Below are 115,343 nucleotides of genomic sequence, written 5' to 3'. Positions count from 1 at the left end.
AAAGGCACCAAAGCTCACCAAGCGGCTCGGTCATCTCAAATCTTCTCCGCGCCTCCGCGCCTCCGCGTGAACAAACCTTCTGTCTAGCTTTGCGCCCCTTCGGCGAAGCTCAGGACAGACTTCGCGCCTTCGCGTGAATCACTACTGCATGAGAGCCAGACAGCGTTCGGGCTGACGCCCACCTGTCAGCCAGCCGGCCCTTCCGTAGGGCGCGTCGAAACCAGTCCATTAGAAACGAACGTCATCACCATGACGTCGTCCTGATTGAACACCCGCATACGACTCTTGAAGATCCCCATCTCGGGCCGACTCGCCGATACGCGCTTTTCCAGCACCTCGCTCTCGCAGCGCAGGGTATCCCCCGGATACACCGGCTTCACCCACTTCAACTCGTCGATACCCGGCGACCCGAGCCCCGCCTGCTCGTTCTCCTTCAGGTGCGCGACCAGCATCGCCATCGTCATCGCGCACGTATGCCAGCCACTCGCCGACAACCGCCCGAAATGCGTCTGCGCCGCCGCCTCGTCGGACAAGTGAAACGGCTGCGGATCGTATTTCGCGGCGAACGCGGTCACCTCCTCGCGGGCGACGGCATAGGCGCCAAACGACGCGGTCCGACCGACCTCGATATCTTCGAAATACTGCACGCGAGCCTCTCCTCTTATCGTTGCATCACCTTCTGGAAGGGCGCCGCGGTGCCGTCCAGTCCCGCCTCGGCCGGCAACCCGATCAGGTCGCGCAGCAAAGGCTCGATCGCTACGTTATCGAAGCCCGGGATCGTCTTGCCGCGAACGAACGCCGGTCCGTTGGCGATGAACAGCGCACGCATCTCCGGCGCCATGTTGTCGTATCCGTGCATCCCGCCGACCGAAGCCCTGGTCGGCGCACTCGCATCCACCCGCCAGCCGACATCGGCGAGACACAGATAGCTCGGGACCCGCGGATTGCGCCCATAATGGAACCGCGCCGGAATCTCGCTTTTCCGCCAGCATTGCAGGTGATCGTGCGGCTTCAGCAATCGCGCCTCCAGCGCCGCCTCATGCCCCGGCACCGCGAACAGGGTCGCGTACGGCCCCATCTCGACGGTGCGATAGTCCGCCTTGTCCGCGATCGTATCGAGCGCGACGACGCGCGTGCTGCTCGTCGCCGCCATCCCGTGATCCGCGACGATCACCAGGTTCGCCGGCTGCCCCAGCGCGGCCAACCCGTCGACCAACGCTCCAATACTGGCATCCACATCCGCCACCGCCTGGGTAACGCCCGCGCTGTCGGGCCCACCCGCATGACCCGCGCTGTCGACCGTATCGAAATACAGCGTCACCAGCTTGGGACGGATCGCCGCCGGCCGCCGCATCCAGTCGATCACCGCGTTGACGCGCTGCGTGCCTGACACCTGCTGGTTGAACTGCTGCCAGTCCGCCGGCCGCGTACCGCCCTCAATCGCACCATGGCTGTTCGGCTTGGCCGTCCCCCCGACGGCGACGTTCGCGCCCGGCCAGAACATCGTCGCGGTCCGGATCCCCGCCTTCTCCGCATCGACCCAGATCGGCGAGCTCTCGCTCCACCAGAACGGATCGTCGGTCGCCATCGTGAACGTCTCGCCCGGCCGCGCCGGATCCTCCATTTTGTTGCCCACGATCCCGCTGCGATCGGGCCGCAGCCCCGTCACCAGTGTCCAGTGGTTGGGAAAGGTGACGCTGGGAAACGACGGCCGCATGCTCGCGAACACTCCACCCGCGCGCAGCCGGTTGAGGTTCGGACTGACGCCGCGGTCGAGATAATCCGGCCGGAACCCATCGATCGACACGAGAATCGTAACCGGCGCCCGAGCCTCGCCCGGCATCGCAGCCGCCGCGGTCGATGCGGGGGCAGGCGCGGTAATCGGCGCAAGGGCAGGGGGCGTGTACGGATACGCGCACCCGGCGAGTGCCAGCCCCAGAAATGCGAGCACAGTCGTCTTCATCATAACCGTTCGTCCCGAGCAGGTGCCGACCTCGCGCGATCCTTACTCGGCGCGCTCGGCGAGAGAAAGCGATCCGTGCGGAGGCGAGCTCACCCTAGCTTGTTTCCCCGCGAAGGCGGGGACCCAGACTGGGCTCCCGCCTTCGCGGGAGAACAAGGAGCGCTGTGCGCTGTTATGCAGCCTACAACCCCACCGCCAACTTGCTGAACAAGGTCCAACTCACCGGCGTCTTCCCATACGCCGCGTCCAGCGCCGCCGGCTTGGCATACGCCGCGACGGTCCCCCCGAGCGCCAACCCCAACGGCCCGACGATCGGCACCCGGTACGCATACCCGACCTCAGCCTTCGTCACCCGGAACTTCCGATCATGCAGCGGATCGTCGTGATCGGGAAAAAGCTCGTCGTTCGCCACGTTCTCCACCCGCCCGAACACCGCATGCCGAGCCGAAAGCTCATACGTAGCCTCCGCCAGGAACGCGCTCAGCTTCTCCCCCGGCAGCCGGTCCTTCAGACTATACGCAACCGTCGTAGCCAGCCCGCCCCGCGCATATTGCACGCTCGCGGTCGATCGGTTCTCGTCCTCGCCCGGATGCTGCGCCTCGGGCTCCTTCAGCCGGCCATGGCTCACCTGCACCGCCCAGAACGGCGACGGCGTCCACGTCCCGCGCACGCTCCACGAATCGAACCGCGGCGCTTCGATCCCCCAGCGATGCTCGTCCGGCTCGCGCCCCTTGAACGCCGACGCCTCCAGCTGGAACGCAGGCGTCGCATACCCCGCCGTCACCACGCCGTAGGTGATGTGCGTCGAATCGAACCAGTGATGCGTGATCGGCGACATCGGCTGATACCGCGCCGACCCCCGGTGCATGAACGCGCTCGGCCCCAGCGCCGGCTCGCCGACCGGCCCGCCATACAGGAACAGCGTGTTGCCGTTCCCCAGCCGGTAATCGACCTTCGCGGCAAGCTCCATGAACAGGTCGTGCGGATGCTGCCGATCGACCAGCGGCCGGTCGTTCGCCAGCTCGCCGGTCGCGAACAGATTGGTATAGCCCCGCGCGCCCATCAGCGGCTCGAGGCTGTTCATCGCCCGCAACTGGATATGCCAGCGGTCGCCGAGGTCGCGGTCCGCCATCAGCATCGCCATCGACTGCACGAACGCCTCGCTCTTGCCGCGCGGCCCCCCCTGGTCGGTGACGACGCCCCAAGCATAGCCATGCGCCATCAGCATCCACTCGCCCGCCTGCGTCATATACCCACGCATCGGCCCCTCGGCGGCCGGCAGCCGCGACGTCCCGCTACCTTGGCTATAGAAGCCGGCGGACGTCCCCATCGCCATCCCGGCCATCGCCGACCCCGCGGGCATTTTCGCCACCGCCGCATCGGACGCCGCGCGATAGGCGGAGTCCACGATCATCGCATGCCCCATCGCGCCATGATCCATCTGCGCATGATCCATACCCGGCATAGCGTCCGGGGTAGGCGGCGCGACCGGAGCGGGATGACCCATCGCCGAATGGTCCATCGTCAAATGATCGACAGCCCCCCCAGACTGCGGCGGACGAGCCACCGGCCGCGACTCAACCCTCTCCACCGTCTTCTCAGGAGCCGCATCCGGCATAGTCATGCCCGGCATGGACATGGAATGTTGCGCCACCGCAGCAACCGGCAGCACCGCCCCCACGACACCACCCGCAAGCAGCATCGCCCTCACGGCACCAGCCGCAAGCTGCATCGTCCTCACGGCACCAGCCGCGAGCAACCTCGCCCCCGCGGCATCAGCCGCGAGAAACCTATATCGAACCATCAGTATATCCTTGGAAAAGCCTGAAAATCGGGGCGCATCAGCACCCGAAGATCAAGCCTCTCGCGGAGGCCGCAAAGCCGGCGCGACGCCAGCCCCAAGATCCAGTACAGCCACCCGTCCGGTCACCACGGCCGGCTCCCGCAACGCCACGTCCAGAACGCGGGCGCCATTCCAGTTCGAGGGCGGCACGCACCCGATACACCCATGCAGCGGGGTAGCCTTCCGATCGGGCGCCTCGTGATCCGGCATAGCCTCCTGTGTCCCGCCCATCGCCGCCATATCCATGACGACGGCAGACCCCCGCGAAGCAGGCGCATCATGACACGCCGCCGGCGCCACCGCAGGAAACGCAAACGCAGCAAGGAGCAAAGCCAGGATCAGGCGCGCGAGCATGCCCCGGTCTAACCCCCCGCACGACCCGCCACAACCTCGCAGTCTCTCCCCGACCCCCGCCAAAGCCCACACAGCGCCAACGCGCAGCCTTGCCCGCAAGCCGCGAAAGGTTCAGCCTCGACCCATGAAGACCCCAACGCACCCCGAACGCACCAAAACCCCAAGCACCCCCGCCGCCAAAGTCTCGATCCGGATCGGCAAGCGCACCACCTTCGACGCCTCGGTAACCACCGCCGGCCTGCTATCGGTCGGCGCGCTCGTATCCGGCATCCTCCTGTCCAGCGCCGTCATAGTCGCCGCCGCAGGTCGCAAGGCAGCAAGACGACCACTGGCATTGCCTGATCATACCAAGACCGACGCCTAGCGCCCAATTGCTGCCGTTCGTTCACAGTCGTAGCGAGCCGGAAAGCAGGCGCTAGACAGATCATCTTGACCGGCACCCGCATCTACGGAAAAACCGCGTCTCGCCAGAAGTTTACCATTAAATCCTGTCAGTTAATCTTTTTATACATCTGATTATAGACGATCGGCGTAGAGAACAGCGGGTTGACGATGGTGGTATTCTCCACCAAGTCCTGGCCGACACTATGATATTTTGACGTCCGCTCGCCGTATTCGCCACGGAATGTTAGAGCGATGGTTCCGCCATCCGATTTTACCGATACATCGAAAACAAGTTCTGGGATGAGCGTCCACTTGATCGGCTCTTCGCCTACCCAAACTACGATCGGTGTTTTGGCATCATACGCGATCCCGACTCGACGTCCTGCAGTGGAAATTCTAATTCTATTTACCGCAATGGACTTGCGGAGCCTCATCCGAATACGAGGGCGCTTGTCGTCGGGAATGTTGGCGGTAGCGCCGTCGATAACCTTGAATGCGTTGTCACTCCGCGCCGTGTCCAGTTCATAGATACCTGAAACCACACCTTGCACCGGGCTCGCGGAGCCTGAGGCAGAACTCAAGATGGCAACTCCAATCGCCGCCGACAAAGTATGACGCATCACACGCTCCTCGAATTTCGCCGCTCGCCGGTCGGGGGTAGCAACGATCCCGCGCAAAGGTTATGCCTTAAGTGTCGGAGCGGGGACTTTTTCTTATAGCAGACATCGCGCCTTTGCCTTCCCGGCTCCTAAGCCAGCAACCCACCGATAAGTCTTCGTCAACCACTACGCACATATAACAGCGCCATGGAGCGCTCCTTTATCGCGGTCACGGCGATCGCCTCGACACTGATGTTTGCCGGTGTCTGGAAGGCCACCGAGCCGCAACCGACTGCAGCCCCGGCGATCGTCGATACCAAGGCGGCACCCGATACGCCCGTTACCGCGCGGCCGGTGCTGCGGCGTCCTGTCGTCGCGCCCGCCCGACCAGCATCCGAAGCCGAGCCCTACAACGTCGTTCGGCCAGCATATGAATCATCGACGCCAGCCCGCCGTTCAACCAGCCTCCCGTCAGAAAGCGCGGTCTTCTACAGCGGATGTCGCGAAGTACGCGCGGCAGGCGCCGCACCGCTCTACCGCGGCCAGCCGGGCTACCGCGAAGGCATGGACGGCGACGACGACGGGATAGCCTGCGAGGACTATCGCTGACCCGTCACCGTCGCGTGTCGATCAGCTATGCAGGAAGTGCATCACGTCGCCGTCCTGCACGACATACGCCTTGCCTTCAGCGCGCAGCTTGCCCGCCTCGCGCGCCTTCGATTCCCCACCCAGCGCGATGAAGTCGTCGAACGCGATCGTCTCGGCGCGGATGAAGCCCTTTTCGAAATCGCCGTGGATCTCGCCCGCCGCCTGCGGTGCGGTCGCGCCCTCGTGGACGGTCCAGGCACGCGCTTCCTTCGGCCCGACCGTAAAGAACGTCAGCAGATGCAGCAACTTGTACCCCGCGGTGATGACCCGCGCGAGACCAGTCTCTTCCAGACCCAGCTCGCCAAGAAACTCCCCGCGATCCTCCGCCGGCATCGTCGCGATTTCCGCCTCGATCGCCGCCGACACCACGACCGCTTCCGCGCCCTCGGTCTTCGCCTTCTCGAACACCCGCGCCGACAGCGCATTGCCGTTCGCCGCATCGCCCTCGTCGACGTTGCACACGTACAGCACCGGCTTGGCGGTCAGCAGCTGCGCCTGCGCGAACACGCGCGCCTCGTCCTCGTCCTTCGGCACGGTCAGCCGCGCGGGCTTGCCCTCGCGGAGCAGTTCGAGCGCCTGACCGAGCACGGCGGCGCCGATCTTGGCTTCCTTGTCGCCCTGCATGCCCTTCTTGGCGAGGTTCGGCACGCGCTTTTCCAGGCTCTCCAGATCGCTGAGCATTAGTTCGGTGTCGACCGTCTCGGCGTCGGCGATCGGGTCGACCTTGTTGTCGACATGCGTCACGTCGCCATTCTCGAAGCAGCGCAGCACATGGACGATCGCGTCGACCTCGCGGATGTTGCCGAGGAACTGGTTGCCGAGCCCTTCGCCCTTCGACGCGCCGCGCACGAGGCCGGCGATGTCGACGAAGCCAAGCTGCGTCTCGATGATCTTCTGCGATCCGGCGATCTTCGCCAGCGCGTCGAGCCGCTTGTCGGGCACGCCGACGTTACCGACGTTGGGCTCGATCGTGCAGAACGGATAGTTCGCCGCCTGCGCCGCGGCCGTCTCGGTCAGCGCGTTGAAGAGAGTGGACTTGCCGACGTTCGGCAGCCCCACGATGCCGCAGCGAAAACCCATGATATGCCCTTGGTATAAGAATGTGGTGGCGCTTTAGGCGACGCGAGGCCGGAAGGCCAGTGAGGGCCGCGCCGGCGGCCGGCGTTTCCGTTCTGCTCCCCTCCCTGAAAGGGAGGGGCTGGGGGTGGGTAGGCCAGCTTGAGCCGCAACCGTTCCAAGATCCGGAAACCGACCCACCCCCAACCCCTCCCTTCCAGGGATGGGAGAAGCTCAACGCATCACGGAACACAATCCCCCTAATCGACCCACTCGATCGCCGCAGTGCAGCAAAATAAACATACCGACCGGTAGTTATCATATGGTCGACGCTTATATCCCGAGCCCAGCTTGAGATAGATCAGGAACTTCATGACCACGACCGCCCACGGCTACGCCGCGCAATCCCCCGAAACCCCGCTCGCGCCGTTCAGCTTCGAGCGCCGCGAGCCTGGCAAGACCGACGTCGCGATCGACATCGCGTTCTGCGGCGTCTGCCATTCCGACCTCCACACCGCCAAGGGCGAATGGGAAGGCACGCTCTACCCCTGCGTTCCCGGCCACGAGATCGTCGGCCACGTCACCGCAGTCGGCGACGACGTCACCAAATTCAAGGTCGGCGACGTCGTCGGCATCGGCTGCATGGTCGACAGCTGTGGCGAGTGCGCATCGTGCAAGGACGGCGAGGAGCAATATTGCGAGACGACCGGCTTCGTCGGCACCTATAACGGCCCCGATCCCGTGCTCGGCGGGCACACGTTCGGCGGCTATTCGGACAAGATCGTCGTCGACGAAGGCTTCGTGCTGAAGGTTTCGCACCCCGAAGCCGACCTCGCCGCGGTCGCGCCGCTGCTCTGCGCGGGCATCACCACCTACTCGCCGCTCAAGCACTGGAAGGTCGGCCCCGGCCAGAAGGTCGGCATCGTCGGCTTGGGCGGTCTCGGCCATATGGGCGTCAAGATCGCCAACGCGATGGGCGCCGAAGTCTACGTCTTCTCGACCTCGCCCAACAAGCGGGAGGACGCCAAGCGTCTCGGCGCAAAGGACCTGATCGTCTCGAAGGACGAAGCCGCGATGGCCGAACACGCCAACAGCTTCGACTTCATCCTGAACACCGTCGCGGCGAGCCACAACCTCGACACCTTCACCGCGTTGCTGAAGCGCGACGGCACGATGACTCTGGTCGGCGTCCCCGAGCACGCGCATCCGTCGCCGTCGGTCGGTGCCCTCATCTTCAAGCGGCGCGCGATCGCCGGCTCGCTGATCGGCGGCATCGCCGAGACGCAGGAGATGCTCGATTTCTGCAACGAGCACGGCCTGGTATCGGACATCGAGATGATCCGCATGGACGAGATCGAGCCGTCCTATCAGCGCATGGTGAAGAGCGACGTGAAGTACCGCTTCGTCATCGACATGGCGACGATGAAGACGGCGTAATCGGGCCCTACTACTCCCTCCCCTTCAGGGGAGGGTCGGGGTGGGGCAGTGCCACGAAGGCTGACTTATGCGGCCAAGCCCCACCCCAACCCTCCCCTGAAGGGGAGGGGGAAGAAATAAGGGTAACGCTTCTATAACCACCACCCCGGCGAAGGCCGGGGCCCAATTGGGAAGGCGGTTGTGAAGGAAGGGCGGTCCTTCGTTAGCGACGTTCCCCAATTGGGCCCCGGCCTCCGCCGGGGTGGAATTATCTACCCCGCCGCGCCGCATCGCGGCACCCCGCTCACCAACGATAATTAAAACTAATACTAATCCGCTCGCCCTTGGCAGCATTCGGCACGACCTCATGCCGCAACCAGCTCTCCCAAAGAAAAACACTCCCCGGCTTAGGCTCGGCATAAACGAAAGTCCGCAGATCCTCCGGCGCATCCTCCAGCCGGGTCGGCGCCGCCATCATCATCGGCAACCGCGGATCCTCCAGCTTCAACGCCCCGGCCCCCTCCGGAATCGCCACGTACATCGTCCCCGACACGACGCTATGCGGATGAATATGCCCCGAATGCGCGCCGCCCGGCTTCAGGACGTTCACCCAGAAGCTGTCGAGCTTCAACTTGCGCCCACCCAGATCGAACGCACAGTCCTTGGCAAACTGCGCGACATGCTTGTTCAGCAACCGCACCAGATCCCCGAACCGCGGATCGCGCAACGGCAGGTCGTTCAGCGATGCATAGGACGTATATCCACGATACCCATGAGCCTTGGACCAAGCGACACCCGCGCGATCGGCCTTTGCCAGTTCGAGCGCGGCGTCCTCCAGTTCCTCGACCAGATCATCGTCCCCGAGATCGGCCTCGTAGAACCGCGTGGCAAACAGCGAGCGGGTGGTCATATCTGCATCCTCAACGCGACATCGTTCATGAAGCGGACGTCGTCGCCCTCCGCCAGCCACTTGGCCTCCGCCGCGACCGCGCCCAGCATGTCACTGAGCGGCTCGATCTCGGCCTTAGAATAATTGCCGAGCACATAGCCGGTCACGCGATCCTTGTGCCCCGGATGCCCGATCCCCAGCCGGACGCGCCGAAACTCGGGTCCCAGATGCTGGTCGGTCGAGCGCAGCCCGTTATGTCCCGCGGTCCCGCCGCCGGTCTTCACCTTCACCCGGAACGGCGCGATGTCGAGCTCGTCGTGGAACACCGTCAGCGCCTCGACGCCCAGCTTGTAGAACCGCAGCGCCTCGCCGATCGCGCGCCCGCTCTCGTTCATGAAGGTCGCGGGCTTCAGCAGCAGGATCTTCTCGAAGCCGATCCGCCCCTCCTGCGTCCAGCCCTGGAACTGCTTCTTGACCGCGCCGAAGCCGTGCACCTCGGCGATCGCATCGGCGACCATGAACCCGACATTGTGCCGGTGCATCGCATATTGCGCCCCCGGATTGCCGAGTCCCGCCCAGATCTGCACGTGGTATTCTCCTGGAAGTGATCGCTGCCCCACGCCCCTAACCGTCATTCCCGCGGAGGCGGGAACCCATACTGGCTAGCCTCGCGCTTCCATAGCTGAAGTCCGAGGGTCTGGTTCCCCGCCTACGCGGGGATGACGGGGGCGGGGCGGCATTGGTCGGACGGATGTGATATAAAACGAAACGGGCGGGAAAGCCCTAGCTTTCCCGCCCGCCAGATCATCCGAAGACGAAGGGCTGAACCCTCAGTCCTTCTTCTGCGGCGTGATCTTGTCGTCGTCGTTGTTATCGTCGTTCGGCTCGACCGGGGTCTCTTCCTCGGCAGCAGCCTCGGCAGCCTGTGCTTCGGCAACCTCAGCCTCGAGCTCTTCGTCCTCGACGGTCGGGACGGTCGGCGGCACGATCGTGGCGATCGCGAAGTCGCGGTCGTCGATCGCGGGCGTCGCGCCCTTGGGCAGCTTCACGTCGCTGATGTGGATCGAGTCACCGATCTCCAGACCGGCGAGCGAAATCGTGATCTCGCTCGGGATGTCCGAAGCGTCGACGACCAGCTCGACCTCGTGGCGCGTGATGTTGAGAACGCCCTTGCCCTTCTTGATGCCCGGTGCGTCGTCCTCGTCGGTGAACACGATCGGCACCGCGACGGTGACGGTCGAATGCTCGCCGATGCGCAGGAAATCGACATGGATCGGGCGATCCGAAACCGGGTGGAACGAGACGTCCTTCGGCAGCGTGCGCACGCCGTTGACCATCACGACGGAATTCATGAAGTGGCCGGTCATCAGCGCCTTCATCAGCGCCTTTTCCTCGAGGTGAACCGAGGTGGGTTCCTGATTCAGGCCGTAGATCACGGCAGGCACGCGGCCATCACGACGCAGCGCCCGGGAGGCTCCCTTGCCAACCCGGTCACGCGTCTCGGCTGCGAGCGTCAACTGGTCGCTCATCTATATTCTCCGAAACTCGTTTGTTGTCCTTCCCGCCCACGCCTCCAGGGATGACCATGGACCGGAAGCGCGGGCGCATAGCGGAAGTGGGAGATTTAATCAACTAAACCTGGACCCTCGCCCCTACGGGGAGAGGGAGGGGCCCGCACGCGCTTGCGTGTGGGAGGGTGAGGGGGGTGAGGCTCGGGGCATCTATCCCACTCCCCCTCACCCTTCCGTCGCAAGGGCTCCTCCCTCCCTCTCCCCGAGGGGAGAGGGACTCAGAACCTCAATACTTCACCCGCTCGGCCTTCACCCCAAGCTTCGCCAACTGCGCCTGAACGCTATCGGTCCCCGCCAGATGCCCCGCACCAACCGCAACAAACACAGTCCCCGGCGACTTCATCCGGTTCGCGACCCACTCGGCCCACCGCGCATTGCGATCCACCAGCAACACCTTCGCCACCTCCGGCGAATCCTTCAAACTATCGTTCATCTCGCGCGCCAAAGCCTCGGGATCCCCCTTCGCCCACTCGTCGACCATCGTCGCCATCGTCGTCTCCAGCTTCGGCAACTCGTCGATCGTGCTCCCCAGGAACTGCATCTGCGCGGTCTGCGAAAGCCCCCCGAAATACCCCAGCTGCTGCTCCGCCGTCTCCAGCCCCGTAACCGGCTTCCCCGCAGCCTTCGCCGCCGCCGTAATCACCTGCTCCGGCCCGTTCGCAGCATCATATCCAAGCTTGGACAGCGGCGCGATCGACAGGTTCGTCGCCGCCAGCCAAGGCTTGAACCGATCGAACGCATTCGCCGGCAGGCCCAGATCCGTCACCGCCTTCGCATACGCCGCGCGCTTGTCCGCCGGCAGCTGCTCGGTCAGCGTTGGCCCATCCTTAGACACGCCGGTCGCCATCACCAGCGACTGCATCTTGGCGGGGTCCGGCATCACCAACTCCAGCACCACCTGCTGCGACCGATCGAACGCGGTCTTCACCGCCTCGTCGAACCACGTCATGCCGGGCTTCAACACATGGATCGTCCCGAACAGGTAGATCGTCGTGTCCTTGTCCTTCACCACCCACAACGCCGGATCGGCATCGTTGGCCGACTGAGCCGGCGTCGGCGCAACCTGTGCACAGGCGGGCAAAGCGAACGCCATAGCAATGGCGGACAGCGCGGATCGGAACGACGCGATCTTCGAGAACAGCTTCAAGGGGAGGGCATCCTTACCGTGAGTTCGCCCCCATGTAGGAGCGCAGACCGCAACGCACCACTTGCCTCCCGCACCCCCATCCGCCAAAGCCCAGCCCGTGACCCAGCCCGTGACCCAGCCCGTGAAAAAGCCTCTCAGCTTCCAGCGCATGATCCTCACGCTCCACGATTACTGGAGCGAACACGGGTGCCTGATCCTGCAGCCCTACGACATGGAAATGGGCGCCGGCACCTTCCACACCGCCACGACGCTCCGCGCGCTCGGACCGAAACCGTGGAACGCCGCGTTCGTCCAGCCCTGCCGCCGCCCGACCGACGGCCGCTACGGCGAGAACCCCAACCGGCTCCAGCATTACTACCAGTATCAGGTCATCCTGAAGCCATCCCCCGCCAACCTCCAGGAACTCTACCTCGGCAGCCTCGCAGCGATCGGCATCGACATGCTGCGCCACGACATCCGCTTCGTAGAGGACGACTGGGAAAGCCCCACGCTCGGCGCCTGGGGTCTCGGCTGGGAGGTCTGGTGCGACGGCATGGAGGTGACGCAGTTCACCTATTTCCAGCAGATGGGCGGCTTCGACATGAAGCCCGTCGCCGGCGAACTCACCTACGGGCTCGAGCGCCTTGCGATGTACATCCAGGACAAGGACTCGGTCTACGACCTGGCGTTCAACGACGCGGGCGTGACGTACGGCGACGTGTTCCTGGAGAACGAGCAGGAGATGTCGAAGTGGAACTTCGAGATCGCCGACACGGACTCGCTCTTCGACCAGTTCCGCAAGCACGTAGCCGAATGCGAGAACTCGCTAGCCGCCAAGCTCCCGATCCCGGCCTACGAGCAAGCGATCAAAGCCAGCCACATCTTCAACCTCCTCCAGGCCCGCGGCGTAATCTCGGTAGCCGAACGCCAAGCCTATATGGGCCGCGTCCGAGACTTGGCGAAGGGCGCCTGCGCCGCCTGGATGGACAAGCATGGATGGGCAGCGTGATGCCTCATCCTTCCTCCCCTCCCGCAAGCGGGAGGGGACCGAGGGGTGGGCACGCGCTCACCACCATCGATACGCCGGCCATGACGCTCCCCACCGCCGCGCCACGTCCCACGCAAATGCTGCGCATGGACGGGCCGGGCGCCCACCCCTCAATCCCCTCCCGCTTGCGGGAGGGGAGGTGAAGATATGACCGACTTTCTCCTAGAACTCCGCTCCGAAGAAATTCCCGCCCGGATGCAGTCCAAGGCGCGAGACGATCTCGCCAAGCTGTTCACCGCAGAGCTTGCCAAGGCCGGCATCGCCACCAGCGCCATCGTCACCTACGCGACCCCGCGCCGCCTGACGCTGATCGCCCGCGACCTGCCGCTGGAAACGGCCGCCGTCTCCGAGGAAACCAAGGGCCCCAAAACCTCAGCGCCACCCCAGGCTCTCGAAGGCTTCCTCCGCAAAACCGGCCTGACCCGCGAGCAACTGATCGACCGCAACGGCACGCTCTTCGCGGTCACCGAGAAGCCCGGCCGCGCCACCGCCGCCGTGCTGGCAGACGCGATCCCCGCGATCGTCCGCGCGTTCCCGTGGCCGAAGTCGATGCGCTGGGGTGATGCCTCCGCCAGCACCGAATCGCTCCGCTGGGTCCGCCCGCTGCAAGGCATCGTCGCGCTGCTCGGCGAAGAGATCGTGCCGTTCGAGATCGCCGGGATCGCCAGCGGCGCCGCCACGCTCGGCCACCGCTTCCACCACCCGTACCAGATCACGATCGGCGGCGCCCACGACTATGTCGAGAAGCTGCGCGCCTGCCACGTCATCGTCGACCACGACGAACGCGCCACGCTGATCCGCGACCACGCCCGCGAAGCCGCAGCGCAGGCCGGGCTCGAACTGATCGAGGACGAGGGCCTCGTCGCCGAGAATGCCGGCCTCACCGAATGGCCGATTCCCCTGCTCGGCCAGTTCGACCCCGCGTTTCTCGACGTCCCGCCCGAGGTGATCCAGCTCACGGCACGCGTGAACCAGAAATATTTCGTCTGCCGCGGCGCCGACGGAAAATTGGCGAACGCATTCGTCTGTACCGCTAACATCGATGCGCACGACGGGGGTGCGGGCATCGTCGAGGGCAACCGGAAAGTCCTCGCCGCGCGCTTGTCGGACGCGAAGTTCTTCTACGACACCGACCTCAAGGTCCCGCTCGAAGAGCAGGCAGAGAAGCTGTCGAAGATCGTCTTCCACGAGAAGCTCGGCACCGTAGCCGACAAGGTCGACCGCGTCGCGAAGCTCGCGCGCTGGTTGGTAGAAGAGGGAATAGTCCGTTCTTCCCCCCCTCCCGCAAGCGGGAGGGGGCCGGGGGGTGGGCTCGCGCTCACCACCAACGCCACGCCAGCCGGTGAGCGCGAGCCCACCCCCGACCCCTCCCGCGAGCGGGAGGGGAGAGATGACCTCGCCACCCAAGCAGACCGCGCAGCCCGCCTCGCAAAGGCAGACCTCGTCACCGGCATGGTCGGCGAGTTCCCCGAGCTACAAGGCCTGATGGGCGGCTACTACGCCGCCGCGCAGGGCGAGCACCCGTCCGTCGCCACCGCCATCCGCGACCACTACAAGCCGGTCGGCCAAGGCGACGACGTCCCCACCGACCCGGTAACGGTCGCGGTAAGCCTGGCGGACAAGCTTGATACGATTGCATCGTTCTTTGCAGTTGAGGAGAGGCCGACTGGCTCCAAAGATCCTTTTGCTCTGCGGAGAGCTGCTCTAGGCGTGATAAGTCTAATTGTTGTTGGAAAGCTGCGCTTTTCATTAAGTGAGGCCGTCAACCGTACGGTTAGTAGTCTGCTTCTTCCGCGTGCGCATGAGATGGCCGCGGTCGCTTCTGAGGTGCAGAGGGTGGTGGACGTGGATAGCGCTCTGCTCGTGGAAAATAGCCTTGGTAGAGCAGACAGTGCGATCGAGAAGGCGAGGATCGCGGTAGCTTCAGATTTGCGTGATACGATAGAGCAGCAACTTATTAACAGTGGCAAGATAAAGTCTGTCCTCGGCCGGCATGCGGCCGGATTAATATCGGGAGAACTGCTCGACTTCTTCGCCGACCGCCTCAAAGTCCAGCAACGCGAAGCCGGCGTCCGGCACGACCTGATCGACGCGGTGTTCGCACTCGGCGGCGAGGGCGATCTCGTCCGCCTGCTCGCGCGCGTCCACGCGCTCCAGGCGTTCGTCACCACCGAGGACGGTGCGAACCTGCTCGCCGGCTACAAGCGCGCCGCCAATATCCTCAAGAAGGAAGCCCCTTCTTCTCCCATCCCTGAAAGGGAGGGGCCGGGGGTGGGTAGCCCTCGTGGGAATGCCGAGCCCGCCTCTGACCGACCCACCCCCAACCCCTCCCTTCCAGGGAGGGGCGAAGAGAAGATGCTGTCCTACACGCCCGAACCAGCAGAGACCGCGCTGATGACCGCGCTGGACTCCGCCGAACCCCGCGCCACCGCCGCGATCGCGCGCGAGGATTTCGCCGCGGCGATGGCTGCGCTCGCCTCGCTCCGCGCACCGATCGACGCGTTCTTTGATAGCGTTATCGTCAACGATCCCGATCCCGCCAAGCGCTCCGCCCGCCTCGCGCTACTTGAGCGAGTCCGCGCCGCAGTGCACAACGTCGCAGATTTTTCGAAGATCGAGGGCTGACTGGAGGGGAAGTGGAGACGGCTCCCAGCGTCTATACTTCCTATACTTCACTTTTGCCCTGCTAATGAAAACAGGCACTTAGAGGACCGACCATGACCCAATATGTGTATCGCTTCGGCGGCGGTGTTTCGGATGGCGGCAAGGGCGACAAGAACCTGCTCGGCGGCAAGGGCGCGAACCTCGCCGAGATGGCATCGATCGGCCTGCCGGTCCCGCCGGGCTTCACCATCTCGACCGATTTCTGCGCGGTCTATTACGACGAAGGCGGCCAGTTCCCGCAGAGTCTGCGCGACGAGGTCGCGACCGGCCTCGCGCACATCGAAGGCGTGACCGGCAAGAAGTTCGGCGATCCCGCCGACCCGCTGCTCGTCTCCGTCCGGAGCGGCGCCCGCGCCTCGATGCCTGGAATGATGGACACCGTCCTCAACCTCGGCCTCAACGACCAGACCGTCGAAGGCCTCGCCGCCAAGTCCGAGGACGCGCGCTTCGCCTGGGACAGCTATCGCCGCTTCATCCAGATGTACGCCGACGTCGTCCTCGAACTCGATCACGGCGCGTTCGAGGAAGCGCTGGAGATCGCCAAGGAAGACCAGGGCTTCACGCTCGACACCGAACTCTCGGCCGACGACCTGCGCAAACTCGTCGCTGAGTATAAGGCCCTCGTCGAGAAGCTCTGGGGCAAGCCCTTCCCGCAGGACGTCCACGACCAGCTCTGGGGCGCGGTCGGCGCGGTCTTCGGCTCGTGGCAGTCGGAGCGTGCGAAAGTCTATCGCCGCCTCAACGACATCCCCGGCGGCTGGGGCACTGCGGTCAACATCCAGGCGATGGTGTTCGGCAACATGGGCGACACCTCGGCGACCGGCGTCGCGTTCACGCGCGACCCGTCCAAGGGCGACCGCGCCTATTACGGCGAGTTCCTGATCAATGCGCAGGGCGAAGACGTCGTCGCCGGCATCCGCACGCCACAGTATCTCACCAAGACCGCGCGCGAAGACGCCGGCGCCAAGGCCTCGTCGATGGAAGAGGCGATGCCCGAGGTGTATCACCAGCTCGCCGACGTGTTCGACACGCTCGAAAACCACTACCGCGACATGCAGGACATCGAGTTCACGGTCGAGAAGACCAAGCTCTGGATGCTCCAGACCCGCGCCGGCAAGCGCACCGCCAAGGCCGCGCTGAAGATCGCCGTCGACATGGCCAACGAGGGGCTGATCACCCGCGAGGAAGCGATCCTGCGCGTCGAGCCGATGGCGCTCGACCAGCTGCTCCACCCGACGCTCGATCCCAAGGCGCACCGTGACGTCCTGACCAAGGGCCTTCCCGCATCGCCAGGTGCAGCCTCGGGTGCAGTCGTGTTCGACGCCGATGCCGCTGAGAAGAAGGCCGCCGACGGTGTGGCCGTCATCCTCGTCCGCACCGAGACCTCGCCCGACGACATCCACGGCATGCACGCGGCCAAGGGCATCCTCACCGCGCGCGGCGGGATGACGTCGCACGCTGCCGTGGTGGCACGCGGCATGGGACGCCCCTGCGTTTCCGGCGCCGGCACGCTCTCCATCGACGCCAAGGCGAAGATCATGCGCTGTGGTGGCCGCGAGGTGAAGGAGGGCGACCTGCTCACCATCGACGGCACCACCGGCGAAGTGATGATCGGCGCGGTCGCGACCGTGCAGCCCGAACTGTCGGGCGATTTCGCGACGCTGATGGTGTGGGCCGACGAGGTCCGCCGCCTGAAGGTCCGCGCCAATGCGGAGACGCCGGAAGATTGCCGCGTCGCGCGCGAATTCGGCGCCGAGGGTGTCGGCCTGTGCCGCACCGAGCACATGTTCTTCGAGAGCAGCCGCATCACCAACGTCCGCCAGATGATCCTGGCCTCGGACGAGAAGGGTCGCCGCGTCGCGCTCGAAAAGCTGCTCCCCGAACAGCGCAAGGACTTCACCGAAATCCTCGAGGTCATGGCCGGCTTGCCGGTAACGATCCGCCTGCTCGATCCGCCGCTCCACGAATTCCTCCCCCACGAGGAATCCGAGTTCGCCGAAGTCGCGACCGCGGCGGGCGTCGACGTCGACATGCTCAAGCGTCGCGCGGCGGAACTGCACGAGTTCAACCCGATGCTCGGCCATCGCGGCTGCCGTCTCGGCGTGACCTATCCCGAAATCTACGAGATGCAGGCGCGTGCCATCTTCGAGGCAGCGGTCGACGTCGCGGAGAAGTCCGGCGCGGCCCCGATCCCCGAAGTCATGATCCCGCTCGTCGCCACCCGCCGCGAGCTGGAACTGATGAAAGCGGTCGTCGACAAGGCCGCCCAGGCCGTGTTCGCCGAAAAGGGCCGGACGATCGAATACCTCGTCGGCACGATGATCGAACTCCCCCGCGCGGCGTTGCGGGCTGGTGAAATTGCGGAAGTCGGCGAGTTCTTCTCGTTCGGTACCAACGACCTGACGCAGACCACGCTGGGCGTCAGCCGAGACGACGCCTCGCGCTTCCTCGGCGCCTATGTCGAGCAGGGCATCTACGCGAAAGATCCGTTCGTCAGCATCGACGTCGAGGGCGTCGGCGAACTGATCGAGATCGCCGCCGAGCGTGGGCGCAAGACGCGGGCGGGCATCAAGCTCGGCATCTGCGGCGAACACGGCGGCGATCCGGCGTCGATCGCGTTCTGCGAGAAGGTCGGCCTCGATTACGTCTCGGCCAGCCCCTACCGCGTCCCGATCGCTCGCCTCGCAGCGGCGCAGGCGGCGCTCAACGAGAAGTGACGTGAAACCCCTCTCTCCGGATCCGCAGGAGAGAGGGGCGGCACTCAGCTACACAGGCCCGCCGGCGGTCCGGCCAGCGCGGGCAGGGCAGGCGGGCCGGCGAGCGACGGCGTCGGTCCCGGCAGCGAAAGGTCGACCGCCGGCGCGTAATAGGGATCGGCTTCGGCGTCGGGCAGCGTCACGAAACGAAACCCCATCTCGCGGTACAGCGCGAGCAGCTTCGGCAACATCCGCGCATCGAACGCCCCGACGTGCATCAGCAGGACATAGGGAATATCCCGTCCCACCTGAGCCTTGGCCCGCGCCCGCGCCGCCAACGCCGCAGCCCGCGCATCGCCCAGAAAACTAGCCTCCAGCCTGGCGATCGCCCCGCCATCCCGCTTGACCGAGCAGGCGGCATAGACCGGGTTCCAGCTGAAATCGTTGAAACTCATCGTCACCGCCGCAGCTCGGTACCCCCGAGCCCTGAGGTCGGCACGAGCAGCTTCGCGAACCGCTGGCGAACGCCCCTCGGACAGGAACGGATACCGAAACCAGTGCCAGTCGGTCCCCTTCGCAGCCGCGGCAAGCGGCGCCTCGTTCCGCCCGATATCGGCCGCAAACGCCGCCGCGCCCACCGTATCGAGATTGGCATGAGAATAGGTGTGATTCCCGAGCGGCAGCCCGGCAGCACGCCAAGCGGCGATCGCCTTCGCAGCATCGTCCGGCGCATCGAGCCCGAACCCCGCATTCAGAAACCCGAACGCCGGCGCCTTCGCCGCGGCCAGCGCCCCGGCAATCGCCCGGATCACATCCACCCGCGTCTGCCCCGGCACGAGCGGACCATGCGCCGGGATATCGTCGAACGTGATCGCGATGGCAGGACCCTTGTCCCCGCCAGGACCGACCGGCACAGGCGCCGCAACCCCGATCACCGACCGCGACCGAGCAGGCGTGCGCGAACCGCCGAACAGGTTCAACGGTACGGCCTCGCCCATCGCCTTATAGCCGGCCTCGGACGGGTGCAGGTGATCCCCCGAATCATACGCGGGGGACAGCCGATCGGGATGCGCCGGATCCCGCATCACCTTGTCGAAATCGATCACCGCATCGAACACGCCCGAACTGCGAATGAAGCTGTTGACGGCCTGCCGATCCGCCTCGTTCTCCGCCGTGGGGTGATAATAGGTGTTGCCGCCGAACGGCATCACGGTCCCGCCGATCACCTTGATCCCGTGGGCATGCGCCCGCGCGACGATCTGCGCAAAGCCGGCGGTAACTTGCGCAACGATCGCGGCATGTTGCGCAGGGGTAGCGGGCGCGTCGCGGGTCAGCACGCCGAGGTCGTTCACCCCTTCCAGCACGATCGCCCAGCGTACGCCGCTGCGCGCAACGACGTCGCGGTCGAACCGTGCGACCATATTGGGACCAAGCCCGTCGAGCAGAACGCGGTTGCCGCCGATCCCCGCATTGACCAACCCGATCGCGCGTGTCGCCGTCGTTGCGCGAAGCCTCTGCGCGAGCACGTCGGTCCAGCGGGTGTTGCGCTCGGGCTTCACGCCGTAACCGTCGGTGATCGAGTCGCCGATCGCGACGATCGTCCCCGCCGTCGGCGCGGCAGCGACCTCGACATCCGCGATCGCATACCAGTGCGTCGTCGGCGTCGCGCCCGCCAGCGTCGCGTCCGCCACCGCGTTGCCGGCCAGCGTGAAACTCGTCGCGCGCGAGCCGGGATGGCCGGTCTGCGGGCTGGCAGCGTCCGGCAAATAGAGGCTGATCGCGAGATCGGCACCCGCCGCGACGGGGAACGCGACCGGGTCGCTATAGATCTCCGCGCCAGCCGGGATCACCGCGTCGCTGCGCCCCGAGAAGGTCAGCCGGGCGCCGCCTTCGATCCGCGGCGTACCGGGAGCGATCGGCCGGCCAAGGTGCGCCCCGCCGATCGCCAGCGGCCGCGTGCCGAACGCGTTGGAGAGCCGGATGCGTACGTGCTCACCGCCGGCCGAGACCCGCACCACCTGCCGCAGCGTGATCGCGCCGGCACGATCGGCGGGCAGCGCATTGTCCCCCTCGGCGATCATCTGCGACGATCCCCATGTCGCGATCCAATGCGCGTCTCGTGCGGGCGCCGTGTCCCGCGCGCCCGCGCCCGTCACGATCAGAGCGCCCAACACCAGCGCTACCGGCCACCGTCTCATCATCGCGTCCTCGTCCTCTTCTATAGTGTCGGCGCTGTTCCGCGCCGTTCTTATTGCGGGTTGCCGGGCGCGTACGGAAAGTGCTGCGCCTTGTACCATGCTAGGTCATGCGCGGGTGCCGCCGCTCCGGCCGGAAGCGGCAGGCCGTTGACCGACATCCAATAGGCAAGGCTCGCATCGCGCCACCAGTGTGCCTCGCGCTCCTGGACAGCCAGATACGTCGCGGTCTTCGTCCAGCGCTCGGCATCGACCTCGGTCTTCAACCCGTCCCACTGCCGGCGCATACCGGCCACGTAGCCGACGCCCGCATCGTAATCATGGACCATTTCCGCCCATACCGATCGACCCGAGGCCGTCCGGTACGTCCACGGCACATGATGGAACCACAGCAGTTCGCGCTCCGGCGTCGTCGCGGGTGTAGCCAGCTTGCGCGCCAGTCCGGGTGCATATTGCGCGACCGCGTTGCTCCCGGTCTTCGTCCGATCGAAGCCGATCCCGCTCTTGTCGGCACGGTGGTAATAGACCGGGTTCCATTCGGGGCGCTTGAGATCCGACACCCACGGCGCCGGGCCATAATGATGTCCCGTCGCCATGACGTGCGACAGGCCGAGCGGCGTCATGTAGTCCACCACCGCCTCGCGCGATCCCATCATCATAGCGACCACCGGATCGACGATCTTGGCAGAGGGCGCGAAGGTCATCGCGGCCCATTCACGAGCGACCGGCGCGGCGCCGAGCGTCGGATCCCACGCCATCCGGCCGAACGCGTACCAGTTCGCCTGATTGAACGTAGAGCCAGCCCAGTCGCGATCGCGCCCGATATTGGCGACGCCCGCCATGCCCGTCAGATCATGACCCTCGACCGACCCGTCGACGACGTCCGCAACGGTCTCGCCGGGCTTCTGCATCGTCTCGCTCGCCAGCGTCTCGGCGAACATCGGCCCGAGATACGCAAGGTGCGTCGCGAAGCCGAGATATTCCTTGGTGATCTGGAATTCGATCATCAGCGGCGTCTTGGGCATGGCACCGAACAGCGGGTGGAACGGTTCGCGCGGCTGAAAGTCGATCGCGCCGTTCTTGACCTGGACGATGACGTTCTTGGCGAACGTCCCGTCGAGCGGCTTGAACTCGGTATAGGCCTGTTTCGCGCGGTCGTCCGGGTCGGTCTCGGCATAGACGAACGCGCGCCACATCACGATCCCGCCATGCGGTGCGACCGCGGCGGCGAGCATGTTGGCGCCGTCGGCGTGACTGCGGTGATAGTCGCGCGGGCCCGGCTGGCCCTCGCTGTTCGCCTTGACCAGGAAGCCCCCGAAATCGGGAATGCTGCGATAGATCTCGTCGGTCTTCGCCTTCCACCACGCCGCGACCTGCGGGTCGAGCGGGTCGGCCGTCTTCAGGCCACCGATCTCGATCGGGGCCGAGAATCGCGCGGAAAGGTACACCTTGATCCCGTACGGCCGGAACACGTCGGCGAGCGCCGCGGCCTTCGCGATATACGGCGCGGTCAGGCTGTCGGCCTTCGCGTTGACGTTGTTGAGGACGGTCCCGTTGATCCCGAGCGACGCGTTGGCGCGCGCGTAATCGGTGTAGCGCGGGTCGCGGAAGTCGGGGAGCGTCCACCAATCCCACAGCGAGACACCGGCATAGCCGCGCTCGACCACGCCATCCAGATTGTCCCAATGGTTCAGCACGCGCAGCTTCACGCGGGGGCTCGATGTCAGGTCGATGCGGTCGAGGCTGCCACCGGTCTGGAGGTGCCGCAGCAGCGCGAAGCTGCCGTACAGGACACCACGATCGGTGTTCGCGGTGACGAGGAGTGTGCGGCGACCGCCGATCGTGACCTGTCCGACGCGGTATCCTTCGTCGCCGAGCGCGGCCAGCGGCAAGCGGAGCGCCGCGACGTCGCGATCGCTGGCGGTGGCCAGCAGGACTGGCGGCATGCTCGTCCCGAACAGCCCCGCGCCGCGCCGCAGTTCCGCCGCCGCCACACGCAGCGTAGGCGTATCGCCCCGTGTCTCGACCATCGGGGCACCGCGCGCACTTGCCGTCGCCGGCGCGTGATATCGCAGCCAAAGGTCATAGCCATCCTCGGCGTGGGCCGGTCCGGTCAAACCAATCACTGCCCCGAACAGCAGTGCGAACTTACCGATCCATCGATCGAATTTCGTCATAATCCTCTCCCGCCGTTCCGCGCTACATTGACAGGATCGCGGATGATCAGCCATGTTATCGCTATCACGACGACGGCTTCGACAGCAATGCCGCGTTTCACATTAGGAGACAATCTTGGCCGGTACGAAGACAGCAACGATCGCGCCGACCATCATGCCGACGCGACGCGACCTTTTCGGCTTGCTCGGCTCGGTCTCGATCGCAGGGCTCGTTCCAGACATCGCGCAGGCCGCGGCGGCGGCACCGATCTACCGCGACGCACGCGCGCCGGTCGATCTTCGTGTCCGCGACCTGATGGCCAGAATGACGCTTGAGGAAAAAGTTGGCCAGACCATTTCACTTTGGGCGACCAAGGCGGATGTGATGACGCCGGGCGGGCTCGATTTCGACCCGGCGCGCGCAACTGCTGCGTATCCCGCGGGCTTCGGACAGGTCACACGGCCGTCGGACAAGCGCGGCGGTCCATCGATCGCGGCCGTCGCCGGCGGCACCGGAGCGGCGTGGCGCGGAACGGCCTCGACGATCGCATTCGTCAACGCGGTCCAGCGCTGGGCACGCGGCACCCGCCTCGGCATCCCGGTGATCTTCCACGAGGAATCGCTGCACGGCTACATGGCCCCCGATGCGACGATGTTCCCGCAGGCGATCGGCATGGCTGCCGCGTTCGACCGCGACCTGATGCGCCGCGCGCAGGTTATCATCGGGCGCGAGGTGCGCGCGCACGGCAGTCACCTCTCCTTGTCGCCGGTCGTCGACATCGCGCGCGACCCGCGCTGGGGCCGGATCGAGGAGACGTTCGGCGAGGATCCCTATCTCTGCGGCGAAATGGGCGTCGCCGCGGTCGAGGGCTTGCAGGGCGACAGCACCACCCTCGCGCCGGGCAAGGTCTTCGCGACTTTGAAGCACATGACCGGCCACGGCCAGCCCCAGGCGGGTAACAATATCGGCCCCGCACCGATCGGCGAGCGCGAACTGCGCGAGAGCTTCTTCCCGCCGTTCCGTGCGGTCGTGACGCGCACCGGGATCGGCGCTGTGATGCCGTCCTATAACGAGATCGACGGCGTGCCGAGCCATGCGAACCGCTGGCTGCTCGGCGACGTGCTGCGCGGCGAATGGGGATTTTCGGGCGCGATCGTCAGCGATTACGGCGCGATCGAGGAACTCGACACGATCCATCACATCGCGCGCGACCTGAGCGGGGCGGCGAAACTGGCGCTGGAGGCGGGCGTGGACAGCGCGCTGCCGGACGGGATCGCCTTCCGGACATTGCCCGCACAGGTCAGGGCGGGGACGGTGCCGATCTCGGCGGTCGACGCGGCGTGCGCGCGGATGCTCGCACTAAAGTTTCGCGCCGGGCTGTTCGAGGAGTCGGCGGTCGATCCCCGCGCCGCCGCTCGCCTGACCGGCAACGCGGAAGCGCGCGGCGTCGCACTGGAAGCCGCACGCAAATCGATGTGCCTGCTCACCAACGACGGCACGCTGCCGCTCGCGCCGAAGGGCAAGATCGCGGTGATCGGGCCCAATGCGGCGATCGCGCGGCTCGGCGGCTATTCCGCGCCGCCCCGCCAGACGGTATCGCTGCTCGACGGCGTGCGTGCGCTCGTGGGGAACGCAGCGACGATCGTCCATGCGCAGGGCGTGTTCATCACCCAGAGCGAGGACCGTTCGCAGGACGAGGTGCTGCTCGGGGATCCCGTCAAGAACCGCGCGCTGATCGCCGAGGCGGTCGAGGTCGCGCGCGGGGTCGATACGATCATCCTCGCGATCGGCGATACCGAGCAGACCAGCCGAGAGGGGTTCTCGAAGAACCATCTCGGTGATCGCACCACGCTCGATCTGCTGGGCGAGCAGAACGCGCTGTTCGACGCGCTGCATGTGCTGGGCAAGCCGATCGTGATCGCGGCGATCAACGGCCGCCCACCGAGCTGGCCGGGCGTGATCGCGAAGGCGAACGCGGTCCTCGAATGCTGGTATCCAGGGCAGGAGGGCGGCACGGCGATGGCCGAGGCTTTGTTCGGGCGCATCAATCCGGGCGCAAAGCTGCCCGTCACCGTGGTGCGCGAAGTCGGCCAGGTGCCGTTCTATTACAACCGCAAGCCCTCGACCCAGCGCGGCTATCTGTTCGCGCAGACGGCCCCGTTGTTCCCGTTCGGGCACGGCCTCAGCTACACGCGCTTCGAGGTTAGCGCACCGCGGCTGTCGGCGGCGAAGATCGGCATCGCTGGCAGCGTCGGCGTCGAGGTCGACGTCGCCAATATCGGCCAGCGCGCCGGTGACGAGGTCGTGCAGCTATATGTCCGCGACCAGGTGTCGTCGGTCGCCCGGCCGGTGATGGAGCTGAAGGGCTTCGAACGCGTGACGCTCGCACCCGGCGAGCGGCGGACGCTGCGTTTCACGCTTGGCCCCGACGCCTTCGCATTGTGGGACGTCGACATGCGCGAGGTCGTCGAGCCCGGCCTGTTCACCATCATGGCCGGGCCGAGTTCGGCACAGCTCAAATCCGCTATTCTCGAAATCGCCTGAAGGACCTTCGATGCCCAAGATCGTTTCCGCCCGCGTCATCGTCACCTGTCCGGGACGCAATTTCGTCACGTTGAAGATCGAATGCGACGACGGCACCACCGGGCTCGGCGACGCCACGCTCAACGGCCGTGAACTTAGCGTCGCGAGCTATTTGACCGATCACGTCGTGCCGTGCCTGATCGGCCGCGACGCACACCGGATCGAGGACGTCTGGCAGTATCTCTACAAGGGCGCCTACTGGCGGCGTGGTCCTGTGACGATGGCGGCGATCGCCGCAGTCGACACCGCGCTCTGGGACATCAAGGGCAAGCTCGCGGGCATGCCGGTGTACCAGTTGCTCGGCGGCGCGGCGCGCGATGCTTGCATGGTCTACGCGCACGCCAACGGCACGACGATCGAGGACACGATCGCGGTCGCGAAGGCCGAGCAGGCGAAGGGCTACAAGGCGATCCGGCTGCAATGCGGCGTGCCGGGGCTCGCCTCGACCTACGGCGTCGCCAAGCACGGCGCGCGCTATGAGCCGGCCGACGCCGACCTGCCGAGCGAAAGCGTCTGGTCGACCGAAAAGTATCTCCGCGTCGTCCCCGAACTGTTCAAGGCCGCGCGTGAGGCGATGGGCTGGGACGTGCATCTGCTCCACGACATCCATCACCGGTTGACCCCGATCGAGGCGGGGCGGCTCGGCAAGGCGCTCGAGCCGTACAACCTCTTCTGGATCGAGGATCCGACGCCGGCCGAGAACCAAGAGGCGTTCAAGCTGATCCGCTACCACACCACGACGCCGATCGCGGTCGGCGAGGTGTTCAATTCGATCTGGGACGCCAAGGACCTGATCCAGAACCAGCTGATCGACTATATTCGCGCGACCGTCGTCCATGCGGGCGGCATCACGCACCTGCGCCGGATCGCCTCGTTTGCCGACCTGTATCAGATTCGTACCGGCTGCCACGGCGCGACCGACCTGTCACCGGTGGCGATGGCGGCGGCGCTGCACTTCGGGCTGTCGGTGCCCAACTTCGGCGTGCAGGAGCATATGCCGCACACCGACGAGACCGATGCGGTATTCCCGCACGCGTACAGCTTCGACGACGGCATGATGCATCCGGGCGAGGCGCCGGGGCTTGGCGTCGACATCGACGAGGATCTCGCCGCGACCTACGATTACAAGCGCGCCTATCTCCCGGTCGCGCGTCTTGAGGATGGCACGCTGTGCAACTGGTGAACGGGGCCGCTACTCCAGCGACCGAAAAACCGCGCGGCAAGGTGCGGTGGATCGTCTGCGCGCTTTTGTTCGCCGCCGTCGCGCTCAGCTATATCGACCGGCTCGTGCTGCCAGTGCTCAAGCCCGAACTCCAGGCGCGCTATAACTGGAGCGAGCAGGGCTATGCCGATCTCGCGATCGCGTTCCAGGCCGCCTACGGCATCGCCTATGTCCTGTTCGGCCGGTTCGTCGACCGGGTCGGCGCGAAGATCGGCTATGCGGTCGCGGTGACGTTGTGGACCATCGGTCACGTCGCGCACGCACTGTTCACCAGCGCCGGCATGATGATCTTCGCGCGTATCCCGCTCGCGATCGGCGAGGCAGGGGCGTTCCCCGCCGCACTCGCTGCGGCGAACGAATGGTTTCCGCAACGCGAGCGTGCGCTGGCGATCGGCATCTTCAACGCGGGCTCGAACGTCGGCGCTATCCTCACGCCGTTGATCGTGCCGGTGATCGCGGTGACGTTCGGCTGGCGGATGGCGTTCATCGCGACCGGCGCGCTGACCGTGCTCTGGCTGGTCGCCTGGCTCGCCTTCTACCGCACGCCGCGCAAGCATCCGCGCGTCACGCCTGAGGAACTGGCCTGGATCGAGGCCGATCCGGTCCCCGCCGCCAAGCCCGTCCGCTGGCGCACGCTGCTGCGACTGCGCCAGACCTGGGCGTACATGCTCGGCCGCTTCCTGATCGATCCGGTGTGGTGGACCTTCCTGTTCTGGTTGCCCGATTTCTTCAATCGGCAATACGGCGTGAAGATGCTCGATTTCGGTCCCCCGCTGGTCGCGGTGTACGTGCTCGCCGATGTCGGATCGATCGCAGGCGGCTGGTTCTCGTCGCGGTTGCTGGCAAAGGGGGCGACCCCGAACCGCGCACGAAAGACGGCGTTGTTCGCCTGCGCGCTGTTCGCTCTGCCGATCATCTTTGCCGCGCAGGCACCCGGCCTCTGGTGGGCGGTCGCGGCGATCGGCTTGGCGTGCGCCTGCCACCAGGGCTTCTCGGCTAACGTGTACGCGATCCCCGGCGACCTGTTCCCGCGCGGCATGGGCGGGTCGGTGATCGGTCTCGGCGGGCTCGCGGGCGCATTCGGCGGCATGCTGATGGCCAAGTTCGCGGGCACTATCCTCGCCGGCGTCGGCAGCTATGGTCCGATCTTCGTGGTCGCCGGATGCGCCTATTTCGTCGCGTTGCTGGTTATCCACCTGCTCGTACCGCATTATACCCCCGTCGATCCGGAACGCCTCGCATGACCCAACCGCTACGCCTCCACCCCGACCGCCTCTTCCCCAGCGACGGCCGCACCCGCGACATCGCCCGCGCACTGCATGCGGGCGTCAAGGACCTGCCGATCGTCAGCCCGCACGGTCATACCGATCCGGCATGGTTCGCGCGGAACGAGGCGTTCAGCGACCCCGCCTCGCTGTTGATCGTCCCCGATCACTACGTCTTCCGGATGCTCTACAGCCAGGGCGTGCCGCTCGACGCGCTCGGGGTGCCGACGGTCGACGGCAGCATCACGGAAACCGATCCGCGAAAGATCTGGCGCATCTTCGCGGAGAACTACCCCCTGTTTCGCGGCACGCCGTCGCGGATGTGGCTCGACTGGGTGTTCGCCGAGGCGTTCGGGATCGACGTCCGCCTCGAACCCGCCACCGCGGACGTGTATTACGACACGATCGACGCCGCGCTGAAGACGCCCGACTTCCGCCCCCGCGCACTGTTCGACCGGTTCGGCATCGAACTGATCGCGACCACCGAAAGCCCGCTCGACCCGCTCGAGCACCATGCCGCGATCCGCGCGAGCGACTGGAATGGCCGCGTCGTCACCGCCTATCGCCCCGACCCGGTCGTCGACCCCGAGACGCCGGGCTTCGCCGCCAACGTCCGCCGCTTCGGCGAGACCGCGAACGAGGACGTCGGCAGCTATGCTGGCTATCTCGCCGCGCACCGCTTCCACCGCGCCCGCTTCCGCGATGCCGGTGCCACCTCGACCGATCACGGCCACCCCTCGGCGGCAACCGCGGATCTGACACCCGCCGAAGCGGAAGCCCTCTACGCCCGCGTCATGGCGCAGCCGACCGCTGCGGAGTCCGAACTCTTCCGCGCACAGATGCTCACCGAGATGGCGGCGATGTCGGTCGAGGACGGCATGGTGATGCAGCTTCACCCTGCCGTCTCCCGCAGCCACAACGCCTCGGTGCTCGCCCGCTTCGGCCGCGACAAGGGCGGCGACATCCCGCTCCCCGGCGAGTTCGTCCGCGCGCTGAAACCGCTGCTCGACCGGTTCGGGAACGACCCCCGGCTGACCCTGATCCTCTTCACCCTAGACGAGGACACCTACTCCCGCGAACTCGCCCCGCTCGCCGGTCATTACCCGTCGCTCCGCCTCGGCCCACCCTGGTGGTTCCACGACAGCCCCGAGGGCATGCGCCGCTTCCGCGAACGCGCGACCGAGACCGCCGGCTTCTACAACACGGTCGGCTTCAACGACGACACCCGCGCCTTCCTGTCGATCCCCGCGCGCCACGACGTCGCGCGCCGGATGGACTGCGCCTTCCTCGCCAAACTCGTCGCCGAACACCGGCTCGAAGAGGACGAAGCGCACGAAGTCGCCCGCGCGCTCGCCTATGACCTCGTCAAGCAGGCGTACCGGCTGTGAGAGGGCTCGAAAAATGAGCCCGCCCCGGAGGCAGGTGCAACCCCGGCGCACCCCCACCCGCCGCTAAACTTCTCCCCTCCCTGAAAGGGAGGGGCTGGGGGTGGGTAGGCCCGCTTTGGTCGCAAGCGTCTGAAGATACGGAAACCTACCCACCCCCAACCCCTCCCTTTCAGGGAGGGGAGGAGATTTTGTTGCTGCCCAACTCCGAGGTATAAATTCGCGCCCCAATGAAACGCCGCGCAAACAAAGGGTCTGGACGATATGAACACAAGCATTGCCGGACAGGCCGCGGTCCATCCACGCACCGATCGCCCCACCAATGTTTGAGCATCGCACAGGCGCCTCCTTCCGACCGGGACGTCGCGAAATCCTGTTCGGCGCGGTGGCGATGGCCGCTACACCGGCTTTCGGCGCTGGCGTCGCGGCGACGCCGCCCGAGCCGCGCATCCAGAGACTGTCGCCGACGTTCGACCGCATGGTCGTGCCGGGCACGCGGATCGAGACGATCGCGACCGGCATTCGGTGGGCGGAGGGGCCGCTATGGGTCGAGGCCGGACAATATCTGCTGTTCTCCGATCCACCCGCCAACATCGTGCGTCGCTGGCGCAAGGGTAGCCCGGCGGTGCCGTTCCTCGATCCGTCGGGCGCAGGCGGGACCGATCCGAAGCGCATCCGAGAACCGGGTGCGAACGGACTGACGCTCGATCGAGCGGGCAAGCTGCTGGTCGCCAACAGTGGCGGGCGGTCGATCGATCGCGTCGATCTGGTCACGCGGCGGCGCGAAGTCGTAGTAGACCGCTATCAGGGAAAGCGGTTCAACAGCCCGAACCACATGCACGTCGCGCGCGACGGTACGCTGTATTTCACCGATCCGCCCTACGGCCTGACCGAGGGCGATACGTCGCCGTTGAAGGAACTGGCGGTGAACGGCGTGTATCGACTGCGGCCGGGCGGCACGGTCGAGCTGCTCGAGGGAAGCCTGACGCGACCGAACGGCATCGCGCTGTCCCCCGACGAGACCCGGCTCTACGTATCGGTGTCCGACGAGACCGCGCCGCGGATCATGGTCTACGATCTCGATGCCAAGGGCGTGCGCAATGCCCGGGTCCTGCTCGATGCCAAGGCGATGAAGGCGCGGGGCGGGGCGGGGTTGCCCGACGGCATGAAGGTCGCGCGCGATGGGACGCTGATATGCTCGGTGCCCGGCGGCATGATGGTCATGACGCCCGATGCGGAGCCGCTCGCGCTGGTGACGACCGGTGCGCCGATCGCCAACTGCGCGTTCGGCGAGCGCGGGCTGGCGCTGTACATGACCGCCAACGACCGCGTCCTGCGTCTGCCGCTCCGTGCGGGATGGCAAGGCTGAACCCTGCTCTTCCCCGGTAGCGATCGCTACCGGGGGAGCCGCCGATCAGAACCGGGCGCGGACGCCCAGGCGGTAGATACGGCCGAGCGTGTCGTACAGCGCGGGGTTCACGTCGAGGCCGGTATTGGTCTGCGGCGCGGGCGCTGGATCGTGATCGAACAGATTGTCGACCTTGAAGAACATGCTGACCTGCTTGGTGACGTTAACCGATCCCCCGAGGTCGACGTAGAACGCGCCCTTCATCTTGTTGTAGTCGATGGTCGGGTGGTTGGCGGTCGAGACCGGGCAGCCGGTGGTGCAGACCACATACTGGTTGCCGAAGACGCCGTCCGAGAACCAGCGCTCCTGCAGATTGATGCTGAAGAGCTCGTTGTCGTAGCTTTGCGTCGCCAGCCATTTCCAGTCCGGCGTGTTGCCGTTGTTGGCCCCGGCCTGGTCGACGACGTCGACGTTGGCGATCCCGGCATCGACCAGGAACTCCTTCACATGCGTGCCCAGCACGCGGAGCGTGAAGTTGCCCGGAATGCCGAGCGGCTTCTTCCATTGATAGCTCGCCTCGATGTCGAACCCGCTGGTCTTCCACGATGCCAGGTTGAACGGCTGGACGTTGATGAAATTGCCGCCCTGCGTCGGGCTGTTCAGCACGAAGCCGCCGCAGAACGCCTGGTTGCCCTCGAAGCAGAAGCGGACGATCTGGTCGGGCGACAGTGTCGAGACCACTCCGTCGAGCTTGATCTTGTAGTAGTCGAACGACAGGCCGAGACCCGGCGCCCATGAGGGATGCGACAGGACGATGCCCACCTCGGTATTGCGCGCGATTTCCGGCTTCAGATCGGGGTTGCCGACGGTGTTCTGGAACGCCTGCACACCGCTGCCGGAAAAGGGATTGGTGAAGTTCGGCAGCGTGGTGACGGTCGGTGCGGCGAACAGTTCGGACAGGTTCGGCGCACGGACGTCGCGCGACGTGACGGCGCGCAACCGGATGCCGTCCAACGGCGTATCCCAGGTACCGCCCGCCTTCCAGGCCCAAACCGTGCCCGATGTGCTGTAATGCGTCACGCGGCCCGCGCCGTTGAGGTTGGCGCGACCGATCGCCTCGCTGTTGAACAAGGGCAGGTTGAGCTCCAGAAAGCCCTCGTACACCTCGTATTTGCCGCGGCCGTTCTTGTAGTTGCCCGCTGCCCAGTTGCTGCCCAGCGCCGAATTCAACAGCGGATCGGCGGGATAGGCGGCGCTGTTGGGACTGAGTGCGGTAACGCCCGCACCATAGGGATCGCCGTGGACGCGGTAGAATTCACGACGATATTCGCCACCGAACGCGACCGACAGCGGCCCGGCCCACAGGTTGAGCGGCTCGCCCGAGAAGTTGAGGCTGGCGACGTCCTGCGTCAGCTTGGTGCGCTGGAGCGGCCCATTGGCGGGCGTGACATAGGCAAGTGCCGATGTCGACGGCACCGCGCCGCCGAAGATGTTGATCGGCTGGCACCCAGCGGCGCGCGCGACCGGATCGGCGCAGACGATCGCACCGTTCAGCGTGATCGCGTTGGTCGCGGCGACGTAGCGGTTCTGAAGCACGGTATTCTCGACGTCGATCGCCGCCAGCGTGATGCCGTGTTCGTAATAGGCGTCGTAGGTCCAGGGCGTGCTGCCGATCTCGAACTTGCCCTTCAGCCCGCCGACGAAGCGGTATTGGCGACGGTCCGTCTGGACCAATGGATCGGGGAAGTTGCCGTTGCTGCTACCGAAGCCGAACTGCGTGATTCCTGGGGTCCCGGTGGCGGGGTTGATCGCGGTCGCGCAGCGATCCCGCACCAGTTGCGGCAGGAAGGGGTTGGCGCACTGCACGGTCAGGTTGGGGCGGTTGTATCCCGGGCTTGGCTGGTTGCTGGTCTTCACCTGCGCAAGGTTGACCGTCACATAAGCCTCGTTGTCCGGGGCGAAATCGAAGCCGATCCGCCCGAACCCGTTGAGCCGCTCCAGCGAGGACTTCAGCGATGCGCCCGAACCCGGCGCACCCGACAGGTCGCCGCCGACGCAGAAGCTGTTGGCGGGGAAGCAATTCGTCACGCCGCCCGTACCGGTCGGACGACCGTTCGAACCATAGTTGAAATTGTACGGTGCGCCGCTCTGGTCGAAGGCTATGCCCTGCAACGGGCCGTTGTTGATCAGCCCGTAGCGCGCATATTGATAGGGCTGGGCATAGTCGCGGTAGTTGAACTGCGGCAGGCCGTTGTTCGTCTGACCGGTGTTGACGAGCGTGGTGGCGCGGTACCAGTCGCGACCCTTGGCGAGGTCGGTGCCGAAATCGCCCGGGCCGACGCCGTCTTCGTCGTCATATTCGCCGCTGACGATCAGGTGCAGGCGATCGCCGAACAGCGACGTACCGAACGCGGCCTGGACCAACGCCTGCTTGTCGTCGCCGTAATTCGTGATGCCGCCCTGAATGTTCGCCTTGAAGCCCTTGAAGCGCGTGTCGGTAATGAAGTTGACCACGCCGCCGACCGCGTCCGAACCATAGGAGGCCGATGCGCCACCCGTCACGACGTCGACGCGCTTGATCAGCAGCTGTGGGAACATGCTGATGTCGGGCACGCCCGAGACGTTCGCGCCGACGACGCGCTGGCCGTCGAGCAGGGTCAGCGTACGGATGGGGCCGAGGCCACGCAGCGAGAAGGAACTGAGCCCCTGCGTGCCGCTCGACGTGCTGAACGTCCCGGTGGAGGCGCCGGTGGATCCCTGCAGCGACGGCAACTGCGCGATCGCGTTGAAGATGTTGGGCTGTGCGTTCTTGAGGATCTGGTCCTCGCCGATCACGGTCGTCGGCGTTGGCGCGTTGAAACCGCTCGACGTGATGCGCGAACCCGTGACGACGATGTCCTTCTCCGTCGCGCCCTGGTCGTCGGCGGCGGTCTGCGGAGTCAGCGTCTGCGGGGGCGCTGCCGGATCGGCCGATTGGGTCGAGGCGGGCAGGTCGGACTGCGGGGTTGCGGTTTGGGCTGCGGCAGGAGCGCAGAGCAACGCGGTTGCCAGCACGATCATGCTGGTTGCGTTAACATTGAAAGATCCGACTGATCGCCGACCGCGCGTAACCTTTTGCATCCGTCCGTCCCCTAGTTGCACGTAGCGCGTGCCGTTGTGCGGCTTGGCGACGTGTCATTCTTGCCGTTCTCTACGATATACTGGGCGCGGTATCATCTACGACCATGGTCGCAGGTCCCGGCGGGGAGCCGAAACCCGGATCGTCAGGGCATCAGGCGCTTGCGGCCCTGCGACAGGTGCCAGCGCATCGCCAATGCCGCGCCATCGGCATCCTGCGCGCGAATCGCTTCGACGATCGCGTCATGCTCGTCCATCATCGCCTTGATCACGTCGGGCGCGCGCGACCGCGATATCTCGACGCCGGCGCGCAGGATCCGCATCACCGCGTCCTGGAGATGGTCGAACACCGGCAAAAATGCCGCATTGGCCGTCGCTTCGGCGATCGCACGGTGCAGTATCCAGTCCTCGTCATGTGCAGGCGCGTTCGACAGCAGCGCGGTACGCAACGCCTCCAGCGCGCGCTCGATCGCGTCCATCTGGTGGTGCGACCGGCGTTGTGCCGCGAGTCGCGCGGCTTCCGCCTCCAGCACGAAGCGCACTTCGTACGTGCCGAGCGTCGCTGCGATGTCCGCCATCGGCATGTGCGATCCAAGCCGCTCCGAGGGCCGCCGTTTGACATAGGATCCCGCGCCGCGCCGCGCCTGCGTGATCCCGTCCGACGCGAGTCGCGCCAACGCCTCGCGCACCATCGTCCGCGACATGCCGAACATCGTCGCCAGCTTGTCCTCCGCGGGCAGCCGGTCGCCGACCGCGAGCTCCTCGTCGAGGATGATCTGGACGATCCCGGTATAGGCCCGGTCCGCCAGCCTTTCGCCGTTCCCGCCGGGCATGTCCGGGACGACCGGCGGCAGAGTGGTGCTCGGAGTCTCAGACGACATGACTGAGCGCCAGGACGAACGCGAGGCCGACCACGGAGATCGACGTCTCCAGCATCGACCAGGTGCGGAACGTATCCGCGGTGCTGGTGCCGACATAGCTTTTGACCAGCCAGAAGCCCGGATCGTTGACGTGGCTGAAGAACACCGACCCGGCGCCGATCGCCAGCACGACCAGTTCCGGCGACACCCCCGAGCTTGCGACGACGCCCGGCATGATCCCGACCGCAGTGATCGTCGCCACGGTCGCGGAGCCCGCGGCGAGGCGTATGCCGACCGCGACCAGCCAGCCGAGCAACAGCGGCGAGATCGAATACATCAGCACGGTGCGCGCGAGCAGGTCGGACAGGCCTGCGGTCACCAGCACCTGCTTCAACGCACCGCCCGCGCCGATCGCGAGCAGGATCGCCCCCGCGGCGCCCATCGTCTCGTGCCACACCGCGTTCTGGATCGCGGCATCGCGCAGCCGCCGCCCGAACAGCAGCGGCAGCGCGATCAAATTGGTCAGCAAGAGGGCGACGACGGGGTTGCTCGCCGCGACCAGCCAGGCGGTGCCCTTCATCCCGGGGATCATCTGGCCAAGCTCGCCGGTCGCGATCATCAGTACGGGCAGCAGCACGATCAACAGCGACCACAGTCGCGGCGGCGGTGCGATGGCGAGCGCATGGTCGTGCAGCACCGGCGCCTCCAGCCGCACGCCGCGCGTCGTGAACTTCGCCAGCAACGGCCCGGATATGATCGCCGTCGGGATCGCGATCGCAATCCCGTACAGCATCGTCTTGCCGAGACTCGCACCCAATGCCTCGACCGCGAGCAGCGGTCCCGGATGCGGTGGTACCAGCGCATGGACCACGCCGAGCCCCGCCAGCGCCGGCATGATCAGCCTTAGCTTCGCCGCGTCGCGCTCCGCACCGTCCTTGCCGGTCATCTCCTCCGCGGCCGCTACGACGATCGGCAGCAGCAGGACGAGGCCGGTCTCGAAGAACAGCGGCAACCCGACGATGATCGCGATGCCCAGCGTCGCCCATGGCGCGGCCTGTTTGCCGGTCAGCTGCAACGCGCCCTTGGCAAGCGACGCCGCGGCGCCCGACAGATGCAGCATCGCGCCGAGCGACAGGCCGAGTGCCACGACCAGCCCGGTGCCGCCGATGATGTCGCCGACCCCCTTCTGCACCGCCTTCGCCACCTCGGGGAGGGGAAGTCCGGCGAGCAGCCCGACGGTGAACGCGCCGCACAACAGGCCGATAAAGGGATGAAGGCGACCGCGAACGATCATCAGGACGGCCAGGAGTATCCCGGCGAGCGCGGCGATCACCAGCCGCATGTCGGCGCTGATCATCGGCGTGCAGATCGCGGTCGGGCGCGCTCGTCCAGTGCTCGTGACATCACGCCCCTCCGGTTGGTCGGCGGCGCCTTCGCCTGCCGATATGATGGCGGATCTGTACGACAGGTCTTTTCGATCTGACAACAAAAAAGGCTTGATTGCGTTCGATCGTGCGGCCCATACTCGAAACCTGTCCAACCGAATCCGCATAACGGATCATTGGATCAACAGCGACAGCCACCGCGTCTCGGCCCTCGGCCGCTGCGATTCTGGCCGGCGCACAGGGAGGGATGACCATGGAACGGCCTGGATACGATACGCACCAAAACTCGGTCGCGACCGCTGCTGCCTCTTGCGCCGCGTCGCCGCGCCTGACGCCGACCCAGATCAGGGTCCTTCGCGGCGTCCATTCGGGCCTGCTCAACAAGCAGATCGCGTTCGATCTCGGCATCGCCGAGGCCACCGTGAAGGTCCACATGACCGCCCTGATGCGCAAGCTGAACGTCCGCAACCGCACGCAGGCCGCGATCGTCGCGCAGACGCTGGCGATCTGACGCCACCGTTTTCGATCCTCCCCCGCCACGGGGAGGATCCGCAGCCCCCAAAATTACGACCTTCGTCGCAGATGAAGCGCACCCCCATGAACGGTAGGACTGCTGTCCTGATAACGGGAGACGGATGATGGTTGCGAAATGGCTGCTCTGCGGAACGGCGCTTCTTGTCGCCACCCCGGCTCTAGCAAAACCCGCCCCTTCAAAACCCGCCCCGACCAAATCCGTCTCGGTCTACCTCACCCAGCCCAACGATCCACGCGCGATAACCGTCAAGGGCGTCGGCGATGGCCGCGCCGACGACAGCGCCGCGATCCAGCAGGCGATCGACGCGGCGGCGGCCGGCGGTCATGGCGGCGTCGTGTTCCTGCCCTCGGGCCGCTACCGCATCACGCGCACGATCTTCATCCGCTCGGCGGTCCGCGTCTTCGGCATCGGCGCGACCCGGCCGGAGATCGTTCTCACCGACAATAGCGCGGGCTTCGGCTCGGGCGTCGCGGCGATGGTCAGCTTCACCGGCGAGGATCAGTACCGCGTCGGCAAGGCACCCGTACCGCCGCGCACCAGCGTTCCATTCGATCCGGCGATCTTCGATGCGACCTCCAGCACCTTCTATTCCACGCTGTCCAACGTCGATTTTCGGATCGGCGACGGCAATGCCGGCGCGGTCGCGGTGCGCTTCCGCGTCGCACAGCATGGGTATCTGCGACACATCGACTTTCACATCGGATCAGGCCTCGCCGGCGTCTACCAAGCGGGCAACGAGTTCGAGAATCTGCGCTTCTTCGGCGGTCGCTATGGCCTCATGTCCGAAAAGACCTCGCCCGCCTGGCAGTTCACGCTGCTCGACTCTGAGTTCCAGGGTCAGCGCGACGCCGCGATCCGCGAGCACGAGGTCGACCTGACTCTCGTCAACGTCGCGATCCGCGATACGCCGGTCGGCATCGAGATCGATCGCGGCTACTCGGATTCGGTCTGGGGCAAGGACGTCCGGTTCGAGAACGTGTCGCAGGCGGGCATCGTGATTTCCGCCGAGGACAACGTCTTCACGCAGATCGGCTTCGACAATGCGGTCGCGAGCAACACGCCGACCTTCGCGCGCTTCCGCGACAGCGGCAAGACGATCGCGGCCGCGGGCCCGAGCTACCGGGTCGCCGACTTTTCCTACGGCCTGAAGCTGGCGGGTCTCGGCATGATCGGCGAATATGCGACCGACGTATCGATAGCGCCGTTGTCGCGGCTGCCGAAACGTCGCGCGCCTGCGATCCGCGCCATGCCGGCCGTGCGCGAATGGGCGAACGTCCATGATTTGGGCGTCAAAGGTGACGATACCACGGACGATACAAAGGCGTTGCAGCGGGCGATCGATACGCACCGCGTGCTGTATCTCCCGCTCGGCCGCTACCGGGTGACCGACACGCTGAAGCTGCGGCCGGACAGCGTGCTGATCTCGCTGCACCCGAGCCTCACGCACCTCTATCTCCCCGACGAGACGCCTGCGTACATGGGCGTCGGCGGCCCCAAGGCTCTGCTGGAGAGCGCGAAGGGCGGCAACGCGATCGTCTCCGGCGTGGGGCTCTGGACCGGCGGCGTGAACCCGCGCGCGACCGCGCTCCTCTGGAAGGCGGGGGAGGCGTCGATGGTCAACGACGTCAAGATCCAGGGCGGCGGCGGCACCGTGCTGACCAAGGGCAGCCCGATCGGCTTCGGCGATCCGCGCGCGCGCTTCGACGGGCAATATCCCAGCATCTGGGTCACCGACGGCGGCGGCGGCACGTTTGCGGCGCTGTGGTCGCCGAACACGCTGGCCTCGGCGGGCTTCTACGTCTCGAACACCAAGACCCCCGGCCACGTCTACGAACTGTCGGCCGAGCATCACTACCGCGCCGAGATCGTCCTCGACAACGTCGAGAACTGGGAATTCCTCGCGCCGCAGACCGAGCAGGAGGTGCGCGACGGCGTCGACGCGATCTCGACCGAGATCCGCAATTCGCGCAACATCCTGTTCGCGAACTACCATGGCTACCGCGTGACGCGCACGATCAAGCCGATGGACGCCGCGGTAAAGCTCTACAATTCGGGCGATATCCGTTTCCGTAACGTCCACGTGAACGCCGAAAGCGGCTTTGCGAGCTGCGATACGAAGGGTTGCGGCACCTATCTGCGCGCAAGCAAATTCCCGTTCGAGAACGCGATCAAGGACATGACGCGCGGCCAGGAAGTCCGCGAACTCGAGTTCGCCAAGCTCGACGTGCCGGCAGCATCGGCGACGGCAGTGCGGACCCCGATACCGCTCACGCCCGGCGTCGAGAAGCTGGCCGACGGTTTCTATTCGATCGCCGGCGGTGCGGTCGACGCGCAGGGCAAGCTGTACTTCATCGATCGCCGCTTCCAGCGGATCCATGGCTGGTCGAAGAGCGAAGGCCTGTCGATCGTGGCGGAGGCGCCGCTCGACGCGGTGAACCTCGCGGTCGCCAAGTCCGGTGATCTGATGGTGCTGTCGTCGGCTGGGCGAGACGGTACCGTCTACAGTATCGATCCGACCAAGCCGGCGGACGTCAAGGTGATCGCACCGACACCTGCCAAGGTGCGACGCAGCGCGGCGACGATGTTCCCCGTCAACGTCTGGGCGAACGGCGAATTCGCCGATCGGATCGATCCGACGACGTATCAATATCCACCGCTCGCCGATTTCTTCACCAGCAAGATGGGCGAGGCGAAGACGCAGGAATATGTCTCGCCCGACGGGTCGCTTGTCCTGCCGGCGTTCCGCGTGTGGAACCAGGGGCCTGACGATCACCAGGGCTGGCGCTGGTCCGATACGCTTGATTCGTATGGCTTCGTCACGGCGATCCCCGGCGAGCGGGTGGTGCTGACCAACGGATCGCAGAACCGCACGTATAGCGGTCTGGTCGGCGACAATGGTCGGGTAACCGACCTCAAGATCGCAGCACCGCGCGGCGGTGAGAGTGCGACGCGCGACGCGGCCGGCAACCTGTACGTCGCCAATGGACAGGTGTTCGTCTACCGGCCCGACGGCACGCTGTTACGCCGTATCGACGTACCCGAACGTCCGCTGCAACTCGTCATCGGTGGCGCGGATCGTCGCACCTTGTTCATCTTGGCCCACCACGCGCTATACTCCATCGGACTGTAAGGGCCGTCGGGCGATCGGTCAGATCGCCCGCCCCCTCCGCCGCTGCCGCCGCGTCAGGCTGGTGACCTGGGTGATCGTCGCCAACGCGGTCAGCACGATGCCGAGCACGACTACGCCGAACCAACCGGCTGCGGCCCAGGCCTGCGTCGCCGCGGCGGATCCGACCGCGCCGCCCAGGAACATGCCGCCCATGAAGATGGTGTTGAGCCGCGCCCGCGCTTCGGGGCGCAGCGCGTAGACGATGTGCTGGTTGGAGACGAGCGCGCTTTGGACGGCGAAGTCGAGCACGATGACACCGACGACCATGCCCGCGATCGACGTCCACACGCCGAACATTATCCAGGATATCAGCGTCAGCGCGGCGCCGAGCGCGATCACCAGATGCGGACCCTTTCGATCGGCGTATCGCCCGGCGATCGGCGCGGCGAAGATGCCGACTGCGCCCACGACGCCGAACAGCCCGGCCACGTCGGCGCCCATCGCATAGCGCGGCTCCTGAAGCCGGAGCGCCAGGATCGTCCAGAACGCGGTGAACGCTGCGAAGATCAGCGATTGGGTGACGGTCGCCAACCGCAATGCGCCGAACTCACGCCACAGTCCGACGAGCGAGCGGAGCAGGCCGCCATAGGACAACGTGGCGGCCGGCTGGCTGCGGGGTAGCTTGATCGCCATCCAGGCGCCGACCGCGAGCGCCATCGGCACGCCGAGCCAGAACATCTCGCGCCACCCGGCATGCGTGGCGACGAAGCCGGCCAGCGTTCGGCTCAGCAATATACCGCACAACAACCCCGACATGACCGTGCCGACGGTCGCGCCGCGCCGCTCCGGGGCGGCGAGGTTGGCGGCCAAGGGCACGATCTGCTGCGCGACGGTCGAGGCGACACCGACCAGCAGCGACGCAGCCACGACCAGGCCCGCGGTGGGCGCGACTGCGGCGGCGACCAGCGCGGCGGCCAGGACCGCGAACTGGATCACGATCAGGCGCTTGCGCTCGATGAGGTCGCCGAGCGGCACGAGGAAGAACAGCCCCGCGGCATACCCCAGCTGTGTCGCCGTGGGGATCAGCGTGGACAGCTTGCCGGGCAGATCCTTCTCGATCACGCCCAGCATCGGTTGATTGTAATAAATGTTGGCGACCGCGACGCCGGCCGCCGCGGCCATCGCGAACGTCACGCTGCTGGTCAGGACATAGCCCGTCGTACGAGGTTCCGGGCGGTCTTGCGTGGTCGAGGTCATGGTCAATTCCGATGTACGGCGCTGCGCCGGGTGGGCGCGCCGTTCGTGCAGGGTGGACTGGTCGGGCGGTCGTCAGCGCGCATCGGTAATGCGCGCTCGGGTTAGATGGGCAGTTCGCCCGAGAGGTAAAGTCCGGACGGGAGGCTCGACGGCAGCGTCGGTTCGGGCGCGGTACGCGTCGCGGCGCCGCGAAGCCACTCGGGGCCACCGTCGCGGTGTCGCGTGGATCCATCCGACCGCGTCGGCACCTTGCCATAGATCGGCGGACCATCCCGGCCGGGTGACCCTGCACCGAACGACGCAGCGATGTTGCCGTATGTCGATGGATCGCGTCCGTCGAGACTGAGCCGGTCGTTCAGGTAACAGGCGGTCGCCCACGCGGTCTCCGGATCGGGGGTCAGCGCGATGATCCGCTTGGCCCAGTACATGCGCAGGTTGTTGTGCATCCAGCCATCGGCAAGGAACTGGCGCTGGCACGCGTTCCAGGTCTCGTCCCGCGTGGTCCCGTTGAGCAAGTCGGCGAGCGTTTCCACCTCGGGACGCGGATCGGTGGCATGCGCAGCGAGCGTTTCGCGCGCCCATTCCGAGACCCGGTCGTAGCGCTCGGGCGAGGGGAGCGCGCGGGCCTGATAATGAAACCACTCGCGCCAGGTCAGGAGTTCGTCGGCGAATTTGGCTTTGGCCGCTATCGGCGCATCGGCGGCGTCTACGGTGGCCATGACCTCGCGCGGACCGATCACGCCGAAGTGCAGATAAGGCGAGAACATGCTGGCACCGACCGGTTTGGTCGCGTCGTTGCGGGTCGTCGCATAGGTCCGCAGCACGATGTCCATCAGCCGTTCGAGCTTCGTCAGCGCGCCGTCGCGGCCCGCTGGAAAGTCGGGGCTGAGCGCGAGCGAATGGTCGATTGCCGCGCTCTCGACGAGGCTGTCCAGGTCGGCATCGCTACAGGATTCGAGTCGATCGGACGTGAAGGGCAGGGGGCCGTCATACGCGGCGACGGCGGCGGGGAGATCGGCGATCGCCAACCAGTCCGCGCGTACCGCCTCGTGTTTGCGCCGGAACGCGGTGGTCGAACCGATCCCGTCCCCCAGCAGCGCGGGCGGTACTACGCATGCGGCGTTGACCGCGAACATCGCGACTTCGGTACGGGCGGCGACGCGGTCCGGCTGCCAGCGCGCGACGAAGGTCGGTTGGTCCTCGACGAACACCGCGGCGCTGTCGGCTGCCAGACGATAGACCAGGCCCTTCTCGCGGGCGTCGGCGCGGTCGACATGCTGGACGCAGGCAAGGCCGCGCTGGCGACAATCCAGCGCCAGGTCGCGGCTCGCACCCAGAATGAACCGGTGAAGGCGGTCCGACGCATAGGGGTAATCCTCGCGCAGCCCGTGATAGACGAGGACCGGCAGGCCGAGATCGTTGCCGAGGCGGATCGACGCGTCGATCACCGGATTGTCCCGCGCCCGCAGCGCCTGTTGCAGCCAGCAGAGGACGTACCGCCCGCCCGCTCGGATTTCAGCCGCGTTCGTTCTCCGGACGCGAGGGGCTTCCGACCATGTGTCCAGCGATCGTGTGTTCAGGGGTTGCGGAAATTGCGTTACCATTGCCACCCAACACTCGGGACAGCAGGGCGATCCCTTTTATGAAGGAGCGTGGCTGGCCATCGCGTCGAGCGCCTCGGAGATCAATGCGGCGACGACCGTCTGGCCAAGCGCATCGGCCTCCACCAGAGCATCCTCGAGATGCTCGCGAAGCCGCTGATCGGGATTGAGCATCCGTTGGGGCATGTCTGAGATGTATCATCGGCAACGTTTGACGACATGAATGGATGTCGCGTTTTACCCCGAAAAAGCCACGGACTGTCGTGATTCAGAGGTCCCGGTAATAGAAGATCTCAGCCTCGTCGCTGGGACGCAATCCCATGATCTTTCCGGCCGGCTGCCAGTTCGTCAGTGTCAGCAGACCGACCGCCGCGACATTGTCGGCGCCGGTCGAAATGAAAATTCTACCGTCCAAAACCGAATGCAGCGCGGCGATGAGCGATTGGGCGATGCCGTGGCGGCGATAGTCGGGATCGACGACCAGCTTGTTCACGTAATCCTTGCCGATGCATCCGCCGGTCTGCCACGCGACATAGCCGGCGATGACGCCGTCCACTTCGGCCACCAGCATCCGGCGGTCGACGATCTCCACGATCCGGTCTCCGGGGAAGGAATCGAACGCCATCAACCGGGACAGGTCATAGGGCTCGGCGGCTCGGATCGCGGTCATGGTCTCTCCTTGCTGCAACCGATCGCTGGATCAAGGTCGGCAGCTCGAAGGGCAGAACGGCCACTCCGGCCGGAAGTCGCACGAGTTGCTGTAGATCATACAAATTCCCGGTCGGGCGCCTCTACCGTGCGCGAACGAGTTGCCTCGACGCAGTCCGCGCGGATAAGCTGCCGTCATGGAAAACACCGCACCGCAACTCGACCTGTTCACCCGCCTCGAAATCGCGATCGAGGAACGCAACGAAGCCGCCGAAGCCTTCGACGTCTTCAAGCAGGACGCCGTGATGGCCCACGCTCCGGCCGCTGGCGAAGAGCCGGCCGTGACGAGCGAGGACGCCGCCGATGCCGCCGCGGGCGAGGTCGACGACTTCAACGCGGAGGTGAACGGGCTGCTCCAGGACGCAACGGACGCGGAGCTTGCGGCCGCGTACGAACAGTCCGGCGGCGAGGTCGGCAACCCGGTCGCCGAGGCGCTGTTGGGCGAGATCAAGCGCCGCGAAGGTCGCGCCTGACCGCATCGAACGTCGCTCCACCAGCGCTGAATCCACCAGCGCTGAATCCAAATCCCGCACCGCAACGTATCTGTGACATCGCTGCGGCGTCGGCGTTCCCTCGCCGACCCCGGCGGTGCTCGTCGATCGAGCTGCCGAGGCGGTCGGCCTACCTTGTTTTCACAGCATGTTTTCCGGGTAGGCCGGCCGCTGCGCGCCGTTCTTCGCGCCGTTCTCCGCGGGGCGTCTAGAGGCCCCCAAGTGCGCGTATCGAGGCAACCAGCCAGATCAATGCGATAGCGCTTTCCACCGCTCGCCCGACCGCCTAAGCCGCGCGCATCCCCGGGGGGCCGCTCATGCGCGGCTGAGAGGTGGGCAGCAGCCCATGACCCGCTGAACCTGATCCGGCTTATACCGGCGTAGGGAGGGTCTGCGGCTGGCCCGTCGTCCCTCCGATTGGAGTGGACGTGACGTTTTTCAGTGCTGGTTTTCGTATAATGTCCGCCGGGCGCGAGCGCAGGCTGTTCGGCCTGGTCGCAGCGACCTTGGCCGCATCGTCGGCAAGTGCGCAGGTGGCCGACCCGGTCGAACCCGCAGAAATCCGCGTGGTCGGCAAGCAGGATCCAGCCGGCTTGCTCCCGGACCAGAAGGTCCCGCGCGCGCAAAGTGCGATTTCCGCCGACTTCATCGTCAAGCAGGCACCGACGCTCAACGCGTTCCAGCTCGTCACGCTGCTCCCCGGTGCGAACGTCGCATCGAGCGACCCGTACGGCCTCTCGACCAGCTCCAGCCTGACGCTGCGCGGTCTCGGCCAGGACGAGATCGGCGTGCTGATGGAGGGCGCACCGCAGAACGACATCGGCTATTATTACGCCTACCCGTCACAGTTCGCCGACCCCGAGAACCTCAAGCGCATCTCGCTCGCCCAAGGGTCGGTCGATATCGACTCCCCGACGCTCGGGGGGGCAGGCGGGCTGTTGTCGCTCGCGCTCGACGATCCGAAGACACGTCCCGGCGCGCTGGTCGACCTGTCGCTCGGCAGCTACGCGGCCCGGCGTGCGTTCGTCCGGATCGATAGCGGGACGATCGGCAATACCGGGTTGAAGGCCTTCCTGTCCTATTCGAACACGCGCGCGGACAATTGGCGGGGGGCGGGCTACGACACGCGCCAGCATATCGACGCCAAGATCCTGGGCGAATGGGGCGCCGGCAACCGCGCCAGCCTCGCGCTGTCGTACAACGACGCGAACTCGTCGAGCTACCCGAGCCCGACGCTCGCCGAGTGGAACGCGCAGGGCCGCGGCTTCAATTTCGACGAGCGCTACACGGCGGGGAACACCAACTACTGGCGCCTGTACCGCGCGCCGTTCCGCAACCTCTACGCCTCCGCGCCGGTCCATCTGGCGCTGACCGATCGGCTTGCACTCGACACCACCACCTATCTCCAGTTCGGCTACGGCAACTCGCCCTACGGCACGCAGCTGACCACCGAAGGAAACTTCCTCGGCACCGAAGAACTGGCCCAGCCGATCGCGCTGCCCGGCGCGGTCGACGGCGTTGCGACCGTGCTCGGCAATTACACCGGCGACCAGATGCGGACCGGCAACGTCAGCAAGCTCACCTTCAAGACGGGCATGCACACGCTCACCGCCGGGCTGTGGTTCGACTACGGCACCGATCGCGTCACGCAATCCTACACGTCGATCGACGGCGAGGGGCAGCCGGTCGACCGCTGGGGCTACCGCGCAAAGGCGATCCGTACCGCCGATGGCCGCCTGCTCGCCTATGAGAATCAGCGCACAGTCACCGTGACGAAGGGCTTCTTCCTCGCCGACAGCATCGCGCTGACGCCGCGGCTGACGATCGATGCCGGGCTCAAGGGCGTGAACGTGCTGCGCAACGGCCGCACCTATTTGCCTGGACCGCAGGACAAGGTCCGCAACGACAGTTTCGCCGCATTGCCGCGCGCCGCGATCCACTACCGGCTCGACGATCGCCAGCAACTGTTCGCCAACATCACCACCAACTTCCGCACGCCCAACGAATTCACGCTCTACAACAGCTATTACGGTGGCGAAGTCGTCGTACGGGGCACCGACGCGCTCAAGAACGAATATTCGGTCTCGCAGGAGATCGGCTATCGCTTCATCGGCGAGCAGCTTTCCGCCTCGGTGACGGGCTTCCACTACAAGTTCCGCAACCGACAGCTCGCCACCGTGCTCGACCAGGGCGGCGCGCAGGTGAACGCCACGATCAACGCCGGTGGCCAATCCTCGTACGGCGTCGATGCGGAGATCGACTACCGCCCGGTCGCCGGGGTCAGCCTGTACCTCTCGGGCGAATATCTGCGCGCGCGGATCGACGACGACCTGCCGGTCGGCGCGGACTTCCTGCCGACCCGCGGCAAGCATGCGGTATCCAGCCCGACCGTCCAGTTCGGCGCCGGCGGGATCTATGATGACGGCCGGTTCTTCGGCAGCGTCGCGTCGAAATATATCGGCCGGCAATATGCGAGCTTCATGAACGATGAGCGCATCAAGGGCTATGCGACGCTCGATCTGTCGGTCGGCATGCACCTCGCCGACTGGCTCGACGGCAAGCGCACCGACCTGCGCGTCAACGCGATCAACGTCACCGATCCGCACGTCCTCGCCGGCGTCCAGTCGGTCAGCACCAACGCACAGGACACGATCGGCCGCAACGGGACCGTCATCGCAGGCTCGCCGCCCGCCTATTATGTTGGCAGCGGCGCAGCGGTCATGGCGACGATTTCTCGGGCGTTCTGAGGTGGCGTCGCAGCCGAAACATCTCGTCCACGGCATGGGCACCGCGATGGAGGCGCCGACCTGGCCCGCCATCGCTGCGGACGAGGCCAAGGCCGTGCTCGAGCATTTTCCGGCGGCGGGGCGGATGACCGGGCTGCACTGGCATTCCCCGCGACCCTTCTCCGCCGCCACGCTGGTGCACACAACAAACGGCGCGTTCCTGTTGAAGCGCCACCATCACCTTGTCCGCACGGTCGAAGGGTCAGCCGAGGAACACGGATTCATCGCGCACCTCGCCGGCGCAGGCGTGTCGGTGCCCGAGGTGATGACGACCGATGAGGGTGTGACCGCCGTCGCGATCGGTCCGTGGTCGTACGAACTGCACCGTCAGGCTGCGGGCGAGGATCTGTACCGCGACCGGCTGTCGTGGACGGCGTTCCTGTCGCTCGACCATGCCCATGCCGCCGGCGTGGCGCTGGCGAAACTGCACGTCGCGGCGCGCGGGTTCGATGCGCCTGCGCGGCGGCAGCAACCCCTGGTCTCGAGTTTCGCGATACTCCCTGCCGCCGATCCCCTGACGGCGGCGAGCGCATACGTCGCCGCCCGCCCGGCGCTCGCGGCGTTCCTCGCGGATCGGCCGTGGCATGCGCAACTCGCCCGACTGTTCGGGCAAGCCGATAGCGACCTGTCGTCGCTCCTCGCAGACCAAGCGCCGTTGTGGACGCATAACGACTGGCACCCGTCCAACCTGCTGTGGACGCGAGAGGGCGCAGTGCGGACCGTGTTCGACTTCGGCTTGGCGGATCGCACGAGTGCCGTTCACGATATCGCGACGGCGATCGAGCGGACGGCGGTGCGCTGGCTGGATCTGGGGCAGGGGGCGGACGATGCGATCGCCGATCCCCAGACGGCGCTGGCGCTGGTGGCAGGCTATGCCACCGTCCTGCCGCTGAGCCGTGCGGAGATTGCCGCGATCGTGTCCCTGTTGCCGCTGGTCCATGTCGAATTCGCGCTGTCGGAGGCCGATTACTTTACCGCCGTCGTGGCGGATACCGCGTCCGCCGCCATGGCCTGGGACGGGTATCTGATCGACCATGCCGCGTGGTTCTTCTCGTCTCCGGGCCAGGATTTCCTGCGTCGGATCGCGCGGTCATGACACCGTTCGAGATCGTCGCCGTCGTCGTCAGTTTTGCCGGGATATGGCTAACCGCCAAGCGCAACATGCTGTGCTGGCCGGTCAATTTCGTCGCGTGTGCGCTCTATTTCAAGCTGTTCCTCGACGTGCGGTTGTACGCGGACATGGTGCTTCAGGCGTTCTTCGCGATCGCCATCGTCTATGGCTGGCTGGCCTGGGCGCGGGGCAAGGACGATAGCGGCGATGTCGTCGTCGAGCCCTTGCGGCCATCACGCGCGCTCGCCGGTCTCGGCGTGGGGGCGGTCGGGGCGTTCGCGATCGGCTGGTTCATGAGCCACTATACCGACGCTGCCTTGCCATGGGCCGACGCGACGCTCAGCAGTTTCAGCCTCGTCGCGCAATATTGGGTCGCGCGGCGTCATGCGGCGAACTGGTTGCTGTGGATCGTGGTCGACGTCCTGTACGTCGGGATGTTCGCGTACAAGGGACTGGTGCTCACCGCCGGTCTTTACGCGGCGATGGTCGTGCTGGCCGTGATCGGATATCGGCGCTGGCAGGCGCGCACTGCCGGCTAGCGCGCGCGAAACGGAGAGCGAGCGTTGGCGGAAACGGCAAAGGCAGAGACAAAGGACTGGGACGGCGACGCGGTCCGCAAATGGCTCGACGCGCGCATCGTCGCCGCACGATCCGAGCAGGTCGTCGCCGAACGCGGTGGTCGGGAACTACAGGATGACTGCGACAAGGCCTCCGCCGAGGAGATGGTCTGTTCGCTGATGAACCGGAAGGGGGTGGCGGACACCCAGGCCGCGTTTGCCGCCGCACTTGCCGCCATATTGGAGCGCGACGAGTATATCTGGCGCGGCGTCTACAACGACACGCGCTTCGACCGTCACGTGCGCTCCTACGCCAGGAAGCTGGTCAAGATGGCGAAGACGAACACGGGGTTCGAGAACGTCGCCCACTATCAATAGGCCGCGACATCAATAGGCAAAGATGGGCGGCCCGCTCGATCGTGAGCGGGCCGCCCTTTGGAGATTAGCGACGGTCGAAGTCGAACCAGCCGCGCTTCGTGCCATCGTTATTGTATGCCGGACGTGCCGACGATGCGGCAACCTGGCGCGTGCTGGGCGACGTGAAGATCGATCGGTCCTCGACCTGCGCGCGGGTCGTCGTGACGGGCGCGACCGGCGTCACCGGAGCCGCTACCGGCGCCACCGGGGTCGCCTTTACGAGGCGTGCATTCTCATGCTCGGCCTCGACCGCGCGCTTTTCGGCAGCGGTGGCGCGGATATCGGCATCCTTCTTGGCGGCCGCGTGCGCGTCACGTTCGGCGAGATAGCGCGCCTTCCACTTCTTGCCGCCGGGATGGCTCGCCAATCCGAACAGCCAACCGGCGATGAAGATCAGCGCGAGCGCGGCGAACTGCGTGGGCGTGGAAAACAACGGCATCTGGAAACCCTCCTGTTACGGGGGCTCAACGATCTGGTCGCGTTGCGGTTGCCTTAGCTCTTCACCAGTGCTTCAGCTCTTCACCAAAGCGTCCGCTGTTCACCAGCGCGTTAGCTCTTCAGCAGGGCGTCGGAGATCGAGCAGGCGGCGGGGCCGAGAATGACGACGAACAGCACCGGCAGGATGAACAGGATCAGCGGCACGGTCATGATCGCGGGCAGCCGCGCGGCCTTTTCCTCGGCGCGCATCATGCGTTCGTTGCGGAATTCGCTCGACAGCACGCGGAGCGCGGAGGCGAGCGGCGTACCGTATTTCTCGGTCTGGATCATGGTCGTGACGACGCCCTTCACTGCGTCCAGCTTTACGCGCGACGCGAAATTCTCGAACGCGCTGCGGCGGTCGGTCAGGAAGCCCAGTTCGATCGCGGTGAGCGTGAATTCCTCGCCCAGTTCGGGATAAGCGCGGCCGAGTTCGCGGGCGACGCGGTGGAACGCCGCATCCACGGTCAGGCCGGCTTCGGCGCAGATCACGAGCAGGTCGAGCGCGTCGGGAAGGCCCTTGCGGATCGCGTCCGAACGCTTGTTGATCTTGTTGTCGAGGTACAGGTCCGGCGCCTTGTAGCTCAGGATGAAGGTCATCGCGACGAGGCCGTATTTCTTGAACGGGCCCCAGGTCGCGAAACCGTCGGTGCCATAGACCCAATAGAGCATCGCCCCGCCGAACACGATCGGCAGCACGAGCCGGCCGAAGATCACGGCGGGCGCCCATTCCTTCGATCGTATGCCGGCCTGCATCAGCTTGACCTGGACCGCCTTGACCTGGCTGTCCTGCAGCACCTTCATCGACGACAGGATGCCGCGCATCCGGTCTGCGGCGTCGTTGCGCTGGACCAGTTTCGCGCGACGCTTGGTCGAGGCGGTGATCCCCGCCTTGAGCTGTTCGCGGCGGTCGTTGAGCGCCTTGACGCGCTTGGCCATCGGATCGCGGACCGTGGTCGCCGCATAGATCGCGATCATCACGGCGAACGCGGCGACGCCCGACAGGATCGTCGCGACCCAGAGTATGTCGATCCCGAGCAGGGTAGGTCCGGCGGTGTCGCCCATCGTCAGTCCCTCAGATTTCGAAGCTGATCATCTTCGACATGATGAAGGCGCCGATCGCCATCCATACCATGGCGCCCATCCCGATCAGGATCAGGCGCTCGTCGACAAAGAATCGCTGCATGTAGGAGCCGTTGATGAACCAGATCAGCGCGAACACCAGGAACGGCAGCGCGCCGATGATGTAGGCGGACGCCTTGGATTCGGACGACATCGCCTTGATCTTCAGCTTCATCTGGCCGCGCATGCGCAGCACGTTGGCTAGGTTCGCCAGCGTCTCCGCAAGGTTGCCGCCGGTCTCGCGCTGGATCGCGATGGTGATGACGAAGAACTGGAATTCGGGGACGTCGAGCCGGTCCGCGGTTTCCTGGAGCGCGGCGTCCATCGTCCGGCCGATCTTCATCTTGTCGCTGACCGATCGGAACTCCTCGCCGACCGGGCCGTCGAGTTCCTGGCCGACGACACCGATCGTCTCGCTGATCGGCAAACCGGACCGCAACCCCCGCACGAGCAGCTCGATCGCATCCGGAAACTTACCAATGAACTTCCCCACCCGCCCCTCAATCGCCCTCCCAACAATTAGATGCGGCAGGCCGATGCCTACGAATAGGCCGAACAGCAGCGCTAGCAGGATCGGCATGCCCTTGAACAACATGAGCACCGCGACGGCTAGCGCGATCCCCGCGGTCGCCAAGCCGTATTGGCCGACCGTCCAGTCCTTGCCGGTCATTGCGAGACGCTTTGCGAGTTGTTCGGGATTGGGCAGAATGCGACCGAACGCCAGGTCCATCTTGGTATCGCGCGCATGCGAAATGCGCCGCATGTGCGCGTCCGCTACCGTAGCCGCGTCGCCGTGCCGCTCGCGCAACGCCACGAGCCGGCGCGATTTCGCGCGGTCGGGCGATGGTCTGGCGAATGCGAAGACGATCATCCCCAGCACGATGCTCGCGCCGACCATGACGAGCAGGAACGGCGCCATGCTGGTCATCGCGCGATGCTGGTCAAATGGGCGTTAACGCGTGCGGTCATTTCGCTTTTGCCGGCTTTAGCGTGTGCTTGGTCATCAGCCCTCTAAGTTCGCCGAACTTGCCCATCAGCGACCGGCCCCTGGACGCCTTCGCGCCGTCGATGCCGCAGTCCGTGACCGCAGCGGCAAGCGCGCTGGCGAGTGCGACGATCGGCGCGATCGTCTTGCTGGTCTTCCCGACCTCGACGATCGGCTTGCCTAGCTTTGCCGCCTGCGCCGCGAGCTTCTGGTCGAACGACACGAGATAATCGATCTTGCGCTCGATCGAGCCTTCGAAATCCTTGCGGCTGATTTCGAGATTGCCGCCCGTGTGCACGCGGTTCGCGATCACGAACAACTCGATCTGCGGCGCATTTGTCTTCAACCACGACAGGATACGGATCGTATCGCGCGCCGCTGCCAGCGTCAGGTCGGTGACGATCACCCCAAGCTTCACGTCGCTGATCAAATGTGGGTACTGGATCATCATCGCTCGCGGCAAATCGACGACGGTGCATTCGAACGCGGCGCGCATCTCCTCCTGCAACTGGTAGAACGCGGAGCCATCGGTGATGACCGGCGCGCTGATCGGGGCTTCCGCGCTCAGCACGGACAGGTTTTCCGTCGCCTTGACCATCGCGCGTTCGATGAACAGTCCGTCGATTCGGCTCGGGTTCTCGATCGCGTCGGTCAGGCCGCGGCCGGGCTCGAGATCGAGGCTGAGCGCACCCGTGCCGAAATGCACGTCGAGATCGAGCAACGCGGTCGAGCGCTTCTCTTTATCAGCGAGCAGCCACGCGATCGACGTTGCGATCGTCGATGCGCCGACCCCGCCGCGCGTGCCGATCACCCCGACCGAGCAATGCGGACGCTCGGGCGTGGCGTCGACGGGCTTCGGCGCATTGAGCATCATCTGCGCATGCACGAACGCCTCACGCAGCATGTCGGGATGGAGTGGCTTCAGCAGGTAATCCTGGATTCCGCTTGCGACGAGGTCACGGTACAGGCGGACGTCGTTCACTTGGCCTGCGGCGATAACAACGGTGCCGGGTTCGCAGACTTCTGCAAGTGCGTGAATGTCGTTGAGCGGATCGCCCGACTCGGCCAGATCGACAAAAAGAATTTGTGGTGACGCCGATACCGAAAGCGACTGGATCGCATTGCGCAACCCGCCCTTCTGGATCTTCTCGGCTGCCCAGCCGAGTTCGGTCGCGATCGGGCGCAATGCCGCCGCGGTCGTCTCGTCGCAGACATAGGCGGTGAAAGGGTCGCGGCTGGCGGCGCCAGCGGGCTTCCACGGAGCGTTCATTACTTGCCTCCTGGCGTGGCGGCGACCAAGGCACCAGCTCCGGTCGGTACTTTCTTGCGGTACGTGTCGACTGCCTTGTACGAGGCGGCGGTATTGATGGTCTCCGCACCTTCCTTGCCGCGCACCAGATCGTTGGGGTTGGCGATCATCGCCGCAAGATTGCTGTTGATCGCGCAGCCGAAGTTGGATGACGTGTGGGCTTCGAAATCGTTGGTCGAATCACGCGACTGGTCCGGGCAGCGCGGCACCTGCGCCCGCGTCCGGCTGACTACCACGCGGATCGATCCGGGTGTGACGGCGGCGGGTGTGACCGGCGTGCCGTCGCTCAGCAACAGGCCGTAGGTTGCGACCACCGCTGCAACGTCGCCGTGCGCTGCAGGACCTTCGCCGGCGGGATCGTCGATCGCGACGCGGTCGCCATAGCCGAGCCGCATCGCGTTCATCCAACCGGCAAGGCGTTGCTGTTCACCCGCTGCCAGCGCTCCGCCCGACACGCCGAGATCGATTGCATAGTCGGATCGGCTGACGACCGGTTGATGGACCGATTCAAGCCCGCGGTTCTCGGTGCCCATGCAGCCACCGAGCAACAGCGCGGGCATGAGGGACGCTAACAGGATCGACTTGGTCATCATCGGAAATCCTTGATGCGGTGTTCGCGAACGGCGGGGCAGAGGCCGACTCAATTCGAGAAACCTGGCGCGGGGATGGCGCCCTTCCTTGGCTTGGCGCCTTCACCGGTAATCGGGGCTGCGGCCGTATCGTCCTCGTTGCGACGCGTATTGCTACGCAGCATTGGCATGACGGGCGCGGCGGCACCGATCGACGGCGGGGCATGGGACGGCCGTGCGATCGTCGGCACCGGTCGCTTGCCGCCGCCGCTGGCGCTCAGCGTGCCCAACAGCACGCGGTCAATATCGGTCGGCGCCCGCGCACCGTCGGTCGGCAACGCGATGTCGCGGGCGTTGTTTACCGGCTTCACCAGATACGGCGTGATGACGATCACGAGTTCGGTTTCGTTGCGCTGGAACGCGTTCGAGCGGAACAACGCGCCGATAATCGGCAGGTTCGAGAGGCCCGGCGTCTTGTCGTAGCTATTGTTGTTGTTGTTCGAAAGCAGGCCGCTGATCATCATGCTCTGGCCTGAGCCCAGTTCGACCGTCGTCTCGGTACGGCGCGTCGTAAGGCCGGGCACGCGCGTACCACTGAGTGTGATCGCGTTGGCGTAATCGAGTTGCGACACTTCGGGACGTACTCGAAGGGAAATGCGGCCATCCGACAATACCGTCGGCGTGTAGGCAAGGCTGATGCCGTATTGCTTGTACTCGACCGATATCGTGCCGAGCGCCTGCGCCAGTGGGATCGGAATTTCTCCGCCTGCGAGGAAGGTGCCCGTCTCGCCCGACAGCGCGGTCAGGTTCGGATTGGCGAGTGTCGTCACCTGACCGAGCGTCTCACCTAGATCGATCGCGCCGAGCACGTCCATGCCCAGCAGGCGTCCCGCCAGACCCACGGTCGAGCCGATCGCCGCCTTGGCAGGAAAGCCAAAGAGGGTGTTGCCGGGGAATGCGCCGTTGGCATCTACCGGCGCATTGGGGGCATTGATGACGCCGGGCACGGTCGTGATGGTGCCTTGGCGACCTTGAGCGATATTGAAGAGGAAGTTGCCCGAACTCCGGCTTGTCAGGTTCACCCCGATGTTCTTGACGAAGTTTCGCGTGACCTCGGCGACGCGCACTTGGAGGTTCACCTGCAGAGGTGTCGCCGTCTTCAGTCGCGACAAGACCTTGGTCGAATCGCCGACGAACGCCTGCACCAGCCGCTCGGCTTCGGCCGCGTCCTCGGGCGCGGCGACCGTGCCGGTGAGTAGGATCAGCCCGTTCATCGGCGTCGCGACGACCTGCGCTTCGGGCATTGCGAGCCCGAGCATCTGCTGCACCGAGTCGAGGTTGTTGCCGACGCGGATCGTCGAGGCGTAGACGACTGCGCCGCCCTTTGCAGTCGCAGAGATTGTCGTCTCGCCGGTCTTCTTGCCGAATACGTAGAGTTGCGTCGGCGAGCGGACCTGGACGTCGGCGATGGTGTCGTCAGCGACGAACAGGTCGCTCATCGGCCGCGCCAGCGTCACGAGACGGCCGCGACCGGTGTTGACCTGTACAACGGGCAGTCCTGAGGGAGCTGCCTGGGTACGGGACTGGGCAAGTGCGGGGACGGAAGGGACGGCGGTGGCTGCAGCGAGGGCGACCGCAAGCGGCCAACCGATTGGGCGCGTCATGGAAATACGCATCTCAGTTCTTCCCCCCAACCGGAACCATGGTCACGGCATTGCCGCGCGCGACGCGTACGGCCGGACCCTGCACCCCAACCGGTGCCCCGCCGCCCGGCTGCGGCGCGCTCATCATCTGCATCGGACGATCATCTTGGTTGCTCGATGCTTTGCCAGGCACCGTGCTGCGCTGGTACCGCGAGATGTCGGCGCCGGTCTGATAGCTGGACCCGCCGGAGATCGGCTGGCTGGCGACCCGTACCAACATCGCCTTCTCCGCTTTCGGATCGGTGCCGTCCGGCACCTTCACCGCGCCCGACGCGATCGCCTCTTCGAGTTCGGCCGAGTTGTCCGCGATAGACCGCAGCGACAGCGACAGCGAGCCGAGTGTCTGAGCAAGTGCGACCTGTTCGGCCATCTTTGGCGTCGCTTCGATCGTCACGTTGGAGAACGTCTTGACCTCGGTCTTGCCGTCCGATCCGACCAGATTGTCGGTCCGCTGATCGGTGGCCAGCACGCGCATGTTGCGCATGATCGTCTCCGACACTTTCAGCGGATCGCCGTCGCCGCCGCCCCTTACCTCCTGCGTCAGGACGAGGTCGATGCGGTCGCCGGGAAACACGAATCCGGCGACTGCGCCCTGCGCCGACACGGGGACCGTTACTGCGCGCATGCCGGGTCCGAGCGCTGCGGCAAGAAACCCACGATCGCCGGGCTTCACCAGCGCGCCCTTCGTTACCGGCTGTCCTGCGGTGATGATGCTGCGCACCACTGTACCCTGGAGCGACTTCAGGTCGGTTTTGTCGCGGAGGTAATAGGCGTTGTCGACCAACTCCTTTGGCCAGGGCTGGAATTTCAGCGCGGTCCCGTCCAGAATCGTGCCGACCGGCAGCGAACGGGTCGCGACCAGCACTTCGGGGCCGTCGACGACAGGGGCTGCGATAACGACCGCGCCCGCCTGCGGCGCGGAGCTGCCGGCGATCAGCGTTCTGGCAAAGAGCGCCGTAACGGCGGCGACAATAAGCGCGCCGAACAGTAAAATGATCTTGCGTGTATCCATGACTAGATCGTGCCTTTCAGGCGCCGCGAATGTATCTTGCCGTTGATCATCATTGAGCCTGGTTAAGGAGCGGTTCTTGGAGCGCCAGAAGGCCGGCGATTGCTATCGCGACGCCGTAGGGAACCTCGATTTTGCCTTCGTTACGATTGACGCGATGCTCGATCATCATGACGAGCGTGACGAGGCCGCCGGCGATCGACATGACCATCAGCATTGACAGGAACGCTGGGAACGGCAGCCACAGCGCCAGTGCGACGATCAGCTTCACGTCGCCGCCGCCCATCATGCCAAAATGGAACGCGAGCAGGAACAGCGCAAAGACGACGAGCGCTACGCCGATTTGAAGAGCCATGTCTGGCCATGGATCTAGGCCGCTGGCATACCACCAGACCGGCGCCAGCAGCGCGACCGCCGCAGTCTTCCAGTTCGCGATCTCCCGCGTTCGTGCGTCCTGAATGCCCGCCGAGACCAGCAGGCTGCCGACCACCAGGATCAAAATTGGAAGAGCAATGTTCCATCCCATCGGCTAGGTCCTAATCGACATGGCTTTCGAAAAAGTAACCGTCCCTGGAGAATTCCGAATGGTGGCACGGGTTTGCGCATGACAAGCGATAGGGCATGGGTACGGCGAACGATCCCGGACGACGCGCACATCGGCTATTGGACCGCTCCCGACGGCTGGAAGCTGCGGCGATTCGATTGGCCGGCATCGGCGCCGTGTGGTCGGATACTGTTCCAGACGGGGCGTGGCGATATCTTCGAGAAATATCTCGAGACGTTCGCGCACCTTAATGCGGAGGGCTGGTCGGTAACCGCGTTCGACTGGCGTGGCCAGGGCGGCTCTGGGCGTTTGTCGAGCGATCCGCACGTCGGCCATGCGAGCGACTATGGCGTTTTCGATGCCGACCTCGCCGCGTTCTGGGTGGACTGGAGCGCGGAGGCGGAGGCGGAGGCGGGGGCCGAGGGGGGGCCACGCGTGGTGCTCGGCCATTCGATGGGTGGGATGATGGTGATGCGCGCGCTTACCGCTCGCGCCATCGCCCCCGATGCGGCGATCCTTATTGCGCCGATGATTGGGTTGAAAGCGCCGTTCGGGCCAGCGTTCAGCGCCCGGATCGCGCGGTGGATTGCCGGTCGCGGCGACCCTGCACGGGCGGCATGGCGCAGCAACGAGCGGCCTGGATCGGTCGCCTCGCGCCAGTCGCTGCTGACGCATGACGCCGATCGCTACAGCGACGAGGGATGGTGGCAGGCGACGCATCCCGAACTCGTGCTGGGCCCACCAAGTTGGGCATGGCTTTCCGAGGGGTTCGCAGGCGCAGCGACGCTCGCCAACGATCCGCGAGTCGAGTCGATCAAGACGCCCGTGCTGATGCTGATCGCGGAGGCCGACAAGCTAGTCGACCCGCGTGCGGCGCTGCGGCTCGCGGCGCGGTTGCCCGCTGCGCAGGTCGTCCGCTTTGGTCCGGAGTCCGCGCATGAGATCCTGCGCGAGGCCGATGGAGTACGAGATCGCGCGCTGTCGGCGATCGACTCGTTCCTGACTGCGCGCAGAGGCGCACGATGACGCGCGTGTACGACGTCGCGATCGTTGGCGCGGGGATGGCGGGGGCGAGCCTTGCTGCGGCGATCGGGTCGCGGGTGCGGGTGCTCGTTCTCGAAGCGGAAGATGCACCGGGCTATCACGCGACGGGGCGCTCGGCCGCCTTCTGGTCGGAGACCTATGGCGGGCCGGATATTCAGCCGCTGACCACGGCATCCGGGCCGTTGTTGCGCGCAGGTGGGCATCTCGCGCCACTCGGTTCGCTGCACATCGGCCGCACGGAGGACGAAGCGGCGATGGACCTGTTCCTCGCCGAGTTTGCCGATAGCGAGGTCCGTCTGGACCCAGTCGATCCCGCCGCTTTCATGCCCGGACTGCTTCCCGAATGGACGCTCGGCGTACAAGAGGCGAGCTGCGCCTATATCGACGTCGCGGCGCTCCATGCCGAAAGCATCGCAACCGCGCGCCTTAGCGGTTCGGTCTTCGTCACCGATGCCGCGTTTGTGGGGGCGCGACGTGCCGACGGGGTATGGACGATCGAGACGAAGGCGGGCGCATTCCAGGCGCGGACGATCGTCAATGCGGCTGGCGCGTGGTCGGACGCGGTCGCGGCGCAGGCAGGAGTGCGTCCGCTCGGGTTGCAAGCGTATCGCCGGACGATGGCGCAACTCCGCACTGATCCCGGCGCGCCCGAGGGCATGCCGCACATCGCCGACCTCGGCGGGCGCTTCTATTTCAAGCCCGAGCCCGGCGGTCGACTGTGGCTGAGCCCGCATGACGAAACGCCGACAGAGCCGTGCGACGCCGCACCCGAGGAAATCGACGTCGCGATCGCGATCGCTCGGTTCAAGCAGGTTGTCGACTGGCGAGTCGCTGCTGTCGAGCGACGCTGGGCTGGCCTGCGCACGTTCGCGCCCGATCGCCTGCCGATCTATGGTTTCGATCGGGACGTGCCCGGCTTCTTCTGGTGTGCGGGGCAGGGCGGCTTCGGCATCCAGACCGCCCCCGCGGCTGCGTTGCTAGCCGCCAGCCTGCTCCTCGGTGTCGATCCTGACCCTGCGGTCGCAGCGATCGACGTCGCACGTTATTCGCCCGCGCGGTTCTAGGCTTACTTACGTCTGGCAGCGACTGCGGCATCGCTAGCCAGCTTGTCCGCCCGCTCGTTCTCCGGGTGGCCGGCATGGCCCTTGACCCATTGCCATTCGATCTTGTGCCGCGCCACCGCGGCCAGGAGCGCGTGCCACAGTTCGGCGTTCTTCACCGGCTTCTTGTCGGCGGTCTTCCAACCGTTGCGCTGCCAGCCCTTCACCCACTTGGTGAGGCCGTCCATCACGTATTTGCTGTCGGTGTACAGCGTCACCGCGCACGGCCGCGTCAGCACGTTGAGCGCCTCGATCGCCGCGGTCATCTCCATCCGGTTGTTGGTCGTGGGCGTCTCGCCACCCGACAATTCCTTCTCGTGCGCGCCCATGCGGATCACCGCACCCCAGCCGCCCGGCCCCGGATTGCCCTTGCACGCGCCGTCGGTGAAGATCTCGACCTTGGTCATGGTCGGGGCAGCTACGTCGTCAGTCATGCGAATAGATCGTCCTTGCGATACGCCTCGAACCGCCGCCAGTACGCCAGCGGATCCTTGCGCGTCACCAGCGCATCCGCCGGCGTGTTGAGCCAATCCCACGCCCGCGTCGCCAGGAAGCGAAGGCACGCCCCCTGCGCCAGCACCGGTAGCGCTGCGCGTTCGGCCGGAGAGAGCGGATGCCGATCGACATACCCGGCGACCAGCGCCTTGCCGACCCCGGCGTCATAGCCCTCGCCCTGCGCATCGAACGCCCAGGCGCTGTGCAGGATCGCCAGATCGTAGGCGCGGATATCGGTACACGCGAAATAGAAGTCGATCAGCCCGGTCACCCGGTCGCCGAGCATCAGCACGTTGTCGGGAAACAGGTCCGCGTGAATCACGCTGCGCGGCAGGTCGCTCGGCCACGCGGCGACGACCGCGTCCGCCGCCGCACTCACCGTATCGAACAGCCCCGCCTCGATCGCATCCAGATCGCGACCGCACTTCGAGAGCAACGCACGCCACCCGTCGGGCCCCAGCGTATTCGGCCGCACGCCATCGAAGCCGGTCAGGCTGACGTGCATCGCCCCCAACGCGGCACCCGCCGCATACGCCTGCGCTTCGGTCGGATGCGATACCGACACCCCGGTCAGGAACTCGATCAGGCACGCCGGCCGCCCGCAAAGCTCGTGGATCAGCGCACCGCTGCGATCGGGCAGCGCGCGCGGCACCGGGTTGCCGTCGACCGCGAGGTGGTCGAGCATCGCCATGAAAAACGGCAGATCGTCCGCCGACACGCGCTTTTCGTAAAGCGTCAGGATGAATCGCCCGGTTGTCGTATCGACCAGGTAATTGCTGTTCTCCACCCCCTCGGCGATGCCCTTGGCCGACACCAGTTCACCGTGATCGAACTTGGCGAGGAACGCGCTCAGCGCCTCTGCCGAAACCTGCGTGTAGACCGCCATGCTAGGCGGCCGCCTCCAGCCCGCGCGGCAGCTTGAACGCGATCGTCTCGCGGTTGGTCTCGACCTCGCGCTCGGTCACGGCATAGCGCTCCGACAACCGATCGACGAGTTCGCGCACCAGCAGTTCCGGTGCGGACGCGCCCGCGGTGATCCCCAGCGTGGCGACGCCGGCGAGGAAGTCCCAATCGAGTTCGCTAGCGCGCTGGATCAGCATCGCCGGCGTACCCTCGCGCTCGGCCACCTCGACCAGTCGCACCGAGTTGGACGAGTTGGGTGCACCGATCACCAGCACCGCATCGACGCTGTGCGCGATCGCCTTCACCGCGGTCTGGCGGTTCGACGTGGCGTAGCAGATGTCCTCGCCACGCGGCGGCAACATCTGCGGAAAGCGGCGCTGCAAGGTCGCCACCACCGCGGCGGTATCGTCGACCGACAGCGTCGTCTGCGTCAGGAAGGCGAGGTTCGACGGATCGGCCGGTGCGAACACCTCGGCGTCCTCGACCGTCTCGATCAGCGACATCGAGCCTTGCGGCACCTGTCCGAACGTACCGATCACTTCGGGATGCCCGGCATGACCGATGAACACGATATGCCGCCCGGCCGCAACCAGCCGCTCGGCCTGGCGGTGGACCTTCGACACCAGGGGGCAGGTCGCATCGAGATATTCCAGCCCGCGCGATTCGGCATTGGCCGGCACCGATTTGGGCACGCCGTGCGCGGAGAACACGACCGGTGCGCCATCCGGCACCTCGTCCAATTCCTCGACGAAGATCGCGCCCTGCGCCTTCAGCGTGTCGACGACGAACTTGTTGTGGACGATCTCGTGGCGGACATAGACCGGGGCGCCATGCTTCTCGATCGCAAGTTCGACGATCCGGATGGCGCGGTCCACGCCGGCGCAAAAGCCTCGGGGTGCTGCGATCAACAGTTCGAGCGGCGGCTTGTCGATTGGGCTCATGATGCGTCAGCCTCTACGCGATTGCTTGCCTCGACGATAGCCGGTTCCTATGGTGCGCCGCGACAGGGGCCGCTTGCGACACGCGGTGGCCCTTTCGCTCGTTCGAGAAGGTAAGCGTCGCCGTGAAAGCCCCTATCCTAGCCGTTTCGGCGTGTGCGATCCTCCTGACCGGTTGCGCCGGCAAGGGCGAAGTCGATGCGACCGGCGGCATTTCCGCGGTCCGTTCGGTCTGCCCGCCCGTCGCTATCCCGGCGGCGACCGGCGACATCACGCTGTTCGATCCGGTTACCAGCCGCGACCAGTCGGCGATCGACGTCGCCGCCTTCATGACCAACGTCCGCTCGACCTGTGCCGATGCAACGGATCAGGTCGTCACCAACGTTACCTTCGACATTCGTGCCCGCCGCACGCGTACCGAGGCCGCGCGCGACGTGACGTTGCCGTATTTTATCACTGTCGTGCGTGGGGGCAGCGCGGTCGTCGCTAAGCGCGTCGGCCGGGTGGTGTTGCATTTCGCAGCGGGACAGGCGCTGGCGTCGGCGTCGGCCGCCACCACTGCAACCGTGTCGCGTGCTGCGGCGACTTTGCCGGAAGACGTTCGGGAGAAGCTGACCCGTCGGCGCAAGGCGGGTGACCAGGACGCTGCGGTCGACCCGCTGAGCACCCCGGAAGTTCGGCAGGCGGTGCTGCGTGCGAGCTTCGAAGCTCTGGTCGGCTTCCAGCTCACCGACGATCAGTTGAAGTACAACGCTACGCGATAAATGCGATGGGTGGCTGACGCCAACGCGGTTTTTCGGAGGAAATGCGGCCTCCTCTTCGTAGTGAAGAGGAGGCCGTAATTTTACTTGTCGCTGCGGACCAATTCGGTTGCAGCTAGGTGTTCCGCAAGGAACCACACCTGCGGCTCGTGCGTGCGGATGATGTTGCTCACCAGCAAGTCGTTCGTGCCGTCGTCGCCTGACTCGTCGGCGGCTTCCGCGCCCTCATGTGCCTGACGCAGGATTATCTCGTGGGCTTTGAGCAGACGGGCGAGCTGCGTCGGAACGTCCTCGCGGCCTTTTGGCGGACGGGGAATCGTCGTCATCTCGGCGACATCCGGCGCCATCGCGATGCTGATACCGCCGAGCGCCATGATCCGTTCTGCCACGAGATCGACGAGCGCGGCCTGTTCCTCGTAATGCTTGTCGAGCAGCAGATGCAGTTGATAGAAAGTCGCACCCGACATCTGCCAGTGATGCTTCTTGTACATGTCACGGATCGTCATCGTGTCCGCGAGCACTTGGTTCAGCGTTGCCACGCTCTGCGCGCGCGCATTGTCTTCGAGGGCGATCGGTAAGCTCTTCAGTGTGCCGTAGGGCTGGATCTCGCGATACTCGACCTTGTACTGGGGCTGTGCCTCGGTCGAGACGCCAGTGTCCGCCTTGATCAACTTTGCGGGTTTCTTCGCCATTGGGGATTCCTGTCTGTTCGGGTGAACTCGATTGCCATAACGCATGACCGGACGGATCGACAGCAGATCAAATCATCGTTCAGCATGATCGCAATAACCGGCCTGCACTTGACTGGACGGCGTCGGCAAAGGAAGCGGGCCGCATTCACGTGTTGGGAGTTGAGGATGACGGAAGCACCCCTGGTCGCAGGTATCGAACTTGGTGGCACTAAATGCATCTGCATTCTTGCGCGAGGACCCGACCAGATCGAGGTAACCGTGCGGATCCCGACGACCCGTCCCGAGGAAACGCTGGCCGCGATCGAAGCTGTACTCGATCGCTGGAGCGGGTTCGTGGCGATCGGTATCGCGAGTTTCGGGCCGGTGTCGATCGATCGTCATTCGGGCGATTACGGTCATATCACCTCCACGCCGAAGCCGGGCTGGGCAGGGACCGACATCGCGGGACGGTTGAGCCGACGCTATGGGGTGCCAACCGGCTTTCATAGCGACGTAGTCGGTGCAGCGCTGGCTGAGGCGTTCTGGGGCGCGGCGAAGGGCCTGCCGGACATTGCTTATGTCACGGTCGGCACTGGTGTCGGCGCCGGCATGATCGCGGGTAACCGTCCGGTCGACGGGCTGACGCATTCCGAGCTCGGGCATATCCGCCCTGCACGATTCCACGGGGACGACTGGATCGGCAACTGCCCGTTCCACGGCGCGTGCGTCGAAGGCTTGGTAGCCGGCCCGGCGATCGCCGCACGGATTGGCTTCCCCGCAGACGAAGCGCCGGCCGAGCATTCCGTTTGGGACAGTGTTGCCGATGCACTCGGACAACTCTGCCATACGCTGGTCCTTACGGGCATCCCTCGTCGGATCGTCATGGGCGGCGGCGTGATGGGTGCATCGCATTTGTTTCCGCGCGTACGGGCGGCGATGACGCGCAGTCTTGGCGGCTACATCACGCTGCCAGAGGTCGCGTTGGTCGATACGTTCATCGTGCCGCCCGCCCTCGGCAACAACGCGGGGCCTCTAGGCGCAATCGTGCTGGGTGCTCAAGCGCTTGGACATAAGTTACAAATTTCTTTCACAGGCGATTAACTGATTTAGGTTACTATCCTTCGTAACGATGAAGGCGCTTGGCGTACCGCGGCGCACGGATGCGGTGGTCGGTGAAGGACGGTAACGATGCGCATTCTGATCGTGGATGACGAGCCAGCGATGCACGACAGCTACCGGCGAAGCTTCGCCGGTCAACGCTCGGACGGCGGGGTCGCGCTCGGGACGATGGCAGCGGATCTATTCGGCGGGACCGCGAGTGAGGTTCAGGGGGAGCATAGCGCCAACCTCGTGCTGGCCCATGTGGATCAAGGACTTGATGCCGTGGCGGCAGTCGCGCGGGCTCTGGCGGACGGCAAACCGTTCGCGGTCGCGTTCATCGACGTGCGCATGCCGCCCGGCATCGACGGTCGCGAGACCGCGCAACGCATCCGGGCGCTGGACCAGGAGATCAACCTCGTCATCGTTACCGGCTTCTCCGATTTTTCGCCGATCGAGATCAGCAAGGTTGCGGGGCCCGCCGACAAAATCTTTTACATCGCCAAGCCGTTCGAGGTCGCCGAGGTAACGCAGACTGCAACGGCCCTTGCTAAACGGTGGGAGATCGATCGCGAACTGAAAGCTGCGCGCATCACGCTGGCGGCGCAGGTGGTGCAACTCGAGGGGCAAAGCGCAGAGCTCGCCGCGAACGAAAGTCGCGCGGTTCACATGGCGACGCATGATTCGCTGACTGACGCACCGAACCGGCTCGCTTTTCTGCGCGCGCTGGCCGACCGGACGCGGGCGGAGGGATTGTTTGCGACGGTCATGGTCGATCTGGATCGCTTCAAGCTGGTCAACGACACGCTTGGGCATCTTGCGGGCGACGCGTTGATCCGCGAAGTCTGTGTGATCCTGCAACGATCGGCGCCGGAGGATGCGCTGGTTGCTCGGCTAGGCGGCGACGAGTTCGGCATCCTATTCGAGACGTCGAATGAAGCGGCAGGCGTCACGGCGTGCGAGCGGCTCGTCGCGGCGTGCTCGGTCAGCCTCCAGGTATTCGGCAATTCGGTGCAGGGCGGCGCATCGGCGGGCGTGGTAGTCAGCGAGGGTGGTCAGGGTCACGATCCGGTCGATGTCATGCGCCGCTCGGATCTGGCGCTCAACGACGCCAAGCGTAGCGGACGCGGGATCGTTCGCCTGTTCGACGAGAGCATGGACGAAGGCATCCGCTTTCGCAGGCGGGTCGAGGGTGGGTTGAGCCAGGCGATCGCGAAGGGCGAATTAAGCCTCGTATATCAACCGATCGTGTCGCGCGACGCGGTCGAAGTGGTCGGTTTCGAAGCGCTCATCCGTTGGAACACCGACGAGTACGGCGCAATGAGCCCGAGCACGTTCATTCCCATCGCCGAGGAATCAAACCTGATCCACGAACTGGGCGACTGGGTGCTGGGCGAAGCGCTTCCTGTCCTAAAACAATGGCCCGACCAGTATGTCTCGGTCAATTTCTCCCCGCGCCAGTTTCGCCGCCACAATTTCGTCGGGCACATCATGGAGAGCGTCGAGCGTGCTGGGGTCGAGCCCGCGCGGTTGCAGATCGAAATCACCGAGACCGCAATCTTCGATGACGCCGAACGTGCCGCGGAGACGCTTTACAAGCTACGTCAAATGGGGTTTCGAATCGCACTCGACGATTTCGGCACGGGCTATTCGAGCCTCTACAACATCCGCAAGTTCGCGCTCGATTGCCTGAAGATCGACCGCTCGTTCATCGATGGAATGAGTCGCGAACGCGAAAGCGCGGCTATCGTCCATTCGATCATCCATCTCGGCCGCGCGCTGGGACTGGGCGTCATCGCCGAGGGGGTCGAGACCGAAGCGCAGGTCCAGGCGCTGAAACTTGCCGGGGCAAGCCATCTTCAAGGCTTTTTCTACTCGCGTCCGGTTACCGCGGATGTCGCACTCGGCATGGCGAACGCGCGTTATCTTGGTGGCCAGGACGATCTCGCAGGCGATGGACCTACGCCGCCGCGGCAGCTGGGCAACGGAATGCCGAACTAATGCCGACCGTCGGGATGGGTCGTGTTCCGGCAACGCTAGGGTTGCAATTCGGCAGGGTGAGGCGGGCGACGTCGCTTGGCGCGAAGCTCGTGCTGATCATGATGGTCGTTGCCCTGTGCGGGACGGTGGCGATCACCGTGTTGTTGGCGTCGATCATCACGCCGAGCTTTACCAGGCTGCAAGACGTGGCGATCGCCGGGCAGGTCGAACGGACGCAAGCGATGTTGTCCAGATACACAGCTGAGGTGCAGGCCGAAGCGCGTACGTACCGCGATCCAGCAGAGCTATCGGAAGCCCGGCATGCGCCAGCTAGTCTTGCTACGCCAGCGACGCGATCGCTCCCTGCGGATGGTTTTGCCCAAATTGGCGCGGACGGTCGCGTCGTTTGCGCCAAATGGAACGAACCCGCTGGCTCGAGCCGGCAGGAACAATGGGCCGCGCTGCTCGGTCGCACGGACTTCGCGCATGCCCTTGGCGGTCGGCGGTCGACCCGCTTCTATGCGCGGTTGGGGAACGGTGTCGCAGCGATCGGCGTCGCGCGAACGGGAGTTTGGGGCGATGACGATACCGTCCAAGGCTATATCGTGATCGCCCACGTAATAACCGCTACGCAGATTTCCCAGACGTTGGGCGTCGATGCAACAATCGATCTCGGGTCGGACCATGCGGGAGCGACGACCTCCCGCGGGGCGAGAGCGATGATCATCGTGCCGATGATCGGTGCCGATGGACGCGCCGTCGCAACTACCCGGTTCGACCTGCCGGGCGATGTGTCAAGGCTCGGCCGCCGAATGTTGGCGTTTGCGGTTGCCGGATCAATCTTGCTCCTGCTGTTCGTGCTCATTGTGTTGCGCCGCTTGATCTCGCAACTCGTGCTGCGTCCGTTGCTGCGGATCGAGAATCATATGCGCCGAGTCCGCGCGTCGGGCTCGCTCGCGCTGCTCGAAGAGGACGGGCGACGCGATGAAATTGGTTCGCTGGGACGCAATTTCAACGCAATGTTGCGGCAGTTGAGGAACCTACGCGAACAGATCGGCGTGCAGTCGTTCGATCTGGGGCGCACCGAAAGCGCGGTGGCGGTGATGCACAACGTCCGCAACGCGCTGAACCCGATCAGCACGATCCTTAGCCGCGAGATCGCGCAGGAACGGTCGATCGACCGCGCCACGCTCGATCGGGCAATCGACGAACTCGCGCGCGGCGACGTTTCGGATGAACGCCGTCAGAAGCTCGCGACCTTTATCGCGGCTGCGATCGACATCGAAGCTGCCAATCGCGAATCGACCCGCAACGAACTCAGCATCGGCCGCGAAGCGATGGGGCATGTGTTGGAGATCATCGGCCAGCAGCAGCAGGCGGCACATGAACGCCCCGCGTTGGAAATCTGCGACGTGACGACGATCATTGCGCGCAACGCGACGATCGTGCGCTATCTGGACGGGGCATCGATCGCGTTCGGGTTTCCGGCGGGTCCCAGCCTGGTGATGGCGAACCGGCTTATCCTGAGCCAGGTGATCGGCAATCTGTTCGCCAACGCGGCCGAATCGATCGTCGCGCGCGGGACCGGCAGCGGATCGATCGTCGCGGCGACCGAGCAGGCTGAGGGTCGCGTGACGATCGAGATTCGCGACGATGGCGAAGGGATTACGCCCGAGGTAGCGGCAACGCTGTTCCACCGTGGCTTCTCTACTCGCGCGCACAAGTCGGGCGGGCTCGGGCTGCACTGGTGTGCCAATTCGGTGAATGCGATGCAGGGTTCGCTGCGTCTCGAGAGCGAAGGGCCGGGGCAGGGCGCCGTTGCAGTCCTAACGCTGTTGGCGCCGGACGGCAGGGGCGCAGACGCTGACTGAACCTCCCGACAGGGTTCTGGCAAACTACAACAGGCTTGGCTGAACCTCGTCCGCCTCGGCCATAATGCCCGACAACGTTAGCCCGAGCAGGCGCACGCCATCTGGTACGGGCAGTTGCGCCATAAGGAGGTCGAGGCCGGCCGCGAGAAATGCAGCCTTGTCGGTCACCGGCGCCTGAGACCATCGTGCGCGCGTGATCGTGCGGGCGCGGGTGCCGTGCCGCTCGATCCGCACCCATGCCGCATCCGCCACCCGGTGCAGCGCCGCGCGAAGATCTTCCGCAGTCGTCAGGTTCGTCTCGAACGTCCGTTCCGCGCCGACCGACTCGGCGGCGCGGTTGACGCGCACGGGGCGGTGATCGATGCCGCGTGCTGCGCCGTAGAGATAGTCTGCATAGCTACCGAAGTGCGCCTGCAGGAACGCGAGGGGCTGGCCGTAAAGGTCTGCGCCCGTAAGAATGCCGAGCCGCTCCATCTTCTGCGTAGTCACCGACCCGACTCCGTGAAAACGTTTGACCGGCAGCGACTGGACAAACGCCGCACCGCGCCTGGGCGTAATGATGCAGATGCCGTCGGGCTTGTTATGGTCCGATGCGAGTTTGGCGATGAACTTGTTATAGCTGACGCTGGCGGATGCGGTGAGCCGGTATGCACGCGAGAAGAGGAGCATCGGCACGCGCCGGCAGCATCCCGGACTCCCGCGAGGAAATCGTTCCGGGTGTTGCCTGGGGCATTCCTGAAATCTCCAATACGCCGGCTTATTGGGCGGTGCGCTGCCGATGGGACGACGCCAACCCGGACTACGTATCGCCCGACGCATCAGTCGCCGAGGAGACCGGTTTCTCCCTTCTTGGCGGCTATGGCATCAAATACGAGGTCAACGAGGCGGCATACATAAGGTTGAAGGCCCATCGCGTCTTCGATCTGGATTCGGCGATCACGCAGGACCTGATCCTGGCCTTGCTGAAGGAACCGCTGGACATCGGCGACAGACTCGTCCGGTATCGCTTTCCCAATCAGCGGGCGCAACGCCTGTCGGGCATGCGCGAGCAGCTTCGCGACATCCGGCTTGACGAACTCGATCCGCAAGCCATGCGCGATGCCCTTCAAAAGATCGACGGCATCGGCCTCAAGACCGCTTCTTGGATCGTCCGCAATCTGTTCGGATCCGACGAGGTGGCGATCAGTCGCCTCCTCGCTTCTTCGAGGACCCCATTGGAGAACCGTCGACCGGTCGATTTCTCGGCCTGATTCCTAAGGATTTCCTTGGTCCATTTCGCTGGCTCCTTGGCAAGATAGCTTCTTATTGCCGCCTCGCATTGCGTTACCAGGACGTCGCGCGCGCTTTCGCCACCCACGGCCTTGTCGCCGGGCAGCGCTCCTCCGCTGTTCAGCGCGATCGGGTTCCCGCCCATGCCAACTGCATTGATCTGCCCTTCCGGTTCGTTCATAGTATTTATGCATGAACCTGAATAGATACGCAATCATCGCTTCCCCGGCTGATCAGGCTAGAATCGACGACCTGCTGACTCGGACCGGCATGAACGATCGCGAGGTGGGCGAACTGATTGGCGTATCTCAGCCTACCGTCTGGCGCTTGAGGAATGGAAGGATACGCAACGTCTCAAGGCATATGCGGACCCTAGAACGGCATCTGGGCCTTGCGAGGCGTGAGCCTTGCGATGCCGAAATGATCGCCGACCTCGTGGGATACGCTCGTGGGGTGCCAGCTCTGCGTGAGGCCCTGCAGTCCCTACATCGATTAATGCAAAATCATGAATAATCTCGGCCAGTGCACCGCGAGCGATCCAACGCCTGGCCTTATCGCTGCACGGTTTCGACGTTGGCGATCAGTGGCAAAAGCGATTCAGATATTGGGCACCCAAACCCTCTTCATCCGTGATCCACAGCGATTGCCTGATGATTGCTTGGCGGGCTCGTCCAATTCAGAGCTATGCGAAGGCCGCAGAAAACTGGCCTTTTGACGGTGCCAATCGGAGAGAAGCGTAGAAGGCATCCATGTCGACAGGATCACCTTGCGCCGTGCCGGCGGCTGGGTAGGAGGAACGGCCATCGTCCCTCCAGATGGGGCCGGGGCGCGCGGCTATACAGGGCGTTCACGAAACCAAATGGCGCGCGGCGCATATCATCCGGCAGCGGACGAAGGGATGCCGACGCGGGTTCGGAAGGAGTTCTGGCGGATCGAACGCGCCGAGCAGATGGCGGTGATCATTAATGCGGCGGACTATTTCCGGACGGCGCACGTTGCGGTGCTCGGCGCCAGGCGGCCCATTCTGCTGATCGGCTGAGACTTCGATGCGCGCATTTCGATAGAGCCGGGCGTCGACCGGCCGGGTGACCCAAGACTCTTGGGGCGCTCCTGCATTGGCTGGTCGAGCGCGCACCCGAACTCGAGTTTTTTGTGCTGCGCTGGGATATCGGTGCGATCAAGTCGATTGTTCCGCGGGTCGACGCTGTTCACGATGATCAAGTGGATGCGACACAAGCGGATTCATACCAAGCTCGACGGGCATCATCCGACCGCAGCGTCGCATCACCAGAAGATCGTCATCATCGACGATGCACTGGCGTTGATGGAGGCGCTGCATCGGCGCGACACGCACCGGCGGTTGCGGATGTATCATCCGTACACGAAGGAGGGCGCGCCGATCTATTGCCACGCCAAGATCCTTATCGCCGCCGACGACGACGACGTGTTTCGGTTGGGATCTTCGAACGTCAACAACCGGTCGTTGCGGCTCGATACCGAGTGTGATCTGGCGGTCCGGGCCAAAGACGCTGCGACTTCGGAGGTTATTGCGGCGATCCGAGACGGGGGCGTTGATCGAGACTATCGAGCGGTTGCGGCAGAGGCGGGTTGGCGTAAGCAAGACGCTGTGGTGTTACGAGATGCCCGATTCTGAGGGGCCGGGTGAGATGTTCGAGTCGCTGAGCAAGCGTGGGTTGTTCCGGCGGTGGCGGCGAAAGACTTGGGCGGGCGCTGCCTCCGAAAAATAGACCGTCATCCTGACGAAAGTCAGGATCCAGAGCAATCAAGGGCGCCCTTCTATACCCTGGGTCCTGACTTTCGTCAGGATGACGGCGACGGAGCGGGCATCCTGTAAAACTTCGTGCTCCCGGAAACTGGGCGTTACGCGACTTGGGATTCGAGCGCTTCGTCGGGTTCGCGCAGTACGTAGCCGCGACCCCAGACGGTCTCGATGTAATTCTCGCCATCGCAGGCGAGGCTGAGCTTTTTCCGCAGCTTGCAGATGAACACGTCGATGATCTTCAGCTCGGGCTCGTCCATCCCGCCGTAGAGGTGGTTGAGGAACATTTCCTTGGTCAAGGTCGTGCCCTTGCGGAGCGAGAGCAGCTCCAGCATCGCATATTCCTTGCCGGTCAGGTGGACGCGGCTGCCGCCGACTTCGACCGTCTTCGCGTCGAGATTGACCGCGAGCTTGCCGGTGCGGATGACCGACTGGCTGTGACCCTTCGAGCGGCGGACGACGGCGTGGATGCGCGCGATCAGTTCCTCGCGATGGAACGGCTTGGTGACATAGTCGTCGGCACCGAAACCGAAGCTCCGCACCTTCGAGTCCATTTCGTTGACGCCCGACAGGATCAGCACCGGGGTCGCGACGCGGGCGACGCGCAGGCGCTTGAGCACGTCGTAGCCGTGCATGTCCGGCAAGTTCAGGTCGAGCAGGATGATGTCGTAATCATACAGCTTGCCGAGATCGAGGCCCTCTTCCCCGAGATCGGTGATGTAGACGTTGAACCCTTCGGTCGTCAGCATCAGCTCGATAGCCTTGGCCGTGGTCGGCTCGTCCTCGATCAGCAGCACGCGCATGCGTCGTCCCCTCTTAGCGAAACCGCCCGACACCCCATGCCAGCCGCTCGACTTCTATTCATTAACCACACAACATCTGAAGGCAAAAGGTTAATTTGGGACTAAGGTTGACGAGCCGGAAAGCACGGATCGCCGCCGAGCAACTGAATTCCTTACAAATAATCGGCCAGAGGTCTGGGCGTCAGGTCGGGCCCGAGCATCGTCAGGTCGATAGTCTTTGCGATGTCCTCGCCAGGCAGTGCGCGCAGATGCACGCTGCGGACTGACTGCGATCCCGGCAAATGGAGCGCGAATCGTCTGCTTCGGGGGCCAGGCGGTTCATGCTGGTGCGGGCCGCGTGAGGGGTGCCGTACGAGGCAAAACCGAGTGAAGTATAGGAAGTATAGACGCTGGGAGAGTTTTCGCAGGTCGCGTTCGATCGCTGGATGCGGGCGTTTTGTGGCTCGGTTGGCGTTGCGGGGGGTGGCCGGTTGGATTGCTCATTGGTCGATCGTGGCAGATGGTCGTGATGTAGGACAGGAATGTTCCTGGGTGTTGGTCGACGTGGCTTAAGTTGCCGTCGGGGTTTGGGAAAGTTCGGATGGGGGGTGTGGGGGCGTGGCTGGGACTCTGGGTCCTGACTTTCGTCAGGATGACGGTGGGGGGCGTCAGCCAACGTACGCGGTGCTTGTGCCCTCACCCTTCGCCGCCTTTGGCGTCTCTCCCTCTCCCCGATGGGAGAGGGGAGGGGGAGGCGGCCGGCTTGCACTCTTTACAGCGCGAGGTCGGGGCTGCGGTCTGGCTTTACGCGCATTGCCGCGGGGCGCCGTGTGGTTGCGACGCTTACCGTTGGCGAGGGGATTGCGAGTTGCAGCGTGTCGGCGGTCGATGCCCAATGTTCGGCAAGGACGTCCGGGGTTTCGTTAAGCATCACGCCGTAGGTCGGCACGATCTCGCGGATCTTGGCCTGCCAGCCGGCGGTCGCGAGGTGGTTCGGAAACACCTTCTTCAGCAGGTTGAGCATGATAGACGGCGCGGTCGAGGCACCCGGCGAGGCGCCGAGCAGTGCGGCGATCGAGCCGTCCTTCGACGCGACGATCTCGGTGCCGAGCCGCAGCACGCCGCCCTTTTCAGGATCGCGCTTGATGATCTGGACGCGCTGGCCCGCCTGCCACAGGCGCCAGTCGCCGTCCTTCGCGCCGGGGAAATATTCGCGCAGGGCGTCCATCCGGTCGCTGTCCGACATGATGAGCTGACCGGCGAGATATTCGACGAGGTCGAAATCGTCCCAGCCGACCGCCAGCATCGGCCGGAAATTGTCGAGCGTGACGGAGGCCGGAAGATCGAAATACGAGCCTTCCTTCAGGAACTTGGTCGAGAAGGTCGCGAACGGGCCGAACAGTAGCGCCTGCTTGCCGTCGAGGAAGCGCGTGTCGAGATGCGGTACGGACATCGGCGGCGAGCCGACCGCAGCCTTGCCGTAGACCTTGGCGAGGTGGCGGTGCGTGATTTCGGGCTTGTCTGCGACGAGGAACGAGCCACCGACCGGGAAGCCGGCATAATCGTCGGCTTCGGGAATGCCGGACTTCTGCAGGATCGGCAGCGCGCCGCCGCCGGCGCCTGCAAATACGAAGCGCGCCTTGATGATCTGCTTCTCGTCGGTCTTCATGTCGCGCGCGGTGACGCGCCAGCGGGCCTTCTTGCCGCCGATCGTCTCGCGTTCGAGCGAACGGACTTCGTGGCCGGTGGTCAGCGTGAAATTGTCCTGCTTGTTGAGCGACGCGATGTACTGGCGCGTGACTTCGCCCCAGTCGCAATCGGTGCCGAGCGGCGAGCGCGTCGCGGCGAGCTTCGTGCCGGGCGCGCGGCCCTCCATCATCACCGGCACCCACTGCGAAATCTGCTTCGGGTCGGTGGTGTATTCCATGCCGGAGAACAGCGGGCTGGCCTGAAGCGCGGCGTGGCGCTTTTGCAGGAAGGCGACGTTGGCATCGCCCCAGACGAGATTCATGTGCGGCGTCGAATTGATGAACGAGCGCGGGTTGGCGAGGATGCCGGTGTCGACCTGATGGCTGAGGAACTGGCGCGTGACCTGGAACTGCTCGTTGATCTCGACCGCCTTGGCGATCTCGACCTTGCCGTCGGCCGTGTTGACCGGCGTGTAGTTGAGTTCGCACAGCGCGGAGTGGCCGGTACCGGCGTTGTTCCAGCCGTTGGAGCTTTCATTGGCAACTTTGTCGAGGCGTTCGACCATTTCGATCGTCCAGGTCGGCTCGAGTTCGCGGAGCAGGACGGCGAGCGTCGCGCTCATGATGCCGCCGCCGATCAGCAGGACGTCGACCGTCCGTTCGGTGGTCGCGGCGTCGGCGTGCGCAATCGGCAACGCCGCCGCACCGCCGGCGACGATCGCCGAGCCGAGCAGGTTGCGCCGGGTCACGCCGGTCTGGGGTGCTGGAGAAATCGTGTCGTTAGCGTCTGGCCGCATGGTCATGCCTTTTCGTTTCGGCATGGTCCGCTGTCCCGACACAGGCCGAAGACGACGAAAATCCATGACCGGATTATCGGGTCAGCCACGCGGAAATCACGGAATCGATACACGTACTACCGACTGAGCGCGGCCGCTGCTCAAAGTCCTCATCCCGGTATCGGGTGTCGTTGGGATTGCGCTGGGTTGCAAACTCGAGCGTCTATCCAGCACGTTACATGGCATCCGGCCCGGTTTTACGCAAGGTCGCCGCTTTACGGTTGCCCCGCGTTCGGATCGCGGAGCCGTGCCGCGAGGAAGTCGATCAACGCCTCGACGCGCGCCGGACGGAGCGGGCTCGGGGGAGTGAGAAGGTGGAGGCCGATCTTGGCGGGCGCCCAGTCTTCGAGGATCGTGACGAGTGCGCCCGAGGCGAGATGGCGGTCGATGATGAAGTCGGGCAGGCGGGCGATGCCGAGGCCGGCGATCAGCGCGGGGACGATCGCCTCGCCGCTGTTGGCGGTGAGCTGGCCTTGCAGGCGCACCGAGACGTCGGCGCCGCCGGGGCCGTGGAAGCGCCACGGGCCGACGACGTTCGAATAGCCGACCAGCTGGTGTTCGCCGAGCTGTGCCGGGTGCGTCGGGGTGCCGTGCTTCGCGAGGTAGCTGGGGGCGGCGACGGTGTGCGCCTGGATGCTGCACAGGCGGCGGGCGCGGAGCGAACTGTCGGGCAGCTCGGCGATCCGCAACGCGACGTCGAAGCCTTCCGCGACGATGTCGACGCGGGCGTCGGAGAGGTGGAAGTCGACCTCGATCCCCGGGTGCGCGACGAGGAATTCGGCGAGGATCGGGGCGACGTTGGTGACGCCGAAGCTCATGGGTGCGGCGAGGCGGACGCGGCCGGTATGCGCGCTGGCGGCGTCGTGCGCGGATTCTTCGGCGGCGCGGGCTTCGGCGAGGATGCGTGCGGCGTGTTCGGCGAGGGGCTTGCCGGCTTCGGTGAGCGCGAGGCGGCGCGAGGTGCGGTGGAAGAGCGACTGGCCGAGATGCGCTTCGAGGCGAGTGATCGCCTTCGAGACGGTCGCCTTGCTGAGCCCTACCGCGTCGGCGGCTGCGCTGAACGAGCGGTGCTCGACGACGCTGGCGAATATCGCCCAGGCTTCGAGATCGGGCAGGCGCATGGGGAGGTCTTTCGCGCTTTAACTCCCCTCCCTGGAAGGGAGGGGCTGGGGGTGGGTTGCCATCGAGGGAATGTTGCGCCCGCCAAGCGGCCGACCCACCCCCAACCCCTCCCTTCCAGGGAGGGGGGCAAGAGTAGGAACATTACCGACCGAAACGATCGGTTTCCAGCGTTTCTATTTACGGTGTGATCGCAGCGCTTATCTTGGGATCAACCAGTGGAGACCTATCATGACGACCACGACCCTTTCCAAAGTTGCCCTTTCCAAAGTTGAACGCCGCAGCTTCGATAGCCTTGGCCATGCCGATCATGGCTGGCTGAACGCGCGGCATCATTTCTCGTTTGCGAGCTATTACGATCCGGCCCGGATGGGCTGGGGTGCGATCCGGGTTTGGAACGACGACCAGATCGCCGCGAACTCCGGGTTCCCGCCGCATCCGCATCAGGACATGGAGATCATCACCTATGTCCGCAGCGGCGCGATCACGCACCAGGATTCGCTCGGCAACAAGGGCCGCACCGAGGCGGGCGATGTCCAGGTGATGAGCGCGGGAACCGGCGTGCGGCATGCCGAGTATAATTTGGAGCCCGAGACGACGACGATCTTCCAGATCTGGATCGAGCCTTCGCGTAAAGGCGGCGCGCCGAGTTGGGGTGCCAAGCCGTTTCCGAAGGGCGAGCGGTCGGGCCAGTTCGTGACCTTGGCCAGTGGGTTCGAGGGTGACGGCGATGCCTTGCCGATCCGGGCGAATGCGCGGGTGTTGGCGGCGACCCTGAAGGCCGGCAACAGCGTCGACTATGCGGTCGGCGAGGGGCGTCACGTGTACCTAGTGCCGGCGACCGGCGCGATCACGATCGGCGACGAAGCCTTTGGTGCGCGCGACGGAGCGGCGCTGCTGGGCGGCCAGACGGTGACGATCACGGCTCAAGAGGACGCCGAGATCGTTCTGGTGGACTCGGAGTAAGCGCTTTCCCCTTCCCGCTTGCGGGAGGGGGCAGGGGGTGGGCTCGCGCTCACCTCTACCGTGACCATCGTTGTAGATACGCACTTCGATCCGGCTCGCTTGCCGAAGCCGGGTGCCCACCCCCCAGCCCCCTCCCGCTTGCGGGAGGGGGAGCCAATAAGGAAACACCATGACCAAGGTTCTCGTGCTCTATTACTCGTCCTACAGCCATATCGAGCAGATGGCGGATGCCGTCGCCGAGGGCGCACGCGCCGGTGGTGCCGAGGTCGACATCCGCCGCGTCGCCGAGACCGCGCCGCAGTCGGTGATCGAGGCCGCGCATTTCAAGACCGACACCGCACATGCCGAGATCGAAGGCCCCGCCGCGCTGGAGCAGTATGACGCGATCATCGTCGGTGCGCCGACCCGGTTCGGCCGCATGCCCGCGCAGATGGCGCAGTTCTGGGACACGACCGGCGGCCAGTGGTTCTCGGGCGCGCTGATCGGCAAGGTCGGTGGTGCGTTCACCTCGACCGCGAGCCAGCATGGCGGCCAGGAAACGACGTTGTTCTCGATCATCACCAACCTGCTGCATCACGGCCTGACGATCGTCGGGCTCGATTACGGCTTCCAGGCGCAGATGGGCGTCGACGTGGTCAAGGGCGGATCGCCTTACGGCGCGACGACGATCTCGGACGGTGACGGCAGCCGCCAGCCGAGCAAGGAAGAGCTCGATGGCGCGCGCTATCAGGGCAAGCGGATCGCCGAGACGGCGGCCAAGCTGAAGGGCTGATCCCGAGAAAATCCGGTGGCTGAAGAGACGAAACTTACCCCGCGGTAAGGGCGTTTCCCCACCACCGGAGCATTTCGCTTCGCGTGCACCAGCTCTGCGAGGATATGATCATGGGCCTGTTTTCCAAGGACATCGCGACGTTCGAAGACCTGTTCCTGCACCAGTTGCAGGACGTGTATTACGCCGAACATCAGATCACCAAGGCGCTGCCGAAGATGACCGAAAAGGCGACTGCGCCGGGTCTCAAAAAGGGTTTCGAAACGCATCTGCGCGAGACCGAAGGCCAGATCGTTCGCCTGGAGCGGATCTTCGAAATTTTGGGCGAGAAGGCCAAGGCGGTGACCTGCCCGGCGATCGACGGCATCATCAAGGAAGCGAACGAAGTCGCGGGCGAGATCGCCGACAAGGCGGTGCTCGACGCGGCGCTGATCGCTTCGGCGCAGGCGGTCGAGCACTACGAGATCACGCGTTACGGCACGCTGATCGCGTGGGCGAACCAGCTTGGTCGCAGCGAGATCGCGGCGATCCTGAAGGAAACGCTCGACGAGGAATATGCGACCGACGACAAGCTGACCGCGATGGCGACGTCGAAGATCAACGCGAAGGCGGAGGCGGTTACCGCCTGAGCTTTTCGTGACTTGGTAAGAAAACGGGCCGGCGATCATGTGATCGCCGGCCCGTTTTTTGTTCAGGCCTTCTTGCGGGCGCGCTTGGGAGCGGCGGCGGCGGCGACGTCCTCTTCCTCGTCGGGTGCATCTTCACCCGCTTCGGTCAGTGCTTCGCCGAGTGCCTTCAGTTTGTCCTGCGACTTGTCCGCCTTGTCGGCGATCTTGGTCGTCGCGGTGCCGAGGCGGTGGAGCAGCGCGTGGACACGGTCGGCGTCGGGTTCGTCACGCTCGAGCTGCTTGCGCAGCGAACCGAGGTCGCGAAGGATGCCCTTGGCGCCGGAGACTTCGGTATCGGCCAGAGCGGCTTCCCAATCCTCGACCATGTCGGCGCCCTTGGTGGGCTTGGTCGCGTCGAGTCCGCGATTGATCGCGTTCATCGTTCCTGCAAATTTAACGGCCATGTGATCTCTCTCCGCTTGCCTTTGTGGCGACCGTCAACGCGACGTGGCGGCGGAAATGTCCTCGGGATCGTATCGACTTAGATCAGTATCGAAGCCCGAGTTAACGCAGGATATCGGCCGCTTGCGCCCGCCGGATGACGTCGGCGAGCGCGGCGTTCGGTACGCGGTCGGCGGTGTCCGGCGAGCAGGCGAGGAGGCCGTTGGGGCAGTAGCGATCGTCGTCCCAGCCGGGGTGATCGAGGATCGGGTAGAGACATACGCCTTCGACCGGGACGCCGAGCGACTGGGCGATCTTCACCTCGCGCAGGATCATGCGGAGCCACGCTGGCCGGGCGCTGCCCTCGATGCCGGTTTCGGCGATGAAGATCGGGCGGCCGTAGCGGGCGTAGGCGTCGGCGAGGATCGCGTGGAGCGGGCGGCTGAGGGGGTGGTCGTACGACAACGGTGGGCCGCCGTGGATCCATTGGTTGTTGTGGTAGAAATTGACGCCGACGATATCGAGCAACGCCGGTCGGCCGCCGATCTGCGGCCAGGCTTTTCCGGCGATCATGTCCCAGGCCTGGTACTGCGCGAGGCGGTGGCCTTCGGCGGCGGGGGCGTCGCTGGGGCGGGCAGGGTCGGTGATGACGTTGATGACCGGGTCGGCGTGGACGAACCTTGCGGCGGGGTCGACCGCAAGGATAGCCTCCATCGCGGCGATCGATGCGCGGGCGAGTTGGACCTTGAGTTCGTAGCCGCGGCCTCGGGCGAACGGGTTGAGATAGGCTGCGTCGCCGCCACCCCAGGCGAAGAACGAGATCTCGTTGACCGGGGCGTAGAAGCGGGTCTCGCCGAGTGCGGCCGGGCCGATGTGGCGGGCGGCGGCGGCGGCGAAGGCAGCGAAGCGGGTGACGAAGGCGGGCGTCCAGATGTCGATGTCGTCGGGCCAGCCGTAGTGGAGCAGGTCCCAGATGACTTCGGTGCCGGTCGCCTTGGCGGCGTCTAGCTGGCGGTCGAGGCTGGACCAGTCGTAGCGGCCGGGTTCGCTTTCAATCAGATGCCAGCGCAGGCCGTCGCGGACGGTGAGGATGCCGAGCTTGGCGAGTTCATTGTAGTCATGCGCGGCTAGGGTGTCGTGATGGCTTGCGGCTATCACGTCGACTCGCTTGCGGTCGTGCGCGCGGCGGTGGGTGGAGGATTCGAAGCCGCCTTGCAGGACGCTTTGGAAGAGGCCGGTCGGGCGGGGCAGGGTCGGCCGGTCGGACAGGACTTCGGCGAAAAGGCTTTCCCAGCGGGGGACGACGGCGGCGACTGCGTAGTCGGAGTCGACCTTGGCGCGGAGGGCGGTGCCGAGGCGGGTTCGAAGTGTCGGGTCTTGGAGCAGTTTGCCGATCGCGGCGGCAACTGAAGGCGGGTCTTCGTGGGGGACGAACAGGCCGCTCACGCCGTCGACGATCTGTTGTTCGGAGCCGTTGTCTCGCGTTGCTATGACCGGGAGGCGTGCGGCACCGGCTTCGGCGATGACGTGCGGCATGCCTTCACCGCGCGAAAGCCAGAGGAATATGTCGAGCGCGGCGAGCAGGTCGGGCACGTCGCCGCGGTCGCCGAGGAAGGTCAGCGCGCCGTCCAGGCCGAGAGCGTGCGCGCGGTTGCGGAGCGCGACGGCGTATTCGGGGATGAACGCGTCCGGTCCGCCTATGACGACGAAGCGGGCGCGCGGGTGGCTGGCGTGGACGAGCGCGGCGGCTTCGATGAAATCCTCGACGCGCTTCTTCGGGTCGAGGCGGCCGAGCCAGCCAACCAGCGGTACGTCGGCGGCGATCCCGAGTGCTGCCCGCACAGGGTCACGGCGCGCAGGATCGAACGCGCGCGTGTCGACCATCGAGGGGATCTCGATCGCGTGCTGCTCGCGGCCGGGCATGCGGCCGGCGGCGGCGTCGCGGATCGACGCGCAGACGCCGACATAGCGCGCGGTAAAATGCTTGGGGCCGGCGAGCGCTTCGGAGACGAGCCCGCCATGCTCGATCAGCGGCGGGCGAAGGTGCATGCGTTCGAGCGCGGGATAGATGTCCGCAACGTTCTGGCAGGAGACGACGACGTCGTATGCGGGGAGCTTGCTCGCGAGGTAGGCGACGGTTTCGTCGAAGCCGAGCGCGTAGGGCGTGCGGTCGACGGGGACGCCGATCGCTTCCAATTGCGTGTGGGTCTGATCGGGCATGCCGTGCTTGCGAAAACAGGCGACGACCTCGATCCGGTAGCGTGTCGGATCGAGCGCCTGGGCGAGCAGCCGCACCTCCGTCTCCTCGCCGCCGACGACGAGCCAGGCGAAGACGAACAGGATGCGGATCGGTCGGGCGTCGGCGGTAAGTGCGGTGCTCAATCGCTGACCTTGAAGACGATCTGGAGGAATTCGGGCCGCTCGCCGACCAGCTTTGCGATGAACTTGGGGGCGTCGTCATAGGGCACGACGTGCGTGATGAGCTGCGCGCGGATCTCGGGGCCGCGGGCGAGCAGCAGCTTCACCGTTTCGTTGGCGAGGCGGCGGCGGTCCCATTGGAAGCCGAGGCCGCGGGGAACGCGGTTGATCTGAGCGCAGCGGAGGTTGAGGCCGTTGTGGTGGAATTCCTCGCCAAGCCGGAGCCGGTCGGCGCCGCCTTGGTAGAAGGCGAGGTCGATCACCGTGCCTTGTGGTCTCAGCGCGCGCATCGCGGCGTGGAGGCTGGCGGCGTCGGCGCGGGTCTGGAACACGACGTCGGCGCCGCGATCGTCGCCGCCGTGGAGCCAGCGTGCCTTGGCATACGACCACGCCTGGTCCTCGGTCATCGCGGTGATACCGAGGCATTCGGCACGCAGGCGGCGGAAGGGGGAGGGGTCGGCGATCACGACTTCGCTCGCGCCGGCGGCCTGTGCGAACAGGGCGGTCAGCATGCCGACGATGCCTGCGCCGATCACCAGCGCGGGGCGGCCGCGGATGCCGTCGCCGAGGTTGACGACATTGGGGCCGAGCAGTTCGGCATCTGCGTGGAGAATGCCGTTGGCGGCGATCGGACCCATCTGGCCGATATAGATGCCGAGGATCGGGTCGAGCTCGGGCGGGAGCTTGGTCAGCAGGTCGTTGAACGGGTCCGCGGTGTGGCCGGTCTTGTGGCCGAACACCGTGCCCACGACGTCGCCGATGGCGAAATCGTCGACCCGGCTGTCGTTGACGCGCGCGCATTCCATGTAGCCGAGGAACGGCACCGGATACTGCGCGCTCGGTTCGCCGGGGACGAACACGCCGCGCCCTGCGTCCCAGCGCGAGTGGAGATACGGGTTGCTGTTCTTGACGAAGGTGAGTTCGGTCCCGGCGGAGAAGCCGGTGTAGAGCAGGTCGAGCCGGACCTGGCCGTCACCCGGGGGTGCCTCGTCATAGCCGAAGAAATACGCCTGGCCGGGGCGTTCGACGCCGAGCGAGCGGACGTGGCGCCACTCAGACATGCGCCACCTCGCGCTCGCGGACGTCGATCGCGCGGCCTTCGACGGCGGAGCGTTCGATCGCCAGTGCGAGGCGGAGTGTTTCGAGGGCGGCGGGGTATGGGCAGCGGATACGGTTCTCAGCCCCGCGGACCGCGTCGATAAAGTCGCGATCCTCCAGCACGACCGGATCGCTGCCGGTGCCGCGGACCGGGCGACCACGGCCGATGTCGATCATCACGTCTCGGTCGGTCAGTTCGATCGCCAAACCTTCGCCGAACAGGTGCAGGCCGACGCGGTGGTTCCAGTTGAGCAGGCAGGTCGAGGCGAAGTTGGCGATCGCGCCGCTCGCGAAGGTGAGCATCGCGGTGCTGGTCGTCGCGACGTCGAGGCCGGGGAAGGCGGCGCGGTCGATATAGCCCGACTGGCCGTAGACGCGGACGACGTCGCCGACGAGGTAGCGCGCGAGATCGACCAAGTGCGTCGTCTGTTCGAGCATCTGGCCGCCCGATGCGTCCTTCTTCCACCACCAGCGCGGCGGCGGGGTGGAATCGAGCCAATAGCCGGACAGGAGGCGCGCCGGCGTCGCGGAGAGCAGCGCCTTCACCTCGTCCACGGTGTCGAGATAGCGCCAGTGATAGCCGACCGCGGTGACGAGGCCGAGCCGGTCGACCGACGCCGCGACGTCCTCCGCGGTGCCGAGATCGAGCGCGACGGGCTTTTCGACGAAGAACGGCAACTTGTGGTCGATCGCGAGGCGTTCGGGTTCGCCGTGCGCGAACGGCGGCACGCAGATGTAGAGCGCGTCGAGGTCTACCGCGGCCAGCATCGCGGAGGCATCGTCGAACGCGCGCGCGCCGAAGCGGGCTGCGGCCTCGGTCGCGCGGGCCATGTCGACGTCGGCCACCGCGACGATCGCGACGTCGTCGAACTGCTCCAGCACGCCGAAATGGCGATTGGCGATGCCGCCCGCGCCGATGAACCCAATCCGTGTCCGCTCCACGCCGTCTCCCTTTGTGTGTTTGGTCTGGTCTTGCACGGCGTCGTAGACCGCGCGCGTATCGGCGATCATGCGATCGGCCGAGAATAGGTCTTGCTGACGTTCGATCGACGCGCTGGCCATTGCCTCGAGGCTATCGCGGTCGGCTAGCAGCGTGACGATCGCGTCGGCGAAACTCGCCGGGTCCGCGGCGGTCAGGCGACCGGTGACGCCGTCCTCGATCGCTTCGGCATTGCCGGGTGCGACGGTCGCGACGACGGGGAGCCCGGCGGCCATCGCTTCGAGCGCGACCAGCGGCAGGCCCTCGAATGCGGAGGGAAGGACGAGCAGGTCGGCGAGCGTCATCAGGTCGGCGACGTCGCTGCGAGTCCCGAGCATGCGGACGGTGCCGGCTAGGCCCTTGGCGGCGATGGCGCGCGCGGTCTGCGTGAGGAGGGGACCTTCGCCGGCGAGCAGTACGATCACGTCCGGGTGCGCGGCGCGGATTGCGGGCAGCGCGTCGAGCAGGAGCGCGTGACCCTTTTGCTCGGCAAGGCGCGCGACCATCAGCAATACCGGCGCGTCACCGACGCCCCATTCGCCGCGCAGCGCCCCTCGCGACCGTGACGGCCGGTGCGGGCCGACGCCGTTGTGAATCGTCTCGACCAGCGCAGGATCGACGCCGGCCGCGCGGTAGCTGTCGCCGACCGCATCCGAAACGCAGATCAGCCGAGCAAGCGCCGCTGCAGTATCGCGGTGCTCGTCGCACTGCGCCGCGTCGGTCAGCAGATAGGGAAGATGCTCGGTGCGGACGACGGGCACGCCGGCGGCCTGCGCTGCACGGACCGCGGCATGGCCCTCCCAACCGATTCCGGCATGGACATGGACGATATCCGGTGCCGACCGCTGCATCCAGCGCGTCAACGCCGCGTCGTCGTCGAGCATCTTGACCGCAAAGCCCTTGGCGGCGGCGCGTTCGAGCAACCCGGTGGCAGGACGCCCTGCAAAGACGATTTCGTCGCCGGCAAGGCCTTCCGCGAGCATCATCATGTGTGCGCCGACGCCCGACGGGGCGAGGCTGTCGGTCAGCAGGCAGATACGGGTCATTCTGCTGCCGATAATATAGGGGCCTGCGATGTGGTCGATTGCGCGGTCATCTTGGCGGCCATCCGGCGATAGGTGGCGAGCGCTTGTCCCACGACCTGGTCCATATTGTAGTAGCGATAGGTCGCGAGCCGGCCGACGAAGGTCACGCCTTCCTCCGCATCGGCGAGCGCTTCGTAGCGTTTGAACAGCGCCTGATTTTCGGGGCGGGGGATCGGGTAATAGGGGTCACCCTCCGCGCTCGGGAATTCGTAGCTGATGCTCGTCTTCGCGTGGAGCTGGCCGGTCAGATGCTTGTATTCGGTGATGCGGGTCTGCGGCACGGTCTCGTCGGGATAGTTGACGACGGCGACCGGCTGGAACTGGGCGACGTCGTGCGTCTCGTGGCGGAACTGGAGGCTGCGATAAGGCAGCTTGCCGAAACGGAAGTCGAAATATTCGTCGATCGGGCCGGTGAAGACGATGTGGTCGACGTCGACGCGGTCGATCACGTCGCGGTATTCCACGCCGAGATCGAGCGTGATGCCGGGATGATCGAGCATCGCCTCGAACATCCGCGTGTAGCCGTTCGCCGGCATCGCCTGGAATGTATCGGTGAAATAGCGGTCGTCGGTCGAGGTGCGGGTCGGCACGCGCGCGGTGACGGCGCGGTCGAGTTCGGATGGGTCGAGGCCCCATTGCTTCCGCGTGTAGCCGCGGAAGAATGTCTCGTAGAGATCGCGGCCGACTGCCGCGACGACGACGTCTTCGGAGGTGCGGATGTCCTCGACCGATTCCGCGCGGCTGGCGAGGAAGGCGGCGGCTTCCGCGTCGTCCTCGAGCGACAGGCCGTAGAGTTCGTTGAGCGTGGTGCGGTTGATCGGCATCGGCACGAGCTTTTCGTCGACGCTGGCGAGGACGCGGTGTTCGTACGGGCGCCACTCGGTGAAGCGCGAGAGATAGTCGAACACGTCGGCGGAATTGGTGTGGAAGATGTGCGGGCCGTAGCGGTGGATCAGCACGCCCGCCGCGTCATGCTCGTCATACGCGTTGCCGCCGATGTGGGGGCGGCGGTCGACGACGAGGACGCGCTGGCCGCTGTCGCTCGCGAGACGTTCGGCGAGGACCGCGCCGGCGAACCCTGCGCCGACGATCAGGGTGTCGTAGCGTTCGCGTTCCGGGGCGGGGCGGAAGGTTCGCTTGGCGTGGAGTACGCGGTCGATCTCGGTTGCCATGGCGGTTTGGGTCCGGTCCCAGGATTGTGTGGCGAGCAGGCGGTCGGCTTCGTCGCGCCATGCGCCTTGGCGGGGGAGGGCGAGGGCTGCTTCGCAGGCGGCGACGAACGCCGGCGCATCGGAGGCGATCGCCACGGCGGTCGCGTCGCCGTAGTGGCGGATCACGTCGACGATCGGGGTCGAGACGACCGGCAGGCCGCCGGCGAGATATTCGGGGGTCTTGGTCGGGCTGATGAAGCGCGTCGCGGCGTTGATCGCGAATGGCATCAGCGCGACCTCCCAGCCGGAGAGATAGGCGGGGAGCTCGTCGTAACCGCGGCCGCCGAGCCAGTGGATGTTGGTGCGGCGGGGCAGGTGCGCGGGGTCGATCTTCACGACCGGGCCGATCATCACGAACGACCAGTCGGGACGTGCAGCGGCGACCGCGTCGAGCAATGCGAGCTCGATACGCTCGTCGATGACGCCGAAGAAACCGAGCTTGGGGCCGGGGATGTGGCGCTGGTCTTCGGGTTCTATGTTGCCGGTACGCGCCCGTGCGAAATGCGCGACGTCGACTGCCGAGGGGAAGGCGTGGACGTCGCGGTGGCGGTCGCGCTTGGCTTCGTACAGGCTGTAGCCGCCGGTGAAGACGAGGTCGGCACGCGCGAGCAAGCGGGCTTCGCGGTCGAGCAAGGAGGGGTCGGCGAAGCGGAAGGCGGACAGTTCGTCCATGCAGTCGTAGACGATCGCGGCGGCGTCGAGATGCTCGGCGAACGGGAGCATCATCGGCGTGTAGAACCAGAGCACGGGCTTGGCGTGGACGCTCGTCGCGACCAGCATGTCGAGCAGTTGCCGCAACCCGGTCTCGACCTGCTCGGCGTTCCACCAATGCGGGAGGCGCGGGCGTAGCGCGATCACGTTGTCGGCGGGGAAGGGGTGGTGTTCGAGGAAGGGCAGCGGGTGGTCGCAGGGGATGTGTTCTTCCCAGACGAACACCGACTGGTTCCGCGCGAACCGCTTCATCAGATGCTGCGGGCGCTGGGTCACGAAATCCCAACGGAGATGCGAGAAACAGATCAGTGGCGGAGCAAGTGCATCATCGGACATCGAGAGGCTGGGGGTGGGTCCGATACCGTGCACGCTCTTCCAATCCGCGAATCCGCGGTCATCCGCGTTGTTGCTCGAACCTAAAACCATGTTCCGGCCAAGTCATCACGGCCGGTCAGGTATTTGTCATTGCTTTGCATCATGTATTCGCTCGATAATCTGCGCCAATCGGGCCACGCTATGCGTCCACGTCCAACGTTCCAGAACGGCCTGGCGGGGCCGGAAATCGTCCGCGGTTTCGCGCATTGTAAGGATTGCATCGGCAAACCCGTTCGCCGAAGCGGTCATGCCGGTCTCGGGCAGAATGAACTGCAGTCCGCAGCGCAGATCGGCATTGGCGAGCACGGGCAGCCCGGCGAGCATGTATTCGGTGAGGATCGCCGGCGCACCGTCGTCGACACCGCAGACGACTCCGAACCTGGCGCGGTTCATCAGTCGATTGACCTCGTCGATCGGCACGCCCGGCGGCCCGACGAATTCGATCGACAGGTCCTGGTCGCGGGCGCGTTGGCGGAGCGCGTCGGCGTCCTCGCCGTAGCCGAACACGCAGAGAGCGCGCACGTCGCGGGGAAGCTTCGCGAGGGCGTCGAACAGGATGTCGTGGCGCTTATAGGGTTGCGCGGCAGCGACATAGATCAAGTCGACGTCCTTGACCGTGTCGAGCGGACGGAATTGATCGGTTGCGGCGAATTCGGGCCCGATCGGCATGATCGCGGTTCGCATGCCGGGGTGGCGGGCCTCGACCTCGTCCGACTGCCACTGCGCCCCGGTGATGACGAGGTCGAAATGCGCGCTGACCTCGGGTGGCACGCGGAGCGAGGGCGCGTCGATCGAATTGTAGAGGATGATACTGTCGGCGCAGGCTTCGAGCAGGTCCGGCGCGACACCGAGGCCGAGCACGACGAGGATGTGCGGCGCGCCGAAGGTTCGCACGAAGTCGATCATCTCGGTGGAGGCGAACGGTGCGTGGTCGTGATCGAGGCGGAACGCGCGTCGCGCGAGCACCGGGCTGTCGCGGTGGAACGACGGTTCGGCATCGCCGCGCCAGTGATGCCAGATCTCCGCCTGTTCGACGATGCCCGCCGCGACGAGGGCGAGCGGCAGTCGTTCCAGATATCCCCCCGCGACCGGTTCGCAGTGCGCGGCGGCTCCTCTCCAGGGTTGGCTGTCGGGATCGAGCGAGCGCCATGCCGCTTGATCACGGTGCGTCGATGCCGCGGGGTTTGCTGGAGGCCAGCCATCGACCCAGTCGCTGATGACGACGACCGCTCGCCGCTCGCTCAGCGCGACCACGGATGCGTGCCCTTCATCGTACCTCCCGCCGGTTTCGCTGCCCTGTCGTTGCAGGGCAGGCGCTTAACGGGCGAAATCGTGGATCGGGATCACGCGGCGCAAATTTAGTCTGCGCTGGCGTTCGCCGTCATTTCCTGGTGCGGAGGCCCCATAGCATCGTGCCAATGAGCGCGATGCCGGCCGCGGTGCCGCCGACCGCGACGGCGGCCACGACCGGGGAGATGCTGCCGTCGGCGCGATGGAGGTGCGGGCGCAGGTTCTTGAGCAGCGGCTTGCGACCCGACAGCCCCTCGAACATCTCGCCCGGACCCTCGGGATCTAGGATCTTGTTGTCGGCGAGCCATTCGCGCACCGAGTCGAGTTCGGGGACCTCGTACGGGCGGAGCGAGCGGCCGTCGCCGCGCAGTCGCTCGATCGTCTCGATCAGCGAGCCGGTTTCCGCGATCGACGTCTCGATCGTCGCGACGTCGGTGTCGAGATGCTCGGCGAGCAGGCTGTTGCGGATGCTGGCGATCGTGCCGTGCTCGTTCGCGTTGCGAGCCCGGGCGGCGTCGATGACGACGTCGCATTCGCTGTCGAGGCGCAGCGATCGGTTGTTGAAGTTGGACGAGCCGACGCGGAGCACTTCGTCGTCGACCACCGTCACCTTCGCGTGGACGTAGATCGGCTGCCCGCCGGCGGTGAACGGGTGGTAGAGGCGCAGCCGGTTATGCGGGTCGTGTTCGTGCAACGCCTCGACCAGGCGCGCGCGCGCCGAGTCCATCGCGATCGGTTCGAGCCAGCCCTCCGCGGTGGTGGGGTGGACGATCACGAACTCCGGACCGTCTGGTTCGCGCAGCCGCTTGCCGATCGCTTCGGCGACCTTGCGCGAGGCGAAATACTGGCTTTCAGCGTAGAAGAAGCGTTTCGTGCGCGCGATCAGGTCGACGTACAGCGCCTCGATCTCGTGGCGGGGCTCCTGCTCGGCCATTTCGGGAATCGTGAGCGCGATGCCGACCTCGATGTCGGTGAACTCGGCCGTCACATGCTCGGGCCAGCAGTCGGCGCCGTCGGTCACCGGCTCCAGAGCGCCGCCGCCGGATACTTCCCAGCGACCACGGCACATATCGCCGAGCGCGCGGGCGACGGGGCCCTGCAGGATCGTCGTCGCGTCGTGCCACGGACCGTAGGGCGAGCCATCGGGCTCGATCCGGCGCGGTTCGTCGTCGGCATGCGCGCGCGTGTCCCAGCGGTCGACGGTCATGTCGATCCCGCCGCAGAACGCGACGTCGTCGTCGATCACGACCACTTTCTGGTGATGCGAACCGGCGGGGGGATGATGGCCGTCGAGGCGAAGATGGACCTGCGGATCCTTGATCCACTTGGCGATGCGCAACAACGTCTGGCCGTGGAACAGCGTCTTGATCGCACCGGTATCCCAGCGGAGGATGTGGATGTTGAGCCCCGGCGTGCGGCGTGCGAGCCAGCTGACGAACTCGCCGACGCGCTCGGGACCGCCGTCGTCGGCGTCACCACCACCGAAGCGGATGCGCGCGTCGAAATCCCAGCCGACGAGCAGGATCTGCTTCTTTGCCTTCATCATCACCGCGCGGGCGGCTTTGAAATAGTCGTCGGCATCGACGATGACGGTGGCCTGCGTGGCAGGTTCGATCCGCCAGCAGGTGCGACCGGGCTCGAGCAGGGTTCCGTGGGATTTCATCGCACTGCTTTCGCAGGCTTGGCGCGATCAGCCAACCCACCGGCGCGAGTTTTGCGTCTCGACAGGCACGGCGCGGAGGCGTTCACTATGAAATGTCGATGGGCGCGTGCGTCATGGATGTTATTCGGGCGGCGCGTGTTCTGCGGCGTCGAGCGCCTGGGCCAACAGGGCAGCGACGAGATGATCGTCCTGGGAATCGGCGAGCTGCAGCGCGCGGACGATGGCCATGCGAAGCGAACGACGATCCTCTTGCGACGTAGCCATCTCGGTACCTTTTTATCTCTGTCGGGACCTCGCCGCACCGCGTTACCGGGTCGGCAGCGACGAGGGAAACCCGTTCGTCGAATGGGATGCCGTCCAGTTACGCGGACGGCATCCGTTACATGAACCGATCGGCCGTATCAGACGGCGTCGGTGTAGACGCGGCGGCGGGCGGCGGTGGTCGCACCGAAGCCTGCTGCGGCGGCGCCGATGAGCAGCGCGATCACGATCATGAACGACGTGCCCGCGGCTGCACCGGCGGCGGTATCGGTGGCCGACTTGGCGGTCTCGACCGTCTTGTTCTTGGTCTGGACGAACTGAGCCTTGGCGCGCGTCACCTGGGCCTGAGCCTCCGGACGGCTGATCTTGCGCTGGGCAGCGACGATGTCGACGATGCGGCTTTCGGCCTGCGCGCCATCCTGGCCACCCTTTGCGAGCGCGGGAAGTTCCTTGGCGATTTCCTTCTGCGCCTGCTCAGGAGTCATCTGCGCCGGGTCCGACGGTGCGTCCGACAGATACTGTGCGGCTTCCTCGCGAACGTCGGTGACGTCGACATTGGCGACGTCGGCAACCTTGGGAGCTGCTGCGCCGATGCCGGTGCCGGCTGCCGATGCGACCGAACCGACGGTGCGGAAGGCGCCGCCGATGATGCCGCCGACTGCCGAGGTGAGCAGGTACATGGTGAGGATCAGCGTGACGCCCCAGACGACCAGGCCGTGGATCAGGCCGTCGAACCGGTCATGCACGCCAGCGCCGCGAGCCGCGGCATAACCGCCGGCACCCAGCGCGATGATCGTCGTGATGATCCAGTAGATCCCCGCGCCGATGCCGAAGCCGGTCGCGCCGGGGGTCGTACCCTCGACCGGATCGACCAGGCTGAGGCCGATGCCGGTGCCGAGAATGCCGAGCACGAGCTGGATCGCGATCGCGATCACGACGCCGGCGAAGATTGCGCCCCACGAGATGCGGGTCGGGGTCTTCACACGACGAAAGTCGTCCGCCGGCAGAACGCCGGGGTTCACATGGTTAGCCATTATTCACTCCTGTTATTCTTGAATTCCGGAGACGGCGTCAGTCCTTGCCGTCCCTATCGATGGGGGTGTCGATCTTTGTGTCGGCCTTGGCCGGGGAGGGGCGTTCAGCCTTGGTCGACTGGTCGGCCTTGGCTTGCCGCGCGCCGGCTTCGCTCTCCTGCGAGCCACGTCGTTCGATCGCGGCGTTGCCGATGATCTTGCCGATCGCTTCCTGAACGGAGCCCTTCGCCTGGCGGGCGCGGGCTTCGTCCCGGTTCGCCGTATCCTTGTCGCGAGTCATGCCGCGAGTTCCTTCGATGGCGCCTTGACGTGCAGCGCGTGGGGCATGGAATCGCCGTCGAAGCCGCGCGCGCGCGCCCAGGCGGCGGCGGCGTTGCGACGGTTGACGCCGATCTTCGAATAGATCCGCGCGACGTGGTTGCGCACGGTGTTGCTCGAGACGTCGAGCGTGCGTGCGATCGACTTGTCGTCGAGCCCGCGACAGATCAGCGCCAGCACTTCGCGTTCGCGGTGCGTCAGTTCGTCGAGCCCGACGCCGACCGGTTCGGTGTTCGGCGTACGGATGCGTGCGAGCTTTTCCATGATCGAGCGGCTGAGCCAGCTCGTGTCCTTCATCACCGCTTCGATCGCGTTGACGAGTTCACGCTCGGATGCCTTTCGCGTGCTGATGTCGCGCATCGCCCACAGCACGCACGCCTCGTCGTCGAGATGGATCGGCTCGGTCGAGACGATGCAGTCGATGACGTCGCCGTCCTTGCCGCGGATCCGGACTTCCCGGTCGCGGATCGCCAGTCCGGCGTCGATGTCGGCTTCGATCGCGTGGCGCAGCTCGGGCGTCTCCCACAGGTCGACGTCGCCGAGCGGGCGGCCGATGATCTCAGCCGACGGATAGCCGGTGAGGCTGGTGAAGGCCTCGTTGACGTCGCACAGGCGGTGACCGTCGCGCGCGCCGATCGCGAGCGCGACGGGCGCGAGCGAGAAGGTCCGCATGAAGCGTTCCTCGCTATGGCGCAGTTGCGTCTCGGCCTTGCGGCGCGGTTCGAGGTCGGCGAAGGTGAACAGCATGCAGGGCTGATCGCCCATGTCGATCGGCTGGCCTGCGACGATCACGAGCTTGGTCTCGCCACCCGGCAGGCTCAATTCCGCTTCCATCTGCGGAATGGTGCGGCCCTCGGCGAGACGTTCCTTGCCCAGCTCGCGCTTTTCGGCGCGTTCGAGGACGTCGATGTCATAGACCGTGCGCGACAGGATGGTGTCGCGGTCGTGCCCGGTCATGTCGATGAAGCCCTGGTTGACCTTCACGAAGCGAAGATCGCACAGCCTACAGATGATCGCGGGTGCGGGGTTCGCGTTGAACGACTGTTCGAAGCGATCCTCCGCCTCGAACCGCGCGGACACGTCCTGGATGATCATGACGAGGCATTCGGGCTCGTCCGCGTCGTTCGTCAGGACGAGGCTGCGCACCTGATGCACCCAGCGGGGCTCGTCCTCGCCGGCGACCGCGACTTCGACCACGACCTCCGAAAACGCCTCGCCCGAGACGACGCGTTCGATCGGGTAATCGGCGTCGTCGAGCTTGTGGTTGTTGCGGTAGCGCAGCTGGAAACGCTGGCGATAATCGTCGACCGTGGCGCCGAGATCCTCGACCGAATCGACCCCGTGCATCCCGAGTGCGGCCGTGTTGGCCCACAGGATGTCCTGATCGGGATCGACGAGGATGACGCCTTCGTTCAGCCCTGCGATGATCTGGCGCAGATGGCGCAAATCGGCGGAGTCACGAAGCGACTTGAGGGGCGGCGCCACGGTCACGCGATCAGTCGCGCTGGCCGTGGACGAACCAGGCGATGCCGTAGCCGATCGCGGCGGCGCCGAGAGCCCAGAGGACGGGCGCGTCCTTGGCCGACGCCTGCGCGGTCGAGGCGGCACGGCGGGCGGCGTCGGCGGCGCGGTCGCCGGCTTCGCGTGCTTCGCTGCCGATCTTGTCGGCGAGTTCGGGAGCGCCGTCGACGGCGTCCTCGATCGCCGACTTCGCGCGACCGTAGAGGTTCTGCGCACCGCCCGCGACCTGGTCGACGACGCCGTCGACCTGCCAGTCGCGGCTGCTCACGGTGTCGCCGACGGCCTTCTCGACCTTGCCGCCGACATAGCGGGCGCCGCCCTGGAATTCGTCCTTGTTCATCTCGGGTCCTCGATGTTTGAAATTGGGAAAGACGATTGCGTTACGGCAGCACGCCACAGCCCGCCGCGGCCTTGCCGACTTCGAGCGCGATCTTGGGATCGCGGAGTTCGGAGGCGACGCGGATGAGATCGGACGGGGTGAGTACGCCGGGCGTGGTGTCGCCCTGGCGATAGGCCGCGGCGGCCTTGCCGAGGCGCTGCAACTGGCCGAGCGACAGGTTCGCCTGAAGGCGCTCGCCGACGCAATCGGAGCGCGACGGATCGAGCCCGTAGCGCTGGAGCCCGGTCGAGATGCGGGTCGCGGGTGCGGCGCAACCGGCAATGGACGCCAGCAGGGCCAAAGCCCCGGTGGCGGCAGTTATGCGCTTCATGTGAGCTGCTCCAGTATATGGCCGACCGCGGTATCGCGACGGGGACTGGACGCATAACCTACCGGTAACTGCTTGGTTCCTGGTAGTTTTGTGTAGAAATACTAGGTCTATTGTACCATCTCAGGACATCGCACGCGCCGCATAAAGGCGCGCGAACCGCAGATGGAGCGACCGCGTGCTCGTGTCCTCGGCAACCTTCGCGCGGCCTTCATGCCACTCGGCTCGACGCTGAAAATAGGTCGAATCGTCGTCGTCTTCGGTGAGAAAGCGGCTGTCGTCTTGAACCGTCGTCATAGCATTGCCCTCGATAACCTGCGTCGTTGAATACGAAATCGCAGGCGGGCGCGCGTGATCCGAAACGACTAGGCGAGGCAGTACTCTAGTCAGTCTGGTGGGAGGGAGCTGTGTCGCGGGGAACCTGGCGAAGCGCCGCCGCCGCCACGTTGGCCGGGCGGCGACGCTGTCCTCATTTCGACCGGGTTCGCACGAACTATTTTGCCATTGCCGCGGATTGATCGAGCGGGACGACCGGCAACCAGACCGCGCTCGCCGATGCGCCGCCGCGGACGATGGTGACCGTTGCCGGCTTATAGTCCGCTTTATTCGCGAGGAAGATGTTGGGGACGAAGGTCTGCGGGTTGCGGTCGTAGAGCGGGAACAGGCTCGACTGGACCTGGATCATGATCTTGTGCCCCGGCTGGAACACGTGGTTCACGGTCGGCAGGCGGAACTTGTATTCCTGCACCTTGCCCGCCGGGATCGCGGTCGGCTTGGCGAAGCTCTGGCGATAGCGGCCGCGGAAGATGTCGAGGCTGATCGGCAGTTCATAGCCGCCCATCTTCGGATCGGTGGCGTTCTCGGCCGGATAGACGTCGATCACCTTGACGACGAAATCGCCGTCCGTGCCCGTCGTCTTCGCGAAGATGTCCGCGATGGGTGCGCCCGACACGCGCACGGGGGTCGTCAGTGCTTCGGTGGTGTAGGTCATCACGTCGGGACGGCCATCGACGCCACGCTGGTCGCTGACGAGCCAGTCGCCCCAGCGGCCGTCGCCGAAGTTCACCGGGCGCGGCAGATGCGGTACGGGTTTGGACGGATCGGAAACATAGCTGTCACCGCCGGTCGCCGCCTTGCCGAACCCGAGCGCGCCGCCCTCCTGCAGGTAGATCGGCTTCAGCGGCGACGTGCAGCCGGTCTCGCAGGCGAGCGGCCAGGTCGCGAACTTGTCCCAGTGGTTCTCACCGGTGTTGTAGATCGCGGCAGCGGGCAGCGTGACGGCGGGGCCATCCTTCAGATACTGGTTGAAATAGGGGAGCAGCATATCCTCGCGGAATTGCTGTGCGGTGTCGCCATTCCACTGGAACGGCCCGAGGCTGCGGCCCTCGCGGTTGATCTGGCTGTGGCGCCACGGCCCCATCACGAGGTGGTTGTTGCCGAGCTTACCCTTAGCCTTCAACGCCTCCCACGCGGTGATCGCGCCGTACATATCCTCCTGGTCCCACAGACCCTGTTCCCAGATCGTCGGCACGTTCGACGGGTTGGCGGCGAGCAGCTTGTCGAGCGCCTGGCCCTGCCAGAAGCCGTCATAGGACGGGTGCGACACCATCCGCTGCCAATAGGGCAATTGGTCGTAGCCGGACTTCTTCGCCCAATCGCCAGCCGAGCCGACTTCGCGGAAATTCTCGTAATCGTCGTAGCCGCCGGTGGGTGGGGCCTTGCCTGCGCCCTTGTAGCCGGTCTGGCTGCCGAGCCACGCGATGTTGGCGAGGCGGAACGCGCCGTAGTGGAACCAGTCGTCGCCCATCCAGCCGTCGATCATCGGGCTCTCGGGCGCGGCGACCTTCAGCGCGGGGTGCGGATTGAGCAGCGCCATTGCGACGGTGAAGCCCTCGTACGACGATCCGATCATGCCGACGCGGCCGTTCGACTCGGGCAGGTTCGCCTTGTTCACCAGCCAGTCGATCGTGTCGTAGGCGTCGGTGACGTGATCGACCTTGGTCGGGTTGAGCGGCCCGATGACGGGACGCGTAACGACGTAATCGCCCTCCGACCCGTATTTGCCGCGGATGTCCTGATAGACGCGGATATACCCTGCCTTCACGAACATCTCATCGGCGAGCGGCAGCGTGGCGAGGATGCTCGCACTGTCCGAACGGTTCGCGCGACCCTTCGCGTTGTAGGGCGTGCGGGTGAGGACGATCGGCGCGTTGGTGACGCCCTTGGGATAGACGATGACGGTGTAGAGCTTGGTCCCGTCGCGCATCGGCATCATCACCTCGCGCTTCACGTAATCCTGCGCGGCGGTCGGCGGCACGAACTTGGCGGGAATGTCGCCGCCGACGGGTGCGGTCTTGTCCTGTGCCGCGGCGGTGGCGGCGAGGGCGATCGAGGCGAGCAGGACGAATTTGACGGTCATGGTGACGGGCTCCGGAAGCGTTGGGGCGAAGCTAGGCGCAACCAGGGCGCCGGAGCAATCGCGCTGACGGCCTTTAATTGCGCACTTTAGTTGCGCGGGGGAATCGAAGCGGCGGTCGAGGACGAGAACGGCCGCGCCTTCGTGCCCTTGCCCCAGAGCTTGTTCGGTTTCGCGGCCATCACGAAGCGGAGTTCGCCGCCCTGGCGGATCTCGTCGTCGCGCAGATAGCTGCGGGTGAGGGGTTTGCCGTTCAGGGTGACCGATCGGATGTACGGGTTGGCGTCCGACAGATTGTCCGTGCGGATCGCGAACTGCTTGCCGCCGGGCAGCGCGAGCGTCGCCTTCGACAGGAACGGGCGACCGATGACATATTCGTTCGACCCCGGCGCGACCGGGTAGAAGCCGAGCGCGGTGAAGACGAGCCATGCGGACATCTGGCCGAGATCGTCGTTGCCGCTCAGCCCCTCGGGCTTAGCGCCGTATTGGCTCTGCACGATTTGGCCGAGCCGCTCCTGCGTCCGCCACGGTGCGCCGGCGTAATTGTAGAGATAGGCAACGTGATGGCTCGGTTCGTTGCCGTGGATATACTGGCCGATCAGCCCGGCGATATCCTCGGCGTGGCTGTAATCGACCTTCGAATTGTCGAAGTCGAACATCGCGTCGAGTTTCTTCACGGTCTTCGCATCGCCGCCGAGCAGCCGGAACAACCCCGCCTGATCCTGCGGCACGAACCAGCTATATTGCCACGCATTGCCCTCGGTATAATCGGAGCCGTAGTTGATCGCGGTCGGATCGAAGGGGGTGCGGAAGGTCCCGTTCACGAGCCTTGCGCGCAGCCAGCCGGACTTCGCGTCGAAGCTGTTGCGCCAGTTGCCCGCGCGCTTCTCGAACCGTTCGGCGATGTCGGTCTTGCCCATCCGCCGCGCCATCCGCGCGATCGTCCAGTCGTCATAGGCATATTCGACCGTCTTAGATGCCGCCTCCGGCTCCTTGTCGATCGGGACGTAGCCGCGTTGGATATACTCGCCGAGGCCGCCGTAGGACGCGTGGTCGGCGCTCGCGACCATCGCCTGCAATGCGGTGTCCGCATCGAAGCCGCCGATGCCCTTCATATACGCGTCGGCGATGACGGGGACGGCGTGATAGCCGATCATCGTCCACGTCTCGCGCCCCGCGAATTGCCAGACCGGGAGGATGCCGTCGGGGCTGTGCCGTTGGCTGGCGATCAGCGAGCGGACGATGTCGGAGTTGGTCTTCTCCGGCTGGATCAGCGTCAGCAACGGGTGTTCGGCGCGGAACGTGTCCCAGAGGGAGAAGGTCGAGCGAACCGTAAAGCCATCGGCTTGGTGCACCTGATCGTCGGGTCCGCGGTAGCGTCCGTCGCTGTCGCTCCACACGCTCGGGGCGAGCAGGCTGTGATAGAGCGCGGTCGCGAAGACGCGGCGCATCGGTGGGGCGGCCTCGAACTTGACGGCGCCGAGTGCGGTATCCCAGTCGTTTCCGGTCTTGGCGCGGACGGCGTCGAAGCCACCGGGTTCGCTGTCGAGATTGGCGAGCGCGCCGGCTTCGTCGACGCCGGAGATTCCGACCTTCACCTCGAGCGGAACGTCGAGCGGGCCGAAATCGAGCCGCGCCTCAAGCGCTTGGCCGAGCTTCTCCGCCAGTGCATCGCTGCCGCGGCCCGGGCCCTGGAAGCCCTTGTACGGGATGTCCTTCTCGCGGTTGACCAGTGCGTGGCCGACCAGTGGGGCGGAGAACCGCATCGCGAAGTAGAGCTTGCGGCCGGGCGCCCAGCCGCGAGTCTCGCGAAAGCCGGTGAGCACGCCGTCGTCGCGCAGGTGCAGCCCCGACCACAGGATCTTGCCGGGGTAATTGTAGAGCGACGAGCGGAGGTCGACCACGAGATGCGCGGCCTTGCCCTTGGGGAAGGCGTAGCGATGTACGCCGATGCGGGTGCCTGCGGTCATTTCCGCGCGCACGCCGGGACCTTCGAGGGTGACCGCGTAATAGCCGGGCTTGGCGACCTCGGTGGCGTGCGAAAAACGCGAGCGATAGCCGGGCGCGGCTGGCGTGCCGGGGTCCATCGGCACAGTGTCGCCCGATACCGGCATGACGAGGATGTCGCCGAGATCGGAATGTCCCGCGCCCGAGAAATGCGTGTGGCTGAACCCCTCGATCGTCGGGTCGTCGTAGCGATAGCCGGCGGCGTGGCCGTAGCAGGTGCGGATCACGCAGGACGTATCGGTATCCGGCGACAACTGGACCATGCCGAACGGTGCGACTGCGCCTGGGAACGTGTGGCCTTCGCCGCCGGTGCCGATGAACGGATCGACCGCATCGCTCGGTTTGGCGCCATCCTGCGCGAAGGCGGGGCCGGCGAGGATCGTGGTGAACAGCGCACCCATGAGGCACGATCGCGTGAAGCTGAACATCGAGGTCACCCGTTCGGAGGGAAATAGGCGAGGGAGCTTGCCGGGTGCCAGATGAACCATGTCGCGCACATCCCCTCTATTCGTTCGGTCGTCAGACTGGCTTCATCGCCAGCTCTTGCGCAACCGCAGAAGTGGATTAGAACATCAAATTGGATAATTCAAACGAACAGTTTGGAAGCGGGGGGATGCAGAACATGGTCTTCGGATCGGGGCTATATGCCGCGTATTCACCGGATGCGAATAGTGCGCGCTTGCCAAGCCTTCGCAATCGCGGGATCACTTCGCCGCCAGCATCGAAGTCGCGACGTCGCGACGGACGGCGGCTTCGTCTTCTGTTCTCCAGCATGGATGATCGGTCCGCATGACTCTTCAAACGCCGCCGCGTCTGTCGGGGACCAACCTCGAGCGTGCCGCAGATCACAACCAGCGCGTGACGCTGCATGCCATTCGCCTCGGCGGGTCGCTGACGCGGATCGACCTCGCACGGATCACCGGGCTGACCGGACCGGCGATCGCCAACATCACGCGGCGGCTGTTGCAGGAAGGGATGATCGAGGAGGCCGGGCAGCGCCGCGGCGGGCGGGGTCAACCGCCGACCAAACTCGTCGTCCGGGCCGACGCGTGCTACTCGATCGGCGTCAATATCGACCGCGACCATATCACGATCGTGCTGGTCGATTTCCTCGCGCAGATCCTCGCGCGCAAGTCGATCGAGATCAGCTTCGCGCTGCCCGACGACGTTCGCGATCTTTTCCGGCGCTCGGTGCGGCAGATGCTGAAAACCGCGAAGGTCGATCCCGCCAAGCTGGTCGGCATCGGCGTCGCGCGGCCGGACGACCTTGCGCTGGTCGCGATGCCGGGCCGCCCCGCAGCCTATGCCGCGTGGGACGGGATCGACATGGCGGCGCTGTTCGAAAAGCCGTTGTCGCTGCCCGTGTTCGTCGAGAACGATGCAGCCGCCGCTGCGATGGGTGAGATGCAGCTCGGCTTCGGACAGAATTACAGCAGTTTCTTCTACATCCTCGTGTCGTCGGGGCTGGGGGGCGGCTTCGTCGCGGATGGCGCCTATGTTCGCGGCACGCACGGACGCAGCGGCGAACTCGGGTTTATGGCGGCCGGCGGTGGCAAGCGGGGACGCGAGACAGTGCAGAAACTCGTCTCGTTGTCCGGGCTTGCCGAGCATCTGGCGAGTTCGGGGTTCGAGATCGGGCAGGTGCTGCATCAGTCCGAGTGGGCGCCGGACGTCGAACGCTGCCTCGAGGAATGGGTGGAGCGGGCGGCGCACACGCTGTGCACGCCGCTCGATGCGATCAACTGCCTGATCGACCCGGCGGTGATCCTGATCGGCGGGCGGCTTCCGAGCCGGTTGGTGGAGCGGGTGGCGGAGCGCGTGAATGTGCTGATCCGGGACGCGACCGATGCGCCCGCGATCGCGCCGGTCCGTCGTGCCGCCTTGTCGGAGGACGCGCCGGCGGTCGGTGCGGCGATCCTGCCGTTCAGCCACTTCCTGCTGCCCAAGGCCGCTGCGCTCTGGAAGGATTCGGGCGCACCGGCGGACTGACGCGGGTCGCCGATTTCGCCACTGCTAACGTCGACTGATCGAACCCTGCGCTTGGCGTTGGGATAAGGCCGGCTGCGCGTCGGTGGCGCGCGACTATGCGAGAGCGGCGGTGAATCCTCTCGATGTCTTCACTCAGACTAACGACGCGCCGAAGGGTATTCGTCGAGTTACGTCCGCAACGGGCCAAAACTAATGCAACAATCTATTTGACAATTTGCTTTTACAATTGGCAAATAGCGGCGTCGAGACTGCACGCCGACAGGATCCGATTCAACCGGACAGCCCAACCGAAAACGGTGGGCAGGCGCGCTATTCGCAGGGGTAAGTGAGGGGGCGCAGGCATCCTCACGAGGAAGAGGAAAGTCTGATGACCGTAAGCATAGAATCGTGCTCGATCGTGACGCATCGCCGTCGTCCGTTGTCGTTCCTGTTGGCGACGGTCAGTCTTACTGCGGCGTTGGCCGGTGCTGCGCAGGCTCAACAGGCCGCGCCTTCCACGATTCCAGCACCAAGCGCTACGCCGTCCGACCAGGCGCAGCCCGCCTCGACCGCTACGGCGCCGTCCGGCCAGACCGCCGGCACGACGCAGCCGGATGGATCGGCGCAGGATGCCGCCCCGGATGCAGGACAAGACATCGTCGTCACCGGCTATCGTCGCTCGATCGAGAAGAGCCTCACCCAGAAGCGTGAAGCCAACGCCTTCGTCGACGTCATCACCGCCGAGGACGTCGGCAAGTTTCCCGACAAGAACGTCGCCGACGCGTTGCAGCGCGTGCCGGGCGTGGTCATCACCCGCGACGGCGGCGAGGGCAGCCGGGTCAGCATCCGCGGCCTTCAGGCGGGCCTGACGCTCACCTTGCTCAACGGCAATTTCCTGGCCGGCGCCGACAGTGGCGAGCCGCAGCGGTCGTTCAACTACGTCCTGCTGCCGTCGACCTTCATCGCCAGCACCGAAGTCTATAAATCGCCTGAAGCGCGCCTGGAGGAAGGCGGCGTCGGCGGCACGATCATCCTCAACACGCGGCGGCCGTTCGACGTGCCCGCCTGGTCGGGGTTCGTCTCCGCCGAAGGCACCTATTCGGACACCACCGAGAAATACGAGCCGCAGCTCGGCGGCCAGGTTTCGTGGAAGAACAAGGAGGAGACGTTCGGCCTGTTGGTCGGCGGCGTCTGGCAGAAGCGCACTAACCGCGAGTTGCGGAGTTCGTCGGAAAGCTGGCTGTGGTGGAGCGACCGCGACGCGCAGGGCAATGTCAGGACTCCCGCGACCGACGTCAACGGCAAGGCCTTCGAGAACAACGACGCGATTTCCTACTGGCCGGGGCAGGGCACGACCGCGCGCGATGGCACGCATTATTCGGGCTATTGGGCGCCGCAGTCGGTCAATGCCGAAGTGTTCGACCAGGAGCGCGAGCGGTACGGCGTGCAGGCCACCGCGCAGTTCCGCCCGTTCGACAACGTCACCGTCACGTCCAACTATTTCCGGTTCGGCTATTCCAGCGACTACACGTCGAACGTGCTGAAAATCCCCGAATGGGGCTATAACGATTTCTTCACCGGCGCGACGCTCGACAAGAGCGGCACGATCTTCCAGTCGGCGAACTTCGCGGTACCGGCGCCGGGGACGGGCTGTCTCGCCCGCGCGACCCCGTGCACGATGGAAACGCCGCAGATCGCCGGCACGTATAGCCGCGAGAAACAGGTTTCGAACACGTTCGAGACCGAAGTCAAATATAGCCAGGATCGTTTCGATGCCGTCCTGAAACTCGGCAAGACAAAGTCGAGCGGTGGCCCGTCGGTGCGTTTCAGCGCCGCCGCCAAGCCGCGCCTGACGACGCCGGGACAGGAGCAGAACGGCAATCTGGTCAGCAACTGGGACATCTCGGACGGCATCGCCAATTTCGAGTTCTCGCCCGAAATCCAGAACAACATCCGCAACGGCATCGCGCAGATCGACGTCGGCTCGACCAACTCGAGCTTCGTCAACAGCGACCTCGGCCAGCGTTATGCGCAGCTCGATCTGACGCGGCGCTTCGACGGGTTCCTGAAGTCGGTGCAGATCGGCGGCAAATGGCGTGACCTGCGGATCGGCCGCGAGACCGGTCGCAACGACTGGTATGCCGATCCGGCGACGTTGCTCCGCTATCAGGATACCGCAGCCGGCGCCGTTGCGCGTCCCGAATTCTTCTACGCGAACCAGATCGGCAACATCAACGGCGGCTTCAACGCCAACGTCGTGCCGGGCATCAATTTCGACGAATATCTGAACTATCTGAACTCGACCTACGGCCAGGCCGTGCGCGTGTACGAGCCCGATTTCGTCTATTCCCTGGGGGAGCGGGTCTTCGCCGGTTATGCCCAGCTGAACTTCGGAACGGGCGGTCTTCGCGGGAACGTGGGTCTCCGCGTGGCCAACACGAAACAGTCGGGCAACACCTCCGATCGCCTGCAATATCTCAACGATTACTGCGTCAATGGACCCGGCGGCCCGACCGATCCCAACCGTCCGCTCGGTCCCGACGGCAATTGCCAGGTCCTGCCACTCAACGTGCGCGAGACGATCGTCAACACGCGTGCCGACCAGTCGAAGACCTACACGGACTGGCTGCCGAGCTTCAACGTGTCGTACGAAGTCACCCCCGACCTCCTCGTCCGCGGCGCGGTCGCCAAGGTCATCGCGCGGCCGTCGTTCGAAAATCTTGGTTCACAGCGCTCGCTTACCTTCCGCTCGGATGCCTATGCGTTCGATCGCGGCCAGTTCGGCGAGTTCGCCGGCTGGTCGGGCAGCGGCGGCAACTCGGATCTGAATCCGTTCTCGGCGTGGCAATATGATCTCGGTATCGAATGGTATTTCCATCGCGGTTCGGTGCTCGGCGCGACCTTCTTCCGCAAGGACGTCTCCGATTTCGTCGTCCCGCTGGTGTTGAACGTCACCCGCGACGTCAATGGGACGCAACAGCTGATCCAGCCTTACTCGACGGTCGCGAACGGTTCGAACGCGCGGTCGCAGGGTGTCGAGCTGTACGCGCAGCACACGCTGCCCTTCGGTCTCGGCGCGCAGGTCAACTTTACCTATAACGACACGTCGGTGGCGGACGTCACGCTCGACGGTCAGAAGGTCGGCTCGTCCGCGTTGGTCGGCAGCGCCAAGACCCAGGTCAACGCCTCGGTCTTCTACGAACATGGCAAGGTGTTGCTGCGTGCATCGTACAACCGGCGCGGCGAAGTCGTCGGCGGGTTGGAGTCGGGCCTGAACGAATACACCGATCCCTATGCGCAGGTCGATCTCAACGCGGCGTATGCGCTGACTGACCGGCTGAACCTCACCGCCTCGGTAATCAACCTTACCAAGGCCGAGGAAAGCCGCCATCTCGGCAACGATACGAAGGACCGCTTCACCTACCGGAATTACTTCGGTCGCCGGGCCTATGTGGGCGTGTCGTTCAACTTCTGATGGCCTGGTTTGATCGACTCTTGTCTCGGGTGGCGCCTTCGCGGCGCTACCCTCCCTTTTCTCGCGGCGCCACGTCGAAGGGCGTGGGTGAAACGCGCGGGCGGCGCGGGGTTCGGATCGCGCTGATCGTGTCCGCGCTGCTGATGTGCGGTCTGGCCAGCGCGTCGAACCCGATCGTTCCCGGCTGGTATGCCGATCCCGAAATCCGCGTGTTCGCCGGGCGCTACTGGATCTATCCGACCTATTCGGATCACTACGGCAAGCCCGACGTCACCAGCCGCTTCTCGGCCGCGCAAAAGCTCGCCCGGCAGCGCAAGACGGTGCGCCCGTCCTACGGGATGCAGACCTTCTTCAATGCGTTCTCGTCGCCCGATCTGGTGCACTGGACCAAGCACGACCACGTGTTCGACGTGCGGAACGCAGGGTGGGCGGCCTATGCGATCTGGGCGCCGTCGGTAATCCAGGCGAATGGCCGCTATTACATGTTCTTCAGCGCCAACGACATCCAGAGCAATGCGGAGCTTGGCGGGATCGGCCTCGCGGTCAGCGATCGGCCCGGCGGTCCGTTCAAGGATGCGATCGGCAAGCCGCTGGTCGGTGCCTTCCACAACGGTGCGCAACCGATCGACCCGTTCGCGTTTCGCGACCGGGACGGCCAGGTCTATCTGTTTTACGGCGGCTGGAAGCATTGCAACGTCGTCCGCCTCAGCGCGGACCTGAAACGCATCCTGCCGTTCGCGGACGGTTCGAAATACAAGGAAGTGACGCCGCCCGGCTATGTCGAGGGCTCGTTCATGATCGAGCGCAAGGGCGTCTATTACCTGATGTGGTCGGAGGGCGGCTGGACCGGCCCGGACTATAGCGTCGCCTATGCGACCGGGCCGGGACCGACCGGACCGTTCACGCCGCGCGGCAAGATCCTGTCGCAGGACCTTCGCATCGCGCGCGGCGCCGGGCATCATTCGGTCGTCAACGTGCCCGGCACCGACGACTGGTACATCGCCTATCACCGCCGTCCGCTCGACACCGATCGCGGCGAACACCGGCAGATCGCGATCGACAGGATGGTCTTTGCCGCCGATGGTCGGATCGAGCCGGTGGTGATGACCAATGCGGGCGTCAAGCCGCGACCGATCGGCATGCAGAAGCCGACACAATCTTCAGGGAGAGCGATGTGAGAAACAGGGTGATCGCCAATTTGCGCGGCACGGTAGCGACGATCGCGTCGCTCGCCCTCGTCGCGCCCGCGCCGATACTGGCGCAGACCAAGGCCAGCGCGGCGGCCGCTTCAGCCACCGGAGTGATGCAGCCGCAGGACCAGCCCTCGGTCGATCTGGTCAACCCGCTGATGGGCACCGATTCCGACTACACCTTGTCCTATGGCAACACCTATCCCGCGGTGGCGGTGCCGTGGGGCATGAACTTCTGGACGCCGGTCACCGGCAAGACCAACAGCGGCTGGGGCTACACCTACGACGCGAACAAGATCAACGGCATCAAGCAGACCCACCAGCCCAGTCCGTGGATGAACGATTATGCCGCGTTCTCGCTGATGGCGACGACCGGCGCGCTGAAGGTGAAGGAGGACGAACGCGCGTCCTGGTACAGCCACAAGGCGGAGGACAGCCGGCCGTACAGCTACAAGGTCTACCTTGCCGATTACGACGTGACGGCGGAGGTCGCGCCGACCAACCGCGCCGCGCAGTTCCGCTTCACCTTCCCGCAGAGCAACGACGCGCACATCATCCTCGACGGCTATGCCGGCGGCTCGATGGTCTCGATCGACAAGGCCAAGCGCCGCATCACCGGCTATGTCCGCAATAATCACGGCGGCGTGCCCGACAATTTCCACAATTATTTCGTCGCCGAATTCGATCACGACTTCACCGTCAGCCAGACCTGGGACGGCGAGGGGCAGGTCACCGCGACGCCGACGCGCCAGGGCGATCATGTCGGCGCGGTCGTCAGCTTCAAGACGCGCAAGGGCGAGCAGGTCGGCGTCAAGGTGGCGTCGTCGTTCATCAGCCTCGAACAGGCCGAGCGAAACTTGCGCGGCGAGATCGGCGGCGACGGGTTCGAGCAGACCAAGACGAAAGCCAAGGCGATCTGGCAGCGCGAGTTCGATCGTGTCCAGGTCACCGATCCCAATCTCGACAACCGCCGCATCTTCTATTCGGCGCTGTACCGCATGCTGCAATTCCCGCGCATGTTTCACGAGGTCGATGGCAAGGGCCAGACCGTCCATTACAGCCCGTATGACGGCAAGGTGCACCCGGGCTTTCTCTATACCGACAACGGTTTCTGGGACACGTGGCGCGCGGTCTTCCCGTTCTTCGCGCTGATGTATCCCGAGCGCGACAGCGAGATCATGCAGGGGCTGGTCAACACCTACAAGGAGTCCGGCTGGCTGCCCGAATGGGCGAGCCCCGGCCACCGCGACGTGATGATCGGATCGAACTCGGCGAACCTGATCGCCGACGCGTATCTGAACGGCGTACGCGGGTTCGACGTCGAGACGCTGTATGAGGCTATGGTCAAGAACGCGACGACCTCGCAAGGGCGACCGGTCGACAAGAAGGGCAAGGTCGTCGGCGCGGTCGGGCGCGAGGGCGTCGAATATTACAACCGCCTCGGCTACGTGCCCTATGACGTCGGCATCAACGAGAATGCCGCGCGCTCGCTCGAATACGCCACCGCCGATTTCTCGATCTCGCGGCTCGCGGCGGCACTCGGCAAGACCGAGGATGCTAAGCTCTACGCCACGCGCGCGCAGAATTACCGCAAGCTCTACGACACCCAGAGTGGCTGGATGCGCGGTCGCAACAAGGACGGCAGTTGGTCGACGCCGTTCAACCCGTACAAATGGGGCGACGCCTTCACCGAGGGCAATGCGCTGCATTACAGCTGGTCGGTGATGCAGGACGTGCAGGGTCTCGCCGACCTGATGGGTGGGCGCGAGGCGTTCGTGAAGCGGCTCGATTCGATCTTCACCACGCCGCCGATCTTCGACGACAGCTATTACGGGCAGACCATCCACGAGATCCGCGAGATGCAGATCGTCGACATGGGGCAATATGCGCACGGCAACCAGCCGATCCAGCACATGACCTATCTCTACGACTGGGCGGGCGCACCGTGGAAGACGCAATATCACGTCCGCGACGTGATGAAGAAGCTCTACTCGCCCGCGCCCGACGGCTATCCCGGCGACGAGGATAACGGCCAAACCTCGGCGTGGTATGTGTTCTCGGCGCTGGGTTTCTATCCGGTGACGCCTGCGGTCGGGCAATATGCGATCGGCAGCCCGCTGTTCCAGACCGTGAAGCTGACGATGCCCGGCGGCAAGATTCTGACGATCGAGGCGGCGAACAACGGCCCCGGCAACGTCTATATCCAGTCGGCGAGCTTCAACGGAACCCCGCACGACAAGCCCTGGCTGACCCGCGCGGCGTTGCAGCAGGGCGGCACGCTGCGGTTCGTGATGGGGCCGACGCCGAACACCGCCTGGGGTGCGGCAAAGGCGGATGCGCCGTTCTCGATGAGCGCCCCGGTGGCGGGACGTTGACCATGGAGACTGGAATGCGCTTTCGTCGTCGCGACGTCATGGCGGGGGCCGCCGCGCTGGCCGTCACCGCCAGCCTCCCGCGCGCCTCTGCCGCCGCCGCGCCCCTCGTGACCAAGCGACCGCCACGCGCGCAACGCCGCTTCGTCAGCCCCGCGGTCGAGGCCGAGATCGCGCGCGTGAAGGCCAAGATCGCCGACCCCGAACTCGCCTGGCTGTTCGAGAATTGCTACCCCAACACGCTCGACACCACGGTCAAGGTCGGCACGGGCGATGGCAAACCCGGGGGCAAACCCGATGCGTTCGTCATCACCGGCGATATCGAGGCGCTGTGGCTGCGCGACAGTTCGGCGCAGATGCAGACCTATGTGCACCTCGCGCCGCAGGATGCCGGCTTGCGCCGCGTCTTCACGGGGCTGATCGCACGGCAGGCGCGGTGCATCCTGATCGACCCCTACGCCAATGCGTTCATGGAGGATCCGACCGCCAAGTCGAACCTCGGCGCGCGGACCGACCAGACCGAGATGAAGCCGGGCGTCGCCGAGCGGAAGTGGGAGATCGACTCGCTCTGCTATCCGATGCGGCTCGCGCACGGCTATTGGACCGCGACGCGCGACAAGACGCCGTTCGACGATCTCTGGGCCAAGGCGATGCGCCGCGCGGTCGCCACCTTCCGCGAACAGCAGCGCAAGGACGGCAAGGGCCCGTATCATTTCCAGCGCCTGAACGTCTCGCCGACCGAGACGCTGATGTTCGAAGGCTACGGCGCCCCGACCCGGAAGGTCGGCCTGATCCATTCGATGTTCCGCCCGTCGGACGATGCGTGCCTCTATCCGTTCCTGATCCCGTCGAACCTGTTCGCGGTGTCGGCGCTGCGGATGCTGGCGACGGTCCAGCGCGAGGCGCGCGGCGATACGGCGGGCGCGACCGACAGCGAGGCGCTGGCGACCGAGGTCGAGACGGCACTACGCAAACATGGCCGGATGCCGGACGGGCAGGGCGGCGAGGTCTGGGCGTATGAGGTCGACGGCTTCGGCAACGCGATCTTCATGGACGACGCCAACGTGCCGAGCCTGTCGGGCCTGCCGCTGCTCGGCGCCGCAGACCGCACCGACCCGCTGTTCCGCCGCACCGCCGCGCTCGCCTGGAGCGACCGCAACCCGTATTTCTTCACCGGCACCGCCGCGCGCGGGATCGGCGGGCCGCATATCGGGCTCGACATGATCTGGCCGATGTCGATCGTCACGCACGCGATGAACAGCGACGACGACGCCGTGATCCGCCAGTGCCTGACGTGGCTCAAGACCACGCACGGCGGCACCGGCTTCATGCACGAATCCTTCCACAAGGACGATCCGGCCAAGTTCACGCGGCACTGGTTCGCCTGGGCCAACGGCCTTTTCGGCGAGCTGATCCTCGACCTCGAGCGCCGCAAGCCCGCCTTGCTCGCCGCCCGCTACTGACCCCCCGCTACTGACACGGACTCCGGGAGACAGACGATGACCACCGCCAACCGCCGCCAGGTGCTCGCCACCACCGGGCTCGCCGGCCTCGCGGGCGTCCTGCCCGCCGCATCGCAGGCGCAGGGCCAGCGCCCGGTCGCGGGCAAGCCCGATCTGTTCGTCGGCACCGGCGGCCACGGCCATACCTATCCCGGTCCGTCGCTGCCGTTCGGCATGGTCCAGCTCGGTCCCGATACCGACAACAGCCGCTGGGATGCGTGTTCGGGCTATCACCAGAACGACGGCTCGATCATGGGTTTCAGCCACACGCATCTGTCGGGCACCGGGATCGGCGACATGCTCGACGTCCTCGTGGTGCCGACGCGCGGACCGTTGCAGCTAAAACCCGGCGCGCTCGGCAAACCCGAAGACGGGTATCGCCAGCGCTTCACCGATGAACTCGCCGAGCCCGGCTATTACCGCGTGAAGCTCGAATCCGGCGTGCTCGCCGAACTCACCGTGACCGAGCGGACCGGCCACCACCGCTACAGCTTCCCGCAAGGGCCCGGCCACATCCTGGTCGACTTCGCGCACATGATCCTCGACGTCTGGGACAAGGGCACGTTGATCGACGAGGCCTCGCTGGCGCTCTCCCCCGACGGCATGCTCACCGGCAGCCGCCGCGTTCACCGCTGGGCGAAGGGACGGCGCATCCATTTCGCGATGCAGCTGTCTCGCAAGCCCGACCGCGTCCAGTTCTTCGGCGACGACGACACGCCGGCACCGGCGGGTGCCAAGGGCGTCACCGGCAATCGTCTGAAGGTCGCGTTCTTCTTCGATCAGGCGGGCGGCGCACCGATCCTGATCAAGACCGGCATCTCCGCGGTCGACGTCGCCGGCGCCAAGGCCGCGCTCCAGGGGGAAGCGGCAGGCTGGCAGTTCGATGCGGTCCGGCGCTCGGCAGCGCGTATCTGGCAGACCGAACTCGACCGCGTCCGCGTCGACGGCGGTACGCCCGAACAGCGCACGATCATGGCGAGCGCGCTGTATCACGCGTTCCTCTCGCCGACGCTCTTTACCGACCGCGACGGCCGCTATGTCGGGCTCGACCGCAAGGTGCACCAGACGACCGCCGCCGAGCCCGCGTTCAGCACCTATTCGATGTGGGACACCTATCGTGCGCTGCATCCGCTGCTCACGCTCGTCCAGCCCGACAAGGCGGCGCAGTTCACCCGCGATCTCGTCCGCCAGACCGTGCAGAGCCCGACCGGATCGCCGGTCTGGCCGCTGCAGGGCGTCGAGACCGCCTGCATGATCGGCTGGCACTCGGTGTCGGTACTCGCCGAAGCCTGCGCCAAGGGGATCGAGGCGGATTACGCCGCCGCGTGGCCGCAGATCCGCAGGCGCGCGTTCGATCGCACCTTTCCGGACATCGACAGCACGCTCGGCCGCGGCTTCTATTACGACCTCGGCTTCGTGCCTGCGGACAAGACGTGGGAGTCGGTCAGCCGCACGCAGGAATATGCCTATGACGACTGGGCGATGGCGGTGCTCGCCGAGGCGGCAGGCGCCAAGGCCGACGCCGCTGTGCTGCGCAAGCGCAGCCTAAACTACCGCAACGTCATCGATCCCAAGATCGGATTTGCCCGGCCGCGCTTCGCCGATGGCAGCTGGTGGGTCGATTACGACCCGATCCAGCTCGGTCACAATCCCGAGAAGCAGCGTGACTATACCGAGGCGAACGGGTGGCAGGCGACATTCCTCAACCAGCACGACGCCTATGGCCTGATCGCGCTGTTCGGCGGCGATGCGGGGTTCGTGAAGAAGCTCGACGCGCTGTTCACCGCGCCGTCGACGCTCCCCAAGAATGCGCCACCCGACATCACCGGGCTGGTCGGCCAGTATGCGCACGGCAACGAGCCGGATCAGCACGCCGCCTATCTCTACGCCTATGCGGGCGCGCCGTGGAAGACGCAGGCGATGGTGCGTCGCCTGCTGACCGAGATGTACAAGGCGGATCCCGACGGCGTCATCGGCAACGACGATTGCGGCCAGATGAGCGCGTGGTTCATCCTGTCGGCGCTCGGCTTCTATCCGGTCGATCCGGTCAGCGGCGTCTATGTCTTCGGCTCGCCGCTGTTCGACGCGGCACAGGTCGATCTCGGTGAGGGGCGAACTTTACGCGTCGTCGCCAAGGGCAATGCCCCGGCCAGCCCCTATGTCCAGTCGGTCCGCTGGAACGGCAAGCCCTGGACGCGAAACTGGATCGCGCACGCCGAACTCGCGCGCGGTGGCGAACTGGAGTTCACGATGGGACCGAAGCCGTCGTCGTTCGGCACGGCCAAGGCGGACCGCCCGCCGTCGTTCGAACCGCCGTCGTTCGAAGCTAAGCGGCGATAGACAAAAAGACGCCTCGGGAACGACGTTCCCGAGGCGCTGAACCGTTCGCCGGCAAGGGGGGGAGCCGACGAACTCCCCTCGCTATGACGCGGGCGGGGACAAGGACGGGGGCGCATCCGCAACGGCGCTCCCCCAATTCGGATTGGGTCTGGCTCCCATGATCAGCTCCAGCCGGGCGCCATCCTTGACGTCGGCATGGCTGAACCAGGGCTTCGTCCACGGCTTGCCGTTCAGCGTCGCCGACTGGATGTAGATATTGGTCGGCGAATTGCCGCGCGCGACGATCTCCAGCGTCCGGCCGTTGCCGAGCCGGATCGCCGCCTCGTCGAACACCGGACTGCCCAGCACATAGACGTCGCTCGACGGATCAACCGGATAGAAGCCCATCGCGCTCAGCGCATACCAGGACGACGTCGCGCCCTGATCGTCCATCCCGGGATAGCCATAGCCGGACGCATCGCTGCCATAGAGCGTGTCGAGGATACGCCGCGTCAGCGCCTGCGTCTTCCACGGCTGGCCGCTCCACGCATAGAGATACGCCGCGTGCTGGTCGGGCTGGTTGCCCTGCACGTACTGTCCGATCAACCCCGTGCAATCGCGGCAGATGCCGGTTGGCGTATAGGGTGTCGTAAAGAACCGATCGAGCTTGGCGTTGAACGTCGCGCGTCCGCCGAGCGCCGTGGCGAGCCCCTGCACGTCGTGCGGGACGGGCCACAAGGTCGACCAGCCCGATGCCTCTTTCATCATGTAGTTGTAATAGGGCTCCTGCGGATCGAACGGCGCGATCCATTTGCCATCGGCAGTGCGGCCCCGGATGAACCCGATCGAGGGATCGAACACGTTGCGCCAGTTGGACGCGCGCGCGCGGAACAGCTTTGCGTCGTCGGTCTTGCCGAGCCGCTCGGCGAAGTCTGCCATCGCATGGTCGTCCCACGCATATTCCAGCGTCGTCGCCGCGCCGGCCTTGCCGCCCGCATAGGGCGGGCTGGGATTGCCCGGTGGAATCTCGTCCGCGATCCAGCCGTTGCGCTGATATTCCGCCAGATAGCCGCGCGGGCCTTTCGGATCGACCGCGTTGCGGCGGAGGAACTCGTACTCGGCGGCATAGTCGAACGCGATGCCGCGCTTCCATGCGCCGAGATACAGGAACACCGCGTTGTCGCCGTGGAACGAGGTGTTCATGTACCCCCGCACGCGCGCCATATCGAGTTCGGAGCGCATCACGTTCTGGACCAGCTCGGGCTCCATCAGCTCCAGCAGCACGATCTGGTTGCGCCCGGTATCCCAGAACGGCACCGGCCCGTACCGATCATAGGTCACGGTCCGGGTCTTGCCGTTGGTGTCGGTGAAGCGCTCGCCCTTGTGCGCCAGCAAACGTGGGCTGGCGAAGGACTGGAACAGCGTCGAATAGAACAGCATCCGCTGCTTGGCCGTGCCGCCCTTCACCCGGACGCGGTTCAGCAACGTCGCCCACGTGTTCGTCGCTGCCTGACGGACGCCCTCGAAATTCCACCCCGGCTGTTCCTGTTGCAGGCGTCGTTCGGCGTCGGCGAAGCTCTGGCCGTGCGCGATCTTCACCAGCACCGTCTCGTCCTGCCGGGTGGTGAAGTTCAGGTAGGTGCCGGCGAAGCTGCCGGTGATCCTGCGCGATGCGGGGACGACGTCCTTGTCGCCGATGCCGTAGCCGCGGCTATTGCCGGGCGACTTGCGGAAGGTGCCATAGCCGCTGAACGGCTTGGAGAATTGGGCCACGAAATAGCGGCCGTCGCGCGCATCGTCGTCGCCCCGTTCCGCCGCGATGCCGCGCACCTGGTCGTTGCCGACCACCTCGACCTCGCCGCCGCGGCCGGGCAGGTTGAGGATCAGGTGCGATCGCTGGCTGGCCGGAAAGGTGAACCGCATCAGGCTGGTCCACTGCGTCGCGGTCAGTTCGGCGCGCGTCCGAAACGTGTCGAGATAGACCGAATAATAGCCCGGCCGCGCGACTTCCTTCGCCTTGTCGTAATAGGCCTGGGTATAGGCCGGCGGCACCGTCCAGTCGCCCACCACCGGCATGATGATCGGTTGCGCCCGCGCGCCATAGGACGGCCCGCCGCCGCCGGTGAAGCCGATCATCGTCGGGCTCGGATAATGATAGGGCGTGGCGACCCCGGTCGGATAGGTCGCCTCGACGTTGACGTTGACCGGCGCCGCCTCGACCGAACTGTTGGGCAGCCGCGCACCGGGCGAGGTGATCCCCGAATAGACCGGCTCGCCCGGCGGTGGCGCGTTGCCGATCAGTTCGGGGCGATCGAGCGGCGCGGTGCCGACCAGCGGGTTGGCTTCCTCGACCGGCGATTTGTCCGATCCGGGGGAATGCTGGCCATTCACCGCACCGAGGGGCGTCAGCATCAGGATCGCAGCGATTGCCGTGGTTCGCCGCGCGATCGATAGGCTGCGGGCGACGCGGGGGCGCGGATATGGGGGCGGGGCAGGGCGTGGTGTATCGGTCACGGGGCAATCCTCCTCCTCCGCCGCCGGGTTTCTATGCGAACCGCGTGCTGCACCCCGATACTTTATTAAACTAATTTGATTGTCAATAAGGACAGCAGTCCTGCTGCAAGTCGGAGTCGGGCCGAGAAGGGATGGCGACCGACTTTGCTCGTAGCGTCAGCTCAGCGGCGGGGCGTTACGGGCGCGGCGGTGCTGCCACGGACGATCAGTTCGTGATCCAGCGTGACCTGCCGCGACGGGCTGTCGACCCCGCGGAGGATATCGACGAGCAACTCGACGGTGCGGCGGCCGATCATTGCCTTGGGCTGCGCGATCGTCGTCAGCGGCGGCTGGAAATAGCGCGCAAGCGGAAGGTCGTCGAAGCCGATGACCGAGACGTCGTTCGGGCATGACAGCCCCGCGTCGCCGATCGCGCTGAGCGCGCCCATCGCCATTTCGTCGCTGAAGCAGAAGATCGCGGTCACGTCCTGCGCGATCAGGTCGCGGGTATGGTCGATGGCCGAGCCGGCGGAATAGTCGCCGATGCGGATGTGCAGGCTCTCGCGCAGGCCGGCGCGGGTTGCGGCGTCGATCGCCCCGGCGAGACGGTCGCGACTGATCGGGCTGATCTCGGGACCGGTGACGACGCCGATCGCGCGGTGGCCGAGGCCGATCAGATGCTCGATCGCGTCGGCGCTGGCGGCGGCATTGTCGATATGGACGCTGGGGACGCCCAGGTCGGGACTGTATTCGCAGCCGTTGACGATTGGCGCCGAGGCCCCCTTGCGCGATAGCAGGGGAGCGAGGTTGGCGGGCAGGCGGTGTCCGAGGAAGATCAGCCCGTCGACTTCGCGGCGCGAGAGCATGTCGGCATATTGGTCCTCGACCTCAGGATCGTGCCGCGTGTCACCGACCACCACCGAGTACCCGGCATCGCGCGCCGCCTCTTCGGCGCCGCGGATGACGCTGGCGAAGAACGCGTTGGAGATGTCGGGGACGGTCAGCAGGATCTTGGCGGCGCGCAACGTGCGCAGGCTGCGCGCGGCTACGTTGGGCGTGTAGCCGGAGGACCGGACGACCGCGAGCACGCGCAGGCGCGTTTCCTCCGACACCTGTTCGGGGCGGCTCAACACGCGCGACACGGTGGCGGTGGAGACGCCCGCGAGTGCGGCCACTTCGATGATCGTCGGCATGGCGTCGTCATGTATCCGGTCGGAGGCAGTGTCGATATATATCCGATGTAATCCTTTACATACGTTTCACGGATCCGTAGCTTCATGTCAGACAAGCAGTAAATCTGCGATCGGAGAGGTTGGCGAATGGCCGTTGCAGACACTGCACAATATTCAACAGGCGTAGCCCCGTCGGGTGGTCTTTTGACCGGCCGCCTGAGCGCGATGATGTTCATGCAGTTCTTCGTCTGGGGCGCGTGGACCGTAACCCTCGGCCTCGTCATGCAGACCGTCGGGATCGGCAGCCTGATCGGCAACGCCTTCTCGGTCGGCCCGATCGCGTCAATCGTCGGGTCGTTCCTGCTCGGCATGGCGGCAGCTCGGTACGTCAGCCCGCGGATGCTGATGGTGATCCTGCACCTGGTCGGCGGCGTGCTGCTGTTCGTGCTGCCATCGCTGGTGACGCCGGAGAATGGTCGGACCTTCGTCTGGCTGCTGCTCTGCTACATGATCCTCTACATGCCGACGGTCGGCCTCGCGAACACGATCGCGCTGAAGAGCTTTGGCGAGCGGACCGACAAATTCCCGTTCGTCCGCGCGTTCGGCACGCTCGGCTGGATTACCGCCGGCCTGATCATCGGCTGGGCGGGGTTGTCGGCGAGTCCCGAGATTTTCCGCGTCGCTGCGGTCGTGTCGATCGCGCTGGGGCTCTACAGTTTTACGCTGCCGAATGTTTCGTCGGACGCGCCGCGCGACGAGAGCGTCCTGCGCCAGGTGTTCTGCGTCGAGGCGTTCGGTCTGCTTCGTCAGCGCTCGTTCCTGATCTTCATGACCTGCGCGACGCTGATCTCGATCCCGTTGGCGATGTATTACGCCTATGCCTCGCCCTATGTCGGCGCCACCGGCATCAGCAACGTCGGCGGCACGCTGGCGATCGGCCAGATGTCCGAACTCGTGTTCATGTTCTCGATGCCGTGGCTGTATCGCCGGTTCGGTGTGAAGCCGCTGCTGCTGGTCGGCATGGCCGCATGGGCGTTGCGCTACGCCTTGTTCGCGATCGGCGATGGCGGTTCGTCGATCTGGGCGGTGTATCTCGGCGTCGCGCTGCACGGCGTGTGCTATGATTTCTTCTTCGTCGCCGGCGCGATCTACACCGGCACGATCGCCACGCCCAAGGGCGTCAACGCGCAGGCGCAGGGCATGCTGACGCTGTTCACCTACGGCGTCGGCATGCTGCTCGGGTCGCAGATCGGCGCGCTTCTGTATGCGCAATTGCCCGCATCGCCGACCATCGCCGACTGGCAGCATATGTGGTGGTATCCCGCGATCGCCGCGGCCGTCATCGCGCTGCTGTTCCAGTTCACCTTCCGCGACGACACCAGAAAGAGTGCAGCATGACCGGCATGAAGGGCCCCGGGATATTCCTCGCCCAGTTCCTCGGCGACGAGGCTCCGTTCGATACGCTCGACGCGCTGGCCGAATGGGCGGCTGGCCTCGGCTATGTCGGCGTCCAGATCCCCTGCAACGCGCAGTTGATCGACCTGAAGCTCGCCGCCGAGAGCAAGACCTATTGCGATGATCTTCGCGGCCGCCTGGCCAAACACGGCATCGAAGTCACCGAGCTGTCGACGCATCTGCAAGGCCAACTCGTCGCCGTCCATCCGGCATACGACACGCTGTTCGACGGCTTCGCGCCCACCGAACTCCACGGCAAGCCCGCCGAGCGCCAGCTTTGGGCGGTCGAGCAGGTCAAGCTCGCCGCCCGCGCCAGCGCCAATCTCGGTCTGTCCGCGCACGCTACCTTTTCGGGGGCGCTGGCATGGCCGTACGTCTACCCCTGGCCGCAACGCCCCGCCGGGTTGATCGAGGAGGCCTTTGCCGAACTCGCCCGCCGCTGGACCCCGATCCTCGACGTGTTCGAGGAATCCGGCGTCGATTGCGCGTTCGAAGTCCATCCCGGCGAAGACGTCCATGACGGCGCGACCTGGGAACGCTTCCTCGCGGCGGTCGACAACCATCCGCGCGCACGCCTGCTGTTCGATCCGTCGCATTTCGTGTTGCAGCAGCTCGATTATCTCGACTTCATCGACCGCTATCACGACCGGATCTCGTGCTTCCACGTCAAGGATGCCGAGTTCAACCCGACCGGCCGAACCGGCGTGTACGGTGGTTATGAAAACTGGGTCGATCGCGCCGGCCGGTTCCGCTCGCTGGGCGACGGGCAGGTCGATTTCTCCGCGATCTTCAGCAAGATGGCGCAATATGGCTATGACGGCTGGGCGGTGCTCGAATGGGAGTGCGCGCTGAAACGATCCGACGACGGCGCGCGCGAAGGCGCACCGTTCATCCGCGACCACATGATCCGCCTGACCGAACGCCCATTCGACGACTTCGCCGCCAGCGGCATCGACCGCACCGCGATCCGCAAGTTGCTCGGACTGTCGGAGGAGCAGGCATGAGCCGCCTCCGTCTCGGTATGGTCGGCGGCGGGGAAGGGGCCTTTATCGGCGCGGTACACCGGATGGCAGCCGCGCTCGACGGCGACTGGGACCTCGTCGCGGGCGCGTTCAGCACC

89 protein-coding genes, 1 pseudogene and 1 riboswitch (1 of these 91 cut by a window edge) are annotated in these 115,343 nt (G+C 65.6%); of the genes and pseudogenes, 38 read left to right on the top strand and 52 right to left on the bottom strand.

What is annotated here, in order from left to right:
• Positions 1–185 precede the first annotated feature (185 nt).
• From U1708_RS07155 to U1708_RS07140, 4 genes are all read right to left on the bottom strand, one after another.
• Entirely contained in the window at positions 186–647 is a 462-nt protein-coding gene (locus tag U1708_RS07155; protein ID WP_332744144.1) for a MaoC family dehydratase, read from the bottom strand.
• Positions 648–661: 14 nt separating this feature from the next.
• Positions 662–1,966, bottom strand: coding sequence for an alkaline phosphatase family protein (locus U1708_RS07150; protein WP_332744140.1), 1,305 nt, complete (start codon positions 1,964–1,966; stop codon positions 662–664).
• Between the two features lie 178 nt (positions 1,967–2,144).
• Positions 2,145–3,767: a hypothetical protein gene (locus U1708_RS07145; protein ID WP_332744138.1), complete on the bottom strand. Its 1,623-nt coding sequence runs from the start codon at positions 3,765–3,767 to the stop codon at positions 2,145–2,147.
• A 51-nt stretch (positions 3,768–3,818) separates the two neighbouring features.
• On the bottom strand, positions 3,819–4,160 hold the full coding sequence (locus U1708_RS07140) for a hypothetical protein (protein ID WP_332744136.1): 342 nt from the start codon (positions 4,158–4,160) through the stop codon (positions 3,819–3,821).
• A gap of 124 nt (positions 4,161–4,284) precedes the next feature.
• On the opposite strand from U1708_RS07140, the gene U1708_RS07135 reads away from it, so the two are divergent.
• Positions 4,285–4,524, top strand: coding sequence for a hypothetical protein (locus tag U1708_RS07135; RefSeq protein WP_307086723.1), 240 nt, complete (start codon positions 4,285–4,287; stop codon positions 4,522–4,524).
• A gap of 127 nt (positions 4,525–4,651) precedes the next feature.
• On the opposite strand, the gene U1708_RS07130 is transcribed toward U1708_RS07135, so the two are convergent.
• The gene (locus tag U1708_RS07130) at positions 4,652–5,164 is read right to left on the bottom strand and encodes a hypothetical protein (RefSeq protein ID WP_332744133.1); all 513 of its coding nucleotides are present in this window, start codon (positions 5,162–5,164) and stop codon (positions 4,652–4,654) included.
• A gap of 186 nt (positions 5,165–5,350) precedes the next feature.
• On the opposite strand from U1708_RS07130, the gene U1708_RS07125 reads away from it, so the two are divergent.
• Positions 5,351–5,752, top strand: a complete 402-nt coding sequence (locus U1708_RS07125) for an excalibur calcium-binding domain-containing protein (RefSeq protein ID WP_332744131.1) — start codon at positions 5,351–5,353, stop codon at positions 5,750–5,752.
• A gap of 21 nt (positions 5,753–5,773) precedes the next feature.
• Here the strand turns inward: U1708_RS07125 and ychF are convergent, their stop codons facing one another.
• Positions 5,774–6,871 carry a redox-regulated ATPase YchF gene (ychF, locus tag U1708_RS07120; RefSeq protein WP_332744129.1) on the bottom strand — a complete coding sequence of 366 codons (1,098 nt, stop codon included), beginning with the start codon at positions 6,869–6,871 and terminating at the stop codon, positions 5,774–5,776.
• A gap of 348 nt (positions 6,872–7,219) precedes the next feature.
• Here ychF and U1708_RS07115 point away from each other — a divergent pair, with 348 nt between their 5' ends.
• The gene (locus U1708_RS07115) at positions 7,220–8,284 is read left to right on the top strand and encodes an NAD(P)-dependent alcohol dehydrogenase (protein WP_332744127.1); all 1,065 of its coding nucleotides are present in this window, start codon (positions 7,220–7,222) and stop codon (positions 8,282–8,284) included.
• 283 nt (positions 8,285–8,567) lie between these two features.
• On the opposite strand, the gene U1708_RS07110 is transcribed toward U1708_RS07115, so the two are convergent.
• The 4 genes from U1708_RS07110 to U1708_RS07095 all read right to left on the bottom strand — a co-directional run bounded on the left by U1708_RS07110 (position 8,568) and on the right by U1708_RS07095 (position 11,816).
• Positions 8,568–9,173: a TIGR02466 family protein gene (locus U1708_RS07110; RefSeq protein WP_307086714.1), complete on the bottom strand. Its 606-nt coding sequence runs from the start codon at positions 9,171–9,173 to the stop codon at positions 8,568–8,570.
• Positions 9,170–9,739 (bottom strand): aminoacyl-tRNA hydrolase, encoded by a 570-nt coding sequence (gene pth / locus U1708_RS07105; protein WP_332744125.1) that lies wholly within the window; start codon positions 9,737–9,739, stop codon positions 9,170–9,172. Before pth ends, U1708_RS07110 begins: the two co-directional genes overlap by 4 nt.
• 243 nt (positions 9,740–9,982) lie before the next feature.
• Positions 9,983–10,681: a 50S ribosomal protein L25/general stress protein Ctc gene (locus U1708_RS07100; RefSeq protein WP_307086710.1), complete on the bottom strand. Its 699-nt coding sequence runs from the start codon at positions 10,679–10,681 to the stop codon at positions 9,983–9,985.
• A gap of 268 nt (positions 10,682–10,949) precedes the next feature.
• Positions 10,950–11,816, bottom strand: coding sequence for a TraB/GumN family protein (locus U1708_RS07095; RefSeq protein ID WP_443030007.1), 867 nt, complete (start codon positions 11,814–11,816; stop codon positions 10,950–10,952).
• Positions 11,817–12,018: 202 nt separating this feature from the next.
• On the opposite strand from U1708_RS07095, the gene U1708_RS07090 reads away from it, so the two are divergent.
• From U1708_RS07090 to ppdK, 3 genes are all read left to right on the top strand, one after another.
• Complete coding sequence (locus tag U1708_RS07090) at positions 12,019–12,858, top strand: glycine--tRNA ligase subunit alpha (protein ID WP_332744559.1); 840 nt, start codon at positions 12,019–12,021, stop codon at positions 12,856–12,858.
• 186 nt (positions 12,859–13,044) lie between these two features.
• The gene (gene glyS, locus U1708_RS07085; RefSeq protein ID WP_332744118.1) at positions 13,045–15,522 is read left to right on the top strand and encodes a glycine--tRNA ligase subunit beta; all 2,478 of its coding nucleotides are present in this window, start codon (positions 13,045–13,047) and stop codon (positions 15,520–15,522) included.
• 92 nt (positions 15,523–15,614) lie between these two features.
• Positions 15,615–18,278, top strand: coding sequence for a pyruvate, phosphate dikinase (ppdK, locus tag U1708_RS07080; protein ID WP_332744116.1), 2,664 nt, complete (start codon positions 15,615–15,617; stop codon positions 18,276–18,278).
• A gap of 44 nt (positions 18,279–18,322) precedes the next feature.
• Here the strand turns inward: ppdK and U1708_RS07075 are convergent, their stop codons facing one another.
• Both U1708_RS07075 and U1708_RS07070 read right to left on the bottom strand, forming a co-directional pair.
• A complete protein-coding gene (locus U1708_RS07075; RefSeq protein WP_332744114.1) occupies positions 18,323–20,455 on the bottom strand; it encodes a GDSL-type esterase/lipase family protein in 2,133 nt (710 codons plus the stop codon).
• A gap of 50 nt (positions 20,456–20,505) precedes the next feature.
• Positions 20,506–22,629 carry an alpha-glucuronidase family glycosyl hydrolase gene (locus U1708_RS07070; RefSeq protein ID WP_332744112.1) on the bottom strand — a complete coding sequence of 708 codons (2,124 nt, stop codon included), beginning with the start codon at positions 22,627–22,629 and terminating at the stop codon, positions 20,506–20,508.
• Between the two features lie 154 nt (positions 22,630–22,783).
• Here U1708_RS07070 and U1708_RS07065 point away from each other — a divergent pair, with 154 nt between their 5' ends.
• The 5 genes from U1708_RS07065 to U1708_RS07045 all read left to right on the top strand — a co-directional run bounded on the left by U1708_RS07065 (position 22,784) and on the right by U1708_RS07045 (position 30,433).
• Positions 22,784–25,153, top strand: coding sequence for a glycoside hydrolase family 3 N-terminal domain-containing protein (locus U1708_RS07065; protein WP_332744557.1), 2,370 nt, complete (start codon positions 22,784–22,786; stop codon positions 25,151–25,153).
• A 10-nt stretch (positions 25,154–25,163) separates the two neighbouring features.
• Positions 25,164–26,375: a D-mannonate dehydratase ManD gene (gene manD, locus U1708_RS07060; RefSeq protein ID WP_332744110.1), complete on the top strand. Its 1,212-nt coding sequence runs from the start codon at positions 25,164–25,166 to the stop codon at positions 26,373–26,375.
• Entirely contained in the window at positions 26,369–27,658 is a 1,290-nt protein-coding gene (locus U1708_RS07055; protein ID WP_332744555.1) for an MFS transporter, read from the top strand. The genes manD and U1708_RS07055 overlap by 7 nt, the downstream gene beginning before the upstream one ends.
• Positions 27,655–29,067 (top strand): glucuronate isomerase, encoded by a 1,413-nt coding sequence (uxaC, locus tag U1708_RS07050; protein WP_332744108.1) that lies wholly within the window; start codon positions 27,655–27,657, stop codon positions 29,065–29,067. The genes U1708_RS07055 and uxaC overlap by 4 nt, the downstream gene beginning before the upstream one ends.
• 319 nt (positions 29,068–29,386) lie before the next feature.
• Positions 29,387–30,433, top strand: coding sequence for an SMP-30/gluconolactonase/LRE family protein (locus tag U1708_RS07045; protein WP_332744106.1), 1,047 nt, complete (start codon positions 29,387–29,389; stop codon positions 30,431–30,433).
• A 45-nt stretch (positions 30,434–30,478) separates the two neighbouring features.
• On the opposite strand, the gene U1708_RS07040 is transcribed toward U1708_RS07045, so the two are convergent.
• From U1708_RS07040 to U1708_RS07030, 3 genes are all read right to left on the bottom strand, one after another.
• On the bottom strand, positions 30,479–33,472 hold the full coding sequence (locus U1708_RS07040; RefSeq protein WP_332744104.1) for a TonB-dependent receptor plug domain-containing protein: 2,994 nt from the start codon (positions 33,470–33,472) through the stop codon (positions 30,479–30,481).
• Positions 33,473–33,675: 203 nt separating this feature from the next.
• On the bottom strand, positions 33,676–34,362 hold the full coding sequence (locus U1708_RS07035) for a FadR/GntR family transcriptional regulator (RefSeq protein ID WP_332744553.1): 687 nt from the start codon (positions 34,360–34,362) through the stop codon (positions 33,676–33,678).
• 37 nt (positions 34,363–34,399) lie between these two features.
• Complete coding sequence (locus U1708_RS07030) at positions 34,400–35,746, bottom strand: GntP family permease (RefSeq protein WP_332744102.1); 1,347 nt, start codon at positions 35,744–35,746, stop codon at positions 34,400–34,402.
• A 281-nt stretch (positions 35,747–36,027) separates the two neighbouring features.
• Between U1708_RS07030 and U1708_RS07025 the strand changes: the two genes are divergently transcribed.
• The gene (locus U1708_RS07025) at positions 36,028–36,285 is read left to right on the top strand and encodes a helix-turn-helix domain-containing protein (RefSeq protein WP_332744100.1); all 258 of its coding nucleotides are present in this window, start codon (positions 36,028–36,030) and stop codon (positions 36,283–36,285) included.
• 124 nt (positions 36,286–36,409) lie between these two features.
• Positions 36,410–39,439, top strand: a complete 3,030-nt coding sequence (locus tag U1708_RS07020) for a glycosyl hydrolase family 28-related protein (RefSeq protein ID WP_332744098.1) — start codon at positions 36,410–36,412, stop codon at positions 39,437–39,439.
• A gap of 18 nt (positions 39,440–39,457) precedes the next feature.
• Here the strand turns inward: U1708_RS07020 and U1708_RS07015 are convergent, their stop codons facing one another.
• The 4 genes from U1708_RS07015 to U1708_RS07000 form a co-directional block, all read right to left on the bottom strand.
• Complete coding sequence (locus tag U1708_RS07015) at positions 39,458–40,675, bottom strand: MFS transporter (protein ID WP_332744096.1); 1,218 nt, start codon at positions 40,673–40,675, stop codon at positions 39,458–39,460.
• 101 nt (positions 40,676–40,776) lie between these two features.
• Positions 40,777–42,123 (bottom strand): deoxyribodipyrimidine photo-lyase, encoded by a 1,347-nt coding sequence (locus tag U1708_RS07010; protein WP_443029987.1) that lies wholly within the window; start codon positions 42,121–42,123, stop codon positions 40,777–40,779.
• A 192-nt stretch (positions 42,124–42,315) separates the two neighbouring features.
• Positions 42,316–42,462: a hypothetical protein gene (locus U1708_RS07005; protein ID WP_332744092.1), complete on the bottom strand. Its 147-nt coding sequence runs from the start codon at positions 42,460–42,462 to the stop codon at positions 42,316–42,318.
• An 82-nt stretch (positions 42,463–42,544) separates the two neighbouring features.
• A complete protein-coding gene (locus U1708_RS07000) occupies positions 42,545–42,946 on the bottom strand; it encodes a GNAT family N-acetyltransferase (RefSeq protein ID WP_332744090.1) in 402 nt (133 codons plus the stop codon).
• 175 nt (positions 42,947–43,121) lie between these two features.
• On the opposite strand from U1708_RS07000, the gene U1708_RS06995 reads away from it, so the two are divergent.
• From U1708_RS06995 to U1708_RS06975, 5 genes are all read left to right on the top strand, one after another.
• Positions 43,122–43,457, top strand: a complete 336-nt coding sequence (locus U1708_RS06995; protein ID WP_307086679.1) for a hypothetical protein — start codon at positions 43,122–43,124, stop codon at positions 43,455–43,457.
• Positions 43,458–43,769: 312 nt separating this feature from the next.
• Positions 43,770–43,879, top strand: a riboswitch (TPP riboswitch).
• Positions 43,880–43,933: 54 nt separating this feature from the next.
• Positions 43,934–46,222, top strand: coding sequence for a TonB-dependent receptor (locus U1708_RS06990; RefSeq protein ID WP_332744086.1), 2,289 nt, complete (start codon positions 43,934–43,936; stop codon positions 46,220–46,222).
• 1 nt (position 46,223) lies between these two features.
• Positions 46,224–47,357, top strand: coding sequence for a phosphotransferase enzyme family protein (locus tag U1708_RS06985; RefSeq protein ID WP_332744084.1), 1,134 nt, complete (start codon positions 46,224–46,226; stop codon positions 47,355–47,357).
• Positions 47,354–47,911 carry a nicotinamide riboside transporter PnuC gene (gene pnuC / locus U1708_RS06980; RefSeq protein ID WP_332744082.1) on the top strand — a complete coding sequence of 186 codons (558 nt, stop codon included), beginning with the start codon at positions 47,354–47,356 and terminating at the stop codon, positions 47,909–47,911. Before U1708_RS06985 ends, pnuC begins: the two co-directional genes overlap by 4 nt.
• A 24-nt stretch (positions 47,912–47,935) precedes the next feature.
• Positions 47,936–48,307, top strand: a complete 372-nt coding sequence (locus U1708_RS06975) for a hypothetical protein (protein ID WP_332744080.1) — start codon at positions 47,936–47,938, stop codon at positions 48,305–48,307.
• A 64-nt stretch (positions 48,308–48,371) separates the two neighbouring features.
• Here the strand turns inward: U1708_RS06975 and U1708_RS06970 are convergent, their stop codons facing one another.
• From U1708_RS06970 to U1708_RS06935, 8 genes are all read right to left on the bottom strand, one after another.
• Positions 48,372–48,785, bottom strand: a complete 414-nt coding sequence (locus tag U1708_RS06970; RefSeq protein WP_332744078.1) for a hypothetical protein — start codon at positions 48,783–48,785, stop codon at positions 48,372–48,374.
• A gap of 110 nt (positions 48,786–48,895) precedes the next feature.
• Entirely contained in the window at positions 48,896–49,888 is a 993-nt protein-coding gene (locus tag U1708_RS06965) for a type II secretion system F family protein (protein WP_332744076.1), read from the bottom strand.
• 10 nt (positions 49,889–49,898) lie between these two features.
• The gene (locus U1708_RS06960; RefSeq protein WP_443029986.1) at positions 49,899–50,873 is read right to left on the bottom strand and encodes a type II secretion system F family protein; all 975 of its coding nucleotides are present in this window, start codon (positions 50,871–50,873) and stop codon (positions 49,899–49,901) included.
• A 37-nt stretch (positions 50,874–50,910) separates the two neighbouring features.
• A complete protein-coding gene (locus U1708_RS06955; protein ID WP_332744074.1) occupies positions 50,911–52,200 on the bottom strand; it encodes a CpaE/TadZ family protein in 1,290 nt (429 codons plus the stop codon).
• Positions 52,200–52,829, bottom strand: coding sequence for a CpaD family pilus assembly protein (locus tag U1708_RS06950; protein ID WP_332744072.1), 630 nt, complete (start codon positions 52,827–52,829; stop codon positions 52,200–52,202). The genes U1708_RS06955 and U1708_RS06950 overlap by 1 nt, the downstream gene beginning before the upstream one ends.
• 50 nt (positions 52,830–52,879) lie before the next feature.
• A complete protein-coding gene (locus tag U1708_RS06945; protein ID WP_332744070.1) occupies positions 52,880–54,472 on the bottom strand; it encodes a type II and III secretion system protein family protein in 1,593 nt (530 codons plus the stop codon).
• A gap of 13 nt (positions 54,473–54,485) precedes the next feature.
• Positions 54,486–55,523, bottom strand: coding sequence for a Flp pilus assembly protein CpaB (gene cpaB, locus U1708_RS06940; RefSeq protein ID WP_332744068.1), 1,038 nt, complete (start codon positions 55,521–55,523; stop codon positions 54,486–54,488).
• A 49-nt stretch (positions 55,524–55,572) separates the two neighbouring features.
• Positions 55,573–56,046 carry an A24 family peptidase gene (locus U1708_RS06935; protein ID WP_332744066.1) on the bottom strand — a complete coding sequence of 158 codons (474 nt, stop codon included), beginning with the start codon at positions 56,044–56,046 and terminating at the stop codon, positions 55,573–55,575.
• Positions 56,047–56,124: 78 nt separating this feature from the next.
• On the opposite strand from U1708_RS06935, the gene U1708_RS06930 reads away from it, so the two are divergent.
• Together U1708_RS06930 and U1708_RS06925 are read left to right on the top strand one after the other, a co-directional pair.
• A complete protein-coding gene (locus U1708_RS06930) occupies positions 56,125–57,090 on the top strand; it encodes an alpha/beta fold hydrolase (protein WP_332744064.1) in 966 nt (321 codons plus the stop codon).
• Positions 57,087–58,172, top strand: a complete 1,086-nt coding sequence (locus U1708_RS06925; protein WP_332744063.1) for an NAD(P)/FAD-dependent oxidoreductase — start codon at positions 57,087–57,089, stop codon at positions 58,170–58,172. The genes U1708_RS06930 and U1708_RS06925 overlap by 4 nt, the downstream gene beginning before the upstream one ends.
• Positions 58,173–58,174: 2 nt before the next feature.
• Here the strand turns inward: U1708_RS06925 and rnhA are convergent, their stop codons facing one another.
• Genes rnhA through ispH form a run of 3 tightly spaced genes read right to left on the bottom strand, consistent with a single transcriptional unit; the run spans position 58,175 to position 60,547 of the window.
• A complete protein-coding gene (gene rnhA / locus U1708_RS06920) occupies positions 58,175–58,642 on the bottom strand; it encodes a ribonuclease HI (protein WP_332744061.1) in 468 nt (155 codons plus the stop codon).
• Positions 58,639–59,589 carry a homoserine kinase gene (gene thrB / locus U1708_RS06915; RefSeq protein ID WP_332744059.1) on the bottom strand — a complete coding sequence of 317 codons (951 nt, stop codon included), beginning with the start codon at positions 59,587–59,589 and terminating at the stop codon, positions 58,639–58,641. Before thrB ends, rnhA begins: the two co-directional genes overlap by 4 nt.
• A 1-nt stretch (position 59,590) precedes the next feature.
• Positions 59,591–60,547: a 4-hydroxy-3-methylbut-2-enyl diphosphate reductase gene (gene ispH, locus U1708_RS06910; RefSeq protein WP_332744057.1), complete on the bottom strand. Its 957-nt coding sequence runs from the start codon at positions 60,545–60,547 to the stop codon at positions 59,591–59,593.
• A gap of 122 nt (positions 60,548–60,669) precedes the next feature.
• On the opposite strand from ispH, the gene U1708_RS06905 reads away from it, so the two are divergent.
• A complete protein-coding gene (locus U1708_RS06905) occupies positions 60,670–61,308 on the top strand; it encodes a hypothetical protein (protein WP_332744055.1) in 639 nt (212 codons plus the stop codon).
• A gap of 80 nt (positions 61,309–61,388) precedes the next feature.
• Here the strand turns inward: U1708_RS06905 and U1708_RS06900 are convergent, their stop codons facing one another.
• Positions 61,389–61,997, bottom strand: a complete 609-nt coding sequence (locus tag U1708_RS06900; RefSeq protein WP_332744053.1) for a Dps family protein — start codon at positions 61,995–61,997, stop codon at positions 61,389–61,391.
• Positions 61,998–62,162: 165 nt separating this feature from the next.
• Here U1708_RS06900 and U1708_RS06895 point away from each other — a divergent pair, with 165 nt between their 5' ends.
• From U1708_RS06895 to U1708_RS06885, 3 genes are all read left to right on the top strand, one after another.
• Positions 62,163–63,077 carry an ROK family protein gene (locus U1708_RS06895; protein WP_332744051.1) on the top strand — a complete coding sequence of 305 codons (915 nt, stop codon included), beginning with the start codon at positions 62,163–62,165 and terminating at the stop codon, positions 63,075–63,077.
• An 87-nt stretch (positions 63,078–63,164) separates the two neighbouring features.
• Positions 63,165–65,075, top strand: coding sequence for an EAL domain-containing response regulator (locus U1708_RS06890; protein WP_332744049.1), 1,911 nt, complete (start codon positions 63,165–63,167; stop codon positions 65,073–65,075).
• A complete protein-coding gene (locus U1708_RS06885; RefSeq protein WP_332744047.1) occupies positions 65,075–66,925 on the top strand; it encodes an ATP-binding protein in 1,851 nt (616 codons plus the stop codon). Before U1708_RS06890 ends, U1708_RS06885 begins: the two co-directional genes overlap by 1 nt.
• Before the next feature lie 24 nt (positions 66,926–66,949).
• Here U1708_RS06885 and U1708_RS06880 read toward each other — a convergent pair whose 3' ends face one another.
• On the bottom strand, positions 66,950–67,594 hold the full coding sequence (locus U1708_RS06880) for a DinB/UmuC family translesion DNA polymerase (RefSeq protein ID WP_332744549.1): 645 nt from the start codon (positions 67,592–67,594) through the stop codon (positions 66,950–66,952).
• 98 nt (positions 67,595–67,692) lie between these two features.
• On the opposite strand from U1708_RS06880, the gene U1708_RS06875 reads away from it, so the two are divergent.
• Both U1708_RS06875 and U1708_RS20695 read left to right on the top strand, forming a co-directional pair.
• A complete protein-coding gene (locus U1708_RS06875) occupies positions 67,693–68,175 on the top strand; it encodes an 8-oxoguanine DNA glycosylase (protein WP_332744045.1) in 483 nt (160 codons plus the stop codon).
• A gap of 917 nt (positions 68,176–69,092) precedes the next feature.
• Positions 69,093–69,942, top strand: a pseudogene (locus U1708_RS20695) (hypothetical protein).
• A gap of 133 nt (positions 69,943–70,075) precedes the next feature.
• Here U1708_RS20695 and ctrA read toward each other — a convergent pair.
• The 3 genes from ctrA to U1708_RS06850 form a co-directional block, all read right to left on the bottom strand.
• On the bottom strand, positions 70,076–70,777 hold the full coding sequence (ctrA, locus tag U1708_RS06860; RefSeq protein WP_307086637.1) for a response regulator transcription factor CtrA: 702 nt from the start codon (positions 70,775–70,777) through the stop codon (positions 70,076–70,078).
• A gap of 751 nt (positions 70,778–71,528) precedes the next feature.
• The gene (gene mqo / locus U1708_RS06855) at positions 71,529–73,247 is read right to left on the bottom strand and encodes a malate dehydrogenase (quinone) (RefSeq protein ID WP_332744037.1); all 1,719 of its coding nucleotides are present in this window, start codon (positions 73,245–73,247) and stop codon (positions 71,529–71,531) included.
• A 248-nt stretch (positions 73,248–73,495) separates the two neighbouring features.
• Positions 73,496–74,401, bottom strand: coding sequence for a LysR family transcriptional regulator (locus U1708_RS06850; RefSeq protein WP_332744035.1), 906 nt, complete (start codon positions 74,399–74,401; stop codon positions 73,496–73,498).
• Positions 74,402–74,630: 229 nt separating this feature from the next.
• Here U1708_RS06850 and U1708_RS06845 point away from each other — a divergent pair, with 229 nt between their 5' ends.
• The 3 genes from U1708_RS06845 to U1708_RS06835 all read left to right on the top strand — a co-directional run bounded on the left by U1708_RS06845 (position 74,631) and on the right by U1708_RS06835 (position 76,763).
• Positions 74,631–75,365 (top strand): pirin family protein, encoded by a 735-nt coding sequence (locus tag U1708_RS06845; protein WP_332744033.1) that lies wholly within the window; start codon positions 74,631–74,633, stop codon positions 75,363–75,365.
• A 169-nt stretch (positions 75,366–75,534) separates the two neighbouring features.
• Positions 75,535–76,137, top strand: a complete 603-nt coding sequence (gene wrbA / locus U1708_RS06840) for an NAD(P)H:quinone oxidoreductase (RefSeq protein ID WP_332744031.1) — start codon at positions 75,535–75,537, stop codon at positions 76,135–76,137.
• Positions 76,138–76,247: 110 nt separating this feature from the next.
• Entirely contained in the window at positions 76,248–76,763 is a 516-nt protein-coding gene (locus U1708_RS06835; RefSeq protein ID WP_332744029.1) for a YciE/YciF ferroxidase family protein, read from the top strand.
• A gap of 62 nt (positions 76,764–76,825) precedes the next feature.
• On the opposite strand, the gene U1708_RS06830 is transcribed toward U1708_RS06835, so the two are convergent.
• The 15 genes from U1708_RS06830 to U1708_RS06760 form a co-directional block, all read right to left on the bottom strand.
• Positions 76,826–77,182, bottom strand: a complete 357-nt coding sequence (locus U1708_RS06830) for a hypothetical protein (protein WP_332744028.1) — start codon at positions 77,180–77,182, stop codon at positions 76,826–76,828.
• Positions 77,183–77,306: 124 nt separating this feature from the next.
• A complete protein-coding gene (locus U1708_RS06825) occupies positions 77,307–79,565 on the bottom strand; it encodes a glycosyltransferase family 4 protein (RefSeq protein ID WP_332744027.1) in 2,259 nt (752 codons plus the stop codon).
• The gene (locus U1708_RS06820; protein WP_332744026.1) at positions 79,562–80,662 is read right to left on the bottom strand and encodes a zinc-dependent alcohol dehydrogenase; all 1,101 of its coding nucleotides are present in this window, start codon (positions 80,660–80,662) and stop codon (positions 79,562–79,564) included. Before U1708_RS06820 ends, U1708_RS06825 begins: the two co-directional genes overlap by 4 nt.
• Positions 80,655–82,724, bottom strand: a complete 2,070-nt coding sequence (locus U1708_RS06815; protein WP_332744024.1) for a glycosyltransferase — start codon at positions 82,722–82,724, stop codon at positions 80,655–80,657. The genes U1708_RS06820 and U1708_RS06815 overlap by 8 nt, the downstream gene beginning before the upstream one ends.
• Entirely contained in the window at positions 82,721–84,937 is a 2,217-nt protein-coding gene (glf, locus tag U1708_RS06810; protein WP_443030006.1) for a UDP-galactopyranose mutase, read from the bottom strand. Before glf ends, U1708_RS06815 begins: the two co-directional genes overlap by 4 nt.
• A gap of 210 nt (positions 84,938–85,147) precedes the next feature.
• Entirely contained in the window at positions 85,148–86,314 is a 1,167-nt protein-coding gene (locus U1708_RS06805) for a glycosyltransferase family 4 protein (RefSeq protein WP_332744022.1), read from the bottom strand.
• Between the two features lie 127 nt (positions 86,315–86,441).
• Positions 86,442–88,013 carry a phospholipase D-like domain-containing protein gene (locus U1708_RS06800; RefSeq protein ID WP_332744021.1) on the bottom strand — a complete coding sequence of 524 codons (1,572 nt, stop codon included), beginning with the start codon at positions 88,011–88,013 and terminating at the stop codon, positions 86,442–86,444.
• 401 nt (positions 88,014–88,414) lie between these two features.
• Positions 88,415–89,308 carry a hypothetical protein gene (locus tag U1708_RS06795; RefSeq protein WP_307086606.1) on the bottom strand — a complete coding sequence of 298 codons (894 nt, stop codon included), beginning with the start codon at positions 89,306–89,308 and terminating at the stop codon, positions 88,415–88,417.
• Between the two features lie 37 nt (positions 89,309–89,345).
• Entirely contained in the window at positions 89,346–89,588 is a 243-nt protein-coding gene (locus U1708_RS06790; RefSeq protein ID WP_332744020.1) for a hypothetical protein, read from the bottom strand.
• On the bottom strand, positions 89,585–91,117 hold the full coding sequence (locus U1708_RS06785) for a PAS domain S-box protein (protein WP_332744019.1): 1,533 nt from the start codon (positions 91,115–91,117) through the stop codon (positions 89,585–89,587). Before U1708_RS06785 ends, U1708_RS06790 begins: the two co-directional genes overlap by 4 nt.
• A gap of 4 nt (positions 91,118–91,121) precedes the next feature.
• Positions 91,122–91,487: a CsbD family protein gene (locus U1708_RS06780; RefSeq protein ID WP_332744018.1), complete on the bottom strand. Its 366-nt coding sequence runs from the start codon at positions 91,485–91,487 to the stop codon at positions 91,122–91,124.
• A 40-nt stretch (positions 91,488–91,527) separates the two neighbouring features.
• Complete coding sequence (locus tag U1708_RS06775) at positions 91,528–91,857, bottom strand: hypothetical protein (protein WP_307086598.1); 330 nt, start codon at positions 91,855–91,857, stop codon at positions 91,528–91,530.
• A 120-nt stretch (positions 91,858–91,977) separates the two neighbouring features.
• The gene (locus U1708_RS06770) at positions 91,978–92,151 is read right to left on the bottom strand and encodes a hypothetical protein (RefSeq protein ID WP_332744017.1); all 174 of its coding nucleotides are present in this window, start codon (positions 92,149–92,151) and stop codon (positions 91,978–91,980) included.
• A 196-nt stretch (positions 92,152–92,347) separates the two neighbouring features.
• Positions 92,348–94,273 carry a CocE/NonD family hydrolase gene (locus U1708_RS06765; RefSeq protein WP_332744016.1) on the bottom strand — a complete coding sequence of 642 codons (1,926 nt, stop codon included), beginning with the start codon at positions 94,271–94,273 and terminating at the stop codon, positions 92,348–92,350.
• A gap of 86 nt (positions 94,274–94,359) precedes the next feature.
• Positions 94,360–96,705 (bottom strand): GH92 family glycosyl hydrolase, encoded by a 2,346-nt coding sequence (locus tag U1708_RS06760; protein WP_332744015.1) that lies wholly within the window; start codon positions 96,703–96,705, stop codon positions 94,360–94,362.
• 361 nt (positions 96,706–97,066) lie between these two features.
• Between U1708_RS06760 and U1708_RS06755 the strand changes: the two genes are divergently transcribed.
• The 6 genes from U1708_RS06755 (at position 97,067) to U1708_RS06730 (ending at position 109,124) form a co-directional block, all read left to right on the top strand.
• Positions 97,067–98,266 (top strand): ROK family transcriptional regulator, encoded by a 1,200-nt coding sequence (locus tag U1708_RS06755; RefSeq protein WP_332744014.1) that lies wholly within the window; start codon positions 97,067–97,069, stop codon positions 98,264–98,266.
• Between the two features lie 367 nt (positions 98,267–98,633).
• Positions 98,634–101,720 carry a TonB-dependent receptor gene (locus tag U1708_RS06750; RefSeq protein WP_332744013.1) on the top strand — a complete coding sequence of 1,029 codons (3,087 nt, stop codon included), beginning with the start codon at positions 98,634–98,636 and terminating at the stop codon, positions 101,718–101,720.
• Between the two features lie 83 nt (positions 101,721–101,803).
• Positions 101,804–102,898: a glycoside hydrolase family 43 protein gene (locus U1708_RS06745; RefSeq protein WP_332744011.1), complete on the top strand. Its 1,095-nt coding sequence runs from the start codon at positions 101,804–101,806 to the stop codon at positions 102,896–102,898.
• A 125-nt stretch (positions 102,899–103,023) separates the two neighbouring features.
• A complete protein-coding gene (locus U1708_RS06740) occupies positions 103,024–105,285 on the top strand; it encodes a GH92 family glycosyl hydrolase (RefSeq protein ID WP_443030005.1) in 2,262 nt (753 codons plus the stop codon).
• A gap of 14 nt (positions 105,286–105,299) precedes the next feature.
• The gene (locus tag U1708_RS06735) at positions 105,300–106,745 is read left to right on the top strand and encodes a glycoside hydrolase family 125 protein (RefSeq protein WP_332744008.1); all 1,446 of its coding nucleotides are present in this window, start codon (positions 105,300–105,302) and stop codon (positions 106,743–106,745) included.
• Positions 106,746–106,781: 36 nt separating this feature from the next.
• Positions 106,782–109,124 carry a GH92 family glycosyl hydrolase gene (locus tag U1708_RS06730; protein WP_332744006.1) on the top strand — a complete coding sequence of 781 codons (2,343 nt, stop codon included), beginning with the start codon at positions 106,782–106,784 and terminating at the stop codon, positions 109,122–109,124.
• An 81-nt stretch (positions 109,125–109,205) separates the two neighbouring features.
• Here the strand turns inward: U1708_RS06730 and U1708_RS06725 are convergent, their stop codons facing one another.
• On the bottom strand, positions 109,206–111,617 hold the full coding sequence (locus U1708_RS06725; protein WP_332744004.1) for a GH92 family glycosyl hydrolase: 2,412 nt from the start codon (positions 111,615–111,617) through the stop codon (positions 109,206–109,208).
• A 161-nt stretch (positions 111,618–111,778) separates the two neighbouring features.
• Positions 111,779–112,789, bottom strand: coding sequence for a LacI family DNA-binding transcriptional regulator (locus U1708_RS06720; protein WP_332744002.1), 1,011 nt, complete (start codon positions 112,787–112,789; stop codon positions 111,779–111,781).
• Between the two features lie 126 nt (positions 112,790–112,915).
• Here U1708_RS06720 and U1708_RS06715 point away from each other — a divergent pair, with 126 nt between their 5' ends.
• The 3 genes in view from U1708_RS06715 to U1708_RS06705 are tightly spaced (each overlapping or abutting the next) and all read left to right on the top strand, a layout consistent with a single transcriptional unit that may run on beyond the window.
• The gene (locus U1708_RS06715; protein ID WP_332744000.1) at positions 112,916–114,166 is read left to right on the top strand and encodes an MFS transporter; all 1,251 of its coding nucleotides are present in this window, start codon (positions 112,916–112,918) and stop codon (positions 114,164–114,166) included.
• Positions 114,163–115,227 (top strand): sugar phosphate isomerase/epimerase family protein, encoded by a 1,065-nt coding sequence (locus U1708_RS06710; RefSeq protein ID WP_332743998.1) that lies wholly within the window; start codon positions 114,163–114,165, stop codon positions 115,225–115,227. The genes U1708_RS06715 and U1708_RS06710 overlap by 4 nt, the downstream gene beginning before the upstream one ends.
• Positions 115,224–115,343 carry the 5' portion of a Gfo/Idh/MocA family protein gene (locus U1708_RS06705; RefSeq protein WP_332743997.1) on the top strand. Its footprint extends 1,041 nt past the window's final position, so 120 of the gene's 1,161 nt are visible here — the first part of the coding sequence; it begins with the start codon at positions 115,224–115,226; its stop codon lies off the right edge, out of view. The genes U1708_RS06710 and U1708_RS06705 overlap by 4 nt, the downstream gene beginning before the upstream one ends.

It is taken from the genome of Sphingomonas arabinosi (genome assembly GCF_036663715.1).
GTDB lineage: Bacteria > Pseudomonadota > Alphaproteobacteria > Sphingomonadales > Sphingomonadaceae > Sphingomonas.
Note: the sequence above shows the minus strand (reverse complement) of the source record. Positions and strands in the feature narration are given on the sequence as shown.

What these genes read in the sequence shown, in the direction of transcription:
- U1708_RS07130 (WP_332744133.1), bottom strand. Translation starts at nt 5,164, where the DNA reads ATGCGTCATACTTTGTCGGCGGCGATTGGAGTTGCCATCTTGAGTTCT.
- U1708_RS06885 (WP_332744047.1), top strand. Translation starts at nt 65,075, where the DNA reads ATGCCGACCGTCGGGATGGGTCGTGTTCCGGCAACGCTAGGGTTGCAA.
- U1708_RS07040 (WP_332744104.1), bottom strand. Translation starts at nt 33,472, where the DNA reads ATGATCGTGCTGGCAACCGCGTTGCTCTGCGCTCCTGCCGCAGCCCAA.
- U1708_RS06890 (WP_332744049.1), top strand. Translation starts at nt 63,165, where the DNA reads ATGCGCATTCTGATCGTGGATGACGAGCCAGCGATGCACGACAGCTAC.
- U1708_RS06790 (WP_332744020.1), bottom strand. Translation starts at nt 89,588, where the DNA reads ATGACTCGCGACAAGGATACGGCGAACCGGGACGAAGCCCGCGCCCGC.
- U1708_RS06760 (WP_332744015.1), bottom strand. Translation starts at nt 96,705, where the DNA reads ATGTTCAGCTTCACGCGATCGTGCCTCATGGGTGCGCTGTTCACCACG.
- U1708_RS06960 (WP_443029986.1), bottom strand. Translation starts at nt 50,873, where the DNA reads ATGACCAGCATGGCGCCGTTCCTGCTCGTCATGGTCGGCGCGAGCATC.
- U1708_RS07145 (WP_332744138.1), bottom strand. Translation starts at nt 3,767, where the DNA reads ATGGTTCGATATAGGTTTCTCGCGGCTGATGCCGCGGGGGCGAGGTTG.
- U1708_RS06970 (WP_332744078.1), bottom strand. Translation starts at nt 48,785, where the DNA reads ATGCCGTTGTTTTCCACGCCCACGCAGTTCGCCGCGCTCGCGCTGATC.
- U1708_RS07075 (WP_332744114.1), bottom strand. Translation starts at nt 20,455, where the DNA reads ATGAGACGGTGGCCGGTAGCGCTGGTGTTGGGCGCTCTGATCGTGACG.
- glf (WP_443030006.1), bottom strand. Translation starts at nt 84,937, where the DNA reads ATGAAGCGGTTCGCGCGGAACCAGTCGGTGTTCGTCTGGGAAGAACAC.
- U1708_RS06750 (WP_332744013.1), top strand. Translation starts at nt 98,634, where the DNA reads ATGACCGTAAGCATAGAATCGTGCTCGATCGTGACGCATCGCCGTCGT.
- U1708_RS07090 (WP_332744559.1), top strand. Translation starts at nt 12,019, where the DNA reads ATGATCCTCACGCTCCACGATTACTGGAGCGAACACGGGTGCCTGATC.
- U1708_RS06755 (WP_332744014.1), top strand. Translation starts at nt 97,067, where the DNA reads ATGACTCTTCAAACGCCGCCGCGTCTGTCGGGGACCAACCTCGAGCGT.
- U1708_RS07125 (WP_332744131.1), top strand. Translation starts at nt 5,351, where the DNA reads ATGGAGCGCTCCTTTATCGCGGTCACGGCGATCGCCTCGACACTGATG.
- U1708_RS06820 (WP_332744026.1), bottom strand. Translation starts at nt 80,662, where the DNA reads ATGTCTGAGTGGCGCCACGTCCGCTCGCTCGGCGTCGAACGCCCCGGC.
- U1708_RS06800 (WP_332744021.1), bottom strand. Translation starts at nt 88,013, where the DNA reads ATGAAATCCCACGGAACCCTGCTCGAGCCCGGTCGCACCTGCTGGCGG.
- ctrA (WP_307086637.1), bottom strand. Translation starts at nt 70,777, where the DNA reads ATGCGCGTGCTGCTGATCGAGGACGAGCCGACCACGGCCAAGGCTATC.
- mqo (WP_332744037.1), bottom strand. Translation starts at nt 73,247, where the DNA reads ATGACCATGCGGCCAGACGCTAACGACACGATTTCTCCAGCACCCCAG.
- U1708_RS06765 (WP_332744016.1), bottom strand. Translation starts at nt 94,273, where the DNA reads ATGACCGTCAAATTCGTCCTGCTCGCCTCGATCGCCCTCGCCGCCACC.
- thrB (WP_332744059.1), bottom strand. Translation starts at nt 59,589, where the DNA reads ATGGCGGTCTACACGCAGGTTTCGGCAGAGGCGCTGAGCGCGTTCCTC.
- U1708_RS06955 (WP_332744074.1), bottom strand. Translation starts at nt 52,200, where the DNA reads ATGAACGCTCCGTGGAAGCCCGCTGGCGCCGCCAGCCGCGACCCTTTC.
- U1708_RS06950 (WP_332744072.1), bottom strand. Translation starts at nt 52,829, where the DNA reads ATGACCAAGTCGATCCTGTTAGCGTCCCTCATGCCCGCGCTGTTGCTC.
- U1708_RS07135 (WP_307086723.1), top strand. Translation starts at nt 4,285, where the DNA reads ATGAAGACCCCAACGCACCCCGAACGCACCAAAACCCCAAGCACCCCC.
- U1708_RS06830 (WP_332744028.1), bottom strand. Translation starts at nt 77,182, where the DNA reads ATGAACGCGATCAATCGCGGACTCGACGCGACCAAGCCCACCAAGGGC.
- U1708_RS06930 (WP_332744064.1), top strand. Translation starts at nt 56,125, where the DNA reads ATGACAAGCGATAGGGCATGGGTACGGCGAACGATCCCGGACGACGCG.
- U1708_RS06835 (WP_332744029.1), top strand. Translation starts at nt 76,248, where the DNA reads ATGGGCCTGTTTTCCAAGGACATCGCGACGTTCGAAGACCTGTTCCTG.
- U1708_RS06740 (WP_443030005.1), top strand. Translation starts at nt 103,024, where the DNA reads ATGCAGCCGCAGGACCAGCCCTCGGTCGATCTGGTCAACCCGCTGATG.
- manD (WP_332744110.1), top strand. Translation starts at nt 25,164, where the DNA reads ATGCCCAAGATCGTTTCCGCCCGCGTCATCGTCACCTGTCCGGGACGC.
- U1708_RS06710 (WP_332743998.1), top strand. Translation starts at nt 114,163, where the DNA reads ATGACCGGCATGAAGGGCCCCGGGATATTCCTCGCCCAGTTCCTCGGC.
- U1708_RS06845 (WP_332744033.1), top strand. Translation starts at nt 74,631, where the DNA reads ATGACGACCACGACCCTTTCCAAAGTTGCCCTTTCCAAAGTTGAACGC.
- U1708_RS06995 (WP_307086679.1), top strand. Translation starts at nt 43,122, where the DNA reads ATGGAAAACACCGCACCGCAACTCGACCTGTTCACCCGCCTCGAAATC.
- U1708_RS06735 (WP_332744008.1), top strand. Translation starts at nt 105,300, where the DNA reads ATGCGCTTTCGTCGTCGCGACGTCATGGCGGGGGCCGCCGCGCTGGCC.
- U1708_RS06775 (WP_307086598.1), bottom strand. Translation starts at nt 91,857, where the DNA reads ATGAAGCGCATAACTGCCGCCACCGGGGCTTTGGCCCTGCTGGCGTCC.
- U1708_RS07150 (WP_332744140.1), bottom strand. Translation starts at nt 1,966, where the DNA reads ATGATGAAGACGACTGTGCTCGCATTTCTGGGGCTGGCACTCGCCGGG.
- U1708_RS06780 (WP_332744018.1), bottom strand. Translation starts at nt 91,487, where the DNA reads ATGAACAAGGACGAATTCCAGGGCGGCGCCCGCTATGTCGGCGGCAAG.
- U1708_RS06945 (WP_332744070.1), bottom strand. Translation starts at nt 54,472, where the DNA reads ATGACGCGCCCAATCGGTTGGCCGCTTGCGGTCGCCCTCGCTGCAGCC.
- U1708_RS07070 (WP_332744112.1), bottom strand. Translation starts at nt 22,629, where the DNA reads ATGACGAAATTCGATCGATGGATCGGTAAGTTCGCACTGCTGTTCGGG.
- U1708_RS06715 (WP_332744000.1), top strand. Translation starts at nt 112,916, where the DNA reads ATGGCCGTTGCAGACACTGCACAATATTCAACAGGCGTAGCCCCGTCG.
- U1708_RS06795 (WP_307086606.1), bottom strand. Translation starts at nt 89,308, where the DNA reads ATGGCTAACCATGTGAACCCCGGCGTTCTGCCGGCGGACGACTTTCGT.
- U1708_RS07020 (WP_332744098.1), top strand. Translation starts at nt 36,410, where the DNA reads ATGATGGTTGCGAAATGGCTGCTCTGCGGAACGGCGCTTCTTGTCGCC.
- U1708_RS07115 (WP_332744127.1), top strand. Translation starts at nt 7,220, where the DNA reads ATGACCACGACCGCCCACGGCTACGCCGCGCAATCCCCCGAAACCCCG.
- U1708_RS07000 (WP_332744090.1), bottom strand. Translation starts at nt 42,946, where the DNA reads ATGACCGCGATCCGAGCCGCCGAGCCCTATGACCTGTCCCGGTTGATG.
- U1708_RS07095 (WP_443030007.1), bottom strand. Translation starts at nt 11,816, where the DNA reads ATGGCGTTCGCTTTGCCCGCCTGTGCACAGGTTGCGCCGACGCCGGCT.
- U1708_RS07100 (WP_307086710.1), bottom strand. Translation starts at nt 10,681, where the DNA reads ATGAGCGACCAGTTGACGCTCGCAGCCGAGACGCGTGACCGGGTTGGC.
- U1708_RS06730 (WP_332744006.1), top strand. Translation starts at nt 106,782, where the DNA reads ATGACCACCGCCAACCGCCGCCAGGTGCTCGCCACCACCGGGCTCGCC.
- U1708_RS06770 (WP_332744017.1), bottom strand. Translation starts at nt 92,151, where the DNA reads ATGACGACGGTTCAAGACGACAGCCGCTTTCTCACCGAAGACGACGAC.
- U1708_RS06965 (WP_332744076.1), bottom strand. Translation starts at nt 49,888, where the DNA reads ATGGGCGACACCGCCGGACCTACCCTGCTCGGGATCGACATACTCTGG.
- U1708_RS07030 (WP_332744102.1), bottom strand. Translation starts at nt 35,746, where the DNA reads ATGATCAGCGCCGACATGCGGCTGGTGATCGCCGCGCTCGCCGGGATA.
- U1708_RS07065 (WP_332744557.1), top strand. Translation starts at nt 22,784, where the DNA reads ATGCCGACGCGACGCGACCTTTTCGGCTTGCTCGGCTCGGTCTCGATC.
- U1708_RS07045 (WP_332744106.1), top strand. Translation starts at nt 29,387, where the DNA reads ATGTTTGAGCATCGCACAGGCGCCTCCTTCCGACCGGGACGTCGCGAA.
- pnuC (WP_332744082.1), top strand. Translation starts at nt 47,354, where the DNA reads ATGACACCGTTCGAGATCGTCGCCGTCGTCGTCAGTTTTGCCGGGATA.
- U1708_RS06935 (WP_332744066.1), bottom strand. Translation starts at nt 56,046, where the DNA reads ATGGGATGGAACATTGCTCTTCCAATTTTGATCCTGGTGGTCGGCAGC.
- U1708_RS06990 (WP_332744086.1), top strand. Translation starts at nt 43,934, where the DNA reads ATGTCCGCCGGGCGCGAGCGCAGGCTGTTCGGCCTGGTCGCAGCGACC.
- U1708_RS06720 (WP_332744002.1), bottom strand. Translation starts at nt 112,789, where the DNA reads ATGCCGACGATCATCGAAGTGGCCGCACTCGCGGGCGTCTCCACCGCC.
- U1708_RS07140 (WP_332744136.1), bottom strand. Translation starts at nt 4,160, where the DNA reads ATGCTCGCGCGCCTGATCCTGGCTTTGCTCCTTGCTGCGTTTGCGTTT.
- U1708_RS07025 (WP_332744100.1), top strand. Translation starts at nt 36,028, where the DNA reads ATGGAACGGCCTGGATACGATACGCACCAAAACTCGGTCGCGACCGCT.
- U1708_RS06815 (WP_332744024.1), bottom strand. Translation starts at nt 82,724, where the DNA reads ATGACCCGTATCTGCCTGCTGACCGACAGCCTCGCCCCGTCGGGCGTC.
- U1708_RS07035 (WP_332744553.1), bottom strand. Translation starts at nt 34,362, where the DNA reads ATGCCCGGCGGGAACGGCGAAAGGCTGGCGGACCGGGCCTATACCGGG.
- U1708_RS06895 (WP_332744051.1), top strand. Translation starts at nt 62,163, where the DNA reads ATGACGGAAGCACCCCTGGTCGCAGGTATCGAACTTGGTGGCACTAAA.
- U1708_RS06900 (WP_332744053.1), bottom strand. Translation starts at nt 61,997, where the DNA reads ATGGCGAAGAAACCCGCAAAGTTGATCAAGGCGGACACTGGCGTCTCG.
- glyS (WP_332744118.1), top strand. Translation starts at nt 13,045, where the DNA reads ATGACCGACTTTCTCCTAGAACTCCGCTCCGAAGAAATTCCCGCCCGG.
- U1708_RS06850 (WP_332744035.1), bottom strand. Translation starts at nt 74,401, where the DNA reads ATGCGCCTGCCCGATCTCGAAGCCTGGGCGATATTCGCCAGCGTCGTC.
- uxaC (WP_332744108.1), top strand. Translation starts at nt 27,655, where the DNA reads ATGACCCAACCGCTACGCCTCCACCCCGACCGCCTCTTCCCCAGCGAC.
- U1708_RS07015 (WP_332744096.1), bottom strand. Translation starts at nt 40,675, where the DNA reads ATGACCTCGACCACGCAAGACCGCCCGGAACCTCGTACGACGGGCTAT.
- cpaB (WP_332744068.1), bottom strand. Translation starts at nt 55,523, where the DNA reads ATGGATACACGCAAGATCATTTTACTGTTCGGCGCGCTTATTGTCGCC.
- U1708_RS06880 (WP_332744549.1), bottom strand. Translation starts at nt 67,594, where the DNA reads ATGCTCCTCTTCTCGCGTGCATACCGGCTCACCGCATCCGCCAGCGTC.
- rnhA (WP_332744061.1), bottom strand. Translation starts at nt 58,642, where the DNA reads ATGACTGACGACGTAGCTGCCCCGACCATGACCAAGGTCGAGATCTTC.
- U1708_RS06925 (WP_332744063.1), top strand. Translation starts at nt 57,087, where the DNA reads ATGACGCGCGTGTACGACGTCGCGATCGTTGGCGCGGGGATGGCGGGG.
- ispH (WP_332744057.1), bottom strand. Translation starts at nt 60,547, where the DNA reads ATGAGCCCAATCGACAAGCCGCCGCTCGAACTGTTGATCGCAGCACCC.
- ychF (WP_332744129.1), bottom strand. Translation starts at nt 6,871, where the DNA reads ATGGGTTTTCGCTGCGGCATCGTGGGGCTGCCGAACGTCGGCAAGTCC.
- wrbA (WP_332744031.1), top strand. Translation starts at nt 75,535, where the DNA reads ATGACCAAGGTTCTCGTGCTCTATTACTCGTCCTACAGCCATATCGAG.
- U1708_RS07110 (WP_307086714.1), bottom strand. Translation starts at nt 9,173, where the DNA reads ATGACCACCCGCTCGCTGTTTGCCACGCGGTTCTACGAGGCCGATCTC.
- U1708_RS07005 (WP_332744092.1), bottom strand. Translation starts at nt 42,462, where the DNA reads ATGCCCCAACGGATGCTCAATCCCGATCAGCGGCTTCGCGAGCATCTC.
- ppdK (WP_332744116.1), top strand. Translation starts at nt 15,615, where the DNA reads ATGACCCAATATGTGTATCGCTTCGGCGGCGGTGTTTCGGATGGCGGC.